This window comes from Coprococcus aceti (assembly GCF_025567285.1).
GTDB classification, from domain to species: domain Bacteria; phylum Bacillota; class Clostridia; order Lachnospirales; family Lachnospiraceae; genus Coprococcus; species Coprococcus aceti.
Window position 1 is genome coordinate 57,672 of sequence record NZ_JAOQJT010000006.1, and the last position, 90,191, is coordinate 147,862.

Annotated in this window: 84 protein-coding genes and 1 riboswitch (1 of these 85 only partly in view); of the genes, 67 read left to right on the forward strand and 17 right to left on the reverse strand. The window is 44.0% G+C overall.

The features are described from left to right. From OCV54_RS09295 to OCV54_RS09445, 31 genes are all read left to right on the forward strand, one after another. Window positions 1–220, forward strand: the 3' end of a protein-coding gene (locus tag OCV54_RS09295) for a TrmH family RNA methyltransferase (RefSeq protein WP_022216600.1). 587 nt of this gene lie to the left of the window's left edge; 220 of the gene's 807 nt are visible here — the last part of the coding sequence; the start codon falls outside the window, past its left edge; it ends in the stop codon at window positions 218–220. Window positions 221–302: 82 nt separating this feature from the next. Further along, the gene (locus OCV54_RS09300; protein WP_015533280.1) at window positions 303–935 is read left to right on the forward strand and encodes a single-stranded DNA-binding protein; all 633 of its coding nucleotides are present in this window, start codon (window positions 303–305) and stop codon (window positions 933–935) included. A gap of 211 nt (window positions 936–1,146) precedes the next feature. After that, a riboswitch (Lysine riboswitch) is annotated at window positions 1,147–1,319 on the forward strand. Between the two features lie 87 nt (window positions 1,320–1,406). Then, window positions 1,407–2,291: a 4-hydroxy-tetrahydrodipicolinate synthase gene (gene dapA / locus OCV54_RS09305; protein WP_022216598.1), complete on the forward strand. Its 885-nt coding sequence runs from the start codon at window positions 1,407–1,409 to the stop codon at window positions 2,289–2,291. Between the two features lie 212 nt (window positions 2,292–2,503). Beyond that, the gene (gene dapB / locus OCV54_RS09310; protein ID WP_022216597.1) at window positions 2,504–3,259 is read left to right on the forward strand and encodes a 4-hydroxy-tetrahydrodipicolinate reductase; all 756 of its coding nucleotides are present in this window, start codon (window positions 2,504–2,506) and stop codon (window positions 3,257–3,259) included. Between the two features lie 8 nt (window positions 3,260–3,267). Then, window positions 3,268–3,633: a DUF6145 family protein gene (locus OCV54_RS09315; protein WP_015533275.1), complete on the forward strand. Its 366-nt coding sequence runs from the start codon at window positions 3,268–3,270 to the stop codon at window positions 3,631–3,633. A 37-nt stretch (window positions 3,634–3,670) separates the two neighbouring features. After that, entirely contained in the window at window positions 3,671–4,438 is a 768-nt protein-coding gene (locus OCV54_RS09320) for a type III pantothenate kinase (protein ID WP_015533274.1), read from the forward strand. A 48-nt stretch (window positions 4,439–4,486) separates the two neighbouring features. After that, window positions 4,487–5,455: a tRNA dihydrouridine synthase DusB gene (gene dusB, locus OCV54_RS09325; RefSeq protein WP_082431308.1), complete on the forward strand. Its 969-nt coding sequence runs from the start codon at window positions 4,487–4,489 to the stop codon at window positions 5,453–5,455. A gap of 310 nt (window positions 5,456–5,765) precedes the next feature. Continuing rightward, entirely contained in the window at window positions 5,766–6,626 is an 861-nt protein-coding gene (locus OCV54_RS09330) for a 3D domain-containing protein (RefSeq protein WP_055143847.1), read from the forward strand. A gap of 236 nt (window positions 6,627–6,862) precedes the next feature. After that, entirely contained in the window at window positions 6,863–8,350 is a 1,488-nt protein-coding gene (thrC, locus tag OCV54_RS09335; protein WP_055223684.1) for a threonine synthase, read from the forward strand. Window positions 8,351–8,551: 201 nt separating this feature from the next. Continuing rightward, window positions 8,552–8,971 carry a 6-carboxytetrahydropterin synthase QueD gene (queD, locus tag OCV54_RS09340; RefSeq protein ID WP_055223686.1) on the forward strand — a complete coding sequence of 140 codons (420 nt, stop codon included), beginning with the start codon at window positions 8,552–8,554 and terminating at the stop codon, window positions 8,969–8,971. 62 nt (window positions 8,972–9,033) lie between these two features. Then, window positions 9,034–9,738, forward strand: coding sequence for a putative 7-carboxy-7-deazaguanine synthase QueE (queE, locus tag OCV54_RS09345; protein ID WP_055223688.1), 705 nt, complete (start codon window positions 9,034–9,036; stop codon window positions 9,736–9,738). 1 nt (window position 9,739) lies between these two features. Next, on the forward strand, window positions 9,740–10,333 hold the full coding sequence (folE, locus tag OCV54_RS09350) for a GTP cyclohydrolase I FolE (RefSeq protein ID WP_055223690.1): 594 nt from the start codon (window positions 9,740–9,742) through the stop codon (window positions 10,331–10,333). Window positions 10,334–10,432: 99 nt separating this feature from the next. After that, entirely contained in the window at window positions 10,433–11,110 is a 678-nt protein-coding gene (gene queC / locus OCV54_RS09355; protein WP_015533268.1) for a 7-cyano-7-deazaguanine synthase QueC, read from the forward strand. A gap of 39 nt (window positions 11,111–11,149) precedes the next feature. Then, a complete protein-coding gene (locus OCV54_RS09360) occupies window positions 11,150–12,064 on the forward strand; it encodes a diacylglycerol/lipid kinase family protein (protein ID WP_022216588.1) in 915 nt (304 codons plus the stop codon). Between the two features lie 19 nt (window positions 12,065–12,083). Further along, complete coding sequence (gene glmM, locus OCV54_RS09365; protein WP_055223692.1) at window positions 12,084–13,439, forward strand: phosphoglucosamine mutase; 1,356 nt, start codon at window positions 12,084–12,086, stop codon at window positions 13,437–13,439. A 389-nt stretch (window positions 13,440–13,828) separates the two neighbouring features. After that, a complete protein-coding gene (gene purF, locus OCV54_RS09370) occupies window positions 13,829–15,304 on the forward strand; it encodes an amidophosphoribosyltransferase (RefSeq protein ID WP_055223694.1) in 1,476 nt (491 codons plus the stop codon). Window positions 15,305–15,628: 324 nt separating this feature from the next. Beyond that, window positions 15,629–17,083 (forward strand): adenylosuccinate lyase, encoded by a 1,455-nt coding sequence (purB, locus tag OCV54_RS09375; RefSeq protein WP_015533264.1) that lies wholly within the window; start codon window positions 15,629–15,631, stop codon window positions 17,081–17,083. A 270-nt stretch (window positions 17,084–17,353) separates the two neighbouring features. Beyond that, window positions 17,354–17,614, forward strand: coding sequence for a DUF4160 domain-containing protein (locus OCV54_RS09380; protein WP_015533263.1), 261 nt, complete (start codon window positions 17,354–17,356; stop codon window positions 17,612–17,614). 34 nt (window positions 17,615–17,648) lie between these two features. Further along, entirely contained in the window at window positions 17,649–17,924 is a 276-nt protein-coding gene (locus tag OCV54_RS09385; protein WP_015533262.1) for a DUF2442 domain-containing protein, read from the forward strand. 202 nt (window positions 17,925–18,126) lie between these two features. Further along, on the forward strand, window positions 18,127–18,402 hold the full coding sequence (locus tag OCV54_RS09390; protein ID WP_055223695.1) for a YhdT family protein: 276 nt from the start codon (window positions 18,127–18,129) through the stop codon (window positions 18,400–18,402). Then, window positions 18,392–19,879, forward strand: coding sequence for a sodium/pantothenate symporter (gene panF, locus OCV54_RS09395; RefSeq protein ID WP_055223698.1), 1,488 nt, complete (start codon window positions 18,392–18,394; stop codon window positions 19,877–19,879). The genes OCV54_RS09390 and panF overlap by 11 nt, the downstream gene beginning before the upstream one ends. A gap of 53 nt (window positions 19,880–19,932) precedes the next feature. Beyond that, a complete protein-coding gene (locus OCV54_RS09400) occupies window positions 19,933–20,379 on the forward strand; it encodes a PaaI family thioesterase (RefSeq protein ID WP_055223699.1) in 447 nt (148 codons plus the stop codon). A 19-nt stretch (window positions 20,380–20,398) separates the two neighbouring features. Beyond that, window positions 20,399–21,073: a DNA/RNA nuclease SfsA gene (gene sfsA / locus OCV54_RS09405; protein ID WP_055223701.1), complete on the forward strand. Its 675-nt coding sequence runs from the start codon at window positions 20,399–20,401 to the stop codon at window positions 21,071–21,073. 211 nt (window positions 21,074–21,284) lie between these two features. Beyond that, the gene (locus OCV54_RS09410; protein ID WP_055143865.1) at window positions 21,285–21,890 is read left to right on the forward strand and encodes a helix-turn-helix domain-containing protein; all 606 of its coding nucleotides are present in this window, start codon (window positions 21,285–21,287) and stop codon (window positions 21,888–21,890) included. 15 nt (window positions 21,891–21,905) lie between these two features. Next, window positions 21,906–22,274: an ACT domain-containing protein gene (locus OCV54_RS09415; protein WP_055223703.1), complete on the forward strand. Its 369-nt coding sequence runs from the start codon at window positions 21,906–21,908 to the stop codon at window positions 22,272–22,274. Window positions 22,275–22,326: 52 nt separating this feature from the next. Further along, window positions 22,327–22,995, forward strand: a complete 669-nt coding sequence (locus tag OCV54_RS09420; protein ID WP_055223705.1) for a hypothetical protein — start codon at window positions 22,327–22,329, stop codon at window positions 22,993–22,995. Window positions 22,996–23,030: 35 nt separating this feature from the next. Beyond that, on the forward strand, window positions 23,031–23,966 hold the full coding sequence (locus OCV54_RS09425; RefSeq protein WP_055143869.1) for a DUF4268 domain-containing protein: 936 nt from the start codon (window positions 23,031–23,033) through the stop codon (window positions 23,964–23,966). A 25-nt stretch (window positions 23,967–23,991) separates the two neighbouring features. After that, window positions 23,992–25,071: a PDDEXK nuclease domain-containing protein gene (locus tag OCV54_RS09430; RefSeq protein ID WP_055143871.1), complete on the forward strand. Its 1,080-nt coding sequence runs from the start codon at window positions 23,992–23,994 to the stop codon at window positions 25,069–25,071. A gap of 25 nt (window positions 25,072–25,096) precedes the next feature. Further along, on the forward strand, window positions 25,097–25,933 hold the full coding sequence (locus tag OCV54_RS09435) for a DUF3658 domain-containing protein (protein WP_070099118.1): 837 nt from the start codon (window positions 25,097–25,099) through the stop codon (window positions 25,931–25,933). 104 nt (window positions 25,934–26,037) lie between these two features. After that, on the forward strand, window positions 26,038–26,268 hold the full coding sequence (locus OCV54_RS09440) for a hypothetical protein (RefSeq protein ID WP_147343967.1): 231 nt from the start codon (window positions 26,038–26,040) through the stop codon (window positions 26,266–26,268). A 117-nt stretch (window positions 26,269–26,385) separates the two neighbouring features. Next, window positions 26,386–27,762: a sodium-dependent transporter gene (locus tag OCV54_RS09445; protein ID WP_055143875.1), complete on the forward strand. Its 1,377-nt coding sequence runs from the start codon at window positions 26,386–26,388 to the stop codon at window positions 27,760–27,762. A 132-nt stretch (window positions 27,763–27,894) separates the two neighbouring features. On the opposite strand, the gene OCV54_RS09450 is transcribed toward OCV54_RS09445, so the two are convergent. Continuing rightward, window positions 27,895–29,442, reverse strand: a complete 1,548-nt coding sequence (locus OCV54_RS09450) for a M56 family metallopeptidase (protein ID WP_172678737.1) — start codon at window positions 29,440–29,442, stop codon at window positions 27,895–27,897. A 10-nt stretch (window positions 29,443–29,452) separates the two neighbouring features. Next, on the reverse strand, window positions 29,453–29,812 hold the full coding sequence (locus tag OCV54_RS09455; RefSeq protein WP_015533249.1) for a BlaI/MecI/CopY family transcriptional regulator: 360 nt from the start codon (window positions 29,810–29,812) through the stop codon (window positions 29,453–29,455). A gap of 380 nt (window positions 29,813–30,192) precedes the next feature. Here OCV54_RS09455 and OCV54_RS09460 point away from each other — a divergent pair, with 380 nt between their 5' ends. The 3 genes from OCV54_RS09460 to OCV54_RS09470 all read left to right on the forward strand — a co-directional run bounded on the left by OCV54_RS09460 (window position 30,193) and on the right by OCV54_RS09470 (window position 32,603). Beyond that, a complete protein-coding gene (locus OCV54_RS09460) occupies window positions 30,193–30,618 on the forward strand; it encodes a ketopantoate reductase family protein (protein WP_055223712.1) in 426 nt (141 codons plus the stop codon). Between the two features lie 118 nt (window positions 30,619–30,736). Beyond that, entirely contained in the window at window positions 30,737–31,936 is a 1,200-nt protein-coding gene (locus OCV54_RS09465) for a cation:proton antiporter (protein ID WP_055223714.1), read from the forward strand. A gap of 1 nt (window position 31,937) precedes the next feature. Continuing rightward, a complete protein-coding gene (locus OCV54_RS09470; protein WP_070099120.1) occupies window positions 31,938–32,603 on the forward strand; it encodes an HAD family hydrolase in 666 nt (221 codons plus the stop codon). A gap of 71 nt (window positions 32,604–32,674) precedes the next feature. Here OCV54_RS09470 and OCV54_RS09475 read toward each other — a convergent pair whose 3' ends face one another. After that, a complete protein-coding gene (locus OCV54_RS09475) occupies window positions 32,675–33,553 on the reverse strand; it encodes a LysR family transcriptional regulator (protein ID WP_055223716.1) in 879 nt (292 codons plus the stop codon). Window positions 33,554–33,961: 408 nt separating this feature from the next. Here OCV54_RS09475 and OCV54_RS09480 point away from each other — a divergent pair, with 408 nt between their 5' ends. From OCV54_RS09480 to OCV54_RS09495, 4 genes are all read left to right on the forward strand, one after another. Further along, on the forward strand, window positions 33,962–35,245 hold the full coding sequence (locus OCV54_RS09480) for an adenylosuccinate synthase (protein ID WP_015533243.1): 1,284 nt from the start codon (window positions 33,962–33,964) through the stop codon (window positions 35,243–35,245). Between the two features lie 240 nt (window positions 35,246–35,485). Continuing rightward, window positions 35,486–37,693 (forward strand): glycoside hydrolase family 36 protein, encoded by a 2,208-nt coding sequence (locus OCV54_RS09485; protein ID WP_055143885.1) that lies wholly within the window; start codon window positions 35,486–35,488, stop codon window positions 37,691–37,693. Window positions 37,694–37,873: 180 nt separating this feature from the next. Further along, the gene (locus OCV54_RS09490; RefSeq protein WP_055223718.1) at window positions 37,874–39,214 is read left to right on the forward strand and encodes an MATE family efflux transporter; all 1,341 of its coding nucleotides are present in this window, start codon (window positions 37,874–37,876) and stop codon (window positions 39,212–39,214) included. Window positions 39,215–39,797: 583 nt separating this feature from the next. Then, window positions 39,798–40,622 (forward strand): hypothetical protein, encoded by an 825-nt coding sequence (locus tag OCV54_RS09495; RefSeq protein WP_055223719.1) that lies wholly within the window; start codon window positions 39,798–39,800, stop codon window positions 40,620–40,622. Between the two features lie 152 nt (window positions 40,623–40,774). Here the strand turns inward: OCV54_RS09495 and OCV54_RS09500 are convergent, their stop codons facing one another. Genes OCV54_RS09500 through OCV54_RS09510 form a run of 3 tightly spaced genes read right to left on the reverse strand, consistent with a single transcriptional unit; the run spans window position 40,775 to window position 42,765 of the window. Then, complete coding sequence (locus OCV54_RS09500; protein WP_055223721.1) at window positions 40,775–41,683, reverse strand: TlpA disulfide reductase family protein; 909 nt, start codon at window positions 41,681–41,683, stop codon at window positions 40,775–40,777. A 40-nt stretch (window positions 41,684–41,723) separates the two neighbouring features. Continuing rightward, window positions 41,724–42,629 (reverse strand): 4Fe-4S binding protein, encoded by a 906-nt coding sequence (locus tag OCV54_RS14845; RefSeq protein WP_055223722.1) that lies wholly within the window; start codon window positions 42,627–42,629, stop codon window positions 41,724–41,726. Next, complete coding sequence (locus OCV54_RS09510) at window positions 42,622–42,765, reverse strand: CD1871A family CXXC motif-containing protein (protein WP_055223724.1); 144 nt, start codon at window positions 42,763–42,765, stop codon at window positions 42,622–42,624. The genes OCV54_RS14845 and OCV54_RS09510 overlap by 8 nt, the downstream gene beginning before the upstream one ends. A 154-nt stretch (window positions 42,766–42,919) precedes the next feature. Here OCV54_RS09510 and OCV54_RS09515 point away from each other — a divergent pair, with 154 nt between their 5' ends. Together OCV54_RS09515 and OCV54_RS09520 are read left to right on the forward strand one after the other, a co-directional pair. Continuing rightward, window positions 42,920–43,558: a response regulator transcription factor gene (locus OCV54_RS09515; RefSeq protein WP_238045940.1), complete on the forward strand. Its 639-nt coding sequence runs from the start codon at window positions 42,920–42,922 to the stop codon at window positions 43,556–43,558. Further along, entirely contained in the window at window positions 43,555–44,697 is a 1,143-nt protein-coding gene (locus OCV54_RS09520; protein ID WP_055223726.1) for a HAMP domain-containing sensor histidine kinase, read from the forward strand. The genes OCV54_RS09515 and OCV54_RS09520 overlap by 4 nt, the downstream gene beginning before the upstream one ends. Window positions 44,698–44,737: 40 nt before the next feature. Here OCV54_RS09520 and OCV54_RS09525 read toward each other — a convergent pair whose 3' ends face one another. Then, complete coding sequence (locus tag OCV54_RS09525; RefSeq protein WP_015533237.1) at window positions 44,738–45,679, reverse strand: glycosyl hydrolase; 942 nt, start codon at window positions 45,677–45,679, stop codon at window positions 44,738–44,740. Between the two features lie 136 nt (window positions 45,680–45,815). Here OCV54_RS09525 and OCV54_RS09530 point away from each other — a divergent pair, with 136 nt between their 5' ends. Beyond that, complete coding sequence (locus tag OCV54_RS09530; RefSeq protein ID WP_015533236.1) at window positions 45,816–46,667, forward strand: AraC family transcriptional regulator; 852 nt, start codon at window positions 45,816–45,818, stop codon at window positions 46,665–46,667. Window positions 46,668–46,738: 71 nt separating this feature from the next. Here OCV54_RS09530 and OCV54_RS09535 read toward each other — a convergent pair whose 3' ends face one another. Further along, complete coding sequence (locus OCV54_RS09535; RefSeq protein WP_055223728.1) at window positions 46,739–48,139, reverse strand: MATE family efflux transporter; 1,401 nt, start codon at window positions 48,137–48,139, stop codon at window positions 46,739–46,741. 293 nt (window positions 48,140–48,432) lie between these two features. On the opposite strand from OCV54_RS09535, the gene OCV54_RS09540 reads away from it, so the two are divergent. From OCV54_RS09540 to OCV54_RS09605, 14 genes are all read left to right on the forward strand, one after another. After that, window positions 48,433–49,062, forward strand: coding sequence for a hypothetical protein (locus OCV54_RS09540; protein ID WP_022217164.1), 630 nt, complete (start codon window positions 48,433–48,435; stop codon window positions 49,060–49,062). Beyond that, window positions 49,052–50,032, forward strand: coding sequence for a biotin--[acetyl-CoA-carboxylase] ligase (locus OCV54_RS09545; protein WP_022217163.1), 981 nt, complete (start codon window positions 49,052–49,054; stop codon window positions 50,030–50,032). Before OCV54_RS09540 ends, OCV54_RS09545 begins: the two co-directional genes overlap by 11 nt. Before the next feature lie 163 nt (window positions 50,033–50,195). Next, entirely contained in the window at window positions 50,196–51,404 is a 1,209-nt protein-coding gene (locus OCV54_RS09550) for an NADP-dependent isocitrate dehydrogenase (RefSeq protein ID WP_015533231.1), read from the forward strand. 209 nt (window positions 51,405–51,613) lie between these two features. Next, the gene (locus OCV54_RS09555; protein ID WP_022217162.1) at window positions 51,614–51,997 is read left to right on the forward strand and encodes a VOC family protein; all 384 of its coding nucleotides are present in this window, start codon (window positions 51,614–51,616) and stop codon (window positions 51,995–51,997) included. Window positions 51,998–52,024: 27 nt separating this feature from the next. Further along, window positions 52,025–52,558 (forward strand): nitroreductase family protein, encoded by a 534-nt coding sequence (locus tag OCV54_RS09560; RefSeq protein ID WP_015533229.1) that lies wholly within the window; start codon window positions 52,025–52,027, stop codon window positions 52,556–52,558. Between the two features lie 143 nt (window positions 52,559–52,701). After that, on the forward strand, window positions 52,702–53,643 hold the full coding sequence (locus tag OCV54_RS09565; RefSeq protein WP_242857252.1) for a zinc finger Ran-binding domain-containing protein: 942 nt from the start codon (window positions 52,702–52,704) through the stop codon (window positions 53,641–53,643). A 28-nt stretch (window positions 53,644–53,671) separates the two neighbouring features. Next, complete coding sequence (locus OCV54_RS09570; RefSeq protein ID WP_055223730.1) at window positions 53,672–53,878, forward strand: GNAT family N-acetyltransferase; 207 nt, start codon at window positions 53,672–53,674, stop codon at window positions 53,876–53,878. Window positions 53,879–54,019: 141 nt separating this feature from the next. Then, the gene (locus OCV54_RS09575) at window positions 54,020–55,549 is read left to right on the forward strand and encodes a hypothetical protein (protein ID WP_055223732.1); all 1,530 of its coding nucleotides are present in this window, start codon (window positions 54,020–54,022) and stop codon (window positions 55,547–55,549) included. 254 nt (window positions 55,550–55,803) lie between these two features. Next, window positions 55,804–56,091: an Asp-tRNA(Asn)/Glu-tRNA(Gln) amidotransferase subunit GatC gene (gene gatC / locus OCV54_RS09580; protein WP_015533226.1), complete on the forward strand. Its 288-nt coding sequence runs from the start codon at window positions 55,804–55,806 to the stop codon at window positions 56,089–56,091. 22 nt (window positions 56,092–56,113) lie between these two features. Then, entirely contained in the window at window positions 56,114–57,577 is a 1,464-nt protein-coding gene (gene gatA, locus OCV54_RS09585) for an Asp-tRNA(Asn)/Glu-tRNA(Gln) amidotransferase subunit GatA (RefSeq protein WP_172678739.1), read from the forward strand. 3 nt (window positions 57,578–57,580) lie between these two features. Continuing rightward, the gene (gatB, locus tag OCV54_RS09590) at window positions 57,581–59,011 is read left to right on the forward strand and encodes an Asp-tRNA(Asn)/Glu-tRNA(Gln) amidotransferase subunit GatB (protein WP_022217158.1); all 1,431 of its coding nucleotides are present in this window, start codon (window positions 57,581–57,583) and stop codon (window positions 59,009–59,011) included. Between the two features lie 2 nt (window positions 59,012–59,013). Next, on the forward strand, window positions 59,014–60,495 hold the full coding sequence (locus tag OCV54_RS09595) for a sugar transferase (protein WP_055223734.1): 1,482 nt from the start codon (window positions 59,014–59,016) through the stop codon (window positions 60,493–60,495). Window positions 60,496–60,526: 31 nt separating this feature from the next. Continuing rightward, window positions 60,527–61,273, forward strand: coding sequence for a glycosyltransferase family 2 protein (locus tag OCV54_RS09600; protein WP_055223736.1), 747 nt, complete (start codon window positions 60,527–60,529; stop codon window positions 61,271–61,273). Window positions 61,274–61,303: 30 nt separating this feature from the next. Continuing rightward, a complete protein-coding gene (locus tag OCV54_RS09605) occupies window positions 61,304–61,516 on the forward strand; it encodes a toxin-antitoxin system HicB family antitoxin (protein ID WP_022217155.1) in 213 nt (70 codons plus the stop codon). Between the two features lie 57 nt (window positions 61,517–61,573). Here OCV54_RS09605 and OCV54_RS09610 read toward each other — a convergent pair whose 3' ends face one another. Both OCV54_RS09610 and OCV54_RS09615 read right to left on the reverse strand, forming a co-directional pair. Beyond that, complete coding sequence (locus OCV54_RS09610) at window positions 61,574–62,797, reverse strand: UDPGP type 1 family protein (RefSeq protein WP_015533225.1); 1,224 nt, start codon at window positions 62,795–62,797, stop codon at window positions 61,574–61,576. Between the two features lie 63 nt (window positions 62,798–62,860). After that, window positions 62,861–63,589 (reverse strand): glycosyltransferase, encoded by a 729-nt coding sequence (locus OCV54_RS09615; RefSeq protein ID WP_055223738.1) that lies wholly within the window; start codon window positions 63,587–63,589, stop codon window positions 62,861–62,863. A gap of 204 nt (window positions 63,590–63,793) precedes the next feature. Here OCV54_RS09615 and OCV54_RS09620 point away from each other — a divergent pair, with 204 nt between their 5' ends. The 3 genes from OCV54_RS09620 (at window position 63,794) to OCV54_RS09630 (ending at window position 72,574) form a co-directional block, all read left to right on the forward strand. Further along, on the forward strand, window positions 63,794–66,124 hold the full coding sequence (locus tag OCV54_RS09620; protein WP_055223740.1) for an LCP family protein: 2,331 nt from the start codon (window positions 63,794–63,796) through the stop codon (window positions 66,122–66,124). Window positions 66,125–66,458: 334 nt separating this feature from the next. Continuing rightward, on the forward strand, window positions 66,459–71,006 hold the full coding sequence (gene gltB / locus OCV54_RS09625) for a glutamate synthase large subunit (RefSeq protein ID WP_055143913.1): 4,548 nt from the start codon (window positions 66,459–66,461) through the stop codon (window positions 71,004–71,006). A 2-nt stretch (window positions 71,007–71,008) separates the two neighbouring features. Further along, window positions 71,009–72,574 carry a glutamate synthase subunit beta gene (locus OCV54_RS09630; protein WP_055223742.1) on the forward strand — a complete coding sequence of 522 codons (1,566 nt, stop codon included), beginning with the start codon at window positions 71,009–71,011 and terminating at the stop codon, window positions 72,572–72,574. A 66-nt stretch (window positions 72,575–72,640) separates the two neighbouring features. Here the strand turns inward: OCV54_RS09630 and OCV54_RS09635 are convergent, their stop codons facing one another. Together OCV54_RS09635 and OCV54_RS09640 are read right to left on the reverse strand one after the other, a co-directional pair. Then, on the reverse strand, window positions 72,641–73,870 hold the full coding sequence (locus OCV54_RS09635) for a 6-phosphofructokinase (RefSeq protein ID WP_055223744.1): 1,230 nt from the start codon (window positions 73,868–73,870) through the stop codon (window positions 72,641–72,643). A gap of 29 nt (window positions 73,871–73,899) precedes the next feature. Next, the gene (locus OCV54_RS09640) at window positions 73,900–74,499 is read right to left on the reverse strand and encodes a hypothetical protein (RefSeq protein ID WP_133300860.1); all 600 of its coding nucleotides are present in this window, start codon (window positions 74,497–74,499) and stop codon (window positions 73,900–73,902) included. Between the two features lie 398 nt (window positions 74,500–74,897). On the opposite strand from OCV54_RS09640, the gene OCV54_RS09645 reads away from it, so the two are divergent. The 7 genes from OCV54_RS09645 to OCV54_RS14655 all read left to right on the forward strand — a co-directional run bounded on the left by OCV54_RS09645 (window position 74,898) and on the right by OCV54_RS14655 (window position 82,795). Continuing rightward, complete coding sequence (locus tag OCV54_RS09645; protein WP_262563283.1) at window positions 74,898–76,547, forward strand: SpoIID/LytB domain-containing protein; 1,650 nt, start codon at window positions 74,898–74,900, stop codon at window positions 76,545–76,547. 69 nt (window positions 76,548–76,616) lie between these two features. Then, entirely contained in the window at window positions 76,617–77,558 is a 942-nt protein-coding gene (locus tag OCV54_RS09650; RefSeq protein WP_262563284.1) for a YihY/virulence factor BrkB family protein, read from the forward strand. A gap of 25 nt (window positions 77,559–77,583) precedes the next feature. Next, the gene (locus OCV54_RS09655) at window positions 77,584–77,856 is read left to right on the forward strand and encodes a hypothetical protein (protein WP_156327918.1); all 273 of its coding nucleotides are present in this window, start codon (window positions 77,584–77,586) and stop codon (window positions 77,854–77,856) included. A gap of 14 nt (window positions 77,857–77,870) precedes the next feature. Then, on the forward strand, window positions 77,871–78,050 hold the full coding sequence (locus OCV54_RS09660) for a hypothetical protein (RefSeq protein WP_015533216.1): 180 nt from the start codon (window positions 77,871–77,873) through the stop codon (window positions 78,048–78,050). 756 nt (window positions 78,051–78,806) lie between these two features. Then, window positions 78,807–79,826, forward strand: a complete 1,020-nt coding sequence (gene pheS / locus OCV54_RS09665) for a phenylalanine--tRNA ligase subunit alpha (protein WP_015533215.1) — start codon at window positions 78,807–78,809, stop codon at window positions 79,824–79,826. 104 nt (window positions 79,827–79,930) lie between these two features. Next, window positions 79,931–82,360 (forward strand): phenylalanine--tRNA ligase subunit beta, encoded by a 2,430-nt coding sequence (gene pheT / locus OCV54_RS09670; RefSeq protein ID WP_022217145.1) that lies wholly within the window; start codon window positions 79,931–79,933, stop codon window positions 82,358–82,360. Between the two features lie 237 nt (window positions 82,361–82,597). Continuing rightward, window positions 82,598–82,795 (forward strand): helix-turn-helix transcriptional regulator, encoded by a 198-nt coding sequence (locus tag OCV54_RS14655; protein ID WP_317233054.1) that lies wholly within the window; start codon window positions 82,598–82,600, stop codon window positions 82,793–82,795. A gap of 134 nt (window positions 82,796–82,929) precedes the next feature. On the opposite strand, the gene OCV54_RS09680 is transcribed toward OCV54_RS14655, so the two are convergent. The 5 genes from OCV54_RS09680 to OCV54_RS09700 form a co-directional block, all read right to left on the reverse strand. Further along, the gene (locus OCV54_RS09680; protein WP_055223746.1) at window positions 82,930–85,563 is read right to left on the reverse strand and encodes an ABC transporter permease; all 2,634 of its coding nucleotides are present in this window, start codon (window positions 85,561–85,563) and stop codon (window positions 82,930–82,932) included. Window positions 85,564–85,576: 13 nt separating this feature from the next. Next, window positions 85,577–86,242, reverse strand: coding sequence for an ABC transporter ATP-binding protein (locus OCV54_RS09685; RefSeq protein ID WP_055223748.1), 666 nt, complete (start codon window positions 86,240–86,242; stop codon window positions 85,577–85,579). A gap of 122 nt (window positions 86,243–86,364) precedes the next feature. After that, the gene (locus tag OCV54_RS09690; RefSeq protein ID WP_055223750.1) at window positions 86,365–87,396 is read right to left on the reverse strand and encodes a sensor histidine kinase; all 1,032 of its coding nucleotides are present in this window, start codon (window positions 87,394–87,396) and stop codon (window positions 86,365–86,367) included. After that, entirely contained in the window at window positions 87,393–88,076 is a 684-nt protein-coding gene (locus tag OCV54_RS09695) for a response regulator transcription factor (RefSeq protein WP_055223752.1), read from the reverse strand. Before OCV54_RS09695 ends, OCV54_RS09690 begins: the two co-directional genes overlap by 4 nt. Before the next feature lie 69 nt (window positions 88,077–88,145). Continuing rightward, window positions 88,146–89,186 carry a DUF6076 domain-containing protein gene (locus OCV54_RS09700; RefSeq protein ID WP_055223754.1) on the reverse strand — a complete coding sequence of 347 codons (1,041 nt, stop codon included), beginning with the start codon at window positions 89,184–89,186 and terminating at the stop codon, window positions 88,146–88,148. Window positions 89,187–89,488: 302 nt separating this feature from the next. Between OCV54_RS09700 and OCV54_RS09705 the strand changes: the two genes are divergently transcribed. After that, complete coding sequence (locus tag OCV54_RS09705; RefSeq protein WP_055223756.1) at window positions 89,489–89,713, forward strand: helix-turn-helix domain-containing protein; 225 nt, start codon at window positions 89,489–89,491, stop codon at window positions 89,711–89,713. Window positions 89,714–89,859: 146 nt separating this feature from the next. Beyond that, window positions 89,860–90,063 (forward strand): hypothetical protein, encoded by a 204-nt coding sequence (locus tag OCV54_RS09710; RefSeq protein ID WP_082419760.1) that lies wholly within the window; start codon window positions 89,860–89,862, stop codon window positions 90,061–90,063. Window positions 90,064–90,191 lie beyond the last annotated feature (128 nt).

A 90,191-nucleotide genomic window follows, 5' to 3' on the forward strand; every position in this document is an offset into this window, starting at 1 on the left:
TCTGGACGGCGACGATCTCTACGACATAGGATTCCCGGACAGGGTGGCGTTCCTCATAGGAAATGAGGGAAATGGCCTGACGGATGAGGTGGCGTGCAGAGCCGACAGACTTCTCAGGATTCCGATGGAGGGCAAAGTCGAATCGCTGAACGCTGCAATATCGGCGACTCTTTTGTCGTATGAGGTAATGAGACAGCGAAAGAGAGACCGACAAAACTAGATTAAACAAGACAGCATATTTTTGTACTGCGTGGCATAACTTTTAAAGTATGCAAAAGTTTGTTATAACGGAGGGAGAAAATATGACTGAAAAAACATTAAACAACAATCAGGTAGTGGTGGCAGGAGAGATAGCATCAGAGTTCGTGTTCAGCCACGAGATATTTGGCGAGGGCTTCTATATGGTGGATCTCATCGTCAGCAGACTCAGCGATGCTTACGATACTATTCCGCTCATGGTGTCTGACAGACTGTTCGATGTGAACGAATCCCACATAGGGGAGCGCATCATGGCAAAGGGACAGTTCAGATCATACAACAAGCATGAGGAGACCAGAAACCGCCTTATACTGTCTGTGTTTGTGAGAGAGATCGAGACCATCGACGAGGATGATGCTGAGGAGGAGAACAGACCAAATCAGATCTATCTTGACGGTTACATATGTAAGGCACCTGTGTACAGGATGACGCCCCTTGGAAGGGAGATCGCGGATGTGCTGCTGGCGGTCAACAGAGCATACGGCAAGAGCGATTACATACCATGTATCTGCTGGGGCAGAAATGCGAGATTTGCCGGAAAGCTCCAGGTAGGAGAGCATGTGGCCATCTGGGGAAGGATCCAGAGCAGGGAGTATCAGAAGCGTATCGACAATGACCAGGTGATCAGCAAGGTGGCATACGAGGTGTCTGTGAGCAAGATGGAATGTCTTGAATGATATTTCATAAGGAGGGGCCCACGTCAGTGGGAGGAATCCTTGTGAAGCACGCAGGCGCCGCGCAAAGCGCATAGGAATGCGCCTGCACAACATTTCATAAGGAGGGGCCCACGTCAGTGGGAGGAACCCTTGTGAAGCATGCAGTAAAATATATGGTTGACATGGCCTGGATGCGGTGATATAGTAGCACTATCTAAGATTAAACTGAATACAATATAGTAGAGGCGCGGGATTAATGATTAAGCAGGCTGATGCATGTGGATGCAGAAGATGCCTGACGAAAGGGAAGACCGCCGAAGTGATGGATATTCCACAGGATCTGTTGCTGGTTGTGCAGTTAAGAACTGTATGACTGTCATCTGAGGATGGAGAGCTACTTGTAAGAATGAGATGTTTTTATGGGTTGGCTTTTTGCCAGCCCATTTTTATGCTATATTGTATCGACTATTTATTTTTAAGGAGGACGACAATATGTCAATTTTTACCGGTTCAGCAGTTGCACTTGTAACACCATTTCTTGAAAATGGAGATGTGGATTATGATAAGCTCAAGGAGCTCGTGGAGTTTCATATAGCACACAAGACGGATGCCATAGTTATCTGCGGAACAACAGGCGAGGCTTCAACACTGTCACACGAGGAGCATCTTGAGTGCGTGAAGAAGTGTGTAGAGTTCGCTGATCACAGAATAAAGGTAATAGCAGGAACAGGTTCAAACTGTACTGCAACAGCAATATATCTCTCAACAGAGGCAGAGAGCTACGGAGTGGACGGTCTGCTCGTGGTTACACCATATTACAACAAGGCTACACAGAAGGGCCTCATCGCACACTTCACAGCCGTTGCAAATTCAGTAAATGTGCCTATAATCCTTTACAATGTGCCATCACGTACAGGCTGCAATATCCAGCCGGAGACAGCAGTATATCTTGCACAGAATGTTGAGAACATTGTCGGTATCAAGGAAGCTTCAGGTAATATAAGCCAGGTCGTAAAGCTTGCAAGTCTTTCAAAGGGATGCATAGATATCTACTCAGGAAATGACGATCAGGTTGTACCTCTTCTCTCACTTGGCGGAAAGGGAGTTATCTCAGTAACAGCCAATATAATCCCTGAGGACGTACACGATATGGTTCAGAAATATCTTGACGGAGATGTTCAGGGAAGCCTTGATCTTCAGCTTAAGGCCATCGACCTCTGCAACGCACTGTTCTGCGAGGTCAATCCAATACCTGTCAAGAAGGCTGTAGAGCTTCTTGGTATGTGTGATGGAACAATGAGAATGCCGCTCACTGAGATGGAGCCACAGAACGTGGAGAAGCTCAAGAAGGCAATGGAAGAGTACGGAGTTCTCTAGGACTGTAATTATCATAGAAACAATACAGATGTCTGCGGTCTCAACTGGCTGCAGACATTTTTATTTGCCGAGGTGGATATAAACGTTGCACAATGGACAGCAAATGTGTAAAATGGAGTACATGTTGAAATATATGCGCATGTCAGCGTGCATAGACCACACAAAAGACGACAACAAATGACAAAGCTTATATATATGGAGGATAGACAGACATGGTAAAGATCATAATGCATGGTTGCAATGGAAAGATGGGACAGGTAATAACAGGTATCGTTGCAGGCGATCCTGATGCCGAGATCGTAGCGGGAATAGATGTTGTGGACAACAGGGATAACGGATATCCGGTATTTACAGATATAGATGCCTGCGATGTCGAGGCTGATGTCATCATAGATTTTGCAGCGGCTGTAGCTGTTGACAAGCTCCTCGATTACGGTGTGAGGACACAGACTCCTATAGTTCTCTGTACAACAGGTCTCTCAGATGAGCAGCTTGCAAAGGTAAAGGAGTGCAGTGCAAAGGTTGCCATACTCAAGTCAGCGAACATGTCACTGGGAATCAATACACTCATGAAGCTTCTGAAGGATGCTGCGAAGGTATTCTCACCAGCCGGATATGATATAGAGATAGTTGAGAAGCATCACAACCAGAAGGTGGATGCTCCATCCGGAACAGCTCTTGCTCTTGCTGATTCAATCAATGAGGCATGCAATGAGCAGTATGAGTATGTGTACGACAGAAGCCAGGTGAGAAAGAAGAGAGATAAGAAGGAGCTCGGAATCTCTGCTGTCAGAGGCGGCACTATAGTTGGAGAGCATGAGGTGATATTTGCAGGTATTGATGAGGTTATAGAGTTCAAGCACACTGCATATTCCAAGTCAGTATTTGCAAAGGGTGCTGTTGAGGCAGGAAAGTTCCTCAAGGGCAAGCCTGCAGGAATGTACGATATGGCGGACGTTATAGGATAGGAGCGGTTATGGAGATTTCAACTAGGACAGAGGATGGCGAGCTTGTTCTGTGCGCCAGCTCGATATATAATCAGAAGTTTTATCTGAACAAGGAATTTTCAAAGCTTCCTGATGAGATAAAGGACGAGCTTCACGCCATGTGTGGAGCGTTTACACAGGAGGTCGGAGGAATATTTATGTTGGTGTTTGACGACGCCGGCAATCTGAAGATACAGACGAGGGCACTTGAGGATGACCTGTTATTTGACGACATAGGATGCGGACTCAAGGTCAAGAAGCTGCAGAATGAAAAGAAGGAGCTGTTCCAGAGTCTGGAGCTGTTCTATAAGATATTTATACAGGGTGTTGACATTAACAGTCTTGTAAATGAATGATATAAAATAATTGGAAGATCAGGAAGGAAAAAAGGGCATGTTATTTGCTATTGATGCTGGAAATACAAATATTACGATAGGACTGTTTGACGGAGAACGCCTGGAGAAGACCTTCAGGATGACCACCGGGATATCGAGAACATCGGATGAGTACGGAGTATTTCTGTGCGACTGGCTCAGAATGAGACAGTTGTCAACTGATGTTATAGATGAAGTTATAATCGCTTCGGTTGTTCCGAAGATCATGCATTCACTGGTGAATGGCATAAAGAAATATTTTGGAATAACACCACTCATAGTTGAGCCGGGAATAAAGACGGGGATCAATATAGCGCTGCCAAACCCGAAGCAGCTTGGAGCTGACAGAATAGTTGACGCAGTTGCGGCTTATCACATGTATGGCGGACCGGTTCTCACGGTGGACTTTGGAACTGCCACAACGTACGACCTCATCAATGCCGATGGCGTGTTTGAGGCTGAGGTCACATCGCCGGGTATAAGGCTTATTGCAAATGCTCTGTGGACGGGAACAGCCAAGCTTCCTGAGATAGAGATAAAGGTGCCTGAGACGATACTGTGCAAGGACACGATATCCAGTATGCAGGCCGGTGTGTGCATGGGCTATATTGGCCAGACAGAGTATATAGTGAAGAGAATGCGCAAGGAGTCAGGATACGACAACATGAAGGTCGTGGCTACCGGCGGACTTGGAAAGATGATATATGAGAACACGGACTGCATAGATGTGTATGATCCGGATCTCACACTTCACGGACTCAGACTTATCATGGACAAGCAGAAATAAGTCGAATTTTGCAAATTATATATTATTATAGAAGCAATGGAGAAATTTATGGATTTCAGAGATAAATTGATCCTGGCGCCGATGGCTGGTGTATGTGACCAGCCATTTCGTCTTTTATGCAAGGAACAGGGCTGTGATATCCTGTACAGCGAGATGGTGAGCGCCAAGGCAATATATTATAAAAATATGAACACGAAGCCGCTTCTGGCTATGGATGAGCGGGAGAAGCCATTTGGGCTGCAGCTCTTTGGCTCTGATCCTGAGATCATGGCGGAGATGGCAAAGAGGATAGAGAGCAACGGTTATTCATTCATAGATGTAAATATGGGCTGCCCTGTGCCGAAGGTGGTCAACAATGGAGAGGGATCTGCGCTGATGAAGGATCCGGTTCTTGTTGGAAGGATAGTCGAGGCCATGGCAAAAGCTATAAGTATACCGCTGACCATCAAGATAAGAAGCGGATTTGATTCAGAGCATATAAATGCGCCTGAGATAGCACATATAGCCCAGGAGAGCGGGGCTGCCGCTGTGGCGGTGCACGGAAGGACAAGGCAGCAGTATTATCAGGGACATGCGGACTGGAGCGTCATAGCCAGGGTGAAGGAGGCGTGCATCATCCCGATCATTGGCAATGGCGATATAAACACTCCTCAGGACATCATAGACATGAGGGCGCAGACGAACTGTGACGGCTTTATGATAGGAAGAGGTGCGAGGGGCAACCCGTGGATATTCCGCGATATGAAATACTACTACGAGCATGGCGAGCTGCCGGACAAGCCTGACATATATGAAGTGAAGGATATGATGCTGAGACATGCGAGACTCATGGTTGAGTTCAAGGGTGAGTACACAGGTATCCATGAGATGAGAAAGCACGTGGCATGGTACTCAGTCGGAATGTATGATTCGGCAAAGCTCAGGAGCAATGTGAACCAGGTTGAGACTTACGAGGAGCTTGAGGAACTGCTCTGTAGATGGGCTGACAGCGCACCTGAAAAAGTCATTGTGAGTTAACATAAAAACAAAAAAATGTAACAGAAAACAAAGATTTTATTAAAAACTCTAAAGTAAAAATATACAAGATGCTGATTTGTTTCAAAAATGTTACGGTACTAAAATGTAAAATATGCACAAAAATAGCATTTTAAAATGTTGCATGTTTACATTAACGGAATTAAAGATTTTATGCGAGTTGTGCATGATTTACAAAAATATCCACTTTGCTTGACCTTTCTTTTGACAGAGATTATAATAGCGTCATGAGTTAAATTTTAACGGTTTTGTAACAATTCTGAAACCGTAAAGAAATTAAGGAGAAAAGGTTATGCAAAAGTTTTCAGATTCATCACGTATGAAATCACAGAAACTAATGAAGACATCACTGAAAAGGAACGTAAAGAAGATTAGCATAGGAGCAGTACTCCTGGCAGTTGGATTTTCATCATACGCAGTTATCGCATCAGATGACAGCATGGTTTCATCCAAGGGCAAGGGAGTGTCGATCGCAGCAGCAGCAGGTAATACATTATACGCAGACAACACAGCAGACTATGGAGAGGCAACATCATCAGTTGCACTGGCAGATGGTACTCTGTCAGATGTCAACAAGACTGGTTCAGTAGCCCTCTCAAGCAAGAAGACAGTTAAGAAGACTTCAGCCATAAGCGGTGGAGTTCAGGAGAGCACAACAGAGGCTCGTGCAACAGAGGCTGCACAGCAGGCAGCAGACACAACAAAGTCAGAGCCTACCACACAGATGAAGGTTAAGGATAAGGATAAGTCAGCAGCAGGACTTCCTGACGATCAGATATCAGTTGATCCATCAACAGAGAAGTCAACAGATGGACTTCCTGATGACAAGGTTATCTATGTGAATGGTGAGACATCAGGTACATATCTCGGAACATTCTGGATTACGGCATATTGTCCATGTCCAATCTGCTGCGGTGAGTACAGCAACATGGATAACCCGACAACAGCTTCAGGCGCACCTGCAGTCGAGGGTGTGACATGTGCAGCGCCAAGTAACTTTGCATTTGGTACAGAGCTTATAGTTGATGGTCATACATACACAGTTCAGGACAGAGGTGGAGCTATCAATGGCAATCATCTTGATATCTACTTCTCAAACCATCAGGCAGCTCTTAACTTCGCAACAGGCTACTATGATGTATATGTAAAGTAATAAAAAGCAGAAATTGTATACAGATATATTAAAGACCCGCCGTAAGGCGGGTTTTTAAATGCAGTGAGATAAGTGTTGGGAAAGTGTTGGAAAAGTCGCATGAATGAGACGGGCTATAGCTTGTTTTTTATAAAATGCTGTGTTATAATGCACACGATTATTTGTAAGAATACAGGTGATTCTTGAGTTTAGTACATAACGAAATGTTTAAATATATTTATTAAGGAGATTGGCAAATGGAACTTATCTACAGAAGCACAAGAAATGCAAATGAGACAGCAACAGCATCACAGGCTATACTTAAGGGACTTGCTAATGAGGGGGGACTCTTTGTACCAGATTCTATACCAGCACTTGATGTGTCTCTGGAAGATCTTGCAAAGATGAACTATCAGCAGGTTGCATACGAGGTTATGAAGCTTATGTTCACAGACTTCACAGAGGCTGAGCTTAAGCATTGTATAGATTCAGCATATGATTCAAAGTTTGATACACCGGTTATAGCACCACTTGTGAATAAGGCAGGAGCATATTATCTTGAGCTTTTCCATGGATCAACAATAGCATTCAAGGATATGGCACTTTCAATCCTTCCATATCTTCTCACAACATCAGCAAAGAAGAATGGAGTAAAGAATGAGATCGTCATCCTCACAGCAACATCAGGTGATACAGGTAAGGCTGCCCTTGCAGGATTTGCAGATGTTCCTGGAACAAAGATCATCGTGTTCTATCCAAAGCACGGTGTAAGCCCAATCCAGGAGAAGCAGATGGTTACACAGAAGGGTGACAATACATTTGTTGTTGGTATCACAGGTAACTTTGATGATGCACAGACAGGTGTGAAGAAGATGTTCTCAGATGCTGAGCTTGCAAAGTACATGGATGAGAAGGGATATCAGTTTTCATCAGCAAACTCAATCAACATCGGACGTCTTGTCCCTCAGATGGTATACTATGTATACGCTTACACAAGACTTGTTGCAGACGGAACCATCAAGGCAGGCGACAAGATCAACGTGGACGTTCCAACAGGTAACTTTGGTAATATCCTTGCAGCATACTATGCCAAGGAGATGGGACTTCCAATCGCAAAGTTCATCTGCGCATCAAATGACAACAAGGTTCTGTTTGATTTCTTCCAGACAGGAACATACGATAGAAACAGAGAGTTCATACTCACAACATCACCATCGATGGATATCCTCATTTCAAGCAACCTTGAGAGACTGATATACAAGATCGCCGGAAATGATGCTGAGAAGAACTCGGAGCTTATGAAAGAACTCACAACAGATGGAGTGTACACCATCACAGACGATATGAAGGCAAAGCTTGCTGAGTTCTATGGTGGATATGCAACAGAGGCAGAGACCGCAGCTACCATCAAAAAGGTATATGAGTCAGATGATTATATCATCGATACACATACAGCAGTTGCAGCTACAGTATATGAAAAGTATGTGGCAGAGACAGGAGATAAGACACCTACAGTCATCGCGTCAACAGCAAGCCCATACAAGTTCACAAGAAGCGTTATGAACGCTATAGACCCTGAGTATGATTCCAAGACAGACTTTGAGCTTGTCGACGAGCTTGAGAAGCTCTCAGGTGTAAAGGTACCTCAGGCTATAGAGGATATCAGATCAGCAAAGGTTCTCCACGACACAGTATGTGACAAGGAGGATATGCTTGCAGAGGTTAAGGGATTCCTTAATATCTAAAGCATAGTAAGAGACATAAGCTGGTATATCTGATAGGAAATAGTCAGATATAATATACGAATAAAGCATAAATACAATATTATAGATTGACAGTTCATTAGTACCATCCTGTCACTAAACAAAACTAGGACATAAGAAGATCAGAATGTCCTATTCTGGTCTTTTTTTGTGGTGAACAGTTGGATGCTTATAGGAGGAGTTATGTATAAGTTAAAGACAAAGGCAAGTTTTGACAGCGCCCATTTTTTGAAAGATTATGACGGCAAATGCAGCAATATCCACGGACACAGATGGACGGTGGAGATCAAGGTCGGTGCGGAGACTCTTGAGAGCGATACACAGAACAGAGGAATGGTGGTTGATTTCTCCAATCTGAAGAAGGATCTGAAGGAGATTGCGGATCACTTTGACCACAGCCTTATCATGGAAACGGGAAGCCTGAAGCGGGCGACGGAGGATGCGCTGCTGGCGGAAAATCTTAGAATCGTGAAGGTTGATTTCAGACCTACTGCTGAGAATTTCGCAAAGTATATATACGATGAGATGGCAGGCCGGGGCTACAAGGTCATAGAGGCAAGTGTGTATGAGACACCGAACAACGTGGCTTCTTATTGTGAGTAAATATATATGATAGGATTCCGGTGAGAAGCTGGCAGGTCTAAAAATCTGGAAGATGTGAGAGAATGGAGAATATACACCGGGAGAAAGGAAATACAGTCGTGAGCACATACAGAGTAGTAGAGAGATTTATAAGTATCAACGGTGAGGCTGCAAGAGCCGGAGAACTTGCCGTGTTCATAAGATTTGCGGGATGCAATCTTGATTGCGGTTACTGCGATACCAAGTGGGCAAATGAGGCAGGCGTTCCTTATGAGGAACTCACCGAGGATGAGATCATCGATTATGTCAGAAGAACAAAGGTGAAGAATGTAACCCTGACAGGTGGGGAACCGCTGATACAGAAGGACATAGATAAGTTGCTCCTTGCATTTGAGCTGGAGGATGATGTAAGGGTCGAGATCGAGACAAATGGAAGTGTGGATATCGCAGAGTTCAAGGCTCTTGGGGGAAATGTATCGTACACGCTGGATTACAAATGTCCATCCAGCGGCATGGAGAGTGAAATGTGCCTTGCAAATTATAATTATATAGACAAGAATGATTCGGTGAAATTTGTGGTCGGTTCACAGGAGGATCTGGAAAAATGTTTTGAGATAGTTAGGGAGTATGCGCTGGATGAGAAGACGAGAGTATTCATCAGTCCTGTGTATGGCAGCATAGATCCTGCGGATATAGTGGATTTTATGATCGAGAACGATATGAATGATGTGAAGCTTCAGTTACAGCTTCACAAGTTCATTTGGGATCCGGAAGAAAGAGGTGTATAAGATGGCGATAGATAAAGAGGCTATAAAGGAACACGTAAGAGGAATATTGATTGCCCTTGGAGATAATCCTGACAGGGAGGGACTTGTAGAGACTCCTGACAGGGTTGCGCGTATGTACGAGGAAGTATTTGAGGGAATGAACTACACCAATGACGAGCTGGCCGAGATGTTCGGCAAGACATTTGCTGAGGACGGAGTGGCAAGGCAGGCCGGTGACATGGTGTTTGTCAAGGATATAGAGGTGTTCAGCTACTGTGAGCATCACATGGCGCTTATGTACGATATGAAGGTGTCAGTCGCATACATTCCAAATGGAAGAGTGCTCGGACTTTCTAAGATAGCGAGGATTGCGGATATGGTGGCGAAGAGACTTCAGCTCCAGGAGAGGATAGGTTCGGACATCGCCTACGTCATATCTAAGGCTGCGGGAACTGAGGACGTGGCGGTCATGATAGAGGCACATCACAGCTGCATGACGGCAAGGGGCATCAAGAAACCGGGAAGCAAGACCATGACTACCACTCTCAGGGGAAGATTTGAGAGCGACACAGCTCTGCAGAACAAGTTGCTGATGATGTACAATGCGGGAAGATAGTCATAGGCACACTGAATTGATAATGATGAATTTGTTTATCCGGGAGCGTTATAATGCGGTCCGGAATATCATATTTGATTATATATGGAGGATGAGATCATGCAGAATTTGAAGAATAAGGATGAGGCAGTTGTAGTATTCAGCGGCGGACAGGACAGCACAACGTGTCTGTTGTGGGCACTCAAGAAGTACAAGAAGGTGTATGCGGTATCATTTGACTATGGACAGAGACATGCGTTGGAGCTTGAGTGTGCAAAGGAGATCGCAGACAAGTTCGGAGTGGAGCACCACATACTTGACATGGGTCTTCTCAACCAGCTTGCGCCAAATTCTCTGACAAGAACGGACATGAAGGTTGATGAAAATGCACCTGATGAGGGTACACCGAACTCATTTGTAGACGGAAGGAACATGGTATTTCTTACATTTGTAGCAATATTTGCCAAACAGAGAGGAATATCTGATATAATAACAGGAGTGTCCCAGAGTGACTTCTCAGGATACCCTGACTGCAGGGATATATTTATCAAATCGTTAAATACAACACTAAATCTTGCAATGGACTACGAGTTTGATATAATAACACCATTGATGTGGATCGATAAGATGGAGACATGGAAGATGGCTGATGAGCTGGGTGGACTGGATGTCATCAGAGATATGACACTCACATGTTACAATGGCATCAAGGGCGAGGGCTGCGGACATTGTCCATCATGCAAGCTCCGCAAGAAGGGGTATGATCTGTACATGAAGTACAAGGAGGATCACAAGTAAATAAGCAGTATCAAAGGGAAAGGTTGTGTTATTGAAAGTATGAAGAATATGCTGTTCATCATGAATCCCAAAGCGGGTAGGACTACTCTGAAGAATTCTTTGGTGGATGTGCTGGAAGTGTTCTGCAACAACGATTACGCGGTCAGGACATATCTTACGAAATCGGCAGATGACGCAGAGAGAATTGTTCAGGAGGAAGGCGCAAACTACGATGTGATCGTATGTGCGGGGGGCGACGGAACCCTGGGCAACACAGTTACAGGATATATGAAGAGCGGGATAAGGGTTCCACTTGGATATATTCCGTGTGGCTCCACCAATGACTTTGCAAGGAGCATGGACATACCGAGAGAGACGGTTGAGGCGGCTGAGATGATAGTGAAGGCAGAGCCGTTCTCCATAGATATAGGAAGTCTGAACGACAAGAACTTTGTTTATGTCGCAGCTTTTGGAATGTTCTCAGATACATCATATGCAACGCCGCAGAATATGAAGAATATATTTGGGCATGCGGCATATGTATTGCAGGGGATAAAAAGCCTGGCAAATGTACCATCTTACAAGATGAAGGTTACAATAGACGGGGACGAGCAGGAAGGCGAGTTTATATTCGGTATGGTGTCCAACTCGGTATCCGTTGGAGGGTTTAAGAGTATAACCCGAAAAGGAGTTGAGTTCGATGACGGACTTTTTGAGGGAGTACTGATAAGGACAATGAAGACACCGGCTGATCTGGAGAGAGTGGTCAGGGCACTCCTTACAGGTGATGTGAATGAGAGGAGCATGGTTTCATTCAGGGCTCACAGGGTCAAGTTTGATGCAGAGGATCCGGTTGCATGGACATGTGATGGTGAGTTCGGCGGAGAATATAAGGAGACCAAGATACACATCCACAGGAGAGCGATAGATCTTCTGGTCGTTCAGGAAAGCGAGCAGGATGAGGTTATAGAATAATAGAATCGAGGATTTTACAATGGGTAAATATTTTGGAACAGATGGATTCAGAGGCGAGGCAAATGTAGACCTTACAGTGGAGCATGCCTATAAGGTTGGAAGATACCTTGGCTACTACTATGGCAAGCAGCATGAGGATGGGAAGGCACATGTCGTCATCGGAAAGGATACGAGACTTTCAAGCTACATGTTCGAGTATTCTCTGGTTGCGGGACTTACAGCCAGCGGAGCTGATGTATACCTGATGCATGTAACACCTACACCTAGTGTGTCTTATATAGTCCGCACAGGTGATTTTGACTGCGGTATCATGATCTCAGCCAGCCATAACCCATACTATGACAATGGAATCAAAGTAATCAATGGTCAGGGCTACAAGCTTGAGGCTGCCATCGAGAATGAGATCGAGCAGTATATAGATGGTGAGCTTGGCGAGATACCATTTGCAAAGAAGGACAGCATCGGTAAGACCACCGACTACACAATGGGAAGAAACAGATATATAGGTTATCTGCTCACGATCCCTACCAGACCTTTCAAGGGAATGAGAATTGGTCTTGACTGTGCAAATGGTGCGTCATATCTGGTTGCAAAGTCGGTGTATGACGCTCTCGGAGCAAAGACATATGTCATCAACAATGAACCAAATGGAACAAACATCAACACGGACTGTGGTTCAACACACATTGAAAAGCTTCAGGCATTTGTCAAGGAGAAGGGACTTGATGTGGGATTTGCATTTGACGGTGATGCGGACAGGTGTCTTGCAGTGGACGACAAGGGCGAGATCGTGGATGGAGACAAGATACTCTATGTCTGCGGTCGTTATCTGAAGGATAAGGGCGAGCTGAACAACAATACCATCGTCACAACTATCATGTCCAACCTTGGACTTTACAAAGCACTTGACAAGAAGGGCATCAACTATGAGAAGACGGCAGTCGGTGACAAGTACGTGTTCGAAAATATGATGGAGCATGGACATTCCATCGGCGGCGAGCAGTCAGGACATATCATCTTCTCCAAGTATGCAACAACCGGTGACGGTGTCCTCACCTCACTGATGATCATGGAGACTATACTTGGACGTAAGGTCAAGCTCTCAGAGCTGTTCCACAGCCTGACGATATATCCACAGCTCCTTGTGAATGTCAAAGTTTCAAGCAAGGATGCAGTCATGAACGATGCTGATGTGCTGAAATTGAACGATGAGATAGCAGCAGAGCTTGGAGACGACGGAAGACTTCTTCTCAGACAGAGCGGTACAGAGCCTGTCATCAGAGTTATGGTCGAGGCAGCCACAGATGAGCTGTGTGAGAAGTATGTATACAAGATGGTGGATCTCATAAAGGCAAAGGGATACGCAGTGGAGTAGAGAGTGGTATAAAAGCTCAAAAGATACAAAGTACGTAAAATTTGTATCTTTTGGGCTTTTTTCAATTCCAGGTGGAAGCCGGAAGGACTATGTGGTAACCTGCCGCGTCAGGAGAGAAGTACAGCGCGACCGGTGAGGCGGGGTTGTGACAGAGAGATGTGGATTTTCTCAAGTTTAAATAGATAAATACTTGCGAAATATACTGCTGTTGGTGAAAATGCATGAAAAAAGTGGGGTATAATCCTAAAAATGATAGAATTTATCTGTTGACATGTTGTGGTAAAACAGATAAAGTTTTATGTGGTGAAAGATATGACTGTTACCAGACATACGATGAGAATTATGTGGCCGTGACAGTTACAATAATATAACATGAGAGGCATATATTTATGAACGAATGTTTAAGATCTCATTATTATGACGAGGACGAGATGCACGAGGAGTGCGGAGTCTTCGGTATCTATGATTTCGATGGAAATGATGTGGCGAACACGATCTATTATGGTCTGTTTGCATTGCAGCACCGTGGGCAGGAGAGCTGCGGTATAGCGGTGTCAGACACTGCTGGTCCTAAGGGCAAGGTCAGCTCCTTAAAGGGCATGGGTCTTGTGAATGAGGTGTACACACCTGATTCACTGAGCAAGCTAAAGGGAAATATCGGTGTGGGTCATGTGAGATATTCTACAGCCGGTGCCAGCACTATAGAGAATGCACAGCCACTGGTTCTCAATTATGTAAAGGGAACTCTGGGACTTGCACACAACGGCAATCTGGTAAATGCTCCTGAGCTTAGACGTGAGCTGGAACTCACAGGCGCTATATTCCAGACTACAATTGATTCTGAGGTAATAGCTTACCATATAGCCAGGGAGAGAGTTAAGTGCGGTTCCGTTGAGGAGGCTGTCACTAGAGCTCTCAAGAAAGTAAGGGGATCATATTCACTTGTCATCATGAGTCCTAGAAAGCTTATTGGAGCCAGAGATCCATTTGGTTTCAGACCGCTTTGTATAGGAAAGCGTGATAACGCATACATACTGGCATCTGAGAGCTGTGCGCTCGATACAATAGGTGCCGAATTTGTCAGGGATGTGGAGCCTGGAGAGGTTGTAACCATATCACCTGAGTACGGAATCCAGTCGTACAAGAACATGTGCCAGGAGCAGCATGCAAGATGTATATTTGAGTATATATACTTTGCGAGACTTGATTCAGTCATAGATGGAATGTCTGTGTACGATTCGCGTATCACAGCCGGAAGATGCCTTGCAAAGGACAGCCCGGTTGACGCTGATGTGGTAGTTGGAGTTCCTGAATCGGGAAATGCAGCGGCCATGGGCTATTCACTTGAATCGGGTATTCCATATGGAACGGCATTTGTCAAGAATGGATACGTGGGAAGAACATTCATAAAGCCACAGCAGAGCCAGAGAGAGTCCAGCGTGCGTGTTAAGCTGAACGTCCTTAAGGAGGCTGTAAATGGCAAGCGTGTCATAATGATAGATGACTCTATAGTTCGTGGAACTACGAGTGACAGAATAGTTGGCATGCTCAGGGAGGCAGGAGCGACAGAGGTCCATGTAAGGATCAGTTCACCTCCATTCCTGTATCCATGCTACTTTGGAACTGACATTCCGGACAGAGAACAGCTCATAGCATACAACAGGTCTGTAGATGATATATGCAAGATCATAGGTGCCGACTCTCTGGCGTACCTGAAGATGGAGAGACTTCCGGAGCTCTCAGGCGGAAGACAGTACTGCCATGGATGCTTCAGCGGCGAATATCCTATGAAACCGCCTACAGAGGACATCAGAGGCGACCACGAAGACTTCAAGAGAGGCTCGGAGTCTCATATTATATCATGAGGAGGGGCCCGCATAAGCGGGAGGAGTCCTGGTGATAGCGCACGAAAGTGCGCACTTGTCGGAAGACAAGATATGAGGAGGGGCCCGCGTAAGCGGGAGGAGTCCTGGTGATAGCGCACGAAAGTGCGCACTTGTCGCAAGACAAAAATTGTAAAAATTCGGAATCATATCAGCGGAAAAGCAGATATTGATTCCGAATTTCTGGTTTATGCAAAAAAAGCATGGAAATAATCTGAAACCCATGTATAATAGTTGTGTGATAAGATATAAAAGCATTTGTCAGCTGGCAGATGCGGGAGACTACAGGAAGAAAGAGGTAAAGACATGAGTAAGGACAAGTACGAAAGCCCACTGTGTGAAAGATACGCTAGTAAGGAAATGCAGTATATTTTCTCACCTGATATGAAGTTTAAGACATGGAGAAAGCTGTGGATAGCTCTTGCTGAGACAGAGAAGGAGCTTGGTCTCAAGGACGAGAACGGCAATCCAAGAATCACAGATGAGCAGATCGAGGAGCTCAAGGCTCACGCTGATGACATCAACTATGATGTTGCCAGAGAGAGAGAAAAGCTGGTTCGTCACGACGTAATGAGCCACGTATATGCATACGGTGTTCAGTGCCCTAAGGCAGCAGGAATAATCCACCTTGGAGCAACAAGCTGCTATGTAGGCGATAACACAGACGTTATCGTTATGACAGAGGCATTAAAGCTTGTCAGAAAGAAACTCATCAATGTTATAAATGAGCTGGCAAAGTTCGCAGATCAGTACAAGGATCTCCCAACTCTTGCATTTACACATTTCCAGCCTGCACAGCCAACGACAGTCGGTAAGCGTGCAACACTCTGGATGCAGGAGCTGCTCCTTGACCTCTCTGATATAGAGTACATGATCAGCCAGCAGAAGCTTCTCGGATCAAAGGGAACAACTGGAACACAGGCAAGTTTCCTTGAGCTCTTCGGAGGAGATCACGAGACAGTGAGAAAGATAGATGGAAAGATCGCTGAGAAGATGGGATTTGCTGAGTGCTATCCTGTATCAGGCCAGACATATTCAAGAAAGGTCGACTCAAGGGTTCTTAATGTGCTCTCAGGCATCGCACAGAGTGCACACAAGTTCTCAAATGATATCAGACTTCTCCAGCACTTAAAGCAGATAGAGGAGCCATTTGAGAAGAACCAGATTGGTTCATCAGCTATGGCATACAAGAGAAATCCAATGAGAAGTGAGAGAATCGCATCACTTGCCAATTATGTAATGTGCGACGCGCTCAATCCTGCTATCACAGCCGCAACACAGTGGTTTGAGAGAACACTGGATGACTCAGCAAATAAGCGTATCTCAGTTCCAGAGGCATTCCTCGCAGTTGATGGAATCCTTGATCTGTACCTGAACGTTGTTGATGGTCTTGTGGTATATGACAAGGTTATCTATCAGTGCTTCATGAAGGAGATTCCATTCATGGCAACAGAGAATATCATGATGGATGCTGTTAAGCGTGGCGGCAACCGTCAGGAGCTTCATGAGAAGATCAGAGAGTACTCAATGCTTGCAGGCGAGCAGGTCAAGAAGTACGGAAGAGAGAATGACCTCGTTGACCGTATCGCAGCAGACCCTGACTTTGGTATGACAAAGGAGGAGATCGTATCTATCCTTGAGCCAAAGAACTTCGTAGGTCGTGCTCCTGAGCAGACAAGAGAGTTCCTTGCAGAGGTCATTCAGCCTATCCTCGATGAGAACAAGGATATCCTCGGTGTTACTGCGGAGATCAATGTATAAAGATCTGAATTAAAATGTATATAGAGTAAATAAGACGCTGGCGCATTTACGCTGGTGGTATGTCCGCTTAATATTGGATATATCCCAAGGTTTATGTGCTGGCGCTTTTTGTATTCAAATTTATAAGTGATTGTGCCAATATGGTTAGAAAAAAATAACTAGAGAAGACTAAATTTACTTAAGTTATCTTTTGATATAGTAATGATAGTTATTGAATAGCCTTGGAATGATATAGTATAATATTATCAATAATAATTGGAGGTTGATAGTATGCCAGAAATATCACTGTTTTATGGAATCAGAATAACTATGTATTATGATGATCATAATCCACCACATTTTCATGCAGAATATAACGGAAATAAAGCTATAATAGATATAAATGAAGCACGGGTTATAAAGGGTGCATTGCCTTCAAGGCAGTTAAAGCTCATACTTGCATGGTGTGTCATTCATCAAGATGAGTTAATGCAGAATTGGGAATTATCGAAGGATGGTTTGCCATTAAACAGAATAAATCCATTGATTTAAAAATTTATATACTATACAGAGAGGGGGAATTGGCATGATATATGATATAGTGCAAGTGGTTCCATTTGATGATTATACAGTATATGTGTATTTTGAGGATGGCAAAATTGTATGTTATGACGCAAAACCACTACTGGATAAGAAAGTGTTTGAACCACTTAGAGACAAAGATTTCTTTTTGAATTCATGTACAATTTTGAATGGAACTTTGGCATGGGATGTGACAGGAACGAGGGATACATCAAAATGTCTGGATATTGATCCGGATACGTTATATGAATTGGAAAATGTAAAAGATAAAATAGCATAACATAAATTGGTATACAGTAAACTATAAATGGCTGGTGTATGGACGAAACGTCTGTGCGCCAGTTTTTTTGTGCAGACAACAATACAGAGTTTGTATATGCACAGGATTTTGGTGGCTGGCGGGGTAACTATGAAAAAAATGATCAGCGTGATATAATGAGCATTGTTCGATGTATTTATGAAATATAAGGGGATATATTATTATGATGAAACTGACAAAGGAAGAACAGCACAGGCAGTGCATAAAAGAGATCAAAGCGACGCTGCTTGTGGTATTTATATGTTTTTTATGGCATGTGCTAACCGCGTTCCTACTAAATGGCACCGGGTGGACGGTATTCCATATGCCGGTGTGGTTTGTGGTCTCGGTGCTTGGAACAGTGGTGCTTGCGGTGATCGGTGTATTCTGGCTGCTTAAGTTTGTGTTCGTAGATTTCCAATATGAAGAGGATGAGAGTGAGGGTGAAAATGAACAGTAATCAGATATTGATCTTATCGGTTTTTCTTGGATATCTGTTATTCAATATTGTGGTGAGTTTTGTCTACAGCAGAAGGGCGGAGAAAAGTCTGCACACAACGTCCGAGAAGAAGTATTTCATAGGCGGAAGAAACATGAACGGAATCGTCCTAGCCATGACGATCATGGCAACATATACCTCCGCTAGTTCATTTATATCAGGACCGGGTGCAGCGGGTCTTACATATGGATATGCACAGGCGTGGATAGCTGCTATTCAGGTCCCGGTCACATTTCTGGTGCTCGGTGTGCTTGGAAATAAGCTGGCGATAGTGTCCAGACGAACGGGCGCTGTGACAGTGGTGGGCTACTTCAAGGCGAGATACAAGAGCGATGCGCTGGTGGTCATCACGAGCCTTGGACTTATAGTTTTCTTCATAGCACAGATGATAAGCCAGTTTACAGGCGGGGCCACACTTATAGCATCCATAACGGGAATGGATCATGTGACTTCACTTTTGATATTTGGCACAGTCGTGATATTGTACACAGCTATTGGCGGATTCAGTGCGGTTGTCATAACTGACACGATTCAGGGAATAGTAATGTGTATCGGAACATTCCTGTTTATATTCTTTGTCTTAAGGAGCGGGGGCGGTCTTGCAGCGATAGATGCCGGTCTTCAGACAAATCTGCCGGAGGTGTACGATGACATTTTCTCGAAATACACTCCAGGAGGGCTGCTCAGCTATTGGGTGCTTGTGGGATTTGGAACGCTGGGGCTTCCCCAGACTGCTGTGCGCGCCATGGGATTTAAGGATACGAAGAGCATGCACAGAGCGATGTGGATCGGAGTTCTCACATGCAGCTTTGTGATCGTGGGAATGCATCTTGCAGGAACATGGGCTGGCGCACTTGTCGATACGGACAATCTTCCAACTTCGGATTATTTTATACCATATATAGTACAGAAGATCATGCCGCCTGGAATAGCAGCGGTATTCCTCGCAGCGCCGATGGCAGCAGTCATGTCGACAGCAGATTCGCTCCTCATACTTGCCACAGCAGCTATAGTGAAGGATCTGTGGAAGAATTACGTGGTGGGTGATGATCCGGTGAAAAATGAGAAATACGACAAGAATGTCAAGCTGGTGAGCACGATACTTACGATGTTGCTCGGCGTGGTGGTGATGGTTCTCACGATCAATCCGCCGGATATAATTTTCATGCTCAACATGTTTGCATTTGGCGGACTTGAATGCACATTCTTTTGGCCTCTTGTGGGAGGTCTGTTCTGGAAGAAGGGAACTAAGCAGGCGGCGGTGTGCAGCAGCGTAGGCGCGATCGCAACATATATATTTGCAACGTATTTTATCAAGATCGCTGGGATAAATGCGGTCGTGTGGGGACTGATGGTAGGTGCGGTGCTGTACTTTGGAATTGGATTTGTAACGGGAAGAAAAGGACTTGATCCGGATATTCTAGACAAGTGCTTTTGATATGTGCGCAGGATGTATGAACATGAAAATAGAGTTGAAAGGTAAAATGAAGCATGAATGAGATAAACGACAACAAAAAAGCTATGTCCGAGGATGTGAAACAGGCGCTGATAAGGTTTAACAAGGACAACATCTATGTCCAGAACCTGAAGATAGAGCTGGCCGATATGAGCCTTGGATATGTGAAGGGCAAGATGATGGTCACAGAGGATGTCCTGAATCCATATGGTTCTGTGCATGGTGGATGCCTGTACTCACTTGCGGATATAGTGAGCGGGATCGCAGCATGTACCTACGGAAAGTTTTCTTCAACTATAGATGGAACCATGACATATATAGCTCCGGCTATGAACACGGAGTATCTCATATGCGAGGGAATGGAGATCCGCCAGGGCAAGAAGGTGTCACTGTACGAGGCAAATATTTACGATGACAAGGGACAGCTTGTAGACAAGGCAAGGTTCTCATTCTACATGATGAACCGTTCTGTTGTGGAATAGATGGGAGATGTAAGGCAAGGTGAAATATACAAATGTTATCTCAGGCAAGTTCGTAGAAAGGCCAAACAGGTTCACAGCCCATGTGGAGATAGACGGAGTTACAGAGACCGTGCACGTAAAGAACACAGGGAGGCTTAGCTGTCTGCTGATACCGGGGAACACGGTCAGCCTTGAGAAGTCTGCAAATCCAAACCGCAAGACGAAATACGATCTCATAGCGGTGGAGGATCCAAAGCTTGGCTGGGTAAACGTGGACAGTCAGGTGCCGAATAAGGTGGTTTTGGAATGGCTTAAAACTAAGGATTATGACTTTATAAAGCCGGAGTATGTATACGGGGATTCCAGGATTGATTTCTATATGGAAAAGGATGGCACGAAGTATCTCATGGAGGTCAAGGGCTGCACTCAGGAGATTGATGGGATAGGATATTTCCCGGATGCACCCACCGACAGGGGAGTCAGGCATTTGCGGGAGCTGATGAAGGCGGTCTCCGAGGGATATAAATGCTATGTTGCATTTGTCATTCCGATGACAGGGATAACTGAGGTCAGGCCAAATGCGGAAATACACATGGAGTTCGCGGAGACTTTCTATGAGGCGAAGGCTGCCGGTGTGGAGGTGTTAAATCTCACATGCCGGGTTACACGGGATGAGCTGGAGATAGTGGAGCGTTGGATTCCAGATCGTGGATGAGAATAATGAGGAATATATAATGGTTTGCAGGCTGTCGTAGATGGTAAGTGATTTAGAAGATATAAGTAGCTTTGGTAAGAAATAGGTGATAACAGATAAATAGATTAGTCTACGAAGCGTAGAACCCGCATAGATTCACCATATTCTACGCCTCGTGGGTGTGATTTGCAATAAAAAGGGGAGATAGTTGAGCCAGAAAGGAGGAAAACATATGGACCAGATTAAAATTGGACGATTCATCGCTGATGAGAGAAAGAGAAAGGGATATACTCAAAAACAGCTTTCTGAAAAACTTGGAATCAGCGATAAAACAATTTCAAAATGGGAACGAGGAAATGGTTTTCCGGAAGTTTCATTACTGTTGCCGTTATGTGATGAATTAGAGATAACAGTGAATGAATTACTATCTGGCGAAAGAGTATCTGAAGAGGATTATCGAAAGAAAGCGGAGGTTAATATGGTGAATTTAGTTAGAGAGGCACAGGAAAGCAAAAAGAAAATTATTTTGTCTGCAATGGTCGCGACACTTACGATAGTTGCGGCATTTCCATTGTTTTTATTGTCAGGAATTCTGGAGATGGAGAATTGGCTGAGGGTTCTGCTTATCGCAATAGGGTTAGTAGTGGTATGTGGCGGAATAGTGATTGCGTGTATTCTTGATAGAGAGGCAGGAGCATTTGAATGCCCTGATTGCAACACAAGGTTTGTTCCGGATATGAAGTCATATGTAATGGGAGCACATACATTAACAAAGCGTAAATTAGTTTGTCCTCATTGTGGTGCACATAGATATTGCAAAAAGGTGCTTACAAAATAGATTTAAGGAGAGGTCATGGAGATAAAAAAGATTGATGAAGAATTTTCAGTGTGTCAAGTGGAGGATTACACATATGTGAATCTCGATTCTGAGTATTGTTTTATAGGGAAAACTGATGAGGAAAAGTCCATGGTATGCCCGGTGAGTGAAGTTCCGGCAAATGCAATAAAGCGCGATGATGGCTGGAGAGCTTTCCGCATTCAGGGCGTATTGGACTTTTCTTTGATCGGGATTCTGGCAAAGATCGCATCTGTTCTGGCGGATAACGGAATTTCGATATTTGCAGTATCCACATATAATACGGATTATGTTATGGTAAAGAAGGAGAATTTTCAAGATGCACTTGAAGTTCTGGCGGCAGCAGGGTATGAAATTGTGGATTGAGAGTTGATAAACCGAAACTTAAAACCGGGATGAGAATCAGGGAGAAATGTAAATGGATTATGCCTTATTACAAAAAATATACAATATCAAGTCATTTGTAGGATATACAGATGAGGAGATAAAAGAGCTGAGAGCGGGATTTGAGAGCATCCCACATACGCTATATGAGATATGGAAGAAATGTGGTAAAACAAGCGAGCTGTTTGATCATAGCAATGATCCCTGGATTACTCTTGATTTTCAGCGCAGGTATAAATGGACAAGGAAGACAAAAGGATATTTTTATATCTTGAATGAGAATCAAGGCGTATATCAGGTCGCGATCAGAAGGGCTGATATGGCTGAGGATGATCCACCTGTGTATGTTGTGGAAACTGATGAGGATGGCACTGTAAATGAGATCGGCCAGGCAGAAAGTAGTTTGTCTGCATTTATGATGGGAATGTTGATATATGAGGCGGCAATATCCTGTTTTGAGTTTTGCGCAGAGGATATTATCTGGTATGATGATGGTGACATTGAAAAGATAGATGGCATATTAAATAAATATCCGTATCATGTTTATAACTGGTATTCTGACAGAATTGATCTATACACGAAAACTGATGAAGAGATCTTGTTTGTTATGCAGGGAGATTCTCCGAATGGTACATATTCAGCACGGACAGAAACGGCATATAAGGAGATTGACAGACTGATAGGTGGTATTGGGGAAAGATAAAGTAATTATACTGATGTGAAGGATGGGATAAAGAAATGGCAACTATAAAAATGGGAAAATTGGTCGAGGTTGATATCAGAAAGTTATGGGGACATGAACAGTATGATTTTTCAAATTGGCTTGCGGATAAAGAGAACCTTGAATTACTAAACGAGACAATAGGATTAACGCTAAGTGAAGTTGAAAAAGAAGTTTATGTAGGTGCATATAGATGTGACTTGGTAGGGAAAGATGAGGTTACAGGAGAAAAAGTAATCATTGAAAATCAGCTTGAAGCATCAAATCACGATCATCTTGGCAAAATTATTACATATGCTTCCGGGTTGGATGCAAATGTTATTGTATGGATTGTTAAGGAGGCTCGTGAGGAGCATAGAAGTGCTATAGAGTGGCTTAATAATAATACTGCCACGAATATCAATTTTTTCCTGATTGAGGTGCATGCATATCAAATTGGAGATTCACTTTATGCACCAAAGTTTGAAGTGGTTGAAAAACCAAATGGATTTATAAAGAATGCCAAAACTCAATCTGGATCAGGTGAATATAATAGATCACAATCAGAAAGGCTGGAATTCTGGAATAGATTTAACGAAATAGTTGCGGAAAGAGGAAAGCCATTCAATGTCAGAAAAGCATCCACGGATCATTGGTATGATATAGCTATAGGGGTAAGTGGGTGTCATGTTGCATTAAATCTTGTAAATAAGGACAGTTGTGTTGTGATTGAGTTGTATATAAATGATGATAAAGAATTGTTCGATCATTTAGAATTGTCGAGAACAGAGATAGAGTCTAAGTTAGGATTAAAGTTAGATTGGCAAAGACTGGATGACAAAAAAGCCTCACGTATCATGTACAGGTTACCTGGATTAAATTTCGACGACCATTCAAATTATGATTATTTAATGAATGAAATGATAGACAAAGCAGTGTTGTTTGTTAAGGTATTCAAGAGATACATAAAATAAGCACAAAGATTAAGGAGCGTGGATTATGAGTAAGAATGAAATTGCTACCATAGATCATGTATTCCTGGAAAGCGTTTCTGATGTATTGTTACAAGCAAGGAAGAATGCTAAAACGGCAGTTAATCTCACTATGGTATATGCCTATTATGAAATTGGCAGAATAATCGTAGAGGAAGAACAGCGCGGAGAACGGAGAGCAGCATATGGACAGCAACTCTTGAAGGGATTATCTGATTATTTAACACAGAATTTTGGAAAAGGATTTTCTGTTGGAAATTTAAAAAATATTCGTCAATTTTATAAGGTTTATTCTGCGGATCAAATTGGCGAAACAGTGTTTAGCCAATTCAAGGATCTTCCATCGATTAACACGGGAAGAAAATTTTATCTTAGTTGGTCACATTACTTGAAATTGATGCGAATAGAAGATGTTGATGAGAGGCATTTTTATGAAATTGAAGCTGTAAAGAATGACTGGAGCTTGCGTGAATTAGAGAGACAGTTCGATAGTGCTCTGTATCACAGAATTTTACTTAGTACTGATAAAGATAAGATTCAGAGACTATCTGTGGAGGGACAGATAATAGAGAAATCTTCTGATTTGGTTAAAGATCCTTATGTTTTAGAATTTTTGGGGCTGGAGGATAAAAGTGAGTATTCAGAGAATGAACTGGAAACGAGGTTGATCAATAATCTGCAGTCATTTCTTCTAGAGTTGGGCACCGGATATACTTTTGTAGCCAGACAGAAAAGATTTACTTTTAATGAAGAACATTTCAGGGTAGATTTAGTGTTTTATAATAGAATGTTACGATGCTTTGTTCTTTTTGATTTAAAGATAGGTTCGCTGAAACACCAAGATTTAGGACAGATGCAGATGTATGTGAATTACTATGATCGTTATGAAAAGCAGGAGGATGAAAATCCTACTATAGGAGTTCTACTTTGCCAAGACAAGGACGATTCTATGGTGGAATTGACTCTTCCAAAGGATTCAAATATATTTGCGTCGAAGTATCAGCTTTATTTACCAGATAAAAAGCTACTACAGGATAAACTGGGCGAATGGGTAAAAGAATGTGATGCAGATAAATGCACAAAATAGAAACGAGGTTCAAAAGGAGCAGATTATGGTAGAGATACTATTTGGAGAAAGTTCGGCAGGCTCCATGAAAGCGGCAAAATGCGAGAATGTGGAATATAAGAATGGACAGCCACTGTGGATACAGGGTTCTTCTGACGAGGTGATCTGCCTTGGTTTCATGCTGGACATGGGCTACATCGGCGAGGTAGTTGACAGTCAGTACCGCAAGGATTTTATCTACTCAATGTATGCTAAGAACCAGTGGGAGCAGGACGAGGAATATGACAATGAACTTAAGAAACTTGGTGATGTGTATGCTGGGGAACTGGTAAGGCTTATAAGATTTCTTGAGGGTGGTGAGCCGGTAAGAATATGGTACAGTGACGCTCCATATTCAAGGTGTGGATTTTATCATGTATGCAGCATCCTGAAGAACTATCCAAATGAAGTGACTGTTGTCACGCAGCCAGAGCATGTTGTGAAGAAAAACGTCATAGTGTCGTATCATAGCTGGAACGAGGTGGCGGCGGAGGAATTCGCTGGGTTCCTCGGAAATGAGAGGAAACTCACATCAGATGAGATAAGAATGTATGCGGAGATGTGGGGCGAGCTTGTCCTTGAAAATGCACCGCTCAGGGCTGTGGTAAACGGAACTGTGCTCAGTGTGTCAGAGGATTTCTACGATTTTATTATTTGGAACAGGCTGACTGAAAAGCCTGTTAAGGAGTGCAGGCTGATCGGAGATATTCTAGGACAGGTTCCGATTGGAATCGGCGACTGGTGGTATGCGGCGAGGATAGAACATTTCATCAGGCAGGGCAAGATAAAGGTTGTGGAGGATTCGGAGAATAAGTATGCACGTTTGATAAAAGGGTATTTGTAGAATGGAGACTGAGAATAGCGTGGATAAAGAAAAATCCAATAAAAATGTATCCGTTTGCTCTGTGCAAAAAAGCAGAAAAGCATCCTGGAAAACAAGTACAATTTATGATCGGGGTAAAGAAGGTTGCTGAATCAGAAGTAGCTGTGCTGATGGATATGCTGGGGGATCTCCCTATGACACATATTTTTCAGGAAGATGGTTTATATCTTGATGGAGTAGTACAGGGGATAAGGGCCTTTGGAGATAACCCCAAGGCGGTCTCAAAGGAAGTATTTTATCGCGATGCGGCAAAAATAAATGGAGTGTTGAGGGCGAGATGTCAGCAGTTTGGATGATGTTCAAATATATAGTGGCTTTTCCTCTCGGGTCATGTTAGAATCACATGTATATGCAAATAAATGTGGAAGGAAAGATTACGGGGATTAGTTCCAGGTAAAATATGGTGAAGGTATATGGAAGATATGAAGAATGGTAAGCGAAGTTCATTTTCGGGCAAGCTGGGGTACGTGCTGGCGGCGGCAGGTGCATCTGTGGGCCTTGGAAATATATGGAGATTCCCTTATCTTGCGGCAAAGTACGGCGGAGGAATTTTCCTCATAATATACATCGTGCTTGCACTTACATTTGGCTATACGATGATAGTTGCGGAGACGGCAATCGGACGAATGACGAGAAAGAGTCCGGTTGGAGCATTCAAATCATTTGGAAAGAAGAAATGGCTGTCGTTTGGCGGCTGGATAAATGCCGTTATACCTGTGCTTATAGTGCCGTACTATTCGGTTATCGGCGGCTGGGTCATCAAATATCTGGTGGAGTATTTCAGAGGAAATGCAAAGCTGCTGGCTGAGGATGGATATTTCACCGATTTCATATCAAATGGTGTGTCAACGGAGCTGTGTTTCGTGGCGTTCTGCGCATTTACACTTATCATTATATTTGCCGGTGTGCAGAATGGAATAGAGAGGGTATCCAAGATCATGATGCCTATACTGATCGTTTTGTCTGTCATAATTGCGGTATATTCCGTGACAAGACCGGGTGCACTTGCAGGAGTAAAATACTTCCTTGTGCCAAATGTGAAGAACTTCTCGTGGATGACAGTGGTTTCTGCCATGGGGCAGATGTTCTACTCGCTTTCCATTGCCATGGGAATACTTATAACATTTGGCTCTTACATGAAGAAAGATACGGCGATAGAGGATTCTACCAGAAATGTAGAGGTATTCGACACTGGTATAGCGATCATGGCGGGACTTATGATAATCCCGGCGGTATTTGCATTCTCTGGGGGAGATCCGGATACCCTTCAGGCCGGACCATCACTGATGTTTATCACTATTCCAAAAGTATTCCAGAACATGGGATTTGGAACTGTCATAGGAATCGTGTTCTTCCTGCTCGTACTATTTGCTGCTGTCACAAGCTCCATAGCACTTACTGAGAGTGCAGTGTCAACATTTGAGGATGAGCTTGGATGGGGAAGAAAGAAGGCAACAGTGCTTGTGGGAGTTATCATGCTTGTGCTTGGAAGTCTGTCATCCCTGGGATATGGCCCGCTGGCAGGAATCAAGATCATAGGCATGCAGTTCCTTGACCTGTTCGACTTCCTCACCAATTCGGTGATGATGCCTATAGCGGCACTTCTCACAAGCCTGCTTGTGTCAAGGGTAGTTGGAATAGATAAGATAGAGGAGGAGATAATTCACGGCGAGAGTGCCTTCAGGAGAAAGAAGGTATTTGTAGTCATGATCAAATATCTCTGCCCTGTATTTGCCATCATTATCCTGCTCAGCTCTGTTGCAAATGCACTTGGCTGGATAAAGATGTAGACATGTATATAGATAATAAAGCCGCCCTGTCTGATACGCGTTATATGTATTAGACAGGGCGGTTTGTTATGCTCAGTATTTCTAGTTCTTTGTTGCGATGGTATTCAGATCTGGACTGACACTCTTGGTAGTTTAATTGGCTGTAGCTTGGAACTCGCTGACCTCATCCTGGCAATCCGTCACAGTGCGCTCAATGGACTTAAGTGATTCATTTGTCTGAGCCACGGATTCGCTGACCTCATCCTGGCAGTCTGTCATAGTGCGTTCGATGGACTTAAGCGATTCTTTTGTCTGAGCTATGTCAGCTGGATTGTAGCTGACCATCTCGTCATCTTGCCCGTCTATGGATTTGGAGTATTTGGCTCCGTTCTTGATATCCTCCAGAATGCCCTCGTACATGGCGATAGTCTCATTTACTCTATCCTGTGTCCACACATATTTTTTGCCACCGGATATATATGAACTACCGATGATACTTTTGAGCTCGACTTTTTCGTTCTCAAGCCATGCCTTATACTCGTCGTATGTCCACCACTCAATATCAGGAGTTGGGAACTTTTCTTCAAACTCGGCGTCGGTCATGGCTTCAAATGTCTTTCCATTATCAAAGCTGTAATATGTCTTGCCGTCATCCGGATTTATATAGGACATTATTGTCTCCGTATCAACCGTGTCTGAAAAAGTGGTATTGGTAGTATCTGTAGCTTCGGTGACCGTACTGGATTCATCGCCCTTGGCCGATGTTGCAAATACTGTCACTGTTCCGGTGACTAAGACCATCGCTACAGCGAATGATATGATAGTCGTCTTTTTTGTTTTCATAATTGCTGTTATCCTTTCTTCGATTGCGTTTCTGCTAAAGTGGTTGCAGAGTGGCATAAAACCGCCCTTTGTCTCCTCCATACTGATCAGAGCCTTTGCGTAGGACGCCCTGCTTGTGCCTCCGAAATGGTGAATCACAGCCTCGTCGCAGGATAGCTCTATGTCTCTGTTGGCGAGAAAGTACATAATCCATACCAGAGGGTTAAACCAGTGTATGCAGACCGTGGTGATCAGCAGAAACTTGGTAACTGTGTCAAATCTTCTAATATGTATAAATTCATGTTCCAACACGTAACACAGGGTATCTTCATTTTCCCAGTCAGTTTTCTTGGGCATAAGAATCACTGGATGCCACACGCCAAATGTAAGCGGTGCCGAGATCAGATCTGACTGTCGTATGGACAGCTTGCGTTTTAAATTGTGAGTCTCCAGCCATCTGCGTGCAAATGCATTTTCAACTGGTAATGATGTCTGAAATTCCCTGTAGCATCTGATATATGCCGAGATAAAAAATACCGCGCAGAGAACAAGTCCTGCCACCCAGATGATATCCCACGCTGAAATCGTGAGAGCAGGAATCTGAGATTGAGGTGCCTGGGTGGAGACAGGCCCTTGTGTATTGATCGGCATGAATCTGACAGCCGGTGTTTCATTTATGTCAGAGACTGTTTTCTTTCCCAGCAGAGAATAGATGCTAAACTTAGATGGACATGAAAATGGTATTAGCAGCCTGATGATCGTGATTCCCCACAGTATCAGGAATGTCTTTTTAGGCAATCGGTTAATTGCCAGAGCGCGAATGACTGTGATCACCATGATCATGACAGCCCCGGCAACGCTCATTTGCAGTAAGCTCATATTCATCACCTCACTCCAAATCGTTGACGATCTGTTTTAGCTTTGCGATCTCCTCAGGGGAAAGCTTCTTTCTGCCGAGAAGAGCAGCAAATAGTTTGTCGGCAGATCCGTCGTAGACCTTATTGATAAGTTCAGTTGTCTCGGCCTCCTGTACCTCCTCCTTTGGTATTATGGCGTGGCACATGAAATTAGGCTCAGAGCGTTCAATTGCTCCTTTTTTGATGCACCTCTTGATCAACGTATATGTAGTGTTCATGTTCCAGCCAATTTCTTCTTTCAGGACATCGGAGATATGTTTGGCAGTTGTGTCGCCCTCGTCCCAGAGGACTCCCATCACCTTAAGTTCTGAATCAAAAAGTTTTATATCCATATGTGTTCTCCTTTGCAAACTACTGCAGTAGTATTATGTCTTTATAATACTTTTCAGCTAATAAAATGTCAATACTACTGGAGTAGTTTGAATTAAAATTAATATTTGCAGCATGGTGTGACTGATTCTGGCAGGTGATAAGATTTTGAAAGTTGACAGGATTTCTGTCCGGTTTTTATAATAATGTTTATGAGTACATGAAAGAAGGATTTTACATATGGATATAAAGAAAGTTGCTATCTTAGGAGCCGGAGCTGTAGGCTCTTATATGATATGGGGACTCTCAGAAAGAGATGACATAGAGCTTGGAGTTATAGCCGAAGGCGAGCGTTAGGCTGTTTGATGGAACAGGACTTCACTACACGATATCGGATCATATCATGGTTGATCTGTGGAGCAAATTCAGACTCAACGTGTGCAACAATCTGCCACAGGCTATCCATGGTGCGGGAGTGGGCTGTTACAGGGACAGTGAACACATGAGGATCATAAGCGATGCACTCAAGTCTGAACTTGAGGCGGTGGCTACGGCGAAGGGGATAGACCTTTCACTTGCCGAAGGGCCATCGGTGCACGGAAGTGCGGTTCCACCTTCAGCGAGATATTCGACACTTCAGGATCTTGATTCTGGAAGGCATACAGAGATAGATATGTTCTCGGGTGCACTAGTAAGAATGGTAAGAGAGCTTGGAATACCGATGCCTTACAATGAATTTGCGTATCATATGATAAAGGCGTTGGAGGAGAAAAATGACGGGCTGTTTGACTACGAGGGCAGGGAGAATGAGAGAACCTGTGCAAGGTGATATGCTTCGACGGCTGTATTGATGGTATGTTAGTATTGATACTGACTGGTGTAAGCTTTTTTTTCATAATAAGAAAATGCTTTGATACATTTGCTAAATTAAGGAGGTATTGTCTATCATGTTGACATCACTTGCACTCATTTTCATAGTCGGACTGGCGATGGGCGCCATCTGTCAGGGGCTTAAGCTGCCGCGCATCATAGGAATGCTGGCGACGGGAATCGTTCTTGGTCCGTATGTGCTGGATTTCCTTGATCCGTCCATATTGTCCATATCTGCGGATCTCAGAAAGATAGCGCTTATCATCATACTTATCAAGGCAGGACTGTCCCTTGACCTTAAGGATCTGAAGAAGTCGGGACGTTCGGCGGTGCTGTTCTCATTTGTCCCGGCGTCATTCGAGATTATCGGATATATACTGTGTGCACCTGTTATACTTGGAATAAACCGCACAGAGGCAGCTGTCATGGGTGCGGTGCTCGGCGCGGTATCACCGGCTGTCGTAGTTCCGAGAATGGTGAGTCTCATAGAGAAAAAGTACGGAACTGACAAGGCGATTCCGCAGATGATACTTGCGGGGGCGTCCTGCGACGATATATTTGTCATAGTGCTTTTTACCACATTTCTCAGCATGGCGCAGGGCGGAAGTGCTCATGTCATGGATTTCGTGAATATACCAATATCCATCGTGCTTGGAGTACTGCTTGGCGTGGACGTTGGATATGGACTTTATCTGTTCTTTGAGACTTCCTATGCAAGGAAACACTGCGTGAGAAACAGCATGAAGGTCATCATCGTGCTGGGATTTTCGTTCCTGCTTATAGCGATAGAGGGATGGCTTGAGGGAAAGGTGTCGGTGTCGGGACTCCTTGCGGTGGTGGCTATGGCATGTGTCCTGAAACTCAAATGTCCAGAGTCGGTGTCGGGAAGACTCTCACAGAAATTTGGAAAGCTGTGGCTTGCGGCGGAGGTCATATTGTTCGTGCTTGTGGGTGCGGCTGTGGATATCAGATACACCCTGGCAGCAGGACTTCCGGCGCTCCTTATGATATTTGTCGCACTGGCATTTAGAACGGTTGGTGTTCTGATCTGCGTGGCACATACATCACTTACATGGAAGGAAAGGCTGTTCTGTGTCATCGCGTATCTTCCGAAGGCTACAGTTCAGGCAGCCATCGGATCAGTTCCGCTTGCGGCAGGGCTGGCATGTGGTAATATAGTATTGTCGGTTGCTGTGCTGGCGATCGTGGTGACTGCGCCGCTTGGAGCGATAGGAATAGACGGAACATACAAGCATTTGCTTAGTGAGGATGAATAAGATGAATAATAAGATAAAGAACATTATATTTGACATGAACGGCACAATGATATTTGACGGAAAGTATCATGAGATAGCATGGAAGGATTATGCGGAGAAGCTTGCTGGCAGACAGATGAGCACGGAGGAGTTTCAGCATCATGTGCTGGGGCACACGAACAAGGATATTCTGGAATACCTTATGGGAAAGGGCACGCTCACCGAGGAGAGGATACTTGAACTTACCGAGGAGAAGGAGGCTATGTACAGAGAGATGTACATGGAAGATACTGCAAACTTCAAGCTGGTGGACGGCCTGGTGGCATACCTTGATAAACTTAAGGAACAGGGGATAAATATGAACATAGCCACAGGGTCAAATATGACAAATCTCGCATTCTATTTTAAAGAGTTTGATCTCGGAAGATGGTTTGACATAACGCTGTGCGCATACGACGATGGAACCATGAATGCTAAGCCGGCTCCTGATATGTACATCCGGGCCATGGAGCGCATCGGAGCAGTGCCGGAAGAAACCATGGTCATAGAAGATGGACCATCGGGAATCCGGGCAGCGGCGGCAGCCGGAGCCGGATATATAGTTGGAATTTACGGCGACTCATCGAGAGAACTGCTTGAAGAGACAGGGCTGTGCGATGAACTGATTCCAGATTATAGAAATATGTGATAAGAATAGGGCGTGTTCAAATGGACGAACATGCTCTATTTTACTATGATATATGGGTGTGGGGATGATTCCTACAACAACTCCATAAGTTTATTTGCAGCAACGCTCATACCACGGCGCCTGTCACTGATGATACACATGTGACGCTTTGGTATGGGCTTTTTAAATTGCAGGCGGAACAGGTCGCCGCGGTCTATATAGCTCTGGGCGAAGTCTGCCATGATGGAGCCGATGCCGAGATTTCTCATGACGAACTGGGCAATCATATCGCTGGTAGAAAGCTCGAATTCGGGCTGCAGAGTCACGCCCTCATGGCTCAGAAATGTGTCGACATATGCGCGTGTGCTTGTGTCATGCTCCAGACAAATGATCGGAAGCTCGTCAAGCTCGTGGTAATCCAGAGTTTTGCCCTGAAGATATGAAAACCTTGGTCCGGCGATGAAGATGTCCTCAATCTCCCTTGCCTGCTTGATCTCCATGTGAGGATCGGCGGGAAGAGGACTGGTGACGATACCGAAGTCTATGTTGCCTGATAGCAGATGATTTATCGTGCTGGGAGTCGGAGCATTTGTGACATGAACCTTGATCCCCGGATATAGCTGGTGGAAATGCTCCAGATATGGCAGGAGATAGAACTGCAGTGTCATATCGCTTGCGCCTATCCTTATCTCACCGGTCTCCATGTGGAGAAGCTGTGAGAGCTGCTGTTCACCCAGGGATATGGATTCGTATCCCGCTGCAACGTGGGAGTAGAGGAGCTCTCCGGCATTTGTCAGTGAGACGCCCTTCTTGGTTCGGATGAACAGTTCTATGCCGATCGCCTGCTCCAGAGCTTTGATCGCCTGACTTACGGCTGGCTGGGATATACACAGCTCCCTGGCAGCGGCGGATATACTGGATGCTTTGGCGACATGGTAGAAGATTTTGTAATATTCGAAATTTATGTTCATTTATAATTTCCTCCAGATTCAATAGAGATCGTTTAATATGTGTGTGTCAACAATATGTTTTATTGCAAAATAATTCAGGACTTTTTACTGTTCTATAATGGTACGATTGAAATAATTTTGCTTAAAAAATTATACATATATAATATAAGTAAAATGGCGTTTGAGGTGGACAAAATCCATTATATTTACAGTTTATGTTGGTTTCCGCAAAATGTAAAGACAAATATAAGATACACTTATAATAAATATAAATAATATTGATTTTACTTATGACATTATAGTGTTATAATGAGAAGGTATTGTGAGTGATCTGCTTATAAATATTATGTATAGGCAGAAACATTTGAACAGCCACAATGCGGATATCAGAAAATATTTCAAAATGCTGCGAAAGCGAGGAAAAGTATTATGGTAAGAGCGGTTGTAGGAGCCAATTGGGGCGATGAAGGAAAAGGTAAGATCACAGACATGTTAGGTCAGGAGTCAGACATAATCGTAAGATTCCAGGGTGGTGCCAACGCAGGTCACACAATTGTCAATGACTATGGTAAATTTGCTTTACATACACTTCCATCAGGAGTGTTCTACAGTCACACAACAAGTATCATTGGAAATGGTGTTGCACTTAACATCCCTCTTCTTTTCAAGGAGATAAAGTCCATCACAGACAGAAATGTACCAATGCCTAAGATCCTTGTATCTGACAGAGCACAGATGGTTATGCCATACCACATTCTCTTCGACGAATACGAGGAGGAGAGACTTGCAGGTAAGTCATTCGGATCAACAAAGTCAGGAATCGCTCCATTCTATTCAGATAAATATGCAAAGATCGGTTTCCAGGTAAGCGAGCTCTTTGATGAGGAAGCACTGAAGGAGAAGATCGAGAGAGTTATAGTACAGAAGAACGTTCTTCTTGAGAACCTGTATCACAAGCCACTCTTAAAGGCTGACGATATATTCAACACACTCATGGAGTATAAGGAGATGGTTGCTCCTTATGTATGTGACGTATCAGCATACCTCTATGAGGCGATCAAGGAGGGCAAGAACATCCTTCTTGAGGGTCAGCTTGGTTCACTGAAGGATCCGGATCACGGAATCTACCCTATGGTTACATCATCATCAACTCTGGCAGCTTACGGTGCCATCGGTGCAGGTATACCTCCATACGAGATCAAGCAGATCATCACTGTATGTAAGGCATACTCAAGCGCAGTAGGAGCAGGCGAGTTCGTAAGTGAGATATTTGGCGACGAGGCAGATGAGCTCAGACGCCGCGGCGGTGATGGCGGTGAGTTTGGTGCAACAACAGGAAGACCTAGAAGAATGGGTTGGTTCGACTGCGTGGCATCAAAGTATGGCTGCCGTATCCAGGGAACAACAGACGTTGCATTTACAGTACTTGATGTACTTGGATATCTCGATGAGATCCCAGTATGTGTAGGCTACGATATCGATGGTGAGGTTACAACAGACTTCCCAACAACATCAAAGCTCAAGAAGGCAAAACCTGTATATGAGACACTCCCAGGCTGGAAGACAGATATCAGAGGAATCAAGAAGTACGAGGATCTCCCAGAGAACTGCAGAAAGTACATCGAGTTCGTTGAAGAGCATATCGGATTCCCAATCACAATGATCTCAAACGGTCCGGGAAGAAACGATATCATCTACAGAAACGCAAAGTAATTTGACCTGATTCACAGGGAAATCAAATAACAGAAAAATAACAGGGACACTTTCCAGTAGGAGATTATTAGGGAGTGTCCCTTTTGTTGTTGGAAATGGATTTCTATTTGTGGTGTAAGGAGATTGTAGAATAAGATTATATTTGTTATGATTATTTTATCGGCTTTCCGATAAAAGTTCTAGTGGATAGGGCGATGTGCAAAAAAAGCATATTGCAAATTTATTGCATGGAGGAGAAAAATGAAATACATCAAAATCAATGAAAACGGAATTCATATTGTATTTGGAATTACAGATAAAAATCAGATCAAATTGCTGCATTTTTCAAAAGCAGAATTTGATGAAAATGATATTTGCAAATTTGGAAAGGAATGTAAGGCAGAAGATCTGGTAAGAAAAGAGCAATTTATCGATGAGGCTTTTCAACTTGTACAGGTAAACCTTGCCGGATATAATCGCCCATATGAAAAGCATGGAAATAAACATATTTGTACAGCACCGGGATATTTATTGACCTATGCGGGGATGGAAGACAGTTGGAATGAGATTGGACGTAAGATAACCATTTATCAGGAAGATAAGGAAGAGACACATGTCCGCGTAGAAACAAGAATGCAGTTTTATAAGGGCACTTCTATCGTTCGTATGGTCAATAAAGTAATCAATGAAGGCGATAGTACACAGTGTCTGGAATATCTATCTTCATTTTGCTATACAGGAATTGAAAAAGAGGGAAAAAGCAATTCCGATGCGAAAATGAGAGTGCGCATTCCTTATAATGGATGGCAGAAAGAGATGAGTATCAAAGAATATAAGTTCGGAGATGTAGGACTGGCGCAAACACAACCCGGGGTATACCAGCGTACTTCACAGGTGCTTGAAGTATCGAATACCGGAAACTGGTCTACGAAGAAGTATTTACCATTAGGGTATGTAGAAAATACAGAGGCACATACAAGCTTATTCTGGCAGATTGAACATAACGGTTCCTGGCATTATGAGATCAGTGATCAGAATACGCATTTTTATGTCTGTGTCAGCGGACCGACCGAAGTACAGTCTCACTGGTTCAAAAATCTCGCGCCGGGCGAATCATTTGAATCGGTACCGGTTGCTGTGGGTGTGGCAGATGACAGCTTTGAAAAAGCAATGGGTGAGCTGACAAAATATCGCCGTATGATTCGAAGACCAAATAAAGATGATGAGAATTTACCGGTTATTTTCAACGATTATATGAATTGCCTGTTTGGTGATCCGACAACGGAGAAAGAACTTCCGCTGATTGATGCGGCTGCGGAATGCGGTTGTGAATACTATGTGATAGATGCCGGTTGGTATGCTCCCGGAGAATGGTGGGACAGTGTCGGCGAATGGCAGGAAAGCAGGGAGCGTTTTCCGAATGGAATTAAAGAAGTAACAGATTACATTCGTCAAAAGGGAATGATACCGGGCGTCTGGCTGGAACTTGAAGTGATGGGAATCAATTGTGAGAAAGCAAAGAATGCTCCGGATGACTGGTTCTTTATCCGTCATGGAAAGCGTGTATATGACCGTAGCAGATATCAGCTCGATTTTAGAAATCCGGAAGTCATCGAACATGTCAATGAAGTGATCGATCGGGTAGTCAAAGATTACGGAGTGGGATATATCAAGATGGATTATAACATTGAACCGGGCATAGGTACTGAACTTGGCGCGGAAAGTGTGGGGCAGGGACTGCTTGAACATGAAAAAGCATATCTAAACTGGCTTGATGATGTATTTGCACGTTATCCGGATCTGGTAATTGAAAACTGTTCCAGCGGAGGCCTTCGCATTGATTATGCGTTGCTCTCCAGATATAGTATTCAGTCTACATCGGATCAGGAAGATTACCGGAATTATGCGACGATAGCAGCAAATGCTGTGGCAGGAGTTACTCCGGAACAGGCGGCAGTCTGGTCGTATCCGATGCGCCAGGGAGACAAGGAAGAAGTAATTTATAATATGATAAATGCCATGCTGCTTCGTATTCATCAGAGTGGTCATTTGGCACAACTTCCGCCGGAACGTCTTGCATTAGTGAAAGAGGGAATTGCCTGTTATAAGACGATTCGTCAGGATATCAAATATGCGATACCTTATTGGCCGATTGATATTGCTGACAATGAGGATATGTGGGTATGCGGAGGCCTTCAGCTTGAAAACAAAGCATATCTTGCAGTATGGAAGCGGCAAATGGAAGGAAAAAATAATGACAGGTACATGAAAGCCGGCATAAACTGCACAGATGATAGTTTGTCCATACCATTGGACAGTATTCCTTTTATCAGAGACGATATGCAGGTATCCTGCATTTATCCTAAGAAGGAACCGGTTGATTTTGAATTCAAAGGAAATGTATTAACGGTGCATTTTAAAAAGCCTGTTATGGCAAGACTTTTTGAATTAAGAAAGGGTATTGTTTAATAAGGCGGAATCTGATTCATCGTTTTGAATTTTATAGATTCCACTTGTAGATGTTTGAAAATGTGATACTGGAAAATGAAACAATAGAGGACGCAGAATTTGTTGGCTGTGAATTTAAAAAATGGTATTTGTTGTAAATAAGGACAAGTGGATTAATATTCAATTTGGAGGAATAACATAATGTCAAAAGATGAGTATTTGATCACAGATGCACCGCTTAAAGCGCTGACAGTCTTTGCAATGCCTATGATCTTGGGCAGCTTTTTTCAACAAGTGTATAATATGGCTGATTCAATAATAGTTGGCCAGTATGTCGGATCATCTGCACTTGCGGCTGTTGGCGCATGTGCCGCTCTTACAAATGTATTCATTTGTGTGGCACTCGGTGCCGGCATAGGTGCGGGCGTGCTTGTGAGCCGCTATTTTGGAGCCAGGGATTATAGTAAAATGAAAACAATAGTATCAACATCGCTGATAAGTTTTATGGTTTTGAGTATACTTTTGGGTGTATGTGGTCTTATCTTTTCACGTTCGATGATGACGCTGCTTCAGACACCTGCTGACATACTGGATGAAGCGGTGCTGTATCTTCGTGTTTATTTTGCCGGATTTCCATTTTTGTTTATGTATAATATTCTTTCAACAATGTTCAATTCAATCGGTGAATCAAAGATACCGTTGGGTCTTTTGATATTTTCTTCTGTCTTGAATATTGTTATGGATCTTTGGATGGTGGCAGGCCTCGGCCTTGGCGTTTTCGGTGCAGCCCTTGCAACTCTCATTGCTCAGGGAATATCCGCAGTGTTTTCACTGTTGATTTTTCTTTGGCGGATGCGTCAATATAAAGGCCGTTTTGATTGGTTTGACAGGCACGAGTTACATTCCATGCTTAGAATTGCCGTACCATCGGTTCTTCAGCAGTCCACAGTGTCGATTGGTATGATGATCGTTCAGGCAGTTGTAAATCCATTCGGCACACAGGCGCTTGCAGGTTACTCAGCAACGATGAGGGTAGAGAATGTTTTTTCACTGATATTTGTATCCATTGGAAATGCAGTTTCACCATATGTTTCTCAGAATCTTGGTGCAAAGAAAATCAAACGTATCAAAAAAGGATATCGGGCTGCGCTGGTGTTGGATATGTGCTTTGCGATCATCGCATTTATAGTCATTGAAACACTGCATACTCAGATTTCATCTTTATTCCTTGGCAAAGATGGAACCGCTTTGGCATATCAGGTGTCTGGGGGTTATATGAGATGGCTTGGCTACTTTTTCATTTTCATGGGAATCAAGATGGCAACCGATGGGGTTCTTCGAGGACTTGGGATCATGCGCCCATTTCTCATTGCAAATATGGTCAACTTAGCGATCCGTCTGTCAGTTGCCCTGATTTGTGCGCCCCGTTTTGGTATCGAATTTGTCTGGCTTGCGGTGCCGGCGGGATGGCTTGCAAACTTTCTGATCTCTTATATGGCTCTCAGAAAGTCGTGGCCGGTTGATAAAGCAATTGGCGAATGATCGGTTTGGTGCAAAGGGATGTCTGTTTTGCAATAGTACCGGCAATCATTGAGGAATACATCTTCCGGGTGTGATACTCGGAGCTTATCTGAAAGTGGAGATGATGGCGGCGGTTCTGATTAGCAGCCTACTACAAAGCATTGGATTTAAGATGGTATGGGTGATACAATCTAAAATGTAAATGCTTTGTTTAACTATAGGGGCTGATGGGAATGCGATTGATTTATTATTCTTGGATATTGATTTGATTATGAGCAACATGTTCAGAATATATCTGATTAAGCAGCTTACAGACATGTTTTTTCAGGGAGAGAATTCGGATAAGAAACATGTTGTAGGAGTATGTATTGTTTTTTATGCGATAAACAGCGCGTTGTTTATCTGTCTTAATATATAATTGATTAATCTTATATGTAATGTTTTCGGCATGCGCCATGATATCAGGAATCATTTGTCAGAGATACATCTTCTGACCGTTTGGAGCTTGTCAAGTAAACACTGAGTGCATCAGTATTTACTCCGTTTTTTAATTAAATTTAACGAAAAGGGGGTATCGTACATCTGATATGTGCGAGAAAGAGAAATGGGAACATTGGAAGTGGACAAGAGTCTTAAAGCGGCATTTAAGGAAACGCTGGAACCGCATGGGTTCAAGAAAGTTAAGGGGAGGTATCCGCACTTTGTGAGGATGGCAACGCCCGAGATTATTCAAGTAATTAACTATCGGCTGGAGCAGGCGCTGTCGCCGCAGTTGGAGGAAAAACGGTTTGAAGTATACTGTGCGGTCGGCAGTATATACCGCCCGGAGATTAATCTGAACCGGTCTGTGTATGCCAGCATGGACTGGATAAATACTACGCATCTGGATATGTATGTTAAGGCGAAATGCAATGGCATACAAGTGTATGAGAATGAACAGCCGGGAGTTGACTATATCATCAAAAAGGGAGATGAAGCATCTCTTAGGGAACAGATTGCGTTTGCCATGACTGGCATAGAGCATTATATAATTCCGGCGTTTGACAAGGTGGTGGATTTAAAGACATGCGTGGATTATTTAGAGTTATATGCTTTTAGTAATTTGTATATCAGCAGAAAAACTGAATGTAATGGGGATGTATTTATTTTGCCGGCAAAGTATCCGAATAAAGAATCCTATAGAGTGAAAGTGCAAAATGATTTCCATGAGGAAAAAAGAATAGTGATGCAACGTGTTTCAGAAGGGAAAATGACAGAAGAAGAAGGTAAACAGGAACTGCTTTGGTATGAAAGGCGGTTTTGTGACAATATTGAAAGATATGGGAAATTTTTTGAAGATGAAGCAACCCAAAAAGAAGTTTCGCGGTTAAAGGCAGAGCGCGCAGAAAAAAATTTAAATGCAATACGTGCGATGGGAATCGAAGTGTAAAAGACGGGGGGCAAAAAGAAGGGAGTAAGCATATGAAATTTTATTGCACGGGAAAAGGTCATCTGGTTTCTTGAAAACCGGATGACCTTTTTTGAAAAGCAGAAAGGCTTCTTGTCCTTTCATTAGTATATTCAATTTAAAGTCAACTATAATTATTTATCCTTGTTATCAGCGTCGATCACTGACTGGATCTGTTTCATGAGAGAGTCGTAGTTAGCCTGATCGTCGATCCCTCCAAGCATAGGCTCTCCGACAATATTACCATTTCTATCGACTAGTATGGTTGTAGGAAATGCCATGATGTCGGAGGCATATTTGCCTATGCTAGAATCAGAGTCAACGGAGATATTGCGGTATTTTGCACCCTGACTGTCAAGAACGGCTGCGGCTTCCTTGATAGCATCTTCGTTTCCGTCAAATGTCTCTGTGTTGATACCTATTACCTCGCCGCCCATCGATTTGATGGCATCATTTAATTCATTAAGCTTGGACAATTCTGCGACACAAGGCTTGCAGCCGGTAAACCAGAAATTAACGACAGTTACTGCATTATTGGAAAACAGGCTTTCGTCAACAGAATTACCGTCAAAATTCTTGCCGGAGAAACTCTTGAAAGGCGTGATTTCTTCGGAACTGTCGTTCTGGTCGGTGCTTTCTGATCCTGCGTTTTTATTTTCGATTTCATCTATCTGCTTTTCAATCTGTCTGATAGTTTCGATATCATCGTTAAGTGTTTTCAGTTCATCATCCGTAAAGGATTCCTTGTTCGATTCTATTATGCCGGCCAGATAATCGGCATAATTTCCGCTTGGATCAGCATCGCTTTTATTCGCCATGCCAAATGCCTTGTTCCATACATCCTGGTGATCTGCAAAGATCTGGTTCTCCTGCTGATATAGATCATCCAGCTTTGTGTTGGAATTGTCCACAGCTTCAGTGGTGGATTCTGTCTGGGTTTTTTGTGAATTCTCAGTGGTGGCAGATCCTGATCCGTTACATGCTGTGAGAGATAATGCTGCACAGAGAGTGATAATAGATATTAATGTTCTTTTTGTCTTCATAAATAATTGCTCCTTTAAATAATATTAGTGTGGTTGATTGTTACATGTTGGTTTTGGAAGATTGCTTATGTCCTTTTTGGGAACATGGCTTTCCCATAAACTGATAGTGGATCGCATCTTTTGGACATGCCTTCATACATGCTCCGCATCGTATGCATTCCGGATGATTTGGTGTTTTGCATACATCTACATCCATTTTGCATGCCTTTGAACACTTACCGCATCCGACACATTTGCTGCTTTCAACCTTGATACTCATAAGGCTGACCTTGTTGAATAATGAGTAGATTGCGCCGAGAGGACAAATCCATTTACAGAAAGGTCTGTAGAACAGAATACTCAGAACGACAACTGTAATTAAAATAAGGCATTTAAAAGAAAACAGCTTTCCAAGTGCAGAGCGTATAGCTGCATTTCCAAGTGAAAGTGGTATAGCTCCCTCCAGAACACCTTGTGGACAAATATACTTACAGAAGAACGGGTCTCCCATTCCTATGGAGTTCGTTACAAGCATAGGCAGGAGTATAACGAAAACAATAAGGATTATATATTTCAGGTATCTTAGTGGTTTCAGCCTGGCTGTGGAAAACTTTTTTCCGGGAATTTTGTGAAGCAGATCCTGAAACCATCCAAATGGACACAAAAATCCACATATAAATCTTCCGAGGATCACACCGAGCAAAATGAAAAAACCGGTTATGTAGTAAGAAAATTTAAATTTGGATGATCCGACGACCGCCTGAAATGCACCAATGGGACACGCTCCTGTTGCAGCGGGACAGGAGTAACAGTTTAATCCCGGTACGCATACTGTTTTGGCTTTGCCCTGATAGATCTTGCCTTTAAATAAATTGGGGATGTGAATATTGGTAAGCAGCGTGGCAGCTGCCTGTATCCATCCGCGTATTCTGGCTGTTTTTTTTGACAGTGATTTATTCTTATCCAATTCCTACACACTCCAGACATAATTTTATTGCTTTGCTGAGCACGGCAGCCGCTTCACCTCTGACTGCACCATAGCTGATCATTGCTATACCCGTGATGAGTAAAATGATCTGAGATATTTTCCCGTACTTCAAGATATTGTAGCTCCTTTCATGATTGTGTTTGTTGACCAGCTGACTTTGGTATTATACAATAGCTGTTGTAAAATTTTTGTTAAGAAGGATTTTTGTTAAGAAACAGGTGACAGTTTTGAGATTATTGATAGTTGAAGATGAGAAACAGATATGTGATATGATTGCGAAAAGTCTGTATGATGTCGGGTATGAGGTGGATACCTGTTATGACGGAGAAGAGGCTCTTGAATGCATTCTGTCAGAGGAATATGATCTGATCGTTCTGGATCTGAATCTGCCAGGTGTGGATGGAATGGAGATTTTAAAGGAACTCAGACAGAAAAATGAAGAGACAAAGGTTATCATATTATCTGCAAGGGGACAGATCGCGGATAAGGTTGAAGGGCTGGATGCGGGTGCAAATGATTATATGGAAAAGCCATTTCATTTGCAGGAGCTTGAGGCACGTATCAGAAGCCTTACAAGAAGAAAATTTGTACAGAAGGATGTATGTCTGGAAAGCGGCGGGATAAAGTTTGATACGATAAAACGTGAGGCATACGCAAAAGGAGAGAAGGTTCCCCTTACAAGAAAAGAAAATGGAATCCTGGAATATCTGCTTCTTAATCTGGGCAGACCGGTAAGCCAGGAGGAATTGATGGAGCATGTCTGGGATGCTTCGGTTGACAGCTTCAGTGGAGCAATCAGAGTACATATGTCTTCGCTGAGAAGAAAGCTTAAGGCAGTGCTTGGATATGATCCGATTTTGAACAAGGTGGGAGAAGGCTATAAAATACGAGAGGAGTCCGACAGATGAAAAGAATGTCGCTGCAGTGGAGGCTTACCTGTATAATCACATTATATATTGCGCTTATATGTGGATGCCTTACTTTACTTGTCTATAAAAATGGCGTGTATTATATTGATTCTCTGCAAGAAACCGTTGATGCCCAGGGAGATGATAATGGGAGCGGTACTGATGAAATATATATCAGTATTCCGGAGGATAAGTGGGATGAATTTGCAAATGATTTTTCTGTTAAGGTGTACAATAATAAGGCAGATTACAAGAAAAACAGCCTGATAATTTCTGCCTTGCTGGCCCTGCTTGGCGGAGTAGCTACATATTTTATAAGTGGGCATGCACTAAAGCCTATCAGTGAATTTTCTGATAAAATTGAAGAGGTACAGGCACAGAATCTGGCGGATTCACGAATAGAAGAAAACAGTGTTAAAGAACTGAACCAGCTCAGCGTTTCATATAACAAGATGCTTGAACGCCTCTCGGATGCATTTGAGATACAGAGACAGTTTACTGCAAATGCAGCACATGAGCTCAGAACTCCACTGTCTTTAATGCAGATACAGCTTGATTCATATAATTCTTCCCGGCATCCGGGAGATGACGAAGTTACTCTGCAGACGATAAAGATGGTCACTGAACAGAATGAGAGACTCAGCAAAATGGTAAAGACACTTCTTGATATGAGTGAGCTTCAAACTGTGAGCCGGGATGATAAAATAATGGTCGACGCGCTTGTTGATGAGGTATTGGCGGATCTGGAACCTCTTGCACAGGAAAAGGATATAGAACTTATTGGAGAATGTACGGATGTAACGATGATAGGAAGTGACATCCTTATTTACAGGATGTTATACAATCTTGTTGAGAATGCTATAAAATATAACCGCACAGGAGGACGGGTTACAGTGACAGCGCGTCAGAAGGAAAAACACGTTTACCTGTCAGTAGAGGATACCGGAAATGGTATCCCGGAAGAACTGAAGGATCGCGTGTTTGAACCTTTCTTTCGCGTGGATAAATCCAGAAGCCGTGAGCTTGGCGGCGTAGGACTGGGACTTGCTCTTGTCCGCGAGATCGTGATAGTGCATGATGGCAATATTGCAGTTAAGTCTAATCCGTCTGGAGGAACGATTTTTGAAGTCGTTTTATAAAGTGAGCATTACAGCCGTTACATATAACAGACTTACCCACTTACTTTCCGGTAACAGCATATTGGCTGTCATACATAGCCTTAAGATTTTCGTTGGAATTGAATTTTTCTCCTATGCAGAATTCTTCAGACCATGTCATGTAGTATGCCCATGGAGTGTGTGACTTCTCCAGAAGATGTATATCCGGTATATATCCAACTTCGGTAAGGGCGGCAACCTTGTTCGGAGAGGTAGCTTCTACAAGCTTTGTGTATTCTTCACTGTAATCGGTTGCTGTGTATTCCGGCAGATATATGTCCATGGAGACAATATCAACGAAGTCATCTCCAGGGTATACGCCTTTTGTAGGACAGTTCCATACCCATATAAGGTTGTTGATGTTCAGTACATTTGTATAGTAGTCGAACATGAGTCTGTAGAGCTTTGCCGCAACAGCAGGACCTTTGGCACCCCACCAGAACCAGGTGCCCTCGGACTCGTGGAAAGGTCTCCACAGAACCGGGATATCTTCAAGCTGGAATCTTCGGAGTTCCTTTGCGATGATGTCCATATCGTGGTAGAAAGCATCACGTTCTCTTGTTCCTGGAATGAGCACCTTTTCAGCGTCGAAGTCAGTGTGCTCTGTGTAGAAACTCTTGTCACGACCTCCAATCGGAGAGAACCAGTGAAATGTGAAAGTGACAATGCCATTTGTTTTCTTTGCCCATTCGAGAGCGGTGTCAAGGGTATCCTGATTTTCATATACCTCTGTGAGACATTCTGCGGATGCATCATTATAGTTTATGTTTGGCGAGTATCCAAGCAACTCGAAACCTCTGAGTGCCGGACATTTGCCTGTCTGTTCGTATATATAGTCAATCTCCTCCATAGAATTGGTCTGTGTGTGCTGACCTGTTATTATCTTTTTACCAGAAATCTCCGATAAATAATCCAGCAGATTCTGTGCTGAATGCGATATGTGCTTGTTTGCCGCTTTCTGCATCTTATTTTCTCCTTCATTAGTATGTGTTTGATATGCTTTTATCATATACAAATAAATGTAATAATTGTATTATATAAAGAGCAAAAAATAGTATAAACCTATCATGATACAACTTGGATCGTAGGGGGAGACTGCTATGGAAATATTTGAGTACATTGATGAGATGAAACAGCCATATGATATATTTTACACAGATTGTGTGCATTCTGAATTGCACTGGCACTATTACAGTGAGATGCTTTATATAGTCAGCGGATCTATCCGGGTGATCTGCAATGATGGAGAGACGGTTCTCAGAAAAGGGGATATGTGCTACCTATATCCGCTGCAGCTCCACAGTATAAAGGCGGATAAGACCTGTACGGAATCGGTGAAGTATGCGGTCATAAAGTTTAATATGTATACACTGGGCATTCCCCAGACTTATATAAGGAAAATGTATGATTGCTTTGTATACAGGACGGAGACTACAGATTTCTGTATGGTTATAAGGTCTGAAAAACTAAAAGAAAGTATGGCAGATATTGTTCAGGATATATTTGAGGAGTATACGGAAAAACGGGAGATGTACATGCTTGCGGTTCAGTCTGGGATATATAAGCTGCTCATCATCATGGCAAGACAAATGAAAACAAATGGAGATTTTAAGCATAGGAGGTCGGATGGTGATGTGTATTTCAATCACATACTGGAATATATAGATGCGCATTCGTCAGAACAGATTGAGGTTAAAGATCTGGCAGAAATGTGCAGTATGAGTTATTCACACTTTGCCAGATCATTTAAGGCTCGTTATGGAAGATCGTGTAAGGAATACATATTGTATATAAGGCTCAACAAGGCGCAGAACATGCTGCTGTATTCGGATTATTCCATGGAATATATTGCGCAGGAAAATGGCTTTTCGGACAGCAGTTATTTTATCCGGGTGTATAAAAAATGGAGGGGGATCACTCCGAAACAGGAAAGGATGCAGAACAGACTTTAGTATCCCAATAGGGTGCAAATGAAACAGACTCACATGTGATTGAGACACAAGTGAGTCTGTTCATAAAACGATTATATTGTTGCCGTTGCGGATTTGGCACGGTTAATTTTATTTTCCCCGAATTTTCGTCTCAGCTGTTTCATAACCCACAGGTACGCAGGTATCAGGAAGAGATCAGCACATACCCATGCAAGCGGACTTCCTAGTGATACGCAGATGAAACCGAAATGAGGCACCAGCACGAAACCGGCAACAGAACGGGCAATCATCTCACATATGCCTGCAAGTATGGCGAAAGTCGAGTATCCAAGCCCCTGTATCATGAATCTTACGATATTCACAAGAGCCAGGAATATGTAGAATGCGGCGTTGATAACTACGAATTCATATATGTAGCCGATAAGCTCAATCTGTTCCTTCTTTACAAAGAGAAGTGCAAGCTGCTTTCCGAATACGATGGAGAAAGCCAGAGCCACGAGGGCATATATGATTCCCATCTTGATACAGGCTTTAAGTCCCTGATCAACACGGTCAAGACGTCTGGCACCAACATTCTGACCTCCGTATGTTGCCATGGTGGAGCCCATTGCATCGAAAGGACAGCACATGAACATGGAAATCTTGCTTCCTGCTGATACGGCTGCAACATATGTTGAACCCATATCATTGACTGCGGTCTGAAGAATGACACTGCCTATGGCGGTTATGCTGTACTGCAGGCCCATAGGCAGACCCATACCGCAGAGCTTAAGGCAGTGGCGCATGCTGAATGTCCAATCCTCTTTACTGAATTCAAGATACTTCAGTTTCTTTGTCATGTATATCGTACATATGATTCCTGACACTGCCTGTGAAGCTACTGTGGCAACTGCAGCTCCGGCGACGCCCATAGGAACAACAAGTATAAGATCAAGTATTATGTTGACAATTGATGAACCCACAAGGAATATGACAGGTGTGATACTGTCTCCGAGTGATCTCAGTATTCCGGCAGTCAGGTTGTAGAGGAAGGTTGCCGGAATGCCCAGGAATATTATAAATATGTATATATATGCATCATCGATGATATTCGAAGGTGTTCTGAGAGCCTTGAGTATCTGCATGGTAAAGATACTTACTGCCACTGTTATAACAGCAGCCAGTGCAACGGATGACCATATACTGTTGATTATATAAGCCTTAAGAGCCTTGAAATCCTTCGCACCGTAAGCCTGTGCAACAGGTATTGCAAATCCGTTGCAGATTCCTATACAGAAACCGAGTATCATGAAGTTGATGCTTCCGGTGGAACCCACAGCCGCCAGCGCGTCAGTCCCAAGCTTCTGCCCGACTATGACAGAATCTACCATATTATAAAACTGCTGAAATATCAGACCAAAGAGAAGGGGCAGACCAAAGTTCAATATAAGCTTTGAAGGCTTTCCTTCAGTGAGGTCTTTTGTGCCACTGATGCGCGCAATAAAATTCTTCATGTGATTCACCTCTCAAAAATCTAGTTGTTTGTTTATAAATTGCTTGTTTTCACGATATCGTGTGTTTGCTAGTTAATCACCTTTTAATGATTTTATATATGGAAAAAAGGTGATTAAACGTGGTAAAATGTAAACACTTTTGTAATGCTGGAAACTTGATATATATTAGTCTCTGAACTAATATAAGTATAGTCGTAAAAGTGATGAAAAAAGAGAAAATAATTGTGCATAAAGCGCATGGATACGAACCGGGATGATATCAGTAGTGATCATGACCTGGCAGGGGATATGGAATGAGTAGAGATAGTGATAAAAAAAAGAACAATAAAAAACACAGAGAAGAGATTAGAAATATAAGCAGCATAGAGAATGGTACTTCGAGAGCCTACAGGCAGAAGGTGCTTGTCAGACAGGCTGGAAAGCTCGTGGACGAGCTGGAGCGCGCAAGGCGTGAAGAACAGGAAACTCAGGCAGATGGAATCATCAGACAGAAGGTAGTCAAGAGAAAGAGCACCAGGATAGCGTACAGGGTGGTTGGCATAATATTTGTACTGGCAGGTATAGCAGTTGTGTGGTGGGCTATGGGAGGTCACTACAGAATGATAAAGGCTGCTATTGCGATTGCGGCCATGGCATATGGATTTTATGTGGTCAAGGCTTCATTTAGAAAGTCTGCATATGATATGACATATCTGTTTGGTCAGGATGTTGTAACGATCATTCAGAAGAGAGGCAGTAAGGTGATACCGTATGAGACTATTACAGGGTATATCATGATAGAGCCTGATCCTGAATTGAAGTATTATATAATTAAGTTTGACAGAGGCAGGGAGAGTTACATAGTTCCATTTGCCGGAGCAAAAGGCAAATGTGAGGCGGTATACGATATCCTGAGAGAGAAGGTAAGAACTGATGAAGAATAAAATACTTGAAAAGCTGCAGAACAGTGATGGATATGTGTCAGGACAGGAGCTCTGTGAGCTGTTGGGGGTATCCAGAACAGCGGTGTGGAAGAACATACAGGCACTCAAGAATGAAGGTTATGTGATCGAGGGCGTGAACAACAAGGGATACAGATTGGTGAGTGAGCCTGATGTAATGTCTGAGGAGAAGATCTCAAAGTATCTTGAGACCAGAACATTTGCCAGAAAGCTTTACTATTATGATGAGACGGATTCAACGAACACCCGTGCCAAGATAGTCGGGGAAACTGACTGTGTTCACGGAGCTCTGTTCGTGGCAAATGAGCAGACTGCAGGAAAGGGACGAAGAGGCCACAGTTGGAATTCTGATAAGGGCACGACAATATCCATGTCGTATCTGCTCAAGCCGGACATAGATATTTCCTGTGTGTCAAGGATAACTCTGGTGTCGGCGGTGGCACTTGCCAGAGCGTTCAGCAAGGTGGATGGAGTAAAGCCTCAGATTAAATGGCCGAATGATGTGTTGTCTGATGGAAAAAAAATGGTCGGAATCCTCACAGAGATGAGTTCCGAGGGAACTGACATAAGCTATGTTGTTGTGGGAATAGGCATAAACGTGTATAACCGAAGCTTCCCTGAGGACATAGCAGACAAGGCCACATCAATACTGCTGGAAAATGGCAAGGGCTGTGACAGATCATGGTTCATTGCACAGGTGTCAAATGAATTTGAAAAGCTATATGACGAATTTATAAAGAATAAGGACCTGGGATTCCTTGTTGATGAGTACAACAGTTATCTTGTGAACAGGGATAAGCAGGTGTATGTAATAGAGGGGGATAAAAAGACAGAGTACACGGCGCTTGGACTTTCAAAGGATGGAGGACTTCTGGTGAGGGATGCCGATGGCGAGGTTCACGATATAATATCCGGGGAAGTATCCGTGAGAGGAATATATGGATATGTGTAAGGCTGAAAAAAATAGCTGATCAAGAATATGGTTATAGGGCTTAAGAAAATTAATAATTGGTATGTATAATTCAAAAAAACTAGAAATATAGCCCCTTATAGTTTATAATCGGCAGTGAGTATATAACAAAACTTAGAAAACACAAAGATGGAGGACATAAAACATGGAAAAGATTCAGATGACCACACCACTTGTAGAGATGGATGGAGATGAGATGACCAGAATTCTCTGGCAGTATATAAAGGATGAGCTTATTTATCCATTTATCGATCTCAAGTCAGAGTACTATGACCTTGGACTTGTACATAGAAATGAGACAGATGACAAGGTAACATTTGACTCAGCATACGCAACACAGAAGTATGGCGTAGCTGTAAAGTGTGCTACTATCACACCTAATGCGGCAAGAGTTAAGGAGTACAATCTCAAGGAGATGTGGAAGAGCCCTAACGGAACCATCAGAGCGATCCTTGATGGTACAGTGTTCAGAGCACCTATCGTAGTAAAGGGAATCGAGCCATGTGTTAAGAACTGGAAGAAGCCTATCACCATCGCAAGACATGCATATGGTGATGTATACAAGAGCGTAGAGATAGATGTTCCAGGTCCTGGAACTGCAGAGCTTGTATTCACAGGCGATGACGGACAGGTTATAAAGGAGACTATACATAAGTTTGATGGCCCTGGTGTTCTTCAGGGACAGCACAACGTGGACAAGTCTATTGAGAGCTTTGCAAGAAGCTGTTTCAAGTATGCGCTTGATACCAAGCAGACATTGTGGTTTGCCACAAAGGATACCATATCAAAGAAGTATGACCATACATTCAAGGATATCTTCCAGGAGATATTCGATGCAGAGTATAAGGAGCAGTTCGATGCAGCAGGTATTGAGTACTTCTACACACTTATAGATGATGCGGTTGCCCGTGTTATGAAGAGTGAAGGCGGTTACATCTGGGCATGTAAGAATTATGATGGAGATGTAATGAGTGATATGATCTCATCAGCATTTGGTTCACTTGCCATGATGACATCAGTTCTCGTATCCCCTGATGGAAAGTATGAGTACGAGGCAGCACACGGAACAGTTATGAGACATTACTACAAGCACCTTGCCGGTGAGGAGACATCAACCAACTCAGTTGCAACTATCTTCGCATGGTCAGGAGCACTCAGAAAGCGTGGAGAGCTTGATGGAATCCAGGCACTTCAGGATTTTGCAGACAAGCTCGAGGCTGCAACCATCAAGACTATAGAAGATGGCAAGATGACAAAGGATCTGGCTCTCATCACAACTCTCGAGAACCCAACAGTCCTCAACAGTGAGAACTTTATCAAGGCTATCAGAGAGACACTTGAGGGTATGCTCTAAGAATGAAATTGTGTAACGGGCTGATTACAGACGTTGCTTTTAACGGGATATCACCTTTATTCATACAAATGGATAAAGGTGATATTTTTATGCCATTGTGTAAAATGTGGCATTGGGTTAAAATAGCTTATATAGCATGCCTATAGCAGCATGCATATAGTAGTTTGTCTATCTGAGTGTAGCGTATAAGATAATGAGGAGTTGCATTTATGAGAATTGAGCATGTTGCGATGTATGTGAATGATCTTAAAGCTGCGAAGAATTTTTTTGAGAAATATCTGGGAGCATCAGCAAATGAGGGATATCATAATAAAACGACGGACTTCCGTTCATATTTTCTCACATTTGATGATGGTGCAAGGCTTGAGATAATGAACAGGCAGGGAATGGATGATTCTGAAAAGACACTTAACAGAACCGGATTGATACATATAGCATTCAGTGTGGGAAGCAAAGAAAAAGTTGATGAGCTTACCAGACAGCTTGCGGAGGATGGCTATGAGGTGACAAGTGGACCGCGGACGACAGGCGATGGATACTATGAGAGCTGTGTGGTCTGCATAGAGGATAATCAGATAGAGATAACGGTATAGGAATGACAGAATAGGAGGTAAAAGACAATGGATAATCAGGTATTAGAGGTAATAAAAAAGAGAAGCTCAGCGAGAGCATACAGTGATGAAGAGGTTATGAAGGAGCAGCTTGAGAAGGTCATCGAGGCTGGGCTTCAGGGACCTACAGGTATGAATAAGAAAGAGATACATTTTACAGTTGTTAAGGGTGATGCTCCAATTCTGGAAGAGCTTGATGCAGAGAAGCGTGCACTTCGCGGACAGGATAAGCAGCCTCACAATTTCTATTATGAGGCTCCGGTGCTCATATTCTTAAGCGCTGAGGATGACTTCAAGTGGAGCAAGGTGGATTCAGGAATTGCAGTTCAGAATATGGCTATAGCGGCAGAGAGCATGGGGCTCGGAAATCTGATAATCGGTTGCGTGTATGATGCACTTCACGGGGAGAAGAAAGCATATTTTGACAAGGCACTTGCAATACCGAAGGGATATTCATTCCAGATAGCTCTTGCCGTTGGACACAAGACTGACAACAAGACACCACATGATTACGATGTTGCTGCGCAGGTAAGTTATCTGTAGTATATATGGGGAGGATATTGCGTATGGGAAAACTTGTAATGGGGTATTGAGACTGCCCATATTGTAGTACGAAACATATAGAAGGAACGAAGCGTGAGTGTCCGTCCTGCGGAAAGCCGAGGGGACAGGAAGTTAAGTTCTATATGGATGGAGTGCGGTATTTGTCCGCGGAGGAGAGTCAGACAAAGGGAAAAGGTGCCGACTGGTTATGTGATCATTGTGGCAATTACAATTCAGCTCTTAACACACGGTGCAGCAGCTGCGGTGCTGAACGAGGTGCGAAGGATAAGGGGTATTTTGACGTCAGGAAAGAGCAGGACGCAAGGAATGCCAGGAATGCATCAGGTACAGGAACGGCTGCCGACGGACAAAAAGGCGGGCAGGGCAATCGGAAAAGAGGACATTCATTTGGAGCATGGAAGATAGTGCTGATCGGCATGCTTGTGATAGCGGCTATAATCGGACTTACGGCGATCATAGCCATGCCAAAGAAGAGGACAGTCACAGTCAGGGATATGACATGGAAGACCAGTGTTGATGTGGAGAAATATATTCTGTGTGATGAAGACGACTGGGAACTCCCCGAGGGTGCCACGCTAAAGACCACGAAACAAGAGGTGCACCATACTGAACAGGAATATGTTGGTGAGCGTGAGGAGACCTATGATTCATATGAGGTGATAGGTTCCCATGTGGAGTACAGCTATGAGGACAATGGAGATGGAACCTTCTCTGAAGTTGCAAATGATGTGGACGATTATGGATATGTGACGAGAACGAGGTCTGTTCCGGTGTATAGAGATAAGCCTATATACAGGACGAAGTATTATTATACAATATGGCGGTGGAAGTACGACAGGACGGAGACCGCCGAGGGCGGTGGAAAGACACCGGAATACCCAGATCCCCAGCTCACAGACAAGGAGAGGCTAAGGAAAAAATCAGTTGAATATGAAGTCACATGTGAAGTGAAGGATAAGGAAAAGACATATAAAGTTGAAAAGTCTATATATGACAAACTTGACATAGGTGAGACATATAAAGTCAAGGCTGACTCTGAGGAGATAGTGAGTATCATAGAGTAAAGACTTAAGAACACGGAGGCGGGCAAAAGTGACAAAGCAGTCAAAGCCTGGTAAGGATAAAAATTCAGATATTGAGAGATATCCGTATCTGGTGGCTGAACTGTCAGGACAGATTGCGGTATATGCTTATGTGGGACCATTTCATGACAGACCGGCGTATGACTGGTCCGTGGAGACATCGATATATGTGGATAGGAATATAAGGCATATGGTTGATCCTGAGAGACCATTCTGACCTGCCTGGCTCATCCCCGGATGGATAAGACATAGTGAAAATTATGTCGAATCTGTTCGGGGATTTTTTTATTATAACGAATATGCGGGAAGTCTGTTGAATACTATGTATTTGAGACGAAATAGTTAAGGCGGACATTGAATGAGAGGTAACCATGATAATGGGATGTGCTTTCAGACTATGCAGCTCATAGCAGTTGCAGTGGCGATGGTTTTTGTGCTTTGCGTGACGGCGGGGACTATAGGAGCACTTGCAAAGGCGGACGATGGCAGTTATATGCTGCAAAGCAGCTCTGCAACGGAGCTAATGGGGGACTTTGGTGTGATATGTTTTGACACACTGTATGCACAGACACATCTTCACAGTAACTTTATCACAAGGACACTCAGTGCAAATTCAAACTCGGGACTCAGAAATTCGTATGGAGTATATGAGGAATTCTACTTTGAAAATGCTGAACGGATGTGTGGCTGTGTGTCGGATGCAGGAACTGATATGCTTTATACAGGATCGGAAGTCAGGAGAGCAGATGGCGGTGAAATATATATCCGTATGAATGATGGCTCCGAGACAAAGCTTGACAGTCCGGCAAATGTCAGAACCGATGCGGAGATTGCAGAGGATGGTGAATATTCTAAATATGCAGATATGGCTGATATACAGAGAAAGTTTATTGACTATAGTCAGAAACTTAGGACTTATGCAGACACAGAGGGTACTGTGGATGTTGATATAACAGGTGATATGAACGATAGAAGTGTGTCAGTAAATGGTAGCGGACTGCATGTGGTATCCATGGATTACAGTCAGCTCGCCGCGGGCACAAATCCGATATATTTTGAGTTCCCGGATTATGGTGATGATACGGTGCTGCTCATGAATATTGATCTGGCAGGTATCCAGGATGCTGTTCTGGGCGATCTGATACTTGGAAGCAAGAGCGATGCAAAGGCAAACGATAATGGTAATTTTTATAATGCCTACAACAGAATGTATTTTAACTTCTATGACAGCTCGGCAGCAGATGGACAATTTGGCGGAAGCATAACATTTGCGGGCAGGGGATTTGGAACAGTGATAGCTCCAGAGGCAGCGGTAAATCTCGGACACAACTGGGATGGTTGTGTGGTGAGTGAAGTATTCTCAAACGGAGGAGAGTTCCACAGAGTACCGGGAAATGATTTCCTGGATGAAGAGCCAACGACAGAGGGTACGACGACCGAAGATACGACAACCGAAGATACGACAATGGAGGGCACGACAACCGAAGACACAACCACGGAAGACACAACGACAAAGGATACGACAACGGAAGATACCACAACAGAAGACACGACGACAGAGGACACGACAACAGAAGATACCACAACAGAAGATACCACAACAGAAGATACCACAACGGAAGACACGACAACAGAATCAACAACAGGAACAACAACAGAGGATACCTCAACAGAAACTACGACGGGTACAACTACAGAGTCGACCACGGAACGTACTACATGGAGTACAACAGGAACAACAAACACCATGACAACAACACGTAACACGCCTCCGGGCAGACATCCAGATACAGGTGATCGGCTGCCTGTAAAAGAAACGGCAGTTGTGGTTATTCTGGCTCTTATGGGAAGTGCAGGGATATTAATATATAAAAAAATAAGAAAGTAGACATATTCTATTGAAATAGGACATAGAGCTGGGCTACAGCACCGCCATGTATGCAGCGTTTTACATGGCGGTGTTTTGCGTAATACAGGTAAAAATGCCCATAGTCTTGCATAATATCCCAGGATGTGATATATTTTAGAGGAATTTTGTGGTACAAAATACCATGGCGGGAGAATGTGTTTACATTATTTGACACAGAATAATAAGAAGGCACATTCTTTATTTTTGCTCATTAAAGATAGGAGAACAAGAACATGACGATAACTGATGAAACAATTGATTATGTTGGAATCCTTGCAAAGCTTGAGCTCTCCCCGGAGGAGAAGGAGCAGGCAAAGAAGGATATGTCAGACATGCTTGATTATGTCAGCAAACTGAATGAACTTAATACAGACGGTGTGGAGGCTATGAGCCATACATTCCCATACAACAATGTGTTCCGTGAGGATGTTGTTGTAAATGGAGACGACAGAGAGAACATGCTGAAGAATGCGCCAGAGCAGAAGGATGGCTGCTACAAGGTGCCAAAGACATTTGACTAGGAGGTAGGCTGAAGTGAATTTAATGGGTATGACGGCTGTAGAGCTGGGAAAAGCTATTAAAGATGGACAGGTGAGCGTAGTTGAAGCGACACAGGCCTGTCTTGACAGCATCGAGGCGTGCGAGAAAGATTATAATAGTTTTGTCACGGTTGATCGTGAAGGAGCACTTGCCCAGGCGGAGGAAGTGCAGAAGAAGATAGATGCGGGAGAGCTCAATGGTCCTCTTGCAGGAGTGCCGATAGCAATAAAGGACAATATGTGCCAGGAGGGTGTGCAGACAAGCTGTTCATCCAAGATTCTGTCAAATTTTGTTCCAACATATACTGCTGAGGCCGTTGTGAAGCTCAAGGAAGCAGGAGCGGTTATAGTAGGACATACCAACATGGATGAGTTTGCCATGGGAAGTACAACCGAGACATCATATTTTGGTGAGACAAGAAATCCATGGGATACAAATAGAGTTCCAGGTGGTTCATCAGGTGGATCAGCGGCAGCAGTTGCCGGTGAGGAGGTGCCATGTGCCCTCGGTTCAGATACCGGTGGATCCATCAGACAGCCGGCTTCATTCTGCGGTGTTACCGGAATCAAGCCAACCTATGGAAGAGTGTCAAGATACGGACTTATAGCATACGGTTCATCACTTGACCAGATCGGACCACTTGCGAAGAATGTAGAGGACTGTGCGACGATCCTTGAGATCATATCACAGTATGACAAGAAGGATTCAACATCAGTTAACAGAGATGACAATGATTTTACAAGCGCACTTGTGGATGATGTGAAAGGCCTTAAGATCGGTCTTCCAAGAGACTATTTCACAGAGGGACTTGAGCCTGAGATAAAGGAAGCCGTGTATGGAGTAGCTGAGACTTTGAAGGCAAAGGGAGCTATTGTTGAGGAGTTTGATCTTGGAATGGTTGAGTATGCTATTCCTGCTTACTATATCATTGCATCGGCGGAGGCAAGTTCTAACCTTGAGAGATTCGACGGTGTAAAATATGGTTACAGAACACCAGAGTACACAGATCTTCACAACATGTACAAGAAGAGCCGTTCAGAAGGATTTGGCCCTGAGGTCAAGAGAAGAATCATGCTCGGTTCATTTGTGCTGAGTTCAGGTTATTACGATGCATATTATGTAAAGGCCCTCAAGGCAAAGGCTCTCATCAAACAGGCGTATGACAAGGCGTTTGAGAAGTATGATATCATTCTCGGACCTGTTGCACCTACAACAGCACTGAAGATGGGAGAGTCACTCTCAGATCCTATCAAGATGTATCTGGGAGATGTGTACACAGTCCCTGTAAATCTTGCAGGACTTCCGGGAATATCACTTCCATGTGGAACTGATAAGGATGGAATGCCTATAGGTGTGCAGATGGTTGGAGATGCATTTAACGAGAAGACCATAATCAGAGCTGCATATGCATTTGAGCAGACTAGAGAGTACAAGAGACCTGCACAGGTTTCAGAAAGGGGGCTGTAAGAGATGGCAAAGACATATGAGACAGTCATCGGACTTGAGGTCCATGTAGAGCTTGCGACCAAGACAAAGATATTCTGCGGCTGTAGCACAGCATTTGGAGGAGCTCCTAATACACATACATGTCCTGTATGTACAGGAATGCCGGGCTCACTTCCGGTACTTAACAAAGAGGTTGTGAATAAAGCGATTGCGGTTGGTCTTGCAACAAACTGTACGATCACACAGAACTGTAAGTTTGACAGAAAGAACTATTTCTATCCTGACAACCCACAGAACTACCAGATATCACAGCTCTACTATCCAATATGCAGGGACGGTAAGGTTGAGATAGAGGTTGACGGAGTTAAGAAATATGTGAGGATCCATGAGATACATATGGAGGAGGATGCAGGTAAGCTTGTCCATGATCCATATACAGACAGCTCACTTGTGGATTTCAACCGTTCAGGTGTGCCTCTTATAGAGATAGTATCTGAGCCTGACATGAGATCTGCGGAGGATGTAATAGCATATCTTGAAAAGCTCAGAGAGACGATACAGTATCTCGGAGCTTCAGACTGTAAGCTGAATGAGGGATCCATGCGTGCTGATGTCAATCTTTCGATCAGAGAGGTTGGCTCAGAGGAGTTTGGCACACGTACAGAGACCAAGAACCTGAACTCATTCAAGGCCATTGCCAGAGCCATAGAGAATGAGAGAGAGAGACAGATCGATCTCATCGAGTCTGGTGAAAATGTTGTCCAGGAGACAAGAAGATGGGATGATACTAAGGAGTATTCATATCCTATGAGATCCAAGGAGGATGCACAGGATTACAGATATTTCCCTGATCCTGACCTTGTACCTATCCACATCAGCGATGAGTGGCTCCAGCAGGTAAGGGATGCACAGCCTGAGTTCAGAGACGAGAAGAAGATAAGATACAAAGAGGAATATGCGATTCCTGACTATGATATAGACATCATCACGGCCTCCAAGAAGCTGGCAGATCTGTTTGAGGACGCGATTGCACTGGGAGCACCTGCAAAGAAGGTTTCCAACTGGATCATGGGAGAGACCATGAGACTGATGAAGGAGAACAGTGTTGATGCGGAAGACCTGAAGTTTTCAGCGGAGAATCTTGCGAAGCTCATCAAGCTTGTTGATGACAGGGTTATCAATGGCGGTGTTGCAAAGGAAGTGTTCGAAAAGATATTTGCAGATAATATAGATCCTGAGAAGTATGTCAAGGATAACGGACTTGCAACTGTTCAGGATGACAATGCACTTAAGGAGGCGTGTCAGGTAGCCATAGATAACAATCCAAAGGCTGTTGATGATTACAGAGGCGGCAAGGAGAAGGCTCTCGGAGCACTTGTCGGACAGGTTATGAAAGCTATGAAGGGTAAAGCAGATCCTGGATCTGTCAACAAGATGCTTAGGGAGATGCTATAAATATGGAAGAAAACAGAAGAGTTAGAAAGAGGGACAGATACAAACGTCTCATAACAGTGGGTGAGGCCTGTGTACTCATCGCTGTGGAGCTGGTGCTGTTTGGACTCATGTGGTACCGGGACTATGAGGTAACGCTTACGCTTCCGTTCTGGAGAAGAGGAAACTGGGCAGTTATCGGAATGTATGGAATAATCATCATACTTTTCACCAAGCTTTATGGTGGTTACAGAGTCGGATTCTTCAGACTGCTTGATATAGTTTACTCACAGCTGCTGGCTCTCGTGTGTGCCAATGTAGTTGGTTACCTGCAGCTCTGTATAATCTGTCGTGACTATGTAAATCCGGTACCATTGTTAAAGGTAACCGGGCTTGAAACGATAGTGATATTGATTTGGATATTTGCGTGTAGATTTTTGTATGCGAAGATGTATCCGCCAAGGCATCTGCTGCTGGTATATGGATATAAGACTCCGATAGAGTTCATAGACAAGATCAATGCCCGTAAGGACAAGTATGTAATAGAAGACAGAATACATGTCAGCGAGGGCGAGCAGGCGATCAAGGAGAAGATACTCCAGTACGATGGAGTAATCATTTGCGAGACAAAGGCTTATATAAGAAATGAGCTTGTGAAGTATTGTTTTGAACACTCCATCAGATCGTATGTTGTGCCAAAGCTTTCCGACATAATCATATTAGGAGCTGAGCCTATTCATTTGTTCGATACGCCTATCCTCTTATCACGAAATCAGGGACTTACCGGTGACGATATGATCATTAAGAGGATCATGGATGTTATATGTGGATTTATACTGCTTGTCATAGCTTCACCATTTATGCTCATATCAGCACTTGCGATATGGCTGTATGACAGAGGACCGGTATTCTACAAGCAGGACAGACTGACACTGAATGGCAAGGTGTTCAAGATCATCAAGTTCAGAAGTATGAAGATGGACTCCGAGGCAGGTGGAGCACAGCTTGCAAAGAAGGATGATGACAGAATAACCCCTGTGGGAAAATGGCTCAGAAAGCTGCATCTTGATGAACTGCCACAGCTTTTCAACGTACTCAAGGGTGATATGTCACTTGTCGGACCGAGACCTGAGAGACCGGAGATCGCCGAGCTTTATAAAAAGACATTCCCTGAGTTTGACTACAGACTCAAGATGAAGGCCGGACTTACGGGATATGCACAGGTTTACGGCAAATACAACACAACCCCTAGAGATAAGGTTAAGCTGGATCTTACCTATTATGAGCAGTATTCAATATGGCTTGATCTCAAGCTGATGCTCCTGACGGTAAAGATCATGTTCCAGAAGGAGACATCAGAGGGAATCGCATCAAATATGACCACGGCACTCAGGGATGGCGAGAAGGTACAGATACCTTCACCTGTAAATGTGAAGCCGGAAGGGCTTGATGAGTCTGAGGATGCATTCTATGACCTCGGAAAGACTGTGCAGAAAACAGATAAATAATAAGCGATATATATCGATGTAGGTGTGTATGATGACTGGAGAAAAAGTATCGGTGATAATTCCGGCGTATAACAGCAGCAGAACCATTTATTCTGCGGTGGATTCAGTTATGAAGCAGGGGATTCCTGTGGAGGTCATAATAGTTGATGACTGTTCGACGGATGATCTGACAGGAGCACTTGATGGATACGCGGAAGATGACCGTGTGAATATCATCAGAAATGAAAAAAATATGGGAGTTGCAGTTTCGCGTAACCGCGGGGTTGCGGCTGCAACTTGCAGATACGTTGCATTTATAGATTCGGATGATCAGTGGCAGCCTGATAAACTGGCTAAACAGTTGAAGCTTATGGAGCAGACAGGTGCGGTTCTGTGTTCTACGGCCAGGGAGCTTGTGAACGAAGACGGATCCAGAACGGGAAAAGTGATCGGAGTTCCTGAAAAGGTCACCTATAAGATGCTGCTCAGAGGAAATGTGATCAATTGTTCATCGGTTGTGATGGACAGACAGGTTGCACTCAGATATCCGATGGGCAACGACGATATCCATGAGGATTATATTTGCTGGTTGCAGATACTGAAGGAATACGGAAGCTCGGTTGCGATAAATGAGCCGTTGCTATTATACAGGCAGATGAGAAACAGTAAGTCTGGTTCAAAACTGTCGTCTGCAAAAAAGACATTTGCCGTATACAGAAAAGTTGGATATGGAGTTATAAGAAGCTGCTTTTACTTCATGTGTTATGCGGTAAATGGTGTTGTAAAATATCTGTTCTGATAGGAATAAATTATATGGCGGAGAAAAGAAATGACGGATGGCAATAAGAAGAGAGGCCCGGGAAGGCCGACGGAAAAGAGAAAAGATACGATCCTGAGACTTAGGATAGATACAGATACTCATCGGAAGCTCAGTGAATGTGCGGCGGTGCGACAGGTATCTATGTCAGAGCTTGTCAGGGAAGCGATAGATGAGATATTCCGAAGAGAAAAAGAAAAACAGCAGAAGAATGAGGCAGAATAAAAATAACAGGTCGATGGCATATACCATCGACCTGTTATTTTGTTATATATTCATGGATTAAAGTGTGTAGCCGTTCTTTTTGAGGAGCTCTCTGGCTGAGTCTATAGAATCATTTCCTGTAGCATTCTTTATAGGAGCAAATTCCTTCTCTCTGTCGACCTCAAATGGAAGACATGTTCCCATATAAGCGATCATATCGAGAGCCAGTGTCTCAAATTTGTAGCCGTTTGGCTCTGATGGCTTGACGATCTCTCCATCCTCACCGACATAAGGGATAGCCTTCTTGACGATGTGGAGAGGCATACTTTCATTCATGATCTTCATCAGTCTGTCAACCGGGAAGATATAGTTTAATGTAACTCCATAGTTGTAAGCGTAATCGCCGTTGGCATCGCGCTCATCACGCATGGCATCTGTGAGTTCATAATACTCGACGATATATGGCTTTCCGTGGTTAGTACACAGGACGCCAACCTTCTCGTCAGGGTATGCTTTTTTGACAACCTTTCCGCCGGAGAGGAAGCCCTCTGTGAGAACTGCTCCGAGGAATACTGGGTCTGCAATTCTCTGAAGTACATTGTCAACTGAGAATACATTTATATACTTGATTCCGTATTTCGTGAGCTTGTCGAGGTGGCCGGCCTTGCAGAGGGATGAGAACCATCCACCGTTGCCGTTAGGAGACATGGCAACCTTTCCCTTCTCCTCGAGATATATCTTGCCGTTGAAGTCCACTGAAGGAACCATTTCCTGTTTAAAGAAATGAACATATTCAGGATTGTAACCGAAGTAGTCATGCTCTTTGAAGAATGATGTTGTGTCATCGTGGTTCTTCTCATTGGTCATGATGAAGAAATGGATCCAGGTATCTGCCATCTTCACAATATCGAGGGTGTGCTCGATGAGAAGCTGGAATATAAACATATCCTTGGTGACACCGACGTTGAAGGTTCCCTTAGGACCGGAGAATCCAAGACGGGTGCCCTGACCACCTGCCAGGAGGACCAGTGCCAGATCGCCAGCTTTGATGGCTTCAAGGCCTGCGTTCTTGTATATATCATATTTTTCTGCAATGCTGTCCATCTGGAGAGCTGCAACGGGAGCGATATCAGAATCACTTCCTGATGAATTGTGTCCGATCATATCGATAAGTGAGAAATCAATTTCACTGATCTGGTTCAGGAGTGCTGCCTGTTCAGCCTCGCTGAGAGTATCATAATACTTTAATAAGTGTAGCTGTCCTTTTTCTTCGAGAAGCTTGTAAGCGTTTTCGTAATTCATAAAAATCTCCTTAATAAATGTGTAGTTTGTATTTATTTTCTCTATCCGTGTATAATCCCTAAATTAATGATATTTCTTCTTGATCTCAATAGTGTCTGTGAATACCTTCCAAATGTCCTTGACCTTGATCCTTCTTCCATCTGATGCATCGTCCCTGCTGTAATTCAGGACGATAGGAGCTTCGGATATCGAATATCCCTGTCTGTGTGCAGCCACAAGGATTTCAATATCAAAAGCATAGCCCGATATGGAAAGGTTCTCGGCAATCGGCTTTATGACTTCTGCTTTGAAAAGCTTTATACCGGTCTGGGTGTCATGGATACCAAGATGAAACAGCATTTTGAGCATAATATAATAGCTGTAGCTCATGACTCTTCTAATAGGAGGATAATCAAGCTTGGATTCAGGGTGAAGCTTTGATCCTATGACTATGTCAGAACCGGTGTCCCTCATCTGCTTCATAAATGGCTTGAGAAGAGATGGACTCAGTTCAAGGTCTGAATCAAGGAATGCTATATATTTGCCGGAAGCTTTGGCAATTCCGGTTGTGATAGCATGTCCCTTTCCCTGATTGACATCATATCCTGTATCTACAATATGAGAATCCATTTCGGCTGCCTCGGCAATAAGTTTGCCTGTGGAGTCCTTGCTGCCGTCATTCACAGCGATTATCTCATAATGATGAAGAAAACGGCTGAGTATTCGGCTAGTCTCAAGAAGATTATCTTTGATGTGCTGTTCTTCATTGTAGGCGGGCATAACCACCGACAAAGTAATATTGTTAGTATCCATTTCCTGCTCCTTAAAAAATAAGCATTGATATTTAGACATTATTAATACGAGTATACTTTTTTATACATCATGTGTCAAATAAAATAGTGTTAATATGAAGGTGTTTATACTAATTAAGATATAATACATGTTGTAAAAGGAAAAAATATAATGTATTATAAATCGAGGTAACGACATTTTTAGATATTTGAAAAAGGAGTTCCAATGGATAATAAGAAGAAAAATGGAATGAGATCCAGGTACGATGAGGACATGGATTGGCTGGATGACGATGATGATTATCTTGATGATGGTGGGTTGATAGGATCATTGTTGTTCGGGGATAAAAAGAAGAAAGAAAAAAGGCGTGATCCTGAGCCGGAGAGAAAGGCTGATAAGAGACCGGAAAAGAAGCCGGAGAAGAAGACTCAGAAGAATATTTCCAGACCTGTGAAGCCGGAAGAGAATTATGACGAGTATTATCACGAGGACAGCAGGGCAAGAAGAGTGAAGAGTGAGGCCCGGGCAAAGCAGAGACAGACCGGACAGCCTGTAGCAGACAGAGCTGTGGACAGAGGTCCGGTGAAGAGGACACAGGGCACTGTACCGAGGACACAGAGCAATAAGAGTACCGTGCAGAGACCTTCAAAAGCTGCCCAGAGACCACGCAGGAGTATACAGAGCACAGGAAGCTCATCTGTGGACAATCTGCTCAGAGAAGTTGACAATATTGAGACAGATGTGCAGACAAGACATGAGGAGCTTAGACGTGAGGCGTGGGAACGCACCCAGAGAAATGTTGCAAAGGCAAAGGCTGAGGTTGAGAGGCTGGAGCTCGAGAGAGAGCAGAATGCCCGCGAAGAGGCAAGAAAGCTTAAGGTTCAGCAGGAGCTTGAGCGCCGCCAGCAGATGAAAGAAGCTGAGAAAAAGGAAGAGCCTGTTGAGGAAGATAACAAGATCACTGAGCCGCAGGAGAGTGATGCGGAAGTTGTAGAAACTGCCACACAGCCAGTAGAAGAGCATGAACAGAAGACTGAGCCGGCAGATATTCTGGAGAAGAATACGGAGCCTGTCCTTGACGATGAGGTCGAGGAAGCTGCAGAGGCAGAGCCTGTGGAAGAGGATTCGACAGTATCATCCCGAAGAACAGATGACATGCTGGACATGGATGAGCTTGAGCGTATGGAGAAGGATATTGATGAGGATAAGCTCAGTTATTCGGAATCAGATACGGCTGATCTGGGACTTGGAGACATAGGCAAAGCATTGGGCTTCGATGAAGTGGAGCTTGAGGATGATGAGGAAGAGCCTGAGGAGGACGAGGAGTCAGACAGCGAAAAGTTCTTCAGGGAGAACCTTCTCGATGAGGCTGATCCAAAGGTTGTCAATCCGGAGAGAAAGAAGCTTAACATCAGTACAAGAGTGTGGGCGATAGCGTTCTTTGTCCTGCTTGCACTGTTTATACTCATATGTATAATATATGTCAAGAATTATGCCAGAATGAAGTACAATGAGATGGATATCAATGAGATAAGTGCAGATCAGATACTTGTCAATGACGGTGTCAAGGATGCGACCAAGGGATATCGTGCCATTGCACTCTACGGAGTGGATTCCAGAGATTCGAATATGAATTCAGGAACTAACAGTGACAGTATAATGATAGTGAGCATCAATGAGAGCACCAAGGAGATCAAGCTTGTATCTGTATACAGAGATACTCTGATGGAGATAGCAAGCGGTTCCATGGATACCACACAGAAGGTGAATTACGCATACCAGCTCGGCGGTGCGGTTACAGCCATCAACACACTGAATACCAATCTCGACCTGAATATCACAGATTATGTGGCAGTTGATTTCAGTGCAATGGCAAGTATAATCGATGCTGTTGGAGGCGTTGATGTCAAGGTCATTGATGAAGAGGTGAACAACTTCAATAAGAACCTTGCAGAGCAGATAAGCCTGTCAGGCAAATATTCATCAGGAATAACTGAGGCAGGAGAGTATACTCTTGATGGACAGCAGGCAGTTGCATATTCAAGAATACGATCCACTGGCCAGGGAGATATAACAAGAACCGAGAGACAGAGAATAGTCCTCATGAAGGTTATAGACAAGCTGCTCAGCGCAGACACAGGTTCACTTGATTCATTTGTTGATGTTTCATTTAAATGTATATCAACAAGTCTTAACAAGGACGATATACATGCTCTTGTCAAGAATGTGGCTGGATATAAGGTTGTAGATACCGCAGGATTCCCATTTGCATATGAGGCAAAGGAACTCTCGGACAAGGGTAACTGCCTTGTGGCTGCTGATATGGCATCCAATGTGGAGGCATTACATGAATATCTGTATGGTGCTGACAAATACGTCATATCAGGCACAGTAAAGCAGATAAGCAGCAATATAGAGAGCATATCAGGTGTTAAGTCACAGAAGGTCAAGGTGACGACGGAGGCTCCGGGTGATGGAATATCAGACGGAAGCGACGAGGATGGAGATCTTAGGACGATAACAACTCCTCCAAAGGGAATGATCGTCGAGGAATAAAAAACTAAACATAATAATTAAGCAAGGAAGCTTCAGATATGGGGCTTCCTTTTTTTATGCATCAGAGACATTGAGATATGAGACATCCGATGCTTAAAGAAAGGCTACAACATAAAGAATTGTATATACATTACAGAGCATTGTTTTTTAATCGAAAACTGTCAGATAATTTATTGAAAAAAGTTGTTTACAAACAGTGTAAATGGTAGTAATATATCAAAAACGATAAATGACTTGAGAAAAATACAAAAATAACAATATTTACTTGAGAAACAAAAGTTAAAATCAAAATATCGTTGTGAATGACAAAAACATGGAAAGGACGGAACAGAACATGATTGAGAATAAGAGAGCGGAGAATACCGGATTATACGACCCAAGCTTTGAGCACGATAACTGTGGTATCGGTGCCGTTGTCAATATCAAGGGTATAAAGACACATGACACAGTGAACAATGCACTCAAGATTGTTGAGAATCTTGAGCACAGAGCAGGAAAGGACGCAGAGGGCAAGACCGGAGACGGTGTAGGTATACTCCTTCAGATATCACATAAGTTCTTCACCAAGGCTTTAGCAGAGCTTGGATATGACCTTGGAAAGGAAGGCGATTATGGAATAGGAATGTTCTTCTTTCCACAGAAGGAGCTGGCGCGCAAGCAGGCTATGAAAATGTTTGAGGTCATAGTGGAGAAGGAAGGACTGGAGTTCATTTGCTGGAGAGAGGTTCCTACAACACCTGGAATCCTTGGCAAGAAGGCAATAGATGTCATGCCATGCATCATGCAGGCATTCATCAGAAGACCTGAGACAGTGAAGGCCGGTATGGACTTCGACAGAAAGCTCTACTTCGTCAGACGAATATTTGAGGAGAGCAATGATGACACGTATGTTCCATCACTTTCCAGCAAGACTATAGTATATAAAGGAATGTTCCTTGTCGGTGAACTCAGAAAGTTCTACAACGACCTTCAGGATCCAGACTATGAGTCAGCTATAGGACTTGTTCATTCAAGATTTTCAACGAATACAACACCATCATGGCTCAGAGCTCATCCATACAGATATCTGTGCCACAACGGTGAGATCAATACAATAAGAGGAAATGAGGACAAGATGATCGCCCGTGAGGAGACTATGGAGTCGACCATCATGCAGGATGAGATGTACAAGGTTATGCCTGTTCTTGATCCGGATGGATCGGATTCAGCAAGACTTGACAATTGTCTTGAGTTCCTCGTACTGAATGGAATACCGCTTCCTATGGCTGTCATGATCACGATCCCTGAACCATGGGAGAACGACAGAGCCATGAGTCAGGAGAAGAAGGATTTCTATCAGTACTATGCAACCATGATGGAGCCTTGGGATGGTCCTGCTTCTATATTATTTACAGACGGTGAGCTCATGGGAGCAGTTCTTGATAGAAACGGACTGAGACCATCGAGATACTATATCACAGATGATGATTACCTTGTACTTTCATCAGAGGTCGGAGTTCTGGACGTAGATCCATCCAAGATCGTAAAGAAAGACCGACTCAGACCTGGCAAGATGCTTCTTGTCGACACAGTGAATGGACGTCTTATATCTGATGAGGAAATCAAGGAGAAATACGCGCTGGCAAAGCCTTACGGAGAGTGGGTAGACAGCAATCTTGTACATCTCGCTGATCTGAAGATTCCAAATATCAGAGTTCAGGAGTATACAGACGAGGAGAGAGCAAGACTTCAGAAGGCATTTGGATATACCTACGAGGATTTCAAGAATACCATATATCCTATGGCAGAGAAAGGTGCAGAGGCAATCAGTGCCATGGGTACTGATACACCACTTGCAGTTCTCTCGAACAGCCACAAGCCACTGTTCAACTTCTTCAAGCAGTTATTTGCACAGGTTACAAACCCACCTATCGATGCGATCAGAGAGGAAGTTGTCACATCCACATCGGTATATCTCGGAAAGGACGGAAACATCCTCGAGGAGAAGCCGGAGAACTGTCATGTGCTGAAGATCAACCATCCAATACTGACAAATACGGATCTTTTGAAGATCAAGAATATGAATGTTCCTGGCCTTAAGGTTGCGACACTTCCTATTCTTTATTATAAGAATACATCCATGGAGAAGGCTCTCGACAGACTGTTTATCGAGGCCGACAAGCTCTACAGGGACGGTGTAAATATCCTCATCCTCTCAGACAGAGGTGTGGATGAGAACCATGTTGCAATACCATCACTCCTTGCAGTATCAGCCATGCAGAAGCACCTGGTAAGAACTAAGAAGAGAACTGCGGTTGCGATCATCCTTGAGAGTGCTGATCCAAGAAACGTTCACCACTTTGCAACACTTCTCGGATATGGTGCATGTGCAGTCAATCCATATCTGGCAATAGAGACGATCAAGCAGATGGTAGATTCGCATCTGCTGAACAAGGATTTCAATGCGGCTGTCGATGATTACAACAGTGCAATATGCCACGGAATAGTAAAGATCGCATCCAAGATGGGTGTATCAACGATCCAGTCATACATGGGATCACAGATATTTGAGTGTATCGGTCTTTCAAAGGACGTTGTGGACAGATACTTTACAAATACAGTAAGCCGTGTTGGCGGTTCTGGTATAAAGGAGCTTGAGAAGACAGTTGATGATCTTCACTCATCAGCATTTGATCCGCTTGGACTTAACACAAACCTTGCCCTTACAAGCATCGGTGCACACAAGTTCAGAAGCGGCAAGGAGGAGCATCTGTACAATCCTGTCACGATACATCTTCTTCAGGAGGCAACAAGGCGCGGCGATTACAAGCTGTTCAAGCAGTACACAGCAGCGCTCCACGATGAGCAGAAGCCATTCCACCTTAGAGGTCTCATGGACTTCAAGTTTGCTGATAAGCCGGTTCCACTCGATGAGGTTGAACCAGCAAGTGAGATAGTCAAGAGATTCAAGACAGGTGCCATGAGCTACGGAAGTATATCACAGGAGGCACATGAGTGTATGGCCATCGCCATGAACGAGCTGGGCGGTAAGTCCAATTCAGGAGAGGGCGGCGAGTCGATAGAGAGACTTACGATCGGCAAGGATGGCAAGAATAGATGCTCAGCCATCAAGCAGGTAGCATCAGGAAGATTTGGCGTTACATCGAGATACCTTGTGAGTGCCAAGGAGATACAGATCAAGATGGCACAGGGAGCAAAGCCTGGAGAGGGCGGACATCTCCCTGGCGGAAAGGTATATCCATGGATCGCAAAGACAAGACTTTCAACACCGGGTGTAAGCCTTATCTCTCCACCACCACATCACGATATCTATTCGATAGAGGATCTTGCACAGCTCATCTACGACTGCAAGAATGCAAACCGTGATGCGAGAATATCAGTAAAGCTTGTGTCTGAGGCTGGTGTAGGTACAGTAGCGGCCGGTGTTGCAAAGGCCGGAGCACAGGTCATCCTGATCTCAGGTTATGACGGAGGAACAGGAGCAGCACCTAACAACTCCATCCATTACGCAGGACTCCCTTGGGAGCTTGGACTTGCAGAGACACATCAGACACTTATCATGAATGATCTCAGAAATAAGGTCATCCTTGAGGCAGACGGTAAGCTGATGACAGGCCGTGACGTTGCGATAGCTGCAATGCTAGGTGCAGAGGAATTTGGATTTGCAACAGCACCGCTTGTAACAATGGGTTGTGTCATGATGAGGGTATGTAACCTTGACACATGTCCTGTCGGAATAGCAACTCAGAACCCAGAACTCAGAAAGAGATTCAGAGGTAAGCCTGAGTACGTGAAGAACTTCATGCTGTTCATAGCAGAGGAGCTTCGAGAGTACATGAGCAAGCTCGGCGTCAGAACAGTCGATGAGCTGGTTGGACGTTCAGATCTCCTCATGAGCAGCGACAGAGCAGATGAGAGAAATGTCATCCTTGATAAGATAATTAACAATCCTTATATAGATATGCCACAGAACAAGGTAAAGTATCACGAGAAGAATGTCTATGACTTCCAGCTTGAGAAGACAGTAGATATGAGAATTCTCATGAAGAAGCTTGGACCTGCACTTGAGAAGGGACAGAAGAAGAGCGTTGAGCTTGATGTGGTCAACACAGACAGATCTGTTGGAACGATATTCGGTTCAGAGATCACAAAGAAGTACGGCGAGTCACTTGATGAGGACACATACATCGTCAAATGCAACGGCGCCGGCGGACAGAGCTTTGGAGCATTTATTCCAAAGGGACTTACACTTGAGCTGGTGGGCGACAGCAACGATTACTTCGGCAAGGGTCTGTCAGGTGGTAAGCTGATAGTTTATCCGCCTCGTTCAGTTAAGTACAAGCATGAGGATAACATCATCATAGGAAACGTTGCACTGTACGGTGCCACAAGTGGTAAGGCATTCATCAACGGTGTTGCCGGCGAGAGATTTGCAGTTCGTAACTCTGGTGCCACGGCGGTCGTTGAAGGTGTTGGCGATCACGGATGTGAGTACATGACAGGTGGTAAAGTAGTAGTCCTTGGAACAACAGGCAAGAACTTTGCAGCCGGAATGAGCGGTGGTATCGCATATGTACTTGATATGGGCAACGATCTGTACAAGAGACTTAACAAAGAGATGATATCCATAGAGGCTGTGACAGACAAGTACGAGGTGAGCGAGCTGAAGCAGCTCATCATGGATCATGTAAATTATACAAATTCAGAGATAGGCAAGAGGATTCTTGAGAACTTTGAGGGATATCTTCCAAAGTTCAAGAAGATCATACCAAAGGATTACAAGAAGATGATGAATATGATAGTTGCATTTGAGGAGAAGGGCCTGAGCCGCGAGAAGGCAGCTATCGAAGCATTCTACAAGGTTAAGAACGGAGGTAAGTAGGAATGGGAAAACCAACTGGATTTTTAGAATATGAGAGAAAGACAAGCGCAGAGCTTGCTCCTAAGGACAGAATCAAGAATTTCAATGAATTCCACACTCCGCTTAGCCGTGATGAGCAGAGAAAGCAGGCTGCAAGATGTATGGACTGTGGCGTTCCATTCTGCCAGGCAGGTATGAACATATGCGGAATGACATCGGGCTGTCCGCTGAACAACCTGATCCCAGAGTGGAATGATATGCTCTATAACGACAATCTTGAGCAGGCATTTGCAAGACTCAGCAAGACCAACTGTTTCCCTGAGTTTACAAGCCGTGTGTGCCCGGCTCTCTGTGAGAAGGCATGTACCTGTAACTTAAACGGTGATCCAGTGTCGGTCCGTGAGAACGAGAGAGCCATCATAGAGTATGCATTTGCAAATGACCTTGTAAATGATAAACAGCCAAAGGTTCACTCAGGCAAGAAGGTGGCAGTCATAGGTTCAGGTCCTTCGGGACTGGCCGTGGCAGACCAGCTGATCGGCAGAGGCCACGATGTGACTGTGTATGAGAGAAGTGACAGACCGGGTGGACTTCTCATGTATGGTATCCCAAACATGAAACTTGAGAAGCAGATCATAGACAGAAGAATAGATGTCATGAAGAAGAGAGGAATAAAGTTCGTACTGAACACAGAGGTTGCAACCGGAAAGGCATCTGCGAAGGCTGTGTGTCCGAAGGATGATCAGATGACAGGTTATCTTAAGAACAAGAACCTCAAGTATGTGAAGGCTGAGGATCTGCTCAAGGAATACGACGCAGTTGTGCTTGCCTGTGGTGCAACCAATCCAAGAGATATAAAAGCACCTGGAAGGGATGCAAAGGGAATCTACTTCGCTGTTGATTTCCTCAAGACTACGACAATGAGCCTTGTAAATTCGGGCTTTGCTGACAAGCAGTTCGTGAACTGTAAAGGCAAGAATGTTCTCGTCATCGGTGGTGGTGATACAGGAAATGACTGTGTGGGAACAGCAGTCCGTGAGGGCGCTGTCAGCGTTACACAGCTTGAGATGATGCCAAAGGCACCTGATACAAGAACACCAGACAATCCATGGCCAGAATGGCCGAAGATCTGCAAGACAGACTACGGTCAGCAGGAGGCAATAGCAGTATACGGACATGATCCTAGAATATATGAGACTACAGTCAAGGAATTCATTAAGGACAAGGACGGAAATGTCAAGGCAGCCAAGTGTGTGAAGCTCGATTGGAAGAAGGATCCTGAGACAGGAAGAATGACTATGACAGAGATAGAGGGAAGCGAGTATATCGTTGACTGTGATGTGGTACTCATCGCAGCCGGATTCCTCGGATGTCAGACATATGTGGCAGAGAGCTTTGGTGTGGAACTCAACGAGAGAACAAATGTCAAGACTCCATGTCCAAACTCATATACAACAAATGTTCCAAAGGTATTCGTAGCCGGAGACATGCACAGAGGACAGTCACTGGTCGTATGGGCCATCCGCGAAGGCCGCGAGGCCGCCATGGCAGTAGAAGAGCTGCTGCTCGGATACACTAATTTGCAGTAGGATATACAAAATAAAAAAAATATCCCTAACACCACAGATATTGAGGTGTTAGGGATATTTTATTCTTTAAAGCAGGTGGTTTACCGGCAGGTACATAGGAAGTCCATCCTTGTACTGAAGGGAAACCTCGCCGATTATAAGAGGTCTGAGATATGCTTCCATCTCAGGTGTGACGTCATTCTTCTCAGGTGTGATCCACTCAAGCGGAATTGTCTTAGCCTGGTTGGCGATGAGAGATACATTCTCAGGTTCAATGATCCACTGGTATGGATCGTTAGAAACTCGCTTGATCGTGGACATAACAGCAGTCATTCCCTCGGCGGCGTATTTTACAGCAGCCTGGCCAAGTGCAAATGACTCGTTGATATCTGTCCTTGAGGAAATATGCGCTGCACATCTCTGGAGAACATTGAGCTCGATGGAACGAACCTTTATATCCATTCTGTCCTTAACAAGACTCTCGAGAGCCTTGCCGGTTCCGCTGAGCTGGGCATGTCCGAACTTGTCTGCCACAGCAGAAGTTGCGCTGATGTAGTTGCCATCCTTATCATGTATACCCTCAGATACGGCCACGATGACACATCTTGAAGTCTTTAATACATTTTTGATGTCCTCTATAAACTGATCCTCATCGAAGTCTACCTCAGGAAGATATATGAGATGAGGAGCAGGACTGTAGTCATTTCTTGCCAGACAGGATGCAGCGGTGAGCCAGCCTGCATCACGGCCCATGATCTCCACGATGACAACACTTGGTATCTGGTAGATGTAAGTGTCGTGGGCAATCTCCAGCATGGTGGATGCAACATACTTGGCTGCAGAGCCAAATCCCGGAGTGTGGTCGGTATGGCACAGGTCATTGTCAATGGTCTTAGGGATGCCGACGATCTTCACATCCGATCCGATCTTCTTTGCATATTTGCTGAGTTTATCCACTGTATCCATAGAGTCGTTTCCGCCGATATAGAAGAATGCGGCAACCTGATATTCCTCAAATCTGTCAAATATTATCTCATAAGGTTTTGAGTCAACCTCAAAATCAGGAAGCTTGTATCTGCATGAGCCAAGGTACATTGCAGGGGAGAGCTCCAGAGTATTTACCAGAGGAAATTTTGAGAGGGCCATGAGGGACAGATCTATGAAATTATTGTCCAGCACTCCCTGGATCCCGTGAATTGCACCGTAAACTCTGGTGAATTTGTTGCTTTTCTTAACTCCGTCTATGACACCTGCCAGCGAAGCATTTATCGCTACGGTAGGACCTCCTGACTGAGCTACTATACAGTTATCTTTCATTTTGTAAATCTCCTTTGAAAGGTTTTATTTTATTCTGGACTGCGCAGGAGTATGGTTATCTTTTTGCGGCCATAAACCATAAGTGCGTCCTTGATTATATCTTTGTTGGCATCGGTTGTGTGTATCTCAACAGTGTCCAGAAGCTTTTCGACATATGAGCACCAGAGGTCATAGATGATCTTCTGGTTCTTCTCACTGACAGGCGGAAGTGCAGCCTTTGCCTTTTCCAGATCGCAGTCAGCATCTGTCATGTAAATGAATGAATCAGGTGTGAGTGCTTCCTCACCGTATGCTGCGACAAATATCTCTTCTGTCCTGACAAATCCACAGTCATACATCTCAACTATGAGATCGTGGATACATTCATCGATATTATCGAAATAGTGGTAGTAACGGAGCAGATGAGCCTGATTCTCGTCCTCGATGTCATCACGGTTTATCCAGTACCCCTTGCTCTGGCTCTGTTCCTCCCTGATAGCCTCTTCCTGCATGAGATCGAGATCTCTCAGTGCCTCCTCGCGCTTATCGGCAAGCTTTCTTCTGACATACACCACAGTCATGACTATGAGTGCAAGCAGAAATACTCCGAGCAATACGCCGAATAACATTTGTAAGCTGGTTTTATCCATTTGGTGAACACCTGCCTTTCATGTTTGGAAATAATTATAAATTCCCATAAGTATCTACATTCTAACACAGGTAAGATTGGTATTTCAAGAAGGCATATAATGTCAATTATAGTGGTTAAAGTTCACGTGAAAAATTCTTGCAAGAGATGTAAAGGTAAGGTATAATGTGCTCATAGCTGAGATGTATTAAGTCTCTTGTGATTTTGAACCTACATTTGAATAAACGGGATTCCTATATCATTGTTATTGAAGTCAAGCCTCGTTATATAAGTTCTAGTGGAAGGCAGATATACAATTGCGGTTGCCCACCTAGCGCTGCTAGGACTCAAAAGCAAGGGCGCATTTCAGTTTATTACACAAGATGAAGAAGCAGCATGTATATGCTGCTTTTTCTCTGTATGTGGATATATTTGCGGAGAAATGGAGACAGGGGAATGCGAATAGATCAGAGGAAGAAATGGTATCAGAAGATCAAATACAATAAGAATTTTAAGATAGTGAGTTTCATAACTATAATTCTGGTATGTGTTGTCGGATATATGATGATAACAGGTAAAAACAGAGTAGGCGAAGAGACTGATGATAACAACGATGGCAATTCAGTGGAGACCATAGTTATAGAAGCTCCGGATGATCCGGTGGGAGATTTGAAGCAATATGTTGAAGCCGACACGGACAGTACAGAGATCGCGGAGTATGACTACACAATTCAGGGAGCAGGAACTGTGGCTTCAAAGAAGAAAGAGGATAAAGGCAGCAGCTCGTCCGGCACCGACAGAACCAGCGGGGGCAGCGGCTATGGCGGATCGTCAGTAGTTATATCCGGTATGGAGAACAGTGTCAGAGTCATCCTGACAAATGGCGGAGATTATTATCAGAGCTATGTGGAATTTACCTGCAGTACAGGATTTAACGTGACGAGCGATGGCAAGAAGAAAACCTACAAGGCGGATGAATTTGTATCACTTGGCAGCGACAACAAGGCCTCATCCATCATAGTTGAGCCTGAGAGTTCGGATGGAATGATAACAGTATCGAGTCTCAGCAAATCAAGCGGCACCCCGAGGTATCACGGAGCCCTTGAGATAACAAAGGATTCGTCGGGATACATGATCATCAATCAGGTAGATATAGAACAGTATCTGTATGGGGTAGTGTCAAGTGAGGTTTCATCGAGCTACAGCCCGGAGGCACTCAAGGCTATGGCAATCTGTGCCAGAGGATTTACATATAGAAAGCTTGGAAGTAACTACAGGGGATACAATGCAGACCTTGATGACACAACATCGTGCCAGGTCTACAATAACTTCCCTGAGACGGGAAATTCCATAGATGCAGTCCAGTCCACATCCGGAATTGTACCTACATATAACGGAGAGATCATAAATGCTGTATATTTCTCAACATCGTGCGGAACGACTACCACGAGTGACCAGGTGTGGGGCGGAAGCATGCCATATACCTGTACACGTATTCAGAATACGGCGCTGGACATCCCATATTTCAGCGATGAAGCGGCATTCAGGGATTTCATGGATGGCAAGACAGACACAGATGTGGTTGAGAGAAATCTTCCTATGTACAGGTGGACGGTTACATACACAGAAGATGAGATGAGAAATGCGGTTGAGACCGGCCTTTCAAGATGCTCGGATGTGTCTGCGACATCGGTTGGCAAGATCAAGTCAATAATGGTGACGGGAAGAGATGACAGTGGACTTGTGAAGGAAGTTACGATAACAGGCGACAAGGGAAGCGTGGTAGTCAGCGGCCAGAGCAATATCCGAGTTCTGTTCGCCACGGATGGCAAGGCTATAACAGAGCAGGATGGATCAGAGCTCACGGGCTGGACAGGCGTTCCAAGTAATTTCTACTATGTAAAGAAGGATAATGACACAGGACTCTACACACTTAAGGGCGGCGGATACGGACATGGAGTCGGAATGAGTCAGAATGGTGCAAATGAACTGGCAAAGCTGGGATATACTGCAGCGCAGATAATAAGCCATTATTACAACGGAGCAGTTCTCAGTTCGGTTGAAAAGTAACGGAGAGAATCACTAATTATGAAGTTAAAGAAGCGCATAGTGCTCATATACCATAAAGTCAGATTGTTTATGGCAGAGATGAATAAGGATCAGGTGGCGGCATTTGCGGCACAGTCTGCTTTTTTCCTGCTGCTGTCACTGTTTCCACTGGCGATGACGCTGCTTACATTTGTCAAATATCTGCCATTCACAGAGACCCAGGTGTTGGATATAATAAAGGAACTGTTCCCGAAGGAGATCAATTCCAATTTTGAATTCATGTTTGCAGAGATTTTCAACAGCAAGAGCTCATTGCTTGCCACCACAGCAACCATATTGCTCACAGTGTGGTCGGCGTCAAAGGGAACAATGGCTATAGGCCGCGGACTCACTTTCATGGCAGGCAAGGAGGACAGCGTCAATTATTTCCTCAGAAGAGCGATACACACTCTGTATACATTGATATTCTGTGTGATGCTGGTGGCGGTTATGGTCATATATATCCTCGGCGATGTAGTTGTGTCAAAAATGCTGGTGCGGCTGGATTCGGTGGAGAGATTCCAACTGGTGGATACCGTTGCGAATATCCTGTCGATCGTCAAGATAGCATTTGCCCCTACGGTTTTGTTTGGGGTTATGATCGTGGCATACTGGGCATTGCCGGTTGAGCGGGTGAGGATCAAGACCGCTGTGCCGGGAGCTGCATTTACGACCATACTCTGGATGCTTTTGTCATTTGGCGTATCAAGCTATATCAATATAGTGGGAATCAACACATATATGTATGGAAGCCTTGCAAGTGTGATATTGCTTGCGCTGTGGCTTTACATGTGTATGTACGTCATGCTGATAGGCGCGGAGATCAACAAATTCATGGATAATGGAATCCGGGGAATAAGAAGGCGTGCGCACAAGGCCGGGCGTAAGAAGAGACGACTTGAGAGGAAGAAAAAGCGTGCGGAGAAGAGGCGGATGCGAAAAAATCGACATTTAAAGATGGACGAAGAAGTTGATGTAGAAGTAGATAAATGAAATAAAAGCCTCCTATTCTGGTGGAGTGGCAATTGATATTTTGGTAACTAAGGGGGCAGTCACAGCAAGTCTAGCAACAGGGTATACATTGTCTACGCTTCTTTCAGATATAATAAGTAACTATGGAAGTACTGATATTAGGTCTGCTGGTATTGAAAACTGGGGGTATAGATTTAAATATGTAACAAATAGCAGTAAAGATGGATTTGATATTTATTTACTTACGTATAATAGTAAAGGAAGACTTGCAGATACAAAGAAAATAAAGAGTGAAAGATATAAAGCGATTTTGATATAAAAAGGAGAAAATATATGAGAGAAAAAAAAGCTATACTTCTGTTAGTGCTTAGTGCATGTTTGTTTGCAATCGATTTTATCTTAAAAGGAGATTTTGGTAAGGTGATGTTTTATATAATCTTATTGATAGGCTGGATATTACTTTTGGCATCAATTGCTTTACAAATAAAGAAAAAGAAACGGGAAGATGATTAAATAGGAGTATGGTACTCGTAAGGTTTATTTTCACAATCAAGTTATATAATATTTCTGAAAATTGAATTGTTGTTGATCATGACAGTATGACAAAAAAGATGTTGACTAACACCCACATGTAGGTATATTATCTCTACAGGCAGTGACGATGCAAAAGATACGTATGTCACCATCAGAGAGACCGGGTCAGCGGCTGAAAGCCAGGTCAGGTAAGAGTGCGTATTTAATTTCACATCAGAGCCACCACGGCTGAAGGATTGAAGATATCTGTTTTATCAGATGACAGATGTTGGTCTGTGTAGGTTGTGGCGTGTGACGTGCGACAAACGTCTAATGAGAGTCAGACATGGACAAGATACATAGAGTGTCTGGAATCAGGGTGGTAACGCGGATATAATTCGTCCCTAGTATGTATAACATGCTAGGGACTTTTGCGTTTACAGGGTGACAAGCGGCTGCGATGCGCGAGCTTGCTCGCATGCATCAGCAGACATTTGTCACCCGCGCGCGACATGAAACACGGAGCCCGGGAGGGCGGAGTGTGAATGCCGTGCAGGGATTGAGAGAGCGCGCAGCGCGGAGCAATCCCAGTAAACGCCAAAAAGAGGAATGAGCGCATAGCCCGATAGGGCGGAGCGCGAATTACTGTAGGAATTGCGGGAGCCGAGAGCGGAGCAATTTCGAGACTTATACACTAAGCAGAACACTAAATAGAAATGTATAAAAATCCCTAGAAATAGAAAAAGGAGAAACACGATGAGAGACAAGTTGGAAGCCATAAAGGCAGAGGCTCTTGCCAAGATCGAGAGCGCAGAGGTTGTATCGACACTTAACGATGTGAAGGTGGCGATACTCGGTAAGAAGGGAGAACTCACACAGGTTCTCAAAAGCATGAAGGATGTAGCACCGGAGGATAGACCAAAGGTAGGCCAGATGGTAAATGAGGCGCGTCAGGCCATCGAGACAGCCCTTGATGAGAAGACAAAGTCCATCAACAGGGCACTCCGTGCAGAGAAGATGAAGAGAGAGACCATAGATGTAACTCTTCCAGGAGTGAAGAAGCTTACAGGACACAGACATCCAAACCAGATAGCACTTGAAGATCTGGAGAGAGTATTCATCGGTATGGGTTACGAGATAGTTGAGGGACCAGAGGTAGAGTATGACAAGTACAACTTTGAGCTGCTGAACATTCCTGCAAATCACCCTGCAAAGGATGAGCAGGATACATTCTATGTTACAAAGGATATCCTCCTTCGTACACAGACATCACCTGTTCAGGCAAGAATCATGGAGAAGGGCAATCTTCCGATCAGAATCCTCTCACCTGGACGAGTATTCAGAGCTGATGAGGTAGATGCAACACATTCACCATCGTTCCATCAGGTAGAGGGACTTGTAATAGATAAGGGAATCACCATGGCTGACCTCAAGGGAACACTGGCGCAGTGGGCAAAGGAGTTCTTCGGTGAGAACACAAAGGTCAAGTTCAGACCTCACCACTTCCCATTCACAGAGCCTTCAGCAGAGTGTGATATCACATGCTTCAAGTGCGGCGGCAAGGGATGCCGAGTATGTAAGGGCAGCGGCTGGATAGAGATCCTTGGCTGTGGTATGGTTCATCCAAAGGTTCTCCGCGACTGTGGAATAGATCCTGAGGTATATTCAGGATTTGCATTTGGAATCGGACTTGAGAGAGTAACACTTCTCAAGTATGAGATAGATGACATGAGACTTCTCTACGAGAACGACATGAGATTCTTAGACCAGTTTTAAGTATGTGTCAAGTTTTCTGTGAAAACTTGACATGCAGCTCCAGCCATTTGCCGAAGGCAAATTTTGCATGGCTGGAGTTCAATGATAAATAGGAGGACAAATAGATGAATACACCAATTTCATGGATAAAGGCATATGTTCCTGATCTGGACGTGACAGCTCAGGAGTTTGTAGACGCCATGACTCTCTCAGGATCACATGTAGAGGGTTACGAACAGAAGGATAAGAATCTTGACAAGATTGTTGTCGGCAAGATTCTCACTATGGAGAAGCATCCGGATGCGGACAAGCTTGTAGTATGTCAGGTAGATGTTGGACAGGCGGAGCCTCTTCAGATCGTGACCGGAGCAAAGAATGTAAAGGTCAATGATCTCATCCCACTTGTACTTGACGGTGGTAAGGTTGCGGCAGCACACGGCGACAACAATGAGTACCCTGACGGAATCAAGATCAAGAAGGGCAAGCTCAGAGGCGTTGAGTCAAATGGTATGATGTGCGGTATAGAGGAGCTTGGTTCATCAAGAGACTTCTATCCGGAAGCACCGGAGGATGGCGTGTATGTATTCCCGGTGGAGTCAGGTGTGAAGCCGGGCGATGACGCTGTGAAGGCACTTGGACTTGACGATGTTGTTGTCGAATACGAGATCACATCCAACAGAGTTGATTGTTTCTCAATGATCGGTATGGCAAGAGAGGCAGCAGCTACATTTGACAAGTCATTTTACCCACCAGTGGTAACAAAGACAGGAAATGACGAGGACGTCAATGACTATATATCAGTAGAGGTAAAGGATCCTGACCTCTGCCCTAGATACACAGCAAGGGTTGTCAAGAACCTGAAGATCGGACCTTCACCAAAGTGGATGCAGCAGAGACTTGCTTCACAGGGAATCCGTTCGATCAACAACCTTGTCGATATAACAAACTACGTTATGGAAGAGTACGGACAGCCAATGCACGCATATGATCTCAGCACCATAGCCGGCAACAAGATCGTTGTTCGCCGTGCAAATGACGGAGATACATTTGTAACACTTGATGGACAGGAGAGAAAGCTCGACCATGACGTTCTGATGATCTGTGACGGTGAGAAGGAGATCGGTATCGCCGGAATCATGGGCGGCGAGAATTCCATGGTAACAGACAGTATCGATACACTGCTCTTTGAGGCAGCTTGCTTCGATGGAACAAATATCAGACTTTCATCGAGAAGAATTGGACTTGCAACTGATGCGGCAGCCAAGTTCACAAAGGGACTTGATCCAAATCTTGCAATGGAGGCAATAGACAGGGCATGTCAGCTCATCGAGGAGATGGGCGCAGGTGAGGTAGTCGGCGGAGCTGTTGACGTGTATCCAAATCCTGTACAGGACAAGAAGCTTCCATTTGAGCCTGACAAGATGAATGCGCTTCTCGGAACAGAGGTTGAGCCTGAGAAGATGCTGTACTACTTCGGCAGACTTGGTCTCACATACGATGCAGAGACAAACACTCTGGATGTGCCAAGCTTCAGACAGGATCTGAACTGCATGGCAGATCTGGCAGAGGAGGTTGCAAGATTCTACGGATACGACAACATTCCTGTATCACTTCCAAGAGGTGAGGCAACAGTTGGTAAGCTCCCATACGACCAGATGATCAATGCCATCGCAAGGGATGTCCTTGAGGCAAATGGTTTCTCGGGCGGTATGTGCTACTCATTCGAGAGCCCTAAGGTATTTGACAAGCTGCTCCTGCCTGCTGACAGCGAGTTCAGAAAGACAGTTACAATAGCAAATCCTCTCGGTGAGGACTTCAGTATCATGAGAACAGTATCACTGAACGGTGTTCTCACATCACTGGCAACAAATTATAATAGAAAGAACAAGATCGCAAGACTTTATGAGTTCGGAAATGTATACCTTCCAAAGTCACTTCCACTCACAGAGCTTCCAGAGGAGAGAATGAAGCTGACTATCGGTATGTATGGTCAGGGAGATTTCTTTGATCTCAAGGGAGTTCTCGAGGAGCTTACAGACAAGGTTGGACTTAAGGGTCAGGTGACATACGAGCCTGAGTCGGAGTACACATTCCTTCATCCGGGCCGTCAGGCAAAGCTCAAGAAGGGCAACCTGACAATTGGATTTATCGGACAGGTACATCCTGAGGTATGTGACAACTACAACCTTAAGGGGGAGGTATATGTTGCAGTTATAGATATGCCTACACTGGTTATGCTGTCAAGCTTCGACATCAAGTATGAAGGAATTGCAAAGTTCCCTGGAAGTACAAGAGATCTGAGTCTTGTTGTGGACAAGGAAATATTTGTCGGACAGATAGAGGAAGTCATAAAGAAATGTGGCGGCAAGCTGCTTGAGAGCTACAAGCTCTTCGATGTATACGAGGGTGAGCAGATCGCAAAGGGCAAGAAGTCAGTGGCTTACACAATGACATTCCGTGCTAAGGATAGAACACTTGAGACATCAGAGGTCGATGGAATCATTGCCAAGATCCTCAAGGAGCTCGGCAAGCTCGGAATCGAGATCAGAGCGTAATAGTTGATAACCACTGCCGGGAAGCCGCATGTGGTGTAGATCTGGTTTAGCATGATCGATATTATATATTTTAAATACCACCTGGTAACAGATCGTAAATGAGGTGTACCCCAGAAGGTCTGTTACCGGGTGGTATTTTTATGTTGAACGCTGAGAGGCGGGATGGTAAGGTATGTAAAAGGATTTTTACACTGTATCCGGGGCAAGGACAAAGCCTTTTGATGGAAAATATGTGATATGGGTGTTAGCATTTGCTCAGATAGAGAACTCAGAGTGATTGATAAAGGAGGTAAAAGAGGAAAAAACATGGAGATTGGAAATAAGATAAAGGAAGCGAGAAATGGAGCTGGGTTAACCCAGGATCAGGCTGCTGAGAAGATTATGGTTTCGAGGCAGACGATATCCAACTGGGAAAATGGAGTTTCCCATAGTTAAAGATACAACACCAAAGATAACGAATCCACGCTTATATGATACTGCATGAAAAAAGGTACTTGATAAAAGCAATGAAGCGCAATATCAAGTACCTTTTTGATTTGTTTTTTACATGGTTATTAAGAAAATTACTCTTATTCCGAGGTCCTCAATCGTTCCACCACAGTTCCCTTGTTAAAGAAGTGGAGAACGATCAGCGGAATAACCGCAGCCAGCAGCAGATAAAGCACACCAATGACCAGAACAGGAACCAATGTGATATTCATAGTGAAGAACCACATAGATGGCGAGTTCAAGACATTTTCCAGCACCGTCACAGTAAGCAGCAGCGCAACCACTCCACCAATGATGTCTGCACCAGCGGCATAGTAGACGCCTTCATAAACCATCAGCCTTTGAAGCTGGCGATTTGTCATACCGATACTCTGCATAGTCGCAAACTCATGGCGGCGGGTGATAATATTGGTGATAATCATATTTGTAAAGTTAATCAGTCCTACTAAAGCCATGATACAGCCAATCAGACTGCCTACAACCAGAACCATACTTGCAACAGAATTTAATTGTTCTTTCAGTAATTTTGTTGAGGTATAGGTAACAGAGGGGTTCTTTTCAACATAACTGCTCAAAAATTCCTCCATTTGCGGCTGTAAGGAATCATCCATATTAAATCCATAACTCAGCAGAGTTGGAGTCGTGTAAATCTGTTTGAACAGAGTGTCCGGCAAATACACAAAGGGCGCATCGCCACCAATATTCCTCATAGCCGTAGTTGTTGACGGCGTTTCGTCCTCAGTTCCAACGGTACAGGCTTTTGCAAGAATTCTGCAGGTTTTGACTAACTCGCCATCCCTGTAAAAAGAAATACTGTCGCCAATCTGTAACTGTTCTGTTAGGGGCGTACTTTTCGGACCACCACTCAGTCGGTCTAACCCTTCTCCAATAATGACATATTCTCCAGTTAGCATTTTTGGTTTCAGTACATTAGGATCTGTTTCTCCAGCATAAATCATCATATCCGCCCAAAAATGTTCGGAAGCGCCAAAAACATTTCCAAAGAAAAGATTTTCTGCATCCGGGGCAGTCTTCATATTATAATTTCCAAAGGCTTTGCGGAGGCTACCGTCCTGATCTTCATAGGTTGAGGTACACTCCAGTCCCTCAAAACCATAATCAACCAGCACGTTACTGTCATCTGCGGTATTGCGATAAAGATACCGTTCTTCTTCCAGACCGTCCTGCTCACGGATCATATCTACCACTTGCTGTGGAAGTGCATCTTCGTGATGTCTAAAGCCTTCCAAAGCATTGGCTGCAATCGAATTATAGACGGTAAAATCTGTTTTCGTTGTGCGGGTAATCCACTTTTCTTCATCAATGCTCTGTGTCACAATAATCATAGTGTTGAACAGAACGATACACAAAAGCATAGAAACAACGATGAATACACAGCGGCGTCTATTGCGTCCCAAGTTGGAAAATGCCATATGGGAGAGTTTTGCACCTCTGGTTCGTGTAACGGTTTTCTTTTTATAATCATCCTGCTCCGTATAGCGGATCGCCTCCATGGGAGATACTTTTGCGGCCTTTTTGGCTGGTTTGCGGGTACTGATAAATACCGTCAGAATCGTAAACAAGGCAGCTATAATAAATAACACGGGGGAGGTCGATGTCTGCAAACTTGTCGCAGAATACTCATAGCTAAAAAGTTCCATTACTACCGGAAGCAACGCCCGGCCTGCAAAGAACCCGGCAATTAAACCAATAGGCAGCCCAATCAGGGTCAGCCATACCGCCTGCCGATTGACGATGTTTTTAATTTGCCGCGTAGAAGCACCAATCATCCGCAGTAAGCCATATTGCCGAACATCCTGCATAACGGAAATATCAAAAATATTATAAATCAGCAAATAGCCGCACAATACAAACATCAGCACAAATACTACGGCAAATAAGATGGACTCCGGAGAAATCATGGCTTTCCCCATCTGGTTTTCAACAGAGAGGATAAAGTTATCAGCAGACATATCCTTTGGATTGCCGCCAATAGAGTAGACAAAGTTATCCATCTGCTCCTGAATGTTCGTCTTGTCTTTCAGCACAACGTCAGAAAAAGTAACCCCTGAGATTTCTCCATCCACTGCGCGGGTATTTTTCACTACATCTGGATTATCTTTTACAAACTGCTCTGAGAGAACCGCCACGCTGACCATATCGTTGCTTGCTTCCCACCAACCGGAAAGCACCATATCATAATGGTAGGTTTTTCCACGAATTTCAAATTCCAGAGGAACTTCTGCTCCAATCTCCGGTTCCACACCAAGGGCTTTCAAAGCCAGTTCGGTAGTAGCAATTTCATTTGCCTTTTCCGGTGCTGAACCATGCGTTGGCACACAGAATGTAAGTTCCTGCTGTATGCTATCAGCATAGTTTAATTCAACAGAATGACCCAGGGCATTGCTTGCATATCCAATCATCCGCCGATGACCTGCCTGCTCCACAAAATCACTGTTTTTCAGTTGCTCAAACTGTTCCTCGGTCATGTACCCAAAGGTTCCATCTGCCTTACTGCCTTTCTGCATCTGCATAGAGAGCTGCATGGAGGATACCATGTTAAATACCAGTGAAGTGATGGATGTAAACAAAAATGCTGTCAGAACGATCGCAAGAATCGCCGCCAGATTACGAACCTTATTTTTTTTGAAATATTGTTTAGACAGCCGCTTGATGGTTTTTGTGTTATTATTGCCAAATAGAATGTCATTCATAGTCCCGCCCCCTTTACTGCACGATCTTGCCATCCTCAATCCGAATGATACGGTCGGCAAGCTGGGCAATCTCATTATTATGAGTAATCATCACGATGGTTTGGTGGAATTTCTGACTTGTGGTTTTCAAAAGCCCCAGCACATCGGCGCTGGTCTTGCTGTCCAGGTTGCCGGTGGGTTCATCAGCCAAAACAATAGAGGGCTTTGACACCAAGGCGCGGGCAATGGCTACGCGCTGCTGCTGACCGCCGGAGAGGTTATTGGGCATATTGTTCAGCTTATCCTCCAGCCCCAGCATCTGAACAACTTCGTTCATAAACGTCTTGTCCACCTTGTTTCCGTCCAGCTCCACAGGCAGCACGATATTTTCATAGACATTCAGCACCGGAACCAGATTGTAGTTCTGGAAGATGAAGCCAATCTTTCTCCTACGGAAGATGGTAAGCTGCTCATCTTTCAATGTTGAGAGTTCACGTCCATCCACAATAACCTTGCCAGAGGTCGGCACATCCAATCCACCAATCATATTCAGCAGTGTAGATTTACCGCTGCCGGAGGTTCCTACGATGGCAACAAAATCGCCCTTTTCAATGGAGAGGGTCACACCATCCAAGGCTCTGGTAATGTTCGGTTTTGCGCCATAATATTTTTTTAGTTCAGTCGTTTGCAAAATGCTCATAAAGAACACCATCCTTTCTTTTTGATAAATCCATTATAACGACCAAACCTCACAGAAATGTCACAGCCGACATAATAAATCGCCCTGAAATGTCACAATCCTGTGATATTTCAAAAAACAGGTTATTCATGTGGAAGAAAAACGGAGAATGTTGAGCCTGTTCCTACTTGGGAAGTGACTTGTATATAACCGTTCTGCAAGCTAATAATTTCCCTTGCGAGATACAGCCCAATGCCGATTCCCTCTATATCGTGGACATCTTCTTCCCGATAAAAGCGCCTAAAAATTGCTCCCTGCTGGTTTTCGGGAATACCTTTGCCGGTATCGGTAATGCTGACTTTCAGGTGCATTTCCCAGCTTTCAACGCAAACACGGATAGAACCGTACTCCGGCGTGTACTTAACTGCATTATCCAATATGTTAAATAAGGCTTCTGCTGTCCATTTGCGGTCATGGGAAACAACCAATGTTTCCGGGCAGTTTACTTCAACTTGTATGTGCTTTCTTTCAGCGCTCATAAAAATACTGCCCAGCGCCATAGCAAGAGTATCATAGATGGGCTGCTGTTTCTTTTCAAGTGAGATAACGCCAGTTTCAAGTCGGGAAGTTTTTATCATAGCCTGCATTAAGAAATCCAGTTTATCAAGCTGTGTGCCACTGGCAAGTAGAAATTCCCGCTGTTTATCCTGTGGCACTTCTTGTTCTAATAAGGTGGCATTTATCATTTTTAAGTTTGATATTGGTGTCTTTACCTGATGAGAAATATCGGAAATCAATTCCTGTAAGTCAGCTCGTTCACTGGCAACGCTGTTTTTGCTTTCCTGCATAACCTCATAAAGGCGCACCAGCCGATGATTGATTTTATAAAACAGGTTTTCTTCTTCGGCAACCTGTGATATATCTATTTTTCCATTCATCATTTCGTCTAAGGTGCAGCAAAGCATTTCAGAAAACAAAGTCAGCTTTCGCCGTATCAGTATCACAAAAGCAGTAACACAAAGTAGAAAAAGCAGACAAAACGCCATGCTACAAAATACCACAGACATTTCTTTTGTCAGGATATATAGAACTGAAAACATGACCACGGATAAAAGTAAAATGGTAGTTGCCAGTATTATGCAGACTTTATTTAAGGAGAGTTTTTTTGAAATCATTTTTGCGCTCCTCCAATCCACATATAGCCCATACCATAAACGGTTTTGATGTAGGAATGCCGGTTCGTTTCAATTTTACTGCGGATGCGGCTGATCGTTGTGGTAAGTGCGTGTTCATCCACATAATTTTCATCTGCATCCCACAGCTTTTCAAGCAATACCTGACGTGTTAGGACAGTTTGTGAGTTTCTTGTTAGCACTTTTAATAAACGATATTCCAACGACGTAAGGGTAATCGGCTGTCCTGCGAGACACGCTGACAATTCGGAAAAATTGATATACAAATTCCCGTCATCGTAGAAATCGCCGCCGGATTGTGCTGAAATGCGGTTCAGTAAAGCAGATACTTTCTTTTGGAACACGCTGATAGGAAAGGGCTTTGTTACATAATCATCTGCGCCCAGTTCAAATCCTTTCAGCATATCGCTTTCCATATCATTTGCGGTTAGAAAAATCACGACGGTATCAGGACGGCGTTCTTTTACCTCACGGCATATATCAAACCCGTTCCCATCTGGCAGATTGACATCCAAAACGATTAAATCATAATCCTGTTTTTCAAGAAATCTTATGGCAACAGCCTTTGACATAGCCCCATCCACGGAATATCCGACAGCCGACAGATTATAGCTTAATGTCTTATTCAAAAGCTGGTCATCTTCAACAACCAGTATTCGCATAGTATCACATCCTTTTTCTTTTTATAGTATCAGCAAAATGTCACAGAAACCTAACAACGAGAAAAAAATTTAGTATTCAGTCAGTTCCACAATTACATTACTCTGCTGATACAGCCAGTCCGTAAATTCTTTCGGGCTGGCCGTTCCTGTTTTTACAGCCTTTTTTCTCTGTAAGGCTTCTTTCTTAAAGTCGGAAAAGGCAGCCTGTATTTTTTCCAGACGGTCAGCCGGAAAGCCTGCGGTATTTTTTACCCGGTTTATTTTGTTGCGCCAGTTCTGGCATTCATTTTTATAAAGCAGGTCATAGTTATTTTCTCTTGCCCTCTCGTCAAATTCACGCTTGTTTTGAAGCGCCTGTGCTTTTCGGCACTTGTCGCTGCACAGCTCATACCGCTGGCTCTTTGCCAGAAAATATTTTCCACAGACCTTGCACCGCCGGAAGCAAAGCCCCCAGTCATTCAGCCTGTTCAGATAATAGGTAATCAACGGGTAGAGGGACGCATAGGCAGACACACATTCTTCTGTGCGCCGGTTGTCCGGGAACCAGAGGTCAAGCCGGGTATCTTCTGACGGTGCGCCTTTGAAATAAAGGCTGCCAGCTTGAAAATGTTTCGGTTTTCCTGTCTCCCTGTCAAAGCTCATGGCTTCGTTATGGAATACCCCGGTCAGGCTGCTCATTTTATCCATGAAGCGGTCACAGGCAGCGTTACGGTCACGGGGTTCTCTGGCAAGCAGATAGCTGTTCCAGATACGGAACGCCACATACATTTCCAGAGGGTCATTGCTAAGATATTTTTCCCAGAGAAATTCGCTTGCCGCCTGCTCCAGCTCCGGCTGTTTCCATCGGTTGGAGTGGAGGGCTTGCCGCAGCGGAGAAAGCCCGTATAAGTTCCAGTCTCTGTCCGTGTCACGCTCAAAGTTTATCAAAAAAGTTCCCAGCGGGCGTGTCATATCACAAAGCACCTCTGCGTTTTGGCTCCCGTTCAGCCGGAAGCGGATCTGCTGTTCTTCCCCAATCAAAATCCGCTCTTTCATTTTCTTCCTGTCCAGCGTCAGGACAAACAAAATCCTCTCAAAACATGGCTCATGCCGTATAAACTGATTCTCCATCCCTATCCCCTGCCTTTGTTTATGGTAATTATATAATTTAGTTATATCAATTACACTCATGGTATCGCAGAAGCATTGTTTTGTCAAGGATAGTCCGCTATGATGATTGCAGTTGGTAATTTCGTACCACACAGTACCTTGACAAGTGAATGACCGTCCAAAAGGGATATGACCGGCAGGAGAAGTGACGCATCCGGCGCACCAATGCAGGGAAACACCGCAGGAATGGGGCAGGAAAACGGCTTTGGGGGAGAACGGCAACAGGAAGCATTTTAACCTATTTGATTTATGGGAGGAACAGAATGAACGATAAAAAGAGATTGAACAGCTACGAGGATTTACCGCTGGTTCTGGATGTGGCGGACATTCAGCGGATTATGGGAATTTCAAGAGCGAGCGCCTATGAGCTGGTACACACACCCAGCTTTCCGGCGTTCCGCAGGGGCAGGCTTATCAATGTCAGCAAAATTGCTTTCTTTGAATGGATGGCAAAAGGCTCCGAAACCGTACTGAGAAGCGACAAATAAGCGTGAGGTATTATCCCCTGACTGCAATACTGCCGCACTTTCCAAAGGGGCATACAGAGGGAAAAAACCTTAAAAATGATACCGAAACGCTACACCAAAACAGCCTATCTGCGTACATCAGATAGAAACGGAGAAAGGAGCCGGTTATGGCAAGAATGAGCAACAAGCGGCGGTTGGAATGGTCTTTCTTCTTAAATGACCGCAGCCGTATCACTTACAACGAACTGTGCCGGAAATGCCAGCACGAATGTAAACAGAGCTTCCGGGCGGTTGTGGTTGACTGCCTGAAGTATCTTTCCAAGCGTTCCAAGAAAAAGGACAAGACTGCCGGAAACGGCAAAATCCCTTAGGAACTAAGGGCGCACTTCTATACATAGTCTAAAGACCATGTATCGTGCGTCCTGCGGAGCTTACCTCTGCCGCTGATAAAATCAGCAGTCCGAGGTCTGCGTTCGCTTCGCTCCGACAAGGTGGCTAC

Bases quoted from the DNA above. Each gene is read 5' to 3' on its own strand.
- OCV54_RS09300 (WP_015533280.1), top strand. From the start codon at position 303: ATGACTGAAAAAACATTAAACAACAATCAGGTAGTGGTGGCAGGAGAG.
- dapA (WP_022216598.1), top strand. From the start codon at position 1,407: ATGTCAATTTTTACCGGTTCAGCAGTTGCACTTGTAACACCATTTCTT.
- dapB (WP_022216597.1), top strand. From the start codon at position 2,504: ATGGTAAAGATCATAATGCATGGTTGCAATGGAAAGATGGGACAGGTA.
- OCV54_RS09315 (WP_015533275.1), top strand. From the start codon at position 3,268: ATGGAGATTTCAACTAGGACAGAGGATGGCGAGCTTGTTCTGTGCGCC.
- OCV54_RS09320 (WP_015533274.1), top strand. From the start codon at position 3,671: ATGTTATTTGCTATTGATGCTGGAAATACAAATATTACGATAGGACTG.
- dusB (WP_082431308.1), top strand. From the start codon at position 4,487: ATGGATTTCAGAGATAAATTGATCCTGGCGCCGATGGCTGGTGTATGT.
- OCV54_RS09330 (WP_055143847.1), top strand. From the start codon at position 5,766: ATGCAAAAGTTTTCAGATTCATCACGTATGAAATCACAGAAACTAATG.
- thrC (WP_055223684.1), top strand. From the start codon at position 6,863: ATGGAACTTATCTACAGAAGCACAAGAAATGCAAATGAGACAGCAACA.
- queD (WP_055223686.1), top strand. From the start codon at position 8,552: ATGTATAAGTTAAAGACAAAGGCAAGTTTTGACAGCGCCCATTTTTTG.
- queE (WP_055223688.1), top strand. From the start codon at position 9,034: ATGGAGAATATACACCGGGAGAAAGGAAATACAGTCGTGAGCACATAC.
- folE (WP_055223690.1), top strand. From the start codon at position 9,740: ATGGCGATAGATAAAGAGGCTATAAAGGAACACGTAAGAGGAATATTG.
- queC (WP_015533268.1), top strand. From the start codon at position 10,433: ATGCAGAATTTGAAGAATAAGGATGAGGCAGTTGTAGTATTCAGCGGC.
- OCV54_RS09360 (WP_022216588.1), top strand. From the start codon at position 11,150: ATGAAGAATATGCTGTTCATCATGAATCCCAAAGCGGGTAGGACTACT.
- glmM (WP_055223692.1), top strand. From the start codon at position 12,084: ATGGGTAAATATTTTGGAACAGATGGATTCAGAGGCGAGGCAAATGTA.
- purF (WP_055223694.1), top strand. From the start codon at position 13,829: ATGAACGAATGTTTAAGATCTCATTATTATGACGAGGACGAGATGCAC.
- purB (WP_015533264.1), top strand. From the start codon at position 15,629: ATGAGTAAGGACAAGTACGAAAGCCCACTGTGTGAAAGATACGCTAGT.
- OCV54_RS09380 (WP_015533263.1), top strand. From the start codon at position 17,354: ATGCCAGAAATATCACTGTTTTATGGAATCAGAATAACTATGTATTAT.
- OCV54_RS09385 (WP_015533262.1), top strand. From the start codon at position 17,649: ATGATATATGATATAGTGCAAGTGGTTCCATTTGATGATTATACAGTA.
- OCV54_RS09390 (WP_055223695.1), top strand. From the start codon at position 18,127: ATGATGAAACTGACAAAGGAAGAACAGCACAGGCAGTGCATAAAAGAG.
- panF (WP_055223698.1), top strand. From the start codon at position 18,392: ATGAACAGTAATCAGATATTGATCTTATCGGTTTTTCTTGGATATCTG.
- OCV54_RS09400 (WP_055223699.1), top strand. From the start codon at position 19,933: ATGAATGAGATAAACGACAACAAAAAAGCTATGTCCGAGGATGTGAAA.
- OCV54_RS09410 (WP_055143865.1), top strand. From the start codon at position 21,285: ATGGACCAGATTAAAATTGGACGATTCATCGCTGATGAGAGAAAGAGA.
- OCV54_RS09415 (WP_055223703.1), top strand. From the start codon at position 21,906: ATGGAGATAAAAAAGATTGATGAAGAATTTTCAGTGTGTCAAGTGGAG.
- OCV54_RS09420 (WP_055223705.1), top strand. From the start codon at position 22,327: ATGGATTATGCCTTATTACAAAAAATATACAATATCAAGTCATTTGTA.
- OCV54_RS09425 (WP_055143869.1), top strand. From the start codon at position 23,031: ATGGCAACTATAAAAATGGGAAAATTGGTCGAGGTTGATATCAGAAAG.
- OCV54_RS09430 (WP_055143871.1), top strand. From the start codon at position 23,992: ATGAGTAAGAATGAAATTGCTACCATAGATCATGTATTCCTGGAAAGC.
- OCV54_RS09435 (WP_070099118.1), top strand. From the start codon at position 25,097: ATGGTAGAGATACTATTTGGAGAAAGTTCGGCAGGCTCCATGAAAGCG.
- OCV54_RS09440 (WP_147343967.1), top strand. From the start codon at position 26,038: ATGATCGGGGTAAAGAAGGTTGCTGAATCAGAAGTAGCTGTGCTGATG.
- OCV54_RS09445 (WP_055143875.1), top strand. From the start codon at position 26,386: ATGGAAGATATGAAGAATGGTAAGCGAAGTTCATTTTCGGGCAAGCTG.
- OCV54_RS09450 (WP_172678737.1), bottom strand. From the start codon at position 29,442: ATGAGCTTACTGCAAATGAGCGTTGCCGGGGCTGTCATGATCATGGTG.
- OCV54_RS09455 (WP_015533249.1), bottom strand. From the start codon at position 29,812: ATGGATATAAAACTTTTTGATTCAGAACTTAAGGTGATGGGAGTCCTC.
- OCV54_RS09460 (WP_055223712.1), top strand. From the start codon at position 30,193: ATGGTTGATCTGTGGAGCAAATTCAGACTCAACGTGTGCAACAATCTG.
- OCV54_RS09465 (WP_055223714.1), top strand. From the start codon at position 30,737: ATGTTGACATCACTTGCACTCATTTTCATAGTCGGACTGGCGATGGGC.
- OCV54_RS09470 (WP_070099120.1), top strand. From the start codon at position 31,938: ATGAATAATAAGATAAAGAACATTATATTTGACATGAACGGCACAATG.
- OCV54_RS09475 (WP_055223716.1), bottom strand. From the start codon at position 33,553: ATGAACATAAATTTCGAATATTACAAAATCTTCTACCATGTCGCCAAA.
- OCV54_RS09480 (WP_015533243.1), top strand. From the start codon at position 33,962: ATGGTAAGAGCGGTTGTAGGAGCCAATTGGGGCGATGAAGGAAAAGGT.
- OCV54_RS09485 (WP_055143885.1), top strand. From the start codon at position 35,486: ATGAAATACATCAAAATCAATGAAAACGGAATTCATATTGTATTTGGA.
- OCV54_RS09490 (WP_055223718.1), top strand. From the start codon at position 37,874: ATGTCAAAAGATGAGTATTTGATCACAGATGCACCGCTTAAAGCGCTG.
- OCV54_RS09495 (WP_055223719.1), top strand. From the start codon at position 39,798: ATGGGAACATTGGAAGTGGACAAGAGTCTTAAAGCGGCATTTAAGGAA.
- OCV54_RS09500 (WP_055223721.1), bottom strand. From the start codon at position 41,683: ATGAAGACAAAAAGAACATTAATATCTATTATCACTCTCTGTGCAGCA.
- OCV54_RS09515 (WP_238045940.1), top strand. From the start codon at position 42,920: ATGATTGCGAAAAGTCTGTATGATGTCGGGTATGAGGTGGATACCTGT.
- OCV54_RS09520 (WP_055223726.1), top strand. From the start codon at position 43,555: ATGAAAAGAATGTCGCTGCAGTGGAGGCTTACCTGTATAATCACATTA.
- OCV54_RS09525 (WP_015533237.1), bottom strand. From the start codon at position 45,679: ATGCAGAAAGCGGCAAACAAGCACATATCGCATTCAGCACAGAATCTG.
- OCV54_RS09530 (WP_015533236.1), top strand. From the start codon at position 45,816: ATGGAAATATTTGAGTACATTGATGAGATGAAACAGCCATATGATATA.
- OCV54_RS09535 (WP_055223728.1), bottom strand. From the start codon at position 48,139: ATGAAGAATTTTATTGCGCGCATCAGTGGCACAAAAGACCTCACTGAA.
- OCV54_RS09540 (WP_022217164.1), top strand. From the start codon at position 48,433: ATGAGTAGAGATAGTGATAAAAAAAAGAACAATAAAAAACACAGAGAA.
- OCV54_RS09545 (WP_022217163.1), top strand. From the start codon at position 49,052: ATGAAGAATAAAATACTTGAAAAGCTGCAGAACAGTGATGGATATGTG.
- OCV54_RS09550 (WP_015533231.1), top strand. From the start codon at position 50,196: ATGGAAAAGATTCAGATGACCACACCACTTGTAGAGATGGATGGAGAT.
- OCV54_RS09555 (WP_022217162.1), top strand. From the start codon at position 51,614: ATGAGAATTGAGCATGTTGCGATGTATGTGAATGATCTTAAAGCTGCG.
- OCV54_RS09560 (WP_015533229.1), top strand. From the start codon at position 52,025: ATGGATAATCAGGTATTAGAGGTAATAAAAAAGAGAAGCTCAGCGAGA.
- OCV54_RS09565 (WP_242857252.1), top strand. From the start codon at position 52,702: ATGGATGGAGTGCGGTATTTGTCCGCGGAGGAGAGTCAGACAAAGGGA.
- OCV54_RS09575 (WP_055223732.1), top strand. From the start codon at position 54,020: ATGAGAGGTAACCATGATAATGGGATGTGCTTTCAGACTATGCAGCTC.
- gatC (WP_015533226.1), top strand. From the start codon at position 55,804: ATGACGATAACTGATGAAACAATTGATTATGTTGGAATCCTTGCAAAG.
- gatA (WP_172678739.1), top strand. From the start codon at position 56,114: ATGGGTATGACGGCTGTAGAGCTGGGAAAAGCTATTAAAGATGGACAG.
- gatB (WP_022217158.1), top strand. From the start codon at position 57,581: ATGGCAAAGACATATGAGACAGTCATCGGACTTGAGGTCCATGTAGAG.
- OCV54_RS09595 (WP_055223734.1), top strand. From the start codon at position 59,014: ATGGAAGAAAACAGAAGAGTTAGAAAGAGGGACAGATACAAACGTCTC.
- OCV54_RS09600 (WP_055223736.1), top strand. From the start codon at position 60,527: ATGACTGGAGAAAAAGTATCGGTGATAATTCCGGCGTATAACAGCAGC.
- OCV54_RS09605 (WP_022217155.1), top strand. From the start codon at position 61,304: ATGACGGATGGCAATAAGAAGAGAGGCCCGGGAAGGCCGACGGAAAAG.
- OCV54_RS09610 (WP_015533225.1), bottom strand. From the start codon at position 62,797: ATGAATTACGAAAACGCTTACAAGCTTCTCGAAGAAAAAGGACAGCTA.
- OCV54_RS09615 (WP_055223738.1), bottom strand. From the start codon at position 63,589: ATGGATACTAACAATATTACTTTGTCGGTGGTTATGCCCGCCTACAAT.
- OCV54_RS09620 (WP_055223740.1), top strand. From the start codon at position 63,794: ATGGATAATAAGAAGAAAAATGGAATGAGATCCAGGTACGATGAGGAC.
- gltB (WP_055143913.1), top strand. From the start codon at position 66,459: ATGATTGAGAATAAGAGAGCGGAGAATACCGGATTATACGACCCAAGC.
- OCV54_RS09630 (WP_055223742.1), top strand. From the start codon at position 71,009: ATGGGAAAACCAACTGGATTTTTAGAATATGAGAGAAAGACAAGCGCA.
- OCV54_RS09635 (WP_055223744.1), bottom strand. From the start codon at position 73,870: ATGAAAGATAACTGTATAGTAGCTCAGTCAGGAGGTCCTACCGTAGCG.
- OCV54_RS09640 (WP_133300860.1), bottom strand. From the start codon at position 74,499: ATGGATAAAACCAGCTTACAAATGTTATTCGGCGTATTGCTCGGAGTA.
- OCV54_RS09645 (WP_262563283.1), top strand. From the start codon at position 74,898: ATGTGGATATATTTGCGGAGAAATGGAGACAGGGGAATGCGAATAGAT.
- OCV54_RS09650 (WP_262563284.1), top strand. From the start codon at position 76,617: ATGGCAGAGATGAATAAGGATCAGGTGGCGGCATTTGCGGCACAGTCT.
- OCV54_RS09660 (WP_015533216.1), top strand. From the start codon at position 77,871: ATGAGAGAAAAAAAAGCTATACTTCTGTTAGTGCTTAGTGCATGTTTG.
- pheS (WP_015533215.1), top strand. From the start codon at position 78,807: ATGAGAGACAAGTTGGAAGCCATAAAGGCAGAGGCTCTTGCCAAGATC.
- pheT (WP_022217145.1), top strand. From the start codon at position 79,931: ATGAATACACCAATTTCATGGATAAAGGCATATGTTCCTGATCTGGAC.
- OCV54_RS14655 (WP_317233054.1), top strand. From the start codon at position 82,598: ATGGGTGTTAGCATTTGCTCAGATAGAGAACTCAGAGTGATTGATAAA.
- OCV54_RS09680 (WP_055223746.1), bottom strand. From the start codon at position 85,563: ATGAATGACATTCTATTTGGCAATAATAACACAAAAACCATCAAGCGG.
- OCV54_RS09685 (WP_055223748.1), bottom strand. From the start codon at position 86,242: ATGAGCATTTTGCAAACGACTGAACTAAAAAAATATTATGGCGCAAAA.
- OCV54_RS09690 (WP_055223750.1), bottom strand. From the start codon at position 87,396: ATGATTTCAAAAAAACTCTCCTTAAATAAAGTCTGCATAATACTGGCA.
- OCV54_RS09695 (WP_055223752.1), bottom strand. From the start codon at position 88,076: ATGCGAATACTGGTTGTTGAAGATGACCAGCTTTTGAATAAGACATTA.
- OCV54_RS09700 (WP_055223754.1), bottom strand. From the start codon at position 89,186: ATGGAGAATCAGTTTATACGGCATGAGCCATGTTTTGAGAGGATTTTG.
- OCV54_RS09705 (WP_055223756.1), top strand. From the start codon at position 89,489: ATGAACGATAAAAAGAGATTGAACAGCTACGAGGATTTACCGCTGGTT.
- OCV54_RS09710 (WP_082419760.1), top strand. From the start codon at position 89,860: ATGGCAAGAATGAGCAACAAGCGGCGGTTGGAATGGTCTTTCTTCTTA.